This is a genomic window from Pseudomonas sp. PH1b, from assembly GCF_000633395.1.
GTDB lineage: Bacteria > Pseudomonadota > Gammaproteobacteria > Pseudomonadales > Pseudomonadaceae > Aquipseudomonas.
The window spans coordinates 1-108,584 of sequence record NZ_AYMU01000029.1; the positions used below are offsets into that span (position 1 = coordinate 1).

Genomic DNA, 108,584 nt, shown 5'->3' on the forward strand with positions numbered 1-108,584 from the left:
CAATTGGGGTTTTGTTTTTGCCCAAAGAAAATTTGCTCTTATTCGCAAACAAATTTGCACAGTTATTTTCGAATTGGAACACTAGAATAGCCGCTACTTTCTCCACCTCCAGAGCCCTCTATGCCAGATCCGGTTGACGCCCCCGGGTTGTCAGAATTACCACTGGACGACCTGGTTGCCTGCCATGAGTGCGACTTGCTGATGCGCAAGCCCAGGCTCGCCCACGGTGAGAAAGCCCAGTGCCCGCGCTGCGGCTACGAGTTGTACGCGCATCGGCATAATGTTGTCGAACGCAGCCTGGCGTTGGTGATTGCTGCCTTGTTGTTGTTTGTACCGGCGAACTTTCTTCCCATCATGCAGCTCAATCTACTGGGACAGTCTTCCGAAGATACGGTCTGGAGTGGCGTGCAAGGCCTGTTCGATACCGGAATGGAAGGCGTGGCGCTGGTGGTGTTCCTGTGCAGCATGGGAATCCCGCTGCTCAAGCTGGTTTGCCAGTTGCTGGTCCTGCTGAGCATCCGCTGGGACATAGGTCGCAGCTACGGTCTGCTGCTGTACCGCATTTATCACCATCTGCGTGACTGGGGCATGCTCGAGGTCTACCTGATGGGAGTGCTGGTGGCCATCGTCAAGCTGGCTGATATGGCCTCCATCACTGTAGGCCTCGGGCTGGTGTGTTTTGTCAGTCTGTTGCTGGTGCAAGTCTGGCTGGAAGTGGTGATGTCGCCTCACCAGATCTGGCAGGCGTTATCGGGAGAGGACGTACATGCGGGCGATTGATGCAGATATTCTGATTTGTACCGAATGCCATGAGTTGAATCGGCGAGAAGCTGACAGCGACGGACAAACCTGCACTCGCTGCGGAGCCATGGTTCACCCCCGTCGCCCCAACAGCATCCTGCGGACCTGGGCGTTGCTGCTTACCGCTGCCATTCTCTATATCCCGGCCAACCTCCTGCCGATCATGACCGTCAGTTCCCTGGGCCAGGGTGACCCCAGCACCATTATGTCGGGTGTCATCCAGTTGGTGCAGCACGGCATGTTCCCGATCGCTGCAGTGGTGTTTGTCGCCAGTATTCTGGTCCCCACCTTCAAGCTGGTGGGCATCGCCCTGTTGCTGTTCTCCGTTCAGCGGCACCAGCCACTATCGGCGCGGCAGCGCATCATCATGTACCGCTTCATCGAGTTCATCGGCCGTTGGTCGATGCTGGACATCTTTGTCATCGCCATCCTGGTGGCCGTGGTCAACTTTGGACGCTTGGCCAGCATTGAAGCCAATCTCGGTGCCGTAGCCTTTGCCAGTGTGGTGATCCTGACCATGCTGGCTGCAGTAACTTTCGATCCCCGACTGATCTGGGACAACACGGAGTCGGACGACGACCATGAGTGATTTGCCTACCGCCAAAACCCGACCGGCCTCCAATTGGTCGGCCATCTGGGTCCTGCCCCTGATTGCGTTGATCATCGGAGGCTGGTTGGGCTGGCGTGCCTACAGCCAGACCGGCATCGAGATTCAGTTGCGCTTTGAAAGCGGCGAAGGGATCCAGGCCAACAAGACCGAAGTGGTCTACAAAGGCATGCCGGTGGGCAAGGTCAAGACCCTGGCCCTGGACGACGAAGGCAACTCCAAGGGGGTGATCGCCACCGTGGAGATGAACAAGGACGTCGAGCAGTACCTGAAGACCAATACACGCTTCTGGCTGGTCAAGCCCAGTGTCAGCCTGGCCGGGATCACCGGTCTGGAAACCCTGGTGTCAGGCAACTATATCGCGGTCAATCCTGGGGACGGGGAGCCGACGCGCAAGTTCAAGGCTCTGGCCGAAGAGCCTCCCTTGTCGGATGCCAAGCCCGGTTTGCACCTGACCATCAAGGCTGAACGACTGGGCTCGTTGAACCGTGGCAGCCCGGTGTTCTACAAGCAGATCCAGGTTGGGCAGATCAAGAGCTTCCTGCTCTCTGAAGACCAGAGCACTGTCGAGCTCAAGGTCTATATCGAGCCGACCTATGCCAGCCTGGTGCGCAAACACACACGTTTCTGGAACGCCAGCGGCATCAGCATCGACGCCAACCTGTCCGGTGTGAAAGTGCGCAGCGAATCGCTGTCCAGCATCGTTGCCGGTGGTATCGCCTTCGCCACCCCGGAGAACCGCAAGGATAGCCCGCCTACTGATCCCAGCCTGCCGTTCCGCCTCTACGAAGACTTCGATGCGGCGCAGGCAGGCATCCGGGTCAAGGTGAAGCTCAGTGATTTCGAAGGCTTGCAGGCCGGCCGTACCCCGGTGATGTACAAGGGCATCCAGGTCGGCAGCCTCAAGGCCTTGAAAGTCGATCCCGATCTCTCCAGCGCCACCGCCGAGCTGACCCTTGATCCCCTGGCCGAAGACTACCTGGTCCAGGGCACCCAGTTCTGGACGGTCAAGCCCTCGATCTCCCTGGCTGGCATCACCGGCCTCGAAGCGCTGGTCAAAGGCAACTACATCGCCATTCGCCCCGGCGACAAGGGCGCAGCACCGCAGCGTGAGTTCGAGGCGCGGGCCAAGGCCCCGCCCCTGGACCTGCGTGCCCCGGGCCTGCACATGGTGCTGTTCACCGACAACCTCGGCTCCCTGGAGGTCGGCAGTCCGATTCTCTACAAGCAGGTCAAGGTCGGTTCGGTACAGAGTTACCAGTTCTCCCATACCCGCAAGCAGTTGGTGATCGGCGTCCACATCGAGAAAGAATACGAGGGCCTGGTCAATGGCTCGACGCGCTTCTGGAATGCCAGCGGTATCACCCTGACCGGTGGCCTGACCGGCGGGATTCAGGTCAAGAGTGAATCCTTGCAGAGCCTGATGGCTGGCGGGATCGCCTTCGAGACGCCGCAACCCAATGTGCCGCTGAAAAAACGCATCCCGCGTTTCCGCCTGTTCGCCAACCAGGAAGAAGCGGCGCAGCGAGGCATTCTGCTGAACATCAAGGTCGATCGCGCCGATGGCTTGCGTGCCGGCACCCCGGTGCGCTTCAAGGGCCTGGATGTGGGCAAGCTGGAAGAGGTGACCTTGAGCGCCGACATGCAGTCGGTGATGCTCAAGGCACGGATCACCGAAGTGCCCGAGCGCATCGCCCGGGTTGGCAGCCAGTTCTGGGTGGTCAAGCCGGAACTGGGGTTGATGAAGACCTCGAACCTGGAAACCCTGGTCACAGGCCAGTACATAGAAGTCCAGCCCCCGGTGAAGAACCTGGGCGCGCAAACCAGCTTTGTCGCCTTGGCCCAGCCGCCGCAAGACAGCGTCGAAGAGGCCGGCTTGAGCCTGGTGCTGAGCGCTGCACGACGTGGTTCGCTGAAGGTCGGCGTACCGGTGACCTATCGTGAGGTCGCTGTGGGCAAGGTTACCGGTTACGAGTTGGGGCAGACGGCCGACCGCGTGCTGATCCATATCCTTATCGAACCCAAGTACGCGCCGCTGATTCGTGGTGGCACGCGCTTCTGGAACAGCAGCGGGTTCGGCGTCGACTTCGGCCTGTTCAAGGGGGCCACGGTACGCACCGAGTCACTGGAGACTCTGATCCAGGGCGGTATTGCCTTCGCTACCCCGGATGGCGAGCGCATGGGCAACCCGGCGCGCCCACAGCAAACGTTCCCGTTGTTCGACAAGTTCGAGGAGGAATGGCTGACCTGGGCACCGAAGATTCCCCTCGGCAAATAGCTGCCGTAACGCCAGCCAATGGCAGTTCAGGGCGGCGCATCGAGCGCCGCTTCATAGGCGCCAACAAAAAAGGCCGCACTCGAAAGAGTGCGGCCTTGGCTTTTCAAACGGCGCGGATCAAACCTCGTCCAGCTCCGCTTCTGCTTCGTCTTGCGCTTCCACGTTGAGGGTGGCCTTGACCTGATCGTGACGACGGATGTATTTCCAGTCCGCCTCGTCGATGTAGATGCCGTTCGGGCCACTGCCGCCTTCCAGGTCGATGGCCACCTGGGCCGAGACCTGGGGTTTCACACTGGCCAGGATCGGCACGAAGCCCAATTGCAGGCTGGTTTCCAGCAGCGCCGCCTGGTTGCGTTCGTCGATGTCCGCCGCTTCGTCGAGGTAGTAGGGCAGGCGGATGCGCCCGGCCTGGTCGCGGTCCATCAAGTGCAGCAACAGGTACATGTTGGTCAGCGCCTTGATGGTCATGGTGGTGCCGTTGGACGCCGCGCCATCGATGTCGGTGTGGATCACCGGCTGGCCGTTGACCTTGGTGATCTCGAACGCCAGTTCGAACAGGTCCTTCAGGCCCAGCTGGTTGTGGTTGGCTGCCACCAGCCGCGCCAGGTACTCCTTGGCCTCTTCGTTCTTGTTGTCCTGTTCGGCGCTCTGGCTCAGGTCGAACACCGACAGGGTCTCGCCTTCCTCGTACTGGCCGGCGCTGTGGATGATCTGGTCGATGTGCTTGAGGGCTTCCTTGTTCGGCGCCAGGACGATGCGGAAGCTCTGCAGGTTGGACACCTGGCGCTTGTTGATCTCGCGGTTGAACAGCACCAGTTGGTGTTCCAGGCTGTCGTAGTCGCTGCGGATATTGCGCAGGGTCCGGGCGATATCGGTGACTGCGGCGCGACGCGCCTTGCCCAGGGTCAGGGCTTCGTCGGTGCGGTGGGCATAGGCGTTGATCAACAGCTGCAGGCGACGCTCGACGTCATCCTCGCTGTCGAATTTGGCCACGCCCTTGAGGCGCACCTGGGCATACAGCGCCTCGATCTGGCCGTCGACCCGCTGCAGGCCCTGCCAGCTGTCCTGGTAGTCGTTGAGCAAGGGCAGCAGGTTGTCCATCGAATCGTCTACCGGGTCCATGAACGGCGTGCCGAATGGCAAGTCCGCCGGCAGCAACTGGCGACGGCGCAGGGCGTCGTCGAGGGTGCGCTGCTTGGCTTCCATGTCGGCGATCTGCCGGCCTACCAGTTGCAGCTTGGCCGACAGTTGCTGGACGCGTTCGGTGAAGGCGTCGCTGGAGCGCTTGAGTTCGTCCTGGGCGGCTTCCATCTGTGCCAGCTGCTCCAGCTTCTCGCCTTCCTCGGCGCTCAGGGTCTGGGCGCGGCGGAAGTCTTCCAGGGCTTTCTGCGCGTCCAGTACCTGCTGGTACAGGGCTTCGGTCTGGGTCTTGCTCGCGGCGCGGTCGGCGGCCACGGCGGCCTGGGTCTTGAGCTGCTTGAGTTCCTTTTCCAGGCGCTCCTTCTGGTCGCGCAGGGCCGCGCGGTCGGCCAGGGCCTGCAAGGCTGGCGGCTCGATGTGGGAGATGTCGATGGACAGCCCCGGCACTTCGAAACGTTCGCCCTTGAAGCCGTCGAGAATCAGCTCCACCGACTTCACCCACTCGCCGTTGTCGTCCAGGGCGATGCCGTGCTCGCCCAGGGGCAGGCTGAACAGCGCGCTGTTGAACAGGCGCATCAGGCGTTCCACGTCCTGCTGGGAGAATTCCTCCCGCAGCCGGGCATAGCTGTTGTTGTCGGCGTGGTCGAGCTGCTGCTTCACCGACTTCAGGCGTTTTTCCAGGTCCCGCAGGCGTTCTTCCAGGTCTTCGGCGGAGAACTGCCGTGACTGCGCGAGGGCGCCGGCCAGCTCATCGTGGGCATCCTTGGCCGCCAGCAGTTGCTGCTCCAGGACCTTGACGTCGTCCACCAGGGCGAAGCGGTGCTTGAGCACCGACAGCTCGCCGAGCCAGCGCTGGGTGCCGGTGATTTCCCGCTCCAGGCGCATCATTTCCTGGGTGCTGCTGCGCTGGTCGTTCTGCAGCGCATCCTGTTCGTTGCGGTAGTGCTCGGCCTGGATGGTCAGCTCTTCCTTGCGTGCGCCGGCATAGTCCGACCAGGTGCCCAGCAGCGAATCCAGCAGGGGCGACAGGCGGTGCAGCTTGCCACGCAGGATGTCCCGCTGTTTCACACCGTTGGCCAGGGCTTCCACCAGGGGGCCGGCGGACACCAGGGAGTTGTAGTCCTGCTCCATGCGGCGCACGTCGCGGAAGGCTTCGTCGCAAGCGGCAATGTAGTCGACGCTACCGGAGCGCAGGCTGTGCTCGAAGGCGTCGAGGAACAGCTGCTTGAGCTTGGCCGCGGTGATCTCGCGCATGTGCAGCAGGTTGATGAACAGGGCCCGGAAGGTCTTCAGGCTCTGCTCGCTGGTGGAACGCAGCGGAATCAGGGTCAGGTCCAGGGGGATCGAGGTGTGCCCGCCCACCAGCAACCGGCGCAGTTCGTCCGGCTTGAGCTCGTAGGCTTTCAGGCCCTGGCGCTCAAGGTTGGTGAACAGCTCTTTCTGCCGCAGGCAGGTGTCGTCCTTCTGGTAGTGAGCCAGGTCCAGTTGGCCGGCATAGGCGAAGAACTGGTGGCCGAAGCCGCCACCGGGACCACGTCCGGCCACACCGATCACATGGGGGCCGTGAGGCAGCGAGACTTCCACCAGGATGTAGCTGGTATCGGAGGCGAAGTAGAAGCGCCGGGACTGTTCCAGGCTGTACTTGCCGAAGCTCATGTCCGACATGCGCGCCAGGATCGGGAACTGCAGGGCGTTGATCGACGCCGACTTGCCCAGGTTGTTGGCCCCGTAGACCGACAGCGGTTCTTCCAGGGGGAACAGCCCGAGGCTGTAGCCGGCGGTATTCAAAAGGGCAAAGCGGCGGATGCCGTAGCGTTCCTTGCTCATGCGTCGAGCTCCTGTTCTTCGGCGATGGCGCGAGCCAAGGCGTCTTCTTCACTTTCTTCGGACTCGTCGAATTCGCTCAGGTCCAGCGGGTCATCGGTCTGCAGCAGTTTCTCGTCACTGTCGTGGTCCACCAGTACCGGCGTCGGCAACGGCAGCACGCTGTGCAGGCTGGCAGCCAGGTCGCGGTCTTGCTGCACCGACAGGCAGACGTCGAGGAAACGGTGCATCGGCGGCAGGAAGCGGTAGATGCCCGGCTCCTCGACGGCAAAGCCCAGCTGGGTCATGCGGCGCATGATCTTTTCTTCCAGCTCTTCCTGGGTCTGCACTTCGGCCTGGATGAACAGGTCGCGGTACTTTTCCAGCATGGACGGCAGTTCGTCACGGCCCAGGCTGCCGCCATCGAGCACGGCGATCGGGTCGCGGCCCTGGTCGGCCAGGTGTTCCACCAGGATGAAGGTGAACAGCGCCAGGCGCTGGGCAGTCTTGTTCACCTGGGCGGCGGCGTTGTCCGGGACGAAGTAGTAGAAACCTCGGGTATCACACACCAGTTCGAAGCCCAGGGCCTTGAACAGGGTGCGGTACTGATCCTGGAAGTTCGACAGTTGGGCATACAGCTCCGGGTCGCGGCGGCTGACGTGGTAACCCTTGAACAGCTCGCGGAAGATCGGCGCCAGCTGGGACAGTTCGGAAAGATCAAGATGCATTGGCGTTGCTCGCAGAATGCTCGGCGGCGTCATCGCGGGCCGAGAGCAGGGCGAAGGAGCGCAGGCTGACCTGGTGCTCCTGGGTGTGGTAGTCGCGGCGTTCGAGGCGCTCGCGCTTGAAGCGTTTTTCCCGGGACAGGCGCGAGAACCAGTACAGCAGTTCGTCGGTGGCGCCGTCGGGCTCCTGGTCCAGCAGCCAGCTCATCAGGTCTGGCATCGGCAGGGCGTCTTCGCAGCGCTCGAGCATTTCCCGGACCGTGCGCGGCGCCTTGGGCGCCAGGCCCTTGTGGGTCTTGTGGGCCTTGGGGAAGCGCGCCGGCTTGGGCTCGAAGCGGGCCAGGGCATAGACATAGGCCTCTACCTGGCCGGAGCTGCCGAGGAAGGTGCTCTGCGGACGGGTGAACATTGGCATGGCCGCTTGTGGCACCGCGTCGATGCCCTTGCGCCGGATCGCCGACAGGGCCAGGGCCGCGCCGCGGGTCACGGCGTTGTGCCGGCGGGCTTCCTCGCGCAGCGGCAGCAGCAGTTCCCGGGCATGGCGCAGGGTCAGCTGGGCGCTGGTCTGCATTTCCAGGATCCGCGCGTGGGTGCGCAGCAGCATGTCGTCGTCCACCAGGTGGCCCAGGCGCTGCTGCTCGGTGAGCATGCGCAGCAGGACGTTCTCCACCTTGCGCACGCCCTGTTCGAAGGCGCCGTCGGCGTTCACCAGCTGGATCATCGGCTCGACGTATTCATCCCAGGTGGCCAGCACCTCGGCGTAGCGCTGGCGCAGGGGGATCTGCCGGTCGCTGGTCTTGGCCCGTTCGGCCACGGCCACCAGGGCCTGCTCATCGTTGGCGAGTTTTTTCAGAACATCGCGTACGCGCATGTCCAGCAGCCGCAGCTGGCGCGCCAGGTCGTTGCCGTCGCGCACGTCGAAGGCGTCCTGGATGTACCCGGCCAGACGCTCCAGGTGACGCAGGTAGGCCTCGATCTCCAGGCACAGGCCCAGGCGGTGCTCACGGCGCAGGTAGGCGAGGAAGTCATGGATCTGCGCATTGAGCTCGAAACGGTTCGGGCTTTTCGCCACCGGGACCAGGATGTCCAGGCGTATCCATACGTCCAGCAGTTGGGTGATGTCCTGGGGCGTGCTGTCCAATTGTTGGGCAGCCAGCTGTGAACGCAGTTCGGCAAGACTCAGGGTGCCTTGGTCGAAGTGCTCGCACAGCGGCTCCAGAAGTGCCCAGTGTTCGGCGAGGGCGCGCAAGACGCGCTTGGGTTCGATCATCGGAATGGCCGGCTGGTTGGCAATGAAAAGCGGCGATTGTACTGCATCAGGGGCCCGACGATTCACCCCTCGGTCCAGTCAGGGGACAGACTGTCGCTTTGGCGCGCAATCAACTGCGGGCGATCTTGCGCGAAGGGCGGTAGAATCCTCCACCTCAGTTATCCACAAGTGGCCGACCTTTGCTTATCGAGTCCCGTCGTCGCGCTTATCTGTCCGCCATGCAGGTGGTCAGCTGGCTGCCGCGCAGCGAATTGCCCTTTGCCGCCCCGTCGCGCCCCGAGTTGCTGGCCCTGCCCGAGCCGGTGGTGGAGGCGCCGCCTGCGCCCGTGGCAGAGGCGAAAGCCCCGGCAGCCCCGGTGGCCAAGCCGGGCGAACGGCCGAAAATCGAAGTCCCGCGTCCCTCCGTCACCTCCTCGCGCCTGGCCAGCAAGCCGGCAACCGAGGGTGAAGAGGCCCCGGCGCCGGTGGTCAAGGCCCCGGTCGTACCGCCACCGCGCTTTGCCCTGCAACTGCTGCGGGCCGGTCGCTGCCTGCTGCTGGTGGAGTTACCCACAGGCGAAGCTTTCCAGAGCCGCGATCCGGCCTACCTGCTACTCAAGGACATGCTGCGTGCCGCCGGCCTGCCGGACAGCCCGCAGATCCTCGCCGAACCGGTGCGCTGGCCGATGCTGACCCGGGGCAACCTGGACCAGGGCCCCGAAGCCGCCCGCGATTTCGTCCAGGCATTCGTCGGGGTGCGGATCGAGGAAGAGCCCTGCGTCTGCCTGTGGCTGATCGGCTTGCCGGCGGTGCGTTTTGCCGGCGAAGCCGATGCGCAATCCTACAACCGCGAGCTCCAGGTCGAAGGCCTGGGTTCGGCCTGGGCCTTGCCCGGCCTGGAACTATTAATGGAAGAGCCACAGCGTAAGGCTGATGTCTGGCAAGCCATGCGTCGGCTGATGGCGCGCTGGAAGAGCACTGATGAGTAAAAGTACCAATGAGTGACGCCTTGACCTTCCGCCTGGCCACCGAGGCGGACTTGGAAGCCATCCTGAAAATCGAATATGCGGCGTTCAGTCACCCCTGGACCCGGGGCATCTTCATGGATGCCTTCAAGTCCTACGAAGTCTGGTTGATGTTCGAAGGCAGCCAGCAGGTGGGCCACGGCGTCATCCAGGTGATCATCGACGAAGCGCACCTGCTGAACATCACCGTCAAGCCGGAAAGCCAGGGCCGCGGCCTGGGCTTGCGGCTGCTGGAAGAACTGATGAAGCGCGCCTATCAGAAGGACGCCCGGGAGTGCTTCCTGGAAGTGCGCTCCAGCAACCAGAGTGCTTACCGGTTGTACGAGCGCTACGGCTTCAATGAAGTAGGGCGCCGCCGCGACTACTACCCGGCGGTAGGCGGGCGCGAAGACGCCCTGGTCATGGCCTGCACCCTGGTGGATTAAGCCTCAAGGCGCACGCTGGCTGCTGTAGGAGCTGGCTTGCCAGCGAAGGCGCCAATCGGGGGGATGCATGGCTCGACGGCCTCTTAGCCGCCAAGCCGGCTGCTACGGGAGAAGGCGTCATTGAATGCAGCGCCACGCTCAGGGTTTGCCGTCCAGCGGGTCGCGGCGCGCGAGTTCGGCTTCATCCAGGCCATTTCCACCGCCGATTTGCGCTTCTTCGACAATACTCAGATCCCAGTCGGCCGGTTTTCCGGAACCGGTTTCCCGGGCGGAGCGAGCACCGTCCTCACGGATCAGGGTTTCCGGGCTCAGGTCGTCGTCAGTGGAGCCGTCGTCGGTAGGCTGGCCCGGGCGGCCACTGCGGATGTCGTTGTCCTGATCATCGAAATGCAGTTCTTCCATGGAACCCATGCGGTCCTGGTCGTCGTCGATGGGTTCGGGTTGCGGTGCACCGTAGGGGCGTCGTGATTCAGTCATGGCAAATGCTCATACTTCAGGGGTTCAAAGGGTGGACCCATGGCGCCCGGCAAGATTCCCCGGCGACGGATGACCGGTATCTGCAGCCACACGCGTGACCCCGACAGGCGCTCGTCTGTCAAAGCAGCGCATCATTCTTGAGGCTTCACAGCATGAACGAACTACAAGATCTGATTGATAACAACGAGCGTTGGGCCGAGGCGATCAAGCAGGATGACCCTGACTTCTTCTCCAAGCTGGCTCGCCAGCAGACCCCGGAATACCTGTGGATCGGCTGCTCGGACGCCCGCGTGCCGGCCAACGAGATCGTCGGCATGCTGCCGGGCGACCTGTTCGTGCACCGCAATGTGGCCAATGTGGTACTGCACACCGACCTCAACTGCCTGTCGGTGATCCAGTACGCGGTGGATGTACTCAAGGTCAAGCACATCCTGGTCACCGGCCACTACGGCTGTGGCGGTGTGCGTGCCTCAATGCAGGATCGCCAGCTGGGCCTGATCGACGGCTGGCTGCGTTCGATCCGCGACCTGTACTACGAGCACCGTGAAGCGCTGGGACAACTGGCCACGGAAGAAGAGCGGGTCGACCGTCTCTGCGAGTTGAATGTGATCCAGCAGGTGGCCAACGTCGGCCATACCAGCATCGTGCAGAACGCCTGGCATCGCGGGCAGAGCCTGTCGATCCATGGTTGCATCTACGGGATCAAGGACGGTCGCTGGAAGAGCCTGAACGCCACCATCAGCGGCTTTGAACAGCTGCCGCCGCAGTACCGCCTGCGTCCGGTCGGCGCCGTCTGAGGCGACTGGGCACAGCGGCCTGTAGCCGCTGGCTCAGGCCTTGACGAGGCTCCATGAGCCATTCCCGACCCTGGGTACACGCCTGTGACTGAAGGCGTGTTGCCCCGGGCGGTTATGGTTTGCAGCCGCCGTGACAGCTCTTTTGGCAGCCCAGCGGCTTTGTCGGCGCTGCTTGATTACAGATGCGGCACCTCGGTACTTGGCGCCGGTGCCGGGGCCTTGAGCTGGTTGAGCTGGGTCTTGATCGGTGCACTGGTGCATTTGGCCGCGGCTTGCTGCTCGGTCAGCTTGCGCACCGAGGTGTAGAACAGCTCGCAGGTCTGCGCCTTCTGGGTCACTTGCCAGGTCTGGGTGCAACTGCTCAGCAGGGCACTGGCATCGCTCCCCGGCTTGCTGCCCATGCCCGCCTGCCAGCAGGCGGCGCTCAGGTCCTGGCCCATGACCTTCAGGCCTGCGGCATCGGCCTTGGCCTGGTCGTTGTCATAGTTGGCCGGGTCCGCCGCGTACCAGATATAGCTGGGGTGGTTGGAGCCCAGCACCGGCACTTTCACCCCTTCGCTGGGGCTGATCTGTGCCAGGCCCAGCACATTCACTGTGACCCCGTACTGCTGCTTGAGCCAATTGCGCACCGGCGCGCCGAACGCCACCATCGGCAGGGCCGCGCCGCCGGCGTTCTGGCTGACCTGCTTGACCATGGTGGTTTGATAGCTGTTGAAATAGCTGTAGACCCCCTCCAGATCCTTGCCGGCATTGGACGGCGCGGCAATCGGTGCGATGTCGACGATGGTCTGGTAGGCCGGGGTCTGCTCGGCGGCGATGCCGTTGGCGGTCAGCAGAGTGGCCCAGCGATCGGTGGTGGCCGACTCCAGGTAGTCCTGGGCCTGGGTCAGCGAATAGTCCGGTGGAAAGTGCAGCAACTCGACGCTCTTGCGATTTTCCAGCGCCATGCCCAGGGGCAGGAACAGGTACCAGCTGTAGGCCCACTTGCCGTCCTTGTTGAGCTGGCTGGCGCCGTTGTAGGCCAGGTCGCCGGCATCCAGCAGAGCGTTCAAGGGCTTGTCGTAGCCGGTCGGCACGCCAGTGATCGAGGCCAGGACCTGGTCGCCGGCAGTCTTCACGCTGACCTTGGCGGCGCTGTAGCCGTCGCGTTGCACGCTCTGGGTCAGGTAATGCTCCACCGTCTGTTCCAGGGTCCAGTTGCGAAAGCAGATGACGTTGCAGTTGTTGGGGTAGGCGAAGAGCTGGGTGACGCGCTGGGGGCTGCCCAGATTGACCTCGACATCGGCCTGGGCCGTCGCGCTCAGGGCGGCAGCGGTCAGCGCGAGGGTCATTCCTGCGAATTTGAACATGCTCAGATCCTTTTCAGCGTGAACCCCTTCGAAGGGGGGGCAGGACATACTGAAACAGCGCCGCCTGGAGAAACAGCCGGGAGCGAAAAAATATCCGCCTTGGTGGATTGGCGAGCGTTCAGCCGGGGAACAGCCGGGTCAGGGGAAAGCCGGGGGCGTGGACCTGGCAGACCCGGATCAGCACCACCATGAGCAACAGGTAGGCCGGTTGCCAGGGGCTGAAATGATTCCAGTGCAAGGCGCCGAGCCACGGATGTCGGGCGCAGAAGTCCGGGTTCGGCTGGCCGATTCGCCCTGAGTGCAGCACGCCGATCAGGGCAAAGCCCAGGTAGGCGAGCATGCCCAGTACCCCCAGCCAGTAGCCGAATACGCTCAGTATCGCCACTTGCGGCACGCCGTGTCGCAGCACCAGCCATTGTTGCTGCGGGTTCAGGCGCTTGGGGACCAGGCGTTCGCTCAACCACAGGTCCAGCGCCAGCAGGCGGGCGGCCACCGGTTCCCAGGTGTTGAGCAGGATCAGGGCGAAAATCGCCAGGACCCCCGCGCAACCCATGGCCAGAATCAGCGCCATTTCCTTGCTGTACTCGGGCTTGCCCATGAAATACAGGCCCAGGGCCAGGCTGCTGCCGACGCCGCAGCGAATCCAGTTATCCACGCCCAGGGGGCGCGGCATCAGTTCCTGCCAGAAAAACACGTCCGCACGAGGCAGCCGTTCCAGCAGTGCAGGAAAACGTGAAGCCAGGGTCTGGGAGAGCTCCATGCAGGCCAGCCAGTGTTCGTCTTCGAAGTGACGGGTCAGGGCGATCTGGCGCCGGCACGGCTGCGGATTGAGCAACAGCCGCGCGGCGGCAACTTCCGGCGTCGCATCGTGAGTCTTCGCGGCATTGGCCAGCAGCTTCTGATAGAAGGCTTCCTGCTGGCAGCGCTCGATCAGCGACTGCCAGATCCATGACGGTTCAGGGGTGGCGCCGCGCCGGTCGTCCCAGCCGAACAACTGGCACACCCGGTCGAACAACGGCAACTGCCAGCGCTGTTCGTGCAGCAGCTCCAGTACCTCGTTCTGCCAGTACTGACGATGGTCAAAGATGCGCAGCCAGGGCTGCTCGCAATAGTTGGCCAGTTGCGTCAGGAATGCCCGTTCCTGGCCAGCTTCCAGGTGGGCTTCCAGCGTGCGGCGGTACTCTTGCAACACGGCTTGCACCAGCACGGCCTCCTGCAGGACGGTCATGCAGGGGCGCTGCCAGGGCGTCAGCCAGTCCAGGTGCTGGATCGCCCAGAGGATCATCGCCATGTGCTGCTCGGGCTGTTCATAACAGCGGGCCAGCAGATGCTTGAGGAACTCCCGGTCGCAGGCCTGCTGTTCGGCCTGCTGCCAGCGCTGTGGCAGGTTCTCGGCGTTCAGGCCCTCCAGCAATGGCCATGGGTCAGGCTGTGGCGGCGCTGGCGCCAGTTCCGGCAACGGCTCCGGGGTCCAGTCTGCAAGGGGCTCGACGATCAGCGGGTGCAGCTCCAACAAACTTGACCAGTGCTGCAGGTTGTCCGGGGGCTGGGTGGCCGTGAGGGGGGCGCTGATGACCACGGGGGCATCGTCCTCGGCCGCCGCTTCATCGGCGCGCCAGCGAGCCAGTTGCAGGGCTCGCTCATAGGCTTCGCGCAGGCGCTGGAATCCCTCGGCATCCTCGTCGGGGCGAGTGCTCTTGAGTCGCCGGGCATAGCTGCGCTTGATACTGCGCTCGTCGGCATCCGCGGTCAGCCCCAGGAGAGTCCAGCAATCCATGTCGTGGCTCCTCAGTGCCAGTGGCCGTTTTCCAGCCGCTGCAGTTGCTCGCTGAGCTGAGTGCGCACCTCGCGGATCTTGCGTTCGTCCTGGGTCTCCAGCACCTGCTGGAACTGCCCGGCCCAGTAGCCGATCTGCTCGCGCAACTCGCCCAGGCTCTCCTGGTAGAGCCGTTCCAGGCGGGCACTGAGCAAGGTGTTGACCTGCTGGTCCCGGGGGTGGACCTTCAGTTGTTCCAGGGCCTTGAGACGCTCGCGGATCTCTTCCGGGGTCAGTACGCCGGGGTTGTTCTCGATCACCAGGGAATGGCTTTCTCCGGTCAGCGGAATGCTCACCTGAGCCTCCAGCAGGCCGTTGATGTCATAGGTGAAGCGCACATCCAGCGAGACTTCGCCGGCCTTGCGCTTGGGCACCTTGATCTCCAACTGGCCGAGGGCGACGTTGTCGCGCACCAGTCGGCTTTCGCCCTGGAAGATCTTCAGCAGCACTTGTTCCTGATGGTCATGCAGGGTCTGCACGGTCTTGACCCGGCTCACCGGCACCACGCTGTTGCGTTCGATGATCGGCAGGTAGTGCCCGCTCTCGATCTGGCTGCCGTACTGCTGGGAGGTCTCGATGCCCAGGGTGTAGGAGCAGACGTCAGTCAGCACCACTTCCTCCAGGGCGGCGGAGCGCACCTTGAGGGCGGCCTGGACCGCCGCTCCCTGGGCCACCACCTGGTCGGGGTCGAGGCTGATGGAGGGAAAACGCCCGAACAGCCCGGCTGCCAGCTTGCGCACCAAGGGCATGCGAGTGGCGCCGCCGACCAGGAGGATCTCATCCAGGTCGCTGACGCGGATTCGCGCATCGCGCAGGGCCCGTTCGATGGGGGCCCGCAAGCGTTCGAGCAGCGGGGTATAGAGGGTTGCCAGTTGCGCCTGGGTGATGGTCTGGGTCCATTGCCGGCCGTCGACCCGCAAGTTGAATTCGGCGCTGCTGTCCTGGCCCAGGGCGCGGCGCACCCGCTCGGCTTCCCGGCGCAGGGCCTGGAGCACCGTCTGGCGCTCGGGGAAGTCCGCCACCCCGGCCTGCTGTTCAAGGAAGTGCTCCAGCAGCAGGCTGTCGAAATCCTCGCCGCCGAGGAAGTTGTCACCGGCGCTGGCACGCACCTCCATGACCCCATCGAACAGCTCCAGGATCGACACATCGAAGGTACCGCCGCCGAGGTCGAAGACCAGGAACGAGGTTTCCTTGTCGCGCTGGTGCAGGCCGTAGGCCAGGGCGGCGGCGGTAGGTTCGTTGATCAGCTTTTCCACCTTGAGCCCCGCCAGCTCGCCGGCGATCCGCGTGGCCTTGCGCTGGGCGTCGCTGAAGTACGCCGGCACGCTGATCACCGCTTCCTCCACCGGTTCGCCATAGGCCCGCTCGACATCTTCCTTGAGGCTCTTGAGCACCAGGGCCGAGAGCTCTTCCGGACGGAACAGACGCTCGCCCAGGCGCACCTCGGTGGCGCTGCCCATGTAGCGCTTGAACAGCGCAGCGGTCAGATGCGGGTGGGTGTGCAAGCGCTCCCTGGCGGCTTGCCCCACCAGGACCCGGCCCTGTTCATCCAGGCCCACCACGCTGGGAGTGAGGAACTGGCCCAGGGCGTTGGGTACCAGTTCGCTGGAGGTTTCGCGCCAGACGGCGACCAGGCTGTTGGTGGTCCCCAGGTCGATGCCTACGATCATGACGACGAACTCCCTTTCCAATCGGAAAACAAATGAAACAGACAGGTGGCGCGCAGGATATTACCCCGCGAGTGAATGGGTAAAGTAGGCGATGTCTTTTTGCCACTATCGTGGCCGCATGAAGATTGCAGAAAGCCGACCGCGCCGGCGCGTCATTGCCCGTTGTGACCGCTGCGCGGTTTGGGCGGGCCTTGGGCCTGACGCCGGGCTTTCCTGGCTGTGGAATGGAGGAGGGGCGCCAGTGGCCGGGGCGAGTGCCCCGGCCGGGAGGGCTCAAGCGCTGAAGTGCAGAGCGTTGGTCAGGTCGCCCATGGGTTTCTGGCCGCGAGCGATCATTGCCTGGTCACGTTCCTTGATGCCGTCCAGGGTCTCCAGCTGGAACACCCGGGTGATCAGCCGCAGGATCGAGGCGGTGTCGTAGACCGTGTGGTCCACCGTGCCCTTGCGGGCGAACGGCGACACCACCAGTGCCGGGATCCGCGTGCCCGGGCCCCAGCGATCGCCCTGGGGCGGTGCCACGTGGTCCCACCAGCCGCCGTTTTCGTCGACCGTGACAATCACCACCATGTTTTTCCATTGCGGGCTCTCGCGCAGCACTTTCAGCGCCCGGTCGAGGTGTCGGTCGCCGGCGGCCACATCGGCGTAGCCGGCGTGCAGGTTGAGGTTGCCCTGGGGTTTGTAGAAGGTCACCGCCGGCAGCTTGCCGGCCTCGGCGTCGGCGAAGAACTTGTTGGTGGCCGATTCATCCCCCAGGCCGCCATCACGCAGGCGCTTGGCGCGTTCGGCCGGGTTCTCCGGGCCCTGGCGCACGAAATAGTTGAACGGCTGGTGGTGGTACTGGAAGTTGGGGATCTTGGGGATCCCGCCCGAATCCTTGAACTGTTCCAGGGTGGCCTGCCAGGCGCCGCCGTACCAGGCCCAGTCGACGTTTTTCTTCGACAGCTTGTCGCCGATGTGCTCGTGGGTCTGGGGCACCAGCACGCTGGGCAGGTCGGGCTTGGCGTAGTCCGGGCGCTCCGGGTCGCGGATCCAGGTCGGCCAGTAGGGCGGGGCCATGGTGTTGACCGCGTAGCCGTCCGGGGTCAGGGCGCTGGGGCCGAACTGCGGGGCACCGTCCATGGCACTGGCCGGGGACTTGTCCAGCGGCTTGAGGCGAGTGCCCTTGGGATCGTCGCCCTGCAAGGTGGCGATCTGCGACTTGGCCACCGAATTGGCGGCGTCCGGGTAGAACGGCACCTTGGCGCTGATCAGGTACTGGTGGTTGAGGAACGAACCGCCGAAGGCCCCCTGGAAGAAGTTGTCGCAGAGCACGAACTCCCGGGCCACATCCCACAGGCGCAAGGAATACCGGGTCTGGGCATAGTGCCCCATGGTCAGGGCGCCGGAGTCGGCCCAGGCCACGAAGCTGTCGTTCTTGCCGCCGTTGATCTGCATCTGGTTCTGGTAGAACACGTGCCACAGGTCGCGGGTCACCAGCCCCAGGGGCAGGTCCTCGCCGCTCGGCCCCTTGAGGGCGAAGGGGGCATTGGGCAGGTTTTCCTGGAACTGGGTTTCCACCGGGTAGGTGACGCCGTCCAGGGTCTGCGGGCCGACTTGCAGGATGCCGCCCCAGATCGGCGGCAGTTTTGCCAGCAGGCTGCCGTCGCGGTCCCGTTGCTGGGTCTGCTCGGGCTTCACCGCCGAGAGCGGATTTTCCAGCCCCGGGAAGTTGGCGAAGAGGTTGTTGAAGCTGCGGTTCTCGGCGAACACCACCACCACATTCTTCACCTGCTGTTGCAGGGCCTTGTCCAGTTCGGCTGGGGACAGCGGACGTTCCTGCGGCTTCTCCCCCGGCTCGCCAGGCTGGCCACAGGCGCTCAGGGTGGCGCCTACCCCCAGAACGGCAACGCCGCCTAGAAAGCGGCGGCGGCTGGTATCGGCGGGCTGATCGGGGGCGGATGCGGGGGTGTCGTGCAGGTCGGTGTCGTCGCTCATATAGGCTCCTTGCTCGGTCTCTCTGATAATTCGTTACAAAGTATTTCGGTCGCACGGTAACAACCGAACATGACGCAAAGACTACAGGAATGCTGCTCCCGTCCCTCGGGTTGAGCGGGGAAATCTCTGAAATTTCAGCAGATAAGCGTTAATCACAGGCCCGCGACCGCAGCCGGAAGCGGGCCTGCGGGTACCTCAGGGAATCACCGGGGGCAGGTACGCCAGGGTGGTGCCCAGGGCCCAGAGCAGCACCAGCACCAAGGGGGCATGCACCAGCAACTGGACGAAGGAGAAACCGATCAGGTCCCGCGCCTTCAGGCCCAGTACCCCGAGCAACGGCAGCATGTAGAACGGATTGATCAGGTTCGGCAGGGCCTCGGCAGCGTTGTAGATCTGCACCGCCCAGCCCAGGTGGTACTGCAGGTCATTGGCCACCTGCATCACGTAGGGCGCCTCGATGATCCACTTGCCGCCACCGGACGGAATGAAGAACCCCAGCACCGCCGAATACACCCCCATCAGCAGGGCATAGGTGTCGTGGGAAGCGATCTGCACGAAGAAGGTCGAAATGTGATGGGCCAGGGTCTGGCCATCCACGCCCTTGACCACGGTCATCAGCGCGGCGATGGAGCCGTACAGCGGGAACTGGATCAGCACGCCGGTGGTGGTGGGTACGGCCCGGGCCACTGCATCGAGGAAACTGCGCGGGCGCCAGTGCAGCAGGGCACCGGCCATCAGGAACAGGAAGTTGTAGGTGTTGAGCCCGGAGATCGCGGTGATCGCCGGCTTGGTGGCGAACTCGTGATACAGCCAGCCGGCGGCCAGCAGCGCCAGCAGCAGGGTCAGCAGCGGGCTGTACTCCAGCCACTCGCCGGGGCGGGTGCGGGGTTGCGGCTTGGGCATGCTGAAACTCGGATCGACACCGCAGGCCTGGGCATCACGGGCGCTGCTGGGCCCGGGTGCGGTGGCATAGGCCACTGCCAGCGACACCAGGACCAGGGCCAGCAACAGGACCCCTGACTGCCAGAGGAAGATGGTCTGGGTGAAGGGAATCACCCCGGTAATGGCCAGGATCGACGGCGGCAGGCTGCCGGGGTTGGCTTGCAGTTGCGCGGCGGACGATGACAGGCCCAGGGCCCAGACGGCGCCGAGTCCCAGGTAGGCGGCGGCACCGGCGGCGCGGTAATCCATGCGCAACTCGGTGCGCCGGGCCAGGGCCCGTACCAGCAGGCCGCCGAACACCAGGGACAGGCCCCAGTTGAGCAGGGAGGCGACCATGGAGATCAGCGCCACCCAGGCCACCGCCGAGCGGCCGTTCCTGGGGATGCGCGCCAGTTTGTCGATCAGCTTCACCGCCGGCGGTGAGCTGGCCACCACGTAACCGCCGATGACCACGAAGGCCATCTGCATGGTGAAGGGGATCAGGCTCCAGAAGCCGTCGCCAAACGCCATGGCGGCGTCGGTGGGCTTGGCGCCCATGGCCAGGGTGGCCAGGGCGACGATGATCACCGCCAGCGCGGCGAACACCCAGGAGTCGGGAAACCAGCGTTCGGCCCAGTTCGAGCAGCGCAGGGCGAAGCGGGCGGAGCGGCTATCTTGAATATCAGCGGCCACGTGGATACCTCGAGTTTCTTATGTTTATAAGGAGGTCGGCCGCCCCTGGCAGAGGCGGCCGAGAACTGTGCAAGAATGCGGCAATTGCCACGGACTGCAAAGGACTGAACACCCATGTCATTTTCCCCTGAAGAACGCGCCGCGCTGCTCAAGGTCAAGGGTGTCGGCCCAACTGTGGTGGGCCGGCTGGAGCAACTGGGCATCCACTCGCTGGCGCAGTTGGCGGGCGCCGATGCCCTGGACATCGTCACCCAGGCCTCGGCGCTGCTGGGTTCCAGCTGCTGGAAGAACAGCCCCCAGGCCCGCGGCGCGATCCAGGCCGCGATCGCCATGGCCAAGGGCAACTGAGGCAGTGGCTGCTGGGCACGGCTTCGCTTATCAGGCGGTGTATCGCTATCTGCTGCAGTGGATCGACAACGCCGGGCCCGGCGAGGAGCAACGCCTGCCGTCGCTGCGCGAGCTGGCGCAGCGTCTCGATGTGTCCCTGTCCACCACCAAGTACGCCTACGCCCTGCTCGAAGACGAAGGGCGCATCCATTCCCGGCCTCGGCAGGGCTATTTCACCCGGGTGGCGCCGGCCGTGCCCCTGGCCGACACGGGCCGTTCCTTGCTCGACGACCTCTATGCCCATGCCCGCCAGCCCGGCCGCCTGGCCTTGTGCAGCGATGCGCCGGCCATGCTGCTGTCCCTGGAGCAGCCGCTGCTGATGACCGAGCGCGAGCTGGCCCGGCAATACCCGCGCACCCAGGCGCCGCTGTACCAGCCGTTCGGCGAGCCGGAACTGCGCAGCGAACTGGCCCGGCGCTACACCCGTTCCACGGATGATTACTGGCAGGCCGACCAGGTCTACCTGGGGCCCGATCTGCGCAGCGTGGTGGAGTTGTCGCTGCAGGCCCTGGACCTGGCCGGGGCCGTGGCGCTGGTGGAGTCTCCGTGTTCCTGGGCGATCCTGCGCCAGTTGCGGGCGGCGCGCCTGCGGATCATCGAGCTGCCCATCGATGCCGCCGGACGTTTCGACCTGCAGCAGGTCCGAGCGCTGCTCAAGCAGCAACCGGTGCGCCTGGCAGTGCTGTCCTCGACGGTGAGCATCCCCCATGGCAGCCTGATGCCCGCCGCCGACAAACAGCAGTTGTGCCATTGGTTCGCCGAGCACGGGATCTGGTTGCTGGAAAATGACAGTTACGGCGAATTCAGCTTTGTGCCCGATGCCACCCGCTACCGGGATTTCGCCGACCCCGAGCGGTTGCTGGTGTTCTCCAGCCTGGACAAGGCCATCGGCGCCGAAGCGCCCTTGAGCTATGTGCTGTGCCGCAATCTGGGGGCCCCGTTGCATCGGCAGTTTCTCGAGCGCAGGTTCCGCCTCTCACCGATTCGCCAGAAGGCCGTGGCCCGCCTGTTCAGCTCCGGGCGGCTTGATCAGCACCTGCTCAAGCTGCGGGGCATGCTGCAGCAGCGCATGGGCCAGATGCTGGCCCTGCTGGATGAGCTGCCCGGCCAGCCGCTGCAGGCAGTGCCCGCCGCGGGCGGCGCCACCCTGTGGGTCGAGGCGCAGCGGCCGGTGGCCATGGTCCGGGTGTATGAGCGGCTGCTGGCCCAGGGCATTGTCATTGCCCCGGGGCAGATCTTCAGCCAGCAAGGCTTGTGGTCACAGCACCTGCGCCTGAGTTTCACCCTCGACTGGAGCCGGGATATTGCCGGCGCCATTCACCAGTTGGCCCAGGCGCTCGATCAGCCTTCCTGAGGCATCCCGTAGCAATGCCGCGCTTCGGGGAAGACGCCGTCGCGCACCTCTGCGGCAAAGCGTTCGCACGCCTGGCTGATCAGCGCCCCGGCATCCGCGTACTGCTTGACGAAGCGCGGCACCTGGGGCCCGCCCAGCCCCAGCAGGTCCTCGGTCACCAGCACCTGGCCGTCGCAGGCCGGGGATGCGCCGATGCCGATGGTCGGCATTGGCGAGAAGTCGCTGATGCGCCGCGCCAGGCCTTGCGCCACCCCTTCCAGCAACAGGCTGAAGGCGCCGGCGTCGAGGTGGGCACGGGCATCGTCCTCGATCTTGCGCGCAGCCTCGTCGTCGAGCCCCTGGGCCTTGAACCCGCCCATCTGGTTGACGTACTGCGGCATCAGGCCGATATGGGCCATTACCGGGATGCCCCGTTGCACCAGGAACTCCACCGTGGGCGCCAGGGCCCGGCCGCCCTCCAGCTTGAGGGCGTCACAGCCGCTGCGGGCCATGACTTCGGCGCAATTGCGGTAGGCCTGCTGCGGCGACTCCTGGTAGCTGCCAAAGGGCATGTCGGCGATCACGCAGGCCAGACGGCTGCCGGCCACCACGGCCCGGGTATGGGCGATGATTTCCGCCAGGCTCATGTCCAGGGTCGAGGTGCGGCCATAGCCGACCATGGCAGTGGAATCCCCGATCAGGATGAAGTCGACGAAGGGGTCCATCAGCCGTGCCATGTGGCTGGTGTAGGCGGTGAGGGAGACGATCTTCTGCCGGCCTTTCATGGCCACCAGTTGCGGGACGCTCAGGCGGCGGGTGCGGGAGTGAATGCTCATGATGACTTTCCTGGTTCTGCTGGGTTGGAAAGTGCCTGATTATTGGCCTGGCGCCCGGGCATTCAATGCACAGAAAACCACAGAAAACCGACCCAGGGCGGTGAACGGGTTGTTCCAGGGATCTTTTGCGTAGACCATGGCGCCTTTGCTTTGTGCTGCCATTGAGTTGCCTTTATGACCCCCTCCACAGCATCGTCGCCGGCGCGTTTTTCCCGCTCCGACTACAAGACCCTGGGCCTGGCCGCCCTGGGCGGAGCCCTGGAAATCTACGATTTCATCATCTTCGTATTCTTCGCCCTGACCCTGAGCCAGCTGTTCTTTCCCCCGGAAATGCCCGAGTGGCTGCGCCTGCTGCAAAGCTTCGGGATCTTTGTCACCGGCTACCTGGCCCGGCCCCTGGGCGGAATCCTCATGGCCCACTTCGCCGACCGCCTGGGGCGCAAGAAGGTCTTCAGCCTGAGCATCCTGATGATGGCGCTGCCCTGTCTGCTGATCGGGATCATGCCCACCTATGCCCAGATCGGTTATTTCGCGCCCCTGCTGTTGCTGGCGCTGCGGGTGCTGCAAGGCGCCGCGGTCGGCGGCGAAGTGCCCAGCGCCTGGGTGTTTGTCGCCGAGCATGCGCCACGGGCCCATCGCGGTTATGCCCTGGGCTTTCTCCAGGCCGGGCTGACCTTCGGCTACTTGCTCGGCGCCCTGACCGCGACCTTGCTGGCGCGGGTCTTCAGCCCGGAGGAAATCCTCGACTACGCCTGGCGCTACCCCTTCCTGCTGGGGGGCGTGTTCGGCGTGATCGGTGTCTGGTTGCGTCGCTGGCTGAGCGAGACCCCGGTGTTCGTGGCCCTGCAGAACCAGCGCGACAGCGCCGCTGAGCTGCCCCTGCGCACGGTGCTGCGCGAGCACCGGCTGGCGATCCTGCCGGCCTTGATCCTCACTTGCGTACTGACCTCGGCGGTGGTGGTGTTCGTGGTCATCACCCCGACCATGATGCAGAAAAGCTTCGGCATGAGCGCCAGCCATACCTTTGCCCTGAGCAGCCTGGGGATCGTTTTCCTGAATATCGGCTGTGTGCTGGCGGGGCTGATCGTCGACCGCCTCGGCGCCTGGCGCACGGTAATGCTCTACAGCCTGCTGCTGCCCCTGGGCATTGCCGTGCTCTATGGCTGCCTGATCAACGGCGGTGACTGGATCGGCCTGGCCTACGCCATCGCCGGCCTGGGCTGCGGCGTGGTGGGGGCGGTGCCGTCGGTGATGGTCAGCCTGTTCCCGGCGCGGATCCGGGTGTCGGGCATTTCCTTCACCTACAACATCGCCTATGCCCTGTGGGCCAGCACCACGCCGTTGCTGCTGATCGCCTTGATGCCCTGGAGCCCGTGGATCTGCGTGATCTATTGCGCGGTGATGGGCGCGGTGGGGGTGGCCAGTGCCGCCTACTTCGGTGGGCGTGTGGGCGAGGACCAGCCGGCCCCGACGCAGGAAAGCTGGTGCCGTTGAGGGGGGGGGTGGTAAACCCCGGTAAACAGTGGCGATCAGGCGAAGCAGCGAGCTAGAGCCTTCGCCACGGAGTGTCTGAATCCAGCCTGAAATCGGGTTGAAAATTCACCTTCAGCCCTGAGTGTTTTTCCCGCTACTCTCCCGGAATGCGCGACTCGCGCAGGGGGTTGCGGGAGCTGTCTTGATTCGTTCGACGCTGTGTTCCTTGCGAAATTTCTCCAGCCTGGGGCCACTGTTGCAAGTGGCCCTGGTGAGCTTTGCCGTGGGGCTGGCCTTCGCCCTGATCGAAGCCTGGACCTGCAATGGGCTGGACTACGGTCTGGAAGGCGCCAGCCTCGACAGCCTCAGGGCCCGGGTTGTCGCGGTGGAGACCGGCGCGCTGCTGGTCGAGGATCCGGACAGCGGTGAGCGCCAGCGTCTGCGCCTGGTCCGTGAGCTGACCCAACTGCAAGTGCCGCTCTCCCAGCTGCCTGGCCAGACCCTGGTGTTCAGTCACCTGCGGGGGTATCTGCTGCAGTGCTCACGGGACGCTCAGCCGTGGTGCTCGGCACAATGCTCCAGTGCCGAGCAGTGCCAGGAGCGTCTGCGCCAGAGCCAGTCGTCCCTGGGCATGTTGGGGTTTGCCTGGCTCGCCAGCCTCGCTTGCGTAGTGCTTTGGTTCCTGAAGAACCGCCTGCAGGAGCTGGCGTGTCGACGGCGCCAGTCATGAGCGCAGGCGCTCTGCGGATGGTGCCTGCGCCCGCCGGTGGGCGCAGGCCCCGGGAGCGCGTGGCTACTGGGCCAGTAGCTGATCCAGGTAGTGGGTCCGCTCGTTGCTCAGGCGGGTCACGCAGAGGTTGATCAGGGTCGCATGGGCCGGCTTGCCCGGTTCTACCTCGAAGGCCTCCAGCACGCAGGTGCTGTCGCGGTACTTGATCCAGGCGCGCTGGGCGTTCTTCAACTTGCCGAGGTATTCCTGCTCCTGCAACAGGCTGCTGGGGTAGAGGTTGTGGACCCGTTCCAGCAGTGCCTGGTAGCTCTGGTTGAGGGCCGCGTCGGCGCGCTCCTTGTCTTGCTGGGCGCAGCGGTCGACCTGTTCACTGACGCTGATCTGGGTACAGTCCAGCGAGGCGGCCTGAGCGGATGTCCAGCCGCCGACCCCGAGCAACAGGGCAGTCACAAGGCCGAAGATCCAGGGCTGATGATGCATGACGGTCCCTTCGCGCTGAGAATGAAGCGCGCATTCTACAGCGCCACCGCCGATGCAAAAGAGCAGACGTGCTCACTGCAGCCAGTGCCAGAGCAGCAAAGTACCCGCCAGGCCCACCAGCGAGACGATACTTTGCAGCACCGACCAGACCCAGAGCGTCTGCTTGAGCTGCAGGCCGAAGTACTCACGCACCATCCAGAACCCGGCATCGTTCACATGGCAGAAGAACACCGAGCCTGCGCCAATGGCCAGGGCCACCAGGGAGCTCTGGGTGGCCGCCAGCCCGGCCATCATCGGCGCCAGGATACCCGCGGTCGTGGTGGTGGCCACTGTCGCCGAGCCGGTGGCCTGGCGCAGGGCCACGGCAATCAGCCAGGCCAGGAGGATATAGGGCAGGTGCGCACCTTCAGCGACCTTGCTGATGGTCTGGCTGACCCCGGCGTCCAGCAGGGTCTGCTTGAGCCCGCCACCGGCACCGATGGTCAGCAGCAGCACGGCAATTGGCGCCAGGCTCTTGCGCAAGGTGCCGCCCACCTGGTCCCGGGCCATGCCATTGGCCCAGCCCAGGCAGATCACCGCAGCGATCACCGCGATGCCCAGGGCGATCAACGGCTCGCCGAGAAACCTCAGGGTCAGGGCCAGGGTGTTTTCCGGGCTCATGGCCACCTTGGCCAGGGTGCTGCCGAGCATCAGCAGCACCGGCAGCAGGATGATCAGCAGCGACACCGCGAAGCTCGGCTGGCGCGGTGCCTTGGGTGGGGCACTGAACAGGGCGCCAAGCTCTGCCGGTTCCTCCACCTGCATCCGTTTGGACAGCCAGTTGCCATACAGCGGGCCGGCCAGGATCACCGCGGGTACGGCGATGCTGAACCCCAGCAGCATGGTCAGGCCAAGGTCGGCGTGCAGGGCGCTGACCGCAATCAGCGGCCCCGGGTGCGGTGGCATCAGGGCGTGCAGGGTGGTCATCCCGGCCAGGGCCGGGATGGCGATTTTCAGCAGGGGCAGGCCCGAGCGACGGGCCATGACGAAGATGATCGGCACCATCATCACCAGCCCCACTTCGAAGAACAGCGGCAGGCCGATGACCATCGCCACCAGGGCCATGACCCAGGGCAGCGATTTGCCCTTGCCCAGCCCCAGCAGGGTGGAGGCGATGCGGTCGGCGGCGCCGGACTCGGCCATCAGCGCACCGAGCATCGAGCCCAGAGCGATGATGATTCCGGCTTCGCCGAGAATCGCCCCGGCGCCCTTGCTGAAGGCCTTGGCCACCTCTTCCGGCGGCAGGCCGGCGCCAACCCCGGCGATGAAGGTGCCGATCAGGATCGACAGGAAGGGCGGCAGTTTGGTGGCGCTGATCAGCACGATGATGCTGGCAATGGCCAGCAGGCAGCAGAGGATCAGGCGGGTGTCATGCACCATCCAGGCGACAGTCGATACTTCCAAGGCAGGGCTCCTCAATCGGCTATTTTTCTTTGTTACGTTTTGTTTCACTTTTTCGGAGCATACCTGAGGTGCCCGATACAGAGGGCCTTTGCCCGTTTTTGGTGCATTAAGTAGCCTGCTAACGATCCCGCCAGCTGATTTCCCCCTGTGGTTCGGGCTCAGCCCTCTGCTGTTGCCACCGCACCGCGATCAACCGGCCCGGGAAACTCCAGCACAGATAACCGCCGGATGGCGGGCCGATGACAATCTGCTTATCCAGGGCAGACGCGAAGGGCAATCGAACTATCATCAGGTTTTCGGTCAGCGGAGGTTGTTCCATGGGCGCAGGACACAGTCATGGCGAGGTACGGGCCGGGCATGAACGCAAGTTGTGGCTGGCCCTGGGGTTGACCGGCAGTTTCATGATCGCCGAGGTCATCGGCGCCTTTGTCACCGGCAGCCTGGCGCTGCTGTCGGATGCCGCGCACATGCTCACCGACACGCTGGCACTGGCCATTTCCCTGGTGGCGATCCAGGTGGCCAAGCGTTCGGCCGACCGCAAGCGCACCTTCGGCTATGCCCGCTTTGAAATCCTCGCCGCCGCGTTCAACGCCTTGCTGTTGTTCGTGGTGGCGTTCTACATCCTCTACGAGGCCTGGCAACGGCTGCAGGCACCGGCCGAGATCCAGTCCATGGGCATGCTGGTGATCGCGGTGCTGGGGTTGATCGTCAACCTGATCTCCATGCGCCTGCTGGCCTCGGCCAGCACGGAAAGCCTCAACGTCAAGGGCGCGTACCTGGAGGTCTGGAGCGACATGCTCGGCTCGTTGGGGGTGATCATCGCCGCGCTGGTGATCATGTTCACCGGCTGGGGCTGGGTCGATTCCCTGGTGGCCGCGGCCATTGGCTTCTGGGTCTTGCCCCGGACCTGGACCCTGCTCAAGGAAAGCATGAACGTGTTGCTGCAAGGGGTGCCGGACGGGATCGACATCGATCAGGTGGAGCAGGCCATGCGCGCAGTGCCTGGGGTCAGCGAGGTGCATGACCTGCACATCTGGGCCCTGACCAGTGGCAAGAACGTGCTCAGTGCACACCTGGTGGCACAGTTGGAGGGGCGTGACGAGCAAGCGATCCTGGCGCAGGTCAGCGAGTTGCTGCAGGAGCGGTTCGAGATCGCCCACGTCACCTTGCAGGTGGAGCAGGCGGGATTTCACCAGCAGTTGCCCGAGCATTGAGCCCGATGCCGGTCTGCTTCCGGGCAGGTTCGCTGCAGCGGGCCCGGGCCCTCAGTCGCGCTCTTCGAGCACGTAGCCGACGCCGCGCAAGGTATGGATCAGCTTGGTCTCGAACGGGTCGTCGATCTTGGCTCGCAAGCGGCGGATCGACACCTCCACCACGTTGGTGTCGCAGTCGAAATTCATGTCCCAGACAAAGGAGATGATCTGGGTGCGAGACAGCACCACGCCACTCTGGCGCATCAGCAAGTGCAGCAGGGCGAACTCCTTGGTGGTCAGGTCAATGCGACGCTTGCCACGAAACGCCCGGTGCCGGCCCTGGTCCAGCTCCAGGTCGGCCACCCGCAGCACGTCCGGTACCGGCGCCTGCTCGCTGCGGCGCATCAGGGTGCGGATCCGGGCCAGCAGTTCGGGGAACTCGAAAGGCTTGACCAGGTAGTCGTCGGCGCCCAGGTCCAGGCCCCTGATCTTGTCGGCCAGCCGCCCCTGGGCGGTGAGCATCATGACCCGGGTGTTGCTGTTCTCGCGGATCTGGCACAGCACTCCCCAGCCGTCGATCTGCGGCAGGTTGACGTCGAGGATCACCAGGTCATAGGCATGCTGGCGCGTCAGGTGCAGACCGTCCGCGCCGGTGTTGGCGCAGTCCACTACATAGCCGCTTTCAGTCAACCCCTGATGCAGGTAGTCGGCGGTCTTGAGTTCGTCTTCGATGACCAGAATACGCATGTTGATGAGACTCTCGGAGGATAAAGGGCAGTCGGCACTGCACCCTGTGAATAACTATCTCAGTAGTCGTGAAGTTGGCCGGCTTATCGTTTTGTTGATGTTTATATTGCGCGTCGAAGTGTTATTGAAATAACCCCGTGAACGCTGTTTGAAGGCCGTGATGTTAATACAGAACCTTGATCCAGAGCCTTTGCTAACGGATTTGTAATCTTTGCGCCACCCTGTTGATAAGGAGTGAAAGTTAAAGTTGGCCGATATTGAAACTCTCCCTTTGAATAAGCGGGATGTGGCAGTTTCATATCGGTCAGGCTGGGTTGTTGAAGTGCATTTCAACAAGTATCGATAGGTTCCGCCGCGCCTTCGCAGAAACCTTGCCTTTGTAGGGGCCGGAACCTGTTATGTCGACTTTCCCGAGAACACCGCTCCGGGCCGCCCGGAGCTGCGCCTTGATGCTTTTGCTGGCCCTGGCGAGCCAGCCTTTGCGCGCCGCTGAACCCACCTCATTGAGCCTCGACACGGCCCTGGCCCAGGCCTTGGCCAACAACCCCGAACTGGCCGCTGCCGCCTGGGAAATCGATATCGCCCAGGGGGCCCGCCAGCAGGCCGGATTGATTCCCAACCCGGTGCTCTCGGTGGACGCCGAGGACACCCGGCGCGATTCGCGCACCACCTCGATCAAGCTCAGCCAGGCCCTGGAACTGGGGGGCAAGCGTGGCGCCCGGGTCGAGGTGGCCAGTCGCGGCCAGGAGCTGGCCGCCCTGGAACTGGAGCGTCGGCGCAACCAGCTGCGGGCCGATGTCCTGGAGGCTTATTCCTCGGCCCAGCGGGCCCAGGAGCGTACCCAGCTGGCCGGGCGTTCCCTGGCTCTGGCCGAACGCGGGGTCAGTGTGGCCCAGGGCCGGGTCAACGCGGGCAAGGCCTCGCCGGTGGAAGCCACGCGGGCCCAGGTGCAGTTGGCCGAGGTGCGCCTGGAACTGAGCCGTGGGCAGATGGAGCAGGACAATGCCTATCGGCGCCTGGCCATGGTTACAGGCACCGCGACCACGGACTTTGCCTCGGTGCAGGAGCAGTCGCTGATAGTGGCCTCGGTGCCGGCGTCGGCGCAGTTGCTGGATCGCCTGCCGCAAACCCCGGAGCTGCGCCTGGCGGAGCAGGAGATCGTGCAGCGCGAGGCTTCCCTGGGGCTGGAAAAGGCCCAGCGGATTCCCGATCTGGATGTCAGCTTCGGCAGTCAGTACGACGCCAGCACCCGTGAGCGGATCAACTTGGTGGGGGTGTCGATGCCCTTGCCGCTGTTCAACCGCAACCAGGGCAATGTGCTGTCCGCCGCCCGGCGGGCCGATCAGGCCCGAGACCTGCGCAACGCCACCGAGTTGCGCCTGCGCACTGAAACCCGCCAGGCCCTGGAGCAATGGAACACCGCCCGGGGTGAGGTGCTGTCATTCAACCAGACCATCCTGCCCGGTGCTCAAACTGCAGTGGACAGCGCCACCCGCGGGTTCGAGATGGGCAAGTTCAGTTTCATCGATGTCCTCGATGCCCAGCGCACGCTGATCAACGCGCGCAGCCAGTACCTTGCCGCGGTGGCGCAAACCACTGACGCCTGGGTGCGGATCGAACGTATCTACGGGGATCTGCGCCGTTGGTGAAAGCCTGGCTGTTTGGCCTGGCGTGCATCGCCGCGTTGCTGCTCGGCGACCGCAACGGCGCGCCGCCAGTGCCCGGCGACGAACCGCCCCGGCACTGGTGCGTGCACGAGTGGCACCGGGCCCTTGGCGAATTCTTTTTCCGTCTACCTCATGAGGCTGCGCCTGGCGCCGCCGACCCTTGATTCCTTCAGGAGCACCCATGGACAAAAAACGCAGCCTCGTTGTGGCCATCACGGCAGTGGCCGGCCTGGGCCTGGCGGCCTTGCTGCTACCGGACCTGTTTGCCAATCCGGCCCCCGCCAGCATCCAGGCTTCCGCCGCCCCCGAGCAGGCCGGGCATGCCGAGGAAGAACCGGAAGGTCACCTGGAACTCAGTGCCGAGCAGATCAAGAGCGCCGGGATCGAGTTGGCCGCAGCCGGTCCCCGGGCAATCAGCCGGCTGATCAGCCTGCCGGGAGAAATCCGTTTCGACGAAGACCGCACCTCGCACATCGTGCCGCGGGCCGCCGGGGTGGTGGAGACGGTGCAAGCCAACCTCGGTCAGAGCGTGAAGAAGGGCGACCTGCTGGCGGTCATCGCCAGCCAGCAGATTTCCGACCTGCGCAGCGAGCTGGCCGCAGCCGGTCGACGGGTCGAACTGGCCCGTACCACCTTCGAGCGTGAGCGCCAGTTGTGGAAGGACCAGATTTCCGCCGAGCAGGACTACCTGCTGGCTCGCCAATCCTTGCAAGAGGCGGAGATTGCCCTCAACAACGCCCGGCAGAAGATGAACGCCCTGAGTGGCAGCGCCCAGCTGGCGGGGGGCAATCGCTATGAAATGCGCGCGCCGTTCGACGGCGTGGTGGTGGAAAAACACTTGAGTGTCGGCGAAGTGGTCAGCGAGACCAGCGCGGCGTTCACCCTGTCGGACCTGTCCCAGGTCTGGGTCACGTTCGGTGTGTTCCCCAAGGACTTGAACAAGGTCCAGGTCGGCAAGCCGGTGCTGGTTCATTCCACCGAACTGGGCACCCAGGTACAGGGGCGGGTGGCCTATGTCGGCAGCCTGCTGGGGGAGCAGACCCGGACCGCCACGGTGCGGGTCACGGTGCCCAACCCCGACGATGCCTGGCGCCCGGGGCTGTTTGTCGCGGTACAGGTGGCGACCGACAGCTATGAGGCCGAGGTGGTGGTGCCGCAGAGCGCGATCCAGACCGTGGAAGACAAACCCTCGGTGTTCGTGCGCAACGCCGAAGGCTTCCAGGCCACGCCGGTGGTGCTGGGGGGCAGTGAGGCGGGCTTCGTCGAAATCAAGCAAGGGCTGGAGGCCGGGGCCCAGGTGGCCACGACCGGCAGCTTCATCCTCAAGTCCGAACTGGGCAAGGGCTCGGCCGAACACGGCCATTGATTCGCTGCACTACCGAGCGGCTTCACCTACAGAGTGACTTCCCATGTTTGAACGCATCATTCAATTCGCCATCGAGCAGCGCCTGATCGTGCTGCTTGCGGTGCTGCTGATGGCCGGGGTGGGCATCGCCAGCTACCAGAAACTGCCGATCGACGCGGTGCCGGACATCACCAACGTCCAGGTCCAGGTCAACGCCTCGATGCCCGGCTATTCGCCGCTGGAAACCGAGCAGCGCATCACCTACCCGGTGGAGGTGGCGATGGCCGGCCTGCCGGGGCTGGAGCAGACCCGTTCGACCTCACGCTCGGGCCTGTCCCAGGTCACGGTGATCTTCAAGGAAGGCACCGACCTGTACTTCGCCCGCCAATTGGTCAACGAACGCCTGCAAGTGGCCCGCGAGCAATTGCCCGAAGGGGTGGAGGCGAGCATGGGGCCGATCTCCACCGGCCTGGGCGAGATCTTCTTCTGGACCGTGGAGGCCGAGGAGGGCGCACTCAAGGAAGACGGCACGCCCTACACCCCGACCGACCTGCGGGTGATCCAGGACTGGGTGATTGCCCCGCAACTGCGCAACGTGCCGGGCGTGGCTGAGATCAACACCATCGGCGGTTTTGCCAAGGTCTACCAGATCGCCCCGGACCCCAAGCGCCTGGCAGCCTACAACCTGAGCCTGACCGACCTGATGACCGCCCTGGAGCGCAACAACGCCAACGTCGGCGCCGGCTACATCGAGCGCAACGGCCAGCAGTTGCTGATTCGCGCGCCGGGCCAGGTCAAGTCCATCGAAGACATCGCCAACATCGTGATCAACACCGTGGACGGCACCTCGATCCGTGTCAGCAACGTGGCGACCGTGGACATCGGCCGTGAGCTGCGCACCGGCGCGGCCACCGAAAACGGCCGTGAAGTGGTGCTTGGCACGGTGTTCATGCTGGTGGGGGAAAACAGCCGCACGGTGTCCCAGGTGGTCGGCGCCAAGCTGGCGGAAATCAACCGCTCGCTGCCCAAGGGCGTGATGGCGGTGACCGTCTACGACCGCACCAACCTGGTGGACAAGGCCGTGGCCACGGTGAAGAAGAACCTCATCGAAGGCGCGTTGCTGGTCATCGCCATCCTGTTCCTGTTCCTGGGCAATATCCGGGCAGCGCTGATCACCGCGATGGTGATCCCCCTGGCCATGCTGTTCACCTTTACCGGGATGTTCACCAACAAGGTCAGCGCCAACCTGATGAGCCTGGGGGCACTGGATTTCGGGATCATCGTCGACGGCGCAGTGGTGATCGTCGAGAACGCCATCCGCCGCCTGGCCCATGCACAGCAGCACCACGGGCGGATGCTGACCCGCTCCGAACGCCTGCACGAAGTCTTTGCCGCGGCTAAGGAAGCCCGGCGTGCGCTGATCTACGGGCAGTTGATCATCATGGTGGTGTACCTGCCGATCTTTGCCTTGTCCGGAGTGGCCGGGAAGATGTTCCACCCGATGGCCTTCACCGTGGTGATCGCCTTGCTGGGGGCGATGATTCTCTCGGTGACGTTCGTTCCGGCAGCCATTGCGCTGTTCGTCACCGGCAAGGTCAAGGAAGAAGAGAACTTGGTCATGCGCAGTGCCCGGCGTGGTTACGAGCCGGTGCTCAACTGGGTCATGAGCCATCGCTCCCTGGCCTTTGGCCTGGCGTTCCTCAGCGTGCTCCTGTCGGGCCTGGTGGCCAGCCGCATGGGCAGTGAATTCATTCCCAGCCTGAGCGAGGGCGACTTCGCCCAGCAGGCGATGCGCGTGCCCGATGCCAGCCTCACCCAATCGGTGGAGATGCAAAAGACCCTGGAAAAGGCCCTGGTGGCCCAGGTGCCGGAAATCGAGCGGGTGTTCGCCCGTACCGGCACCGCCGAGATCGCGTCCGACGTGATGCCGCCGAACATCTCCGATGCCTACCTGATGCTCAAGCCCAAGGACCAGTGGCCGGACCCGCGCAAGTCGCGCGAGGCGATCATTGCCGATATCGAGCGGGTCAGTAACAGCCTGCCGGGCAACGTCTATGAACTGTCGCAACCGATCCAGCTGCGCTTCAACGAGCTGATTTCCGGGGTGCGCAGCGATGTCGCAGTGAAGGTCTTCGGCGATGACATGGACGTGCTGAACAAGACCGCTGAAGAGATCTCGCAGACCTTGCAGAAGATCGATGGCGCCGCTGAAGTGAAGGTGCAGCAGACCTCCGGCCTGCCGGTGCTGACGGTGAATGTCGACCGCGACAAGGCTGCGCGTTTCGGCCTCAACGTCGGCGATGTGCAGGACGCCGTGGCGATTGCCGTCGGTGGACGCAAGGCCGGCATCCTGTATGAGGGCGACCGTCGCTTCGACATGCTGGTGCGCATGTCCGACAAGCTGCGCACCGATATCGACGGGCTGTCGCGGTTGCTGATTCCGGTGGCAGCCACGGCGGGCAGCAGCAATGGCCAGTTGGGTTTCATTGCCCTGTCGGAAGTGGCCAGCGTCGACCTGGTGCTCGGCCCGGCCCAGGTCAGCCGCGAGAACGGCAAGCGCCTGGTGATCGTCAGCGCCAACGTGCGGGGGCGTGACATGGGCTCCTTTGTCGAGGAGGCCACCCAAGCGATCGCTGACCAGGTGCAGATCCCGAGTGGCTACTGGATCACCTGGGGCGGCCAGTTCGAGCAGTTGCAGGAAGCCTCCCAGCGCCTGGAGATCGTGGTGCCGGTGGCGCTGCTGCTGGTGTTCGGCTTGCTGTTCATGATGTTCAACAACCTCAAGGACGGCCTGCTGGTGTTCACCGGCATTCCCTTCGCCCTCACTGGCGGGATCATGGCCCTGTGGCTGCGGGACATTCCTTTGTCGATCTCGGCGGGGGTGGGGTTCATCGCCCTGTCAGGGGTGGCGGTGCTCAATGGCCTGGTGATGATTGCCTTCATCCGCAACCTGCGTGAAGAAGGGCGGATGCTGTCGGTGGCGGTCAACGAGGGGGCGCTGACCCGTCTGCGCCCGGTGCTGATGACCGCGCTGGTGGCTTCCCTGGGCTTCATTCCCATGGCCCTGGCCACTGGCACCGGCGCCGAGGTACAGCGACCGCTGGCCACCGTGGTGATTGGCGGCATCATCTCCTCCACGGCCCTGACCCTGCTGGTGTTGCCGGCCCTGTACTACTGGGCTCATCGCAAGGAGGAAGAACAGGAGCTGCAGGACATGCTGAGCGACTGACGCTGGCTCGGCTTCAACCGGCCCCGCCCCTGTGATCCAGGGGCGGGGCTTTTTATTGCCCCGCTGTTTGCCCCGGCCTGGCCTGGCCTGCCCCGGCCTGGCCCGGCACCGCTGGCGCTGGGTCCACCGGGCCGTGGCCGACGGGCAGGCGAGCAGCGACCCAGGGATCGAGGGCGGTTCGGCAGGAGGCCTCGCCGTGGCGATGAACCAGTGACGAGCAGAAGAAATCGGCAGGCAAAAAAAAGCGCCCCATGCGGGACGCTAAAAATTCATCTCTTTCCAAAGGAGCATCAGAAAAAACGCTTCAAGAGATGAATGTGCTCGGTAGGCAAGGGCCGTCAAATATCTTCTTTGGCCACCGGGGCCGTTGAAGCATCGACTGGGGTCTTGCCGGGGCCGCCGGTGGCGGCGGTTTCCTGGTTGGCGTCGCCGTGAATCTGTTCCTGGCTGGCCAGGAAGGCTTCGCGAAGCTGCTGTGGGCGTTCGCTGCCATCAGCGGCCCAGACAGCAGAGCTGGTAGTGGCCAGAAGGCCGATCAACAACAGTTGGGTTGGGCGCATGGACGCTCTCCTGACACGCTGTCCGGCCGTAGAAGGCACGGCTGATTCATGTGTGTCCGGGAGTATATGGAGACCAACCTAACGAGAAGGTGAGGCCGATATTACAGTTCTGAAAGGCACGAGTCTGTGAAGAAGTTTTAACACCGGGCAGGGGCAACCTGCCCGGCCAGACACCTCAGAGCAGTGCCAGGGGGTACTCGACGATCAGCCGGAACTCCTCCAGGTCGGACTCGAACTGGCTGGAGCGGATGGTCGCCTGGCGGATGCGCAGGGACAGGTCCTTGAGACTGCCGCCCTGGAACACATACTTGGCTTCGAAATCCCGTTCCCAGCGACGTTGGTCGGTCAAGGGATCACCCGCCGCGTCGCGGCGCATGTACACCGAATTGGCATGGCTGTAGTCGGCGCCACTGCCCCGGGCATAGCGGGTCATGAACGACAGGCCGGGGATGCCCAGGGGTTGCATGTCGAGGTCGTAGCGGACCATCCACGAGCGTTCCTTGGGCGAGTTGAAGTCGCTGTACTGGATCGAGTTGTCGAGGAAGATCGAGTCCGACTGGCGCAGGTAGTCGAAGTCGTCGTTGCCGTTGTTGCGCTGGTGCGACAGGGCCAGGGTGTGGGCGCCGAAGGTGGCGCCGACCTTGGCGCTCCAGATGTTGTTGTCGAGTTCGCCCAGCAGTTTCTTGCCTTCGTCGACGGCCTTGTAATAGTTGAAGCCGCTGAACAGCGTGAGGTCGTCGGACACCGGGTAGTTGCCGGCCGCGCCGAAGTAGTACTGGTCCCAGGCGTCTTTCAGGCGGCTGCTGTAGAGGCTCAGGCTAAGGTTGGGATTGAGCTGGTAGTCGCCACCGAAGTAGCCGATCCAGGGCGAGTCCACCTTGCCGGCGTAGAAGGTGGCGAAGCCATCGCGCATGCCACTGCTGTCGGGCTGGCTCATGGCGTGCAAGCGCCCGCCCTGCAGCTTCAGGCCGTCGAGGCTGGTGTTCTCCAGGGTCGCCCCGCGAAAGCTCTCCGGCATCAGGCGCGAGTCGCCGTAGTGCACCACCGGGGTCATGGGAAAAACGTCGCCGACTTTCACCACGGTGTCCAGGGCCCGCAATTTCGCCGCACCGCCGGCCTTGCCGTAGCCTGCGGAGGGTTCGTTGTCATGGTTCACCGGCAGCATGCCGAAGGAGCCGCCGCCGCCACTGCGGCCGGGCCCGGAGTCGAGCCTGAGGCTGTACATGGCGAAGGCATCGACACCCAGGCCCACGGTGCCCTGGGTGAAACCGGATTCGAACTTGCCGATCAGGCTCTGGGCCCAGGCTTCGGAATAGCCATTGCCAGTGGGGCTGGACTGGCCCTTGCGGTCGTCGCGGTTGAAGTAGAAGTTGCGCAGCAGCAGGTCGAGGCGGCTGCCTTCGACAAAGCCTTCGGGCCGTTCCTCGGCGGCCACTGCCGCCATAGGACTGAGTCCCAGTACCGCAGCGAGCACGGACAGGGACAAGGGGGGATTGATTCGCATGGGGTCGCTCCTGAGTGTTGGCAGCTATCAACTTTTATATCGCCAGAGGCGTTCTTATTGGCTTCGACCAACAGGCGTTGTTACGCCTTGGCGGTCGCTGTCGATAGTTGCAAACGGCAGATAACGTCGGGGTGACCCGGTGATTACAATTGTGCAAGAAATGCGCCTGGCCGTTGCTCGTGACAAGCTCGGCAGGCCTTGTAGAGCGGGCGTTTGACTGGGGGTGATGGTCTTCCGGAAGAGGGCATTACAGATAAGTAATGTGCCCGCGATCATTCTGACAGGGTCGGTTGCTTATCCTCGCTGATGTCAATTGGACGAGGAAACTGTCATGAAATCATTCAACCTGAGTATTGCCGCGCTGTTGCTCTCCCTCTCTTCCCTGGCCCTGGCCGAAGGCGGAGGAGACCGCACCTTTACCCAGGCCATGGTGGAGAATCAGAAGGCCATGGAGCGCTATGCCGCGAAGCAGGGCAAGCCGGCCCCGGTGGTGCAGAACTACCGCTACGGCATGAAGCTGGACATCGCCAAGGTGGTCAACGTCACACCGCCGTTCCAGGCCTGCCAGGTGGTGCCTTCGCGCATGACCTACGAGGACTCCGCCGGGCAGCTCCAGACCATCGAGTATCAGGTCATGGGCCAGTGCCGCAAGAACGGCAGCTGAGTCTTGGCTCGCAGCTTGCCTTGCCGGGAGGGCCTGCCCGGCAAGGCACAGGCGGTTTCAGTCGTCGGTCGGTTCGGGGTGCAGGGCGACGACCATGTCGACTTCCACCGAGGCGTTCTTCGGCAACTGGTAGACCCCTACCGAGGTCCTGGTGTGCACCCCGGCCTCGGCGAAGATCGAATAGAGGATCTCTGAAGCGCCGTCCGCCACTTCGCTCTGCTGGGTGAAGTCCGCTGCGCTCTGCACATAGACGTTGATCCGCAGAATCCGCTTGATCCGTTGCAGGTCGCCCAGCATCTGCCCAAGAATGGCCAGGGCCCGCAGGGTGCTGATCCGTGCCCCGTGGCGGGCCTGTTCCAGGGTGGTCTCGGCACCGACCCGGCCGACCACCATCACCTGGTTGTCGATGCGCGGGATCTGCCCGCTGACATACACCTCATCCCCGTTGCGCACTGCCGGCACATAGTTGCCGCCAATGCGCATTTCGCCTTCGAAACTGTGCCCGACCTGTGCCGCTGCCTGCAGGAAAAGTGCCTTGCGTGATGCTTCCATAGTCCAACTCCGTCGATCGCCGTGGATTTCTCCGAGCCCGACTATAGGCTCGGCCGATCCGCGGCACAGGCCCCGTATCGATGGGCTTTGGCCAATACTGGATTATTTTTGTCAGACAAGTCTTGGCGGCTATTAAGAAAATTATTTCAGGGCCGATGTTAGGCCCAAAGCAGCCTATTTTTTCAGTCCCCCCTCGGTGCGTCCCCATGTTCAATAAACGCTTGAAGCAAGAGCTGTCGACTCTTCGTGAAGAACTTTCGAGCCTTCAGCAAGTGAAGGAAAGCCTTGAAAGCGAGATGCTTGTGATCTATTTGAGCGCCGATGGACGGATTCAATCGGTCAACCACAACTTCGCCGAGGAAATGCTCTACAAGAGTGGTGACCTGGTGGGCCGGCCCCTGGAAGACATCGTCCCGGCCCACGTCAAGAACGACGAGTTTCATCAACGCTTCAAGGCGACCCTCAGCCGTGGCGAGCATTTCGCCGGGGCGGTGCGGTTGCTGCGGGGCAACGGCGAGGAGGCCTGGCTGCGCTCGATCTCCCAGCCGATTCGCGATTCCGAGGGGCGGATCAAGTACTTCGCGATTTTCTCCAGCGACCTGACCCGGACCATCGAAGCCTCCCGCGAGCACGAGAACCTGATCGGCGCCCTGGTGCGCTCCACCGCGGTGATCGAGTTCGATCTCAACGGCATGGTGCTCAATGCCAATGAGCGCTTCCTGTCGGGAATGGGCTACAGCCTGGCGCAGATCAAGGGCAAGCATCACCGCATGTTCTGCGAGCCTGAGGAGTACAACAGCGCGGCCTACCAGGCGTTCTGGAAGCGCTTGAATGCCGGCGAGTTCATTGCCGAACGCTTCAAGCGCGTCGATGCCCACGGCCGGGTGGTCTGGCTGGAGGCGTCCTACAACCCGGTGCTGGACGCCAACAACAAACTCTACAAAGTGGTGAAGTTCGCCACCGTGATCACCGATCAGGTGAACCAGGAACTGGCGGTGGCCGAGGCGGCGAACATTGCCTACAGCACGTCGCTGCAGACCGACAGCAGCGCCCAGCGCGGCACCACTGTGGTCACCGAGGCGGTGACGGTGATGCGTGACCTGGCCAAGCACATGCAGGATGCCGGCGAAGGCATCGAAGCCCTCAACGAGCAGTCCCTGGTGATCGGCAGCATCGTCAAGACCATCAGCGGAATTGCCGAGCAGACCAACCTGCTGGCCCTCAATGCGGCGATCGAGGCGGCCCGGGCCGGGGAGCAGGGCCGGGGCTTTGCGGTGGTGGCCGATGAGGTCCGGCAACTGGCTTCGCGCACCAGCAAGGCCACCGAGGAAATCGTCGGTGTGGTGCGCCAGAACCAGGACATGGCCCGCGAGGCCGTGGAACTGATGGCCGAGGGCAAGCTGCAGGCCGAGCAGGGCCTGGCCCTGGCCGCCGAGGCCGGCACGGTGATCGTCGAGATCCAGGACGGAGCGCAGAAAGTGGTGAGCGCGGTAGGGCAGTTCGCCAATCAGCTGTCGTCCTGAGTGCCCGTTACCCGTGGCCCGTTGTCGGGGCACGGGTAACGGCGGCGTCTGTGCGCTTGGGTCGCTGCCAGGGGGCTGTCCGCTGGCAGGTGCGTGAGGGGCGGCCCCGCCTGCAGGCCAGGTATCTGGTGAGATGTTTCCCAACAAGTATTAAGAATATTCTGAAAGCCGGTACAGGGCTTGGAGAAAGGCCCGCAGGCGCCGATGGCTAGGGGATCGTTGTATCCACTCCTAGTCTGTCGGTGTATCCATGTTCAACAAACGCTTGAAGCAACAACTTGCCACCTTGAATGACGAGCTGAGCGCGCTGCAGCAATTCAAGGCCTGCCTGGAGACTCAGGTGCTCAGCATCGAGCTGGATGGCGAGGGGGCGATCCGCAGGGTCAACCAGAACTTCAATCAAGCCCTGGACCTGGGTGGCCAGCAGCTTTGCGGGCAGCCGCTGGAGCGTCTTGTCTCGCGCCATCCCCAGGCCGCCGAGCTGTATCGGGCCTTCAAGGCGGCCCTGGCCCGCAACGAAACCTATGTCGGTCAACTGCGCCTGCAACGGGGGGACGGGCACGACGCCTGGTTGCATGTCTGCGTGCAGCCGATCCGTGACAGTGCCGGTCAGCTCGACCATTACAACCTGATCTGCAGCGACCAGACCGAGTCGGTGGAACGTGCCTGCGAGCATGAAAACCTGATGGCGGCCTTGCTGCGTTCCACGGCGGTGATCGAGTTCGACCTGCAGGGGCGGGTACTCACCGCCAACCCTCGTTTCCTCGGATGCATGGGCTACCGCCTCGACGAGGTCCAGGGCCAGAACCACCGACTGTTCTGCGAGCCCCAGGAGTACGAAGGTCCGTCGTACCTGGATTTCTGGGCGCGCCTGAACGCCGGCGAATACGTTGCCGACCGCTTCAAGCGTATCGACAGCCAGGGGCGAGTGGTGTGGCTCGACGCGTCCTACAACCCGGTGCTGGATGCCAGCGGCGAGCTCTACAAGGTGGTGAAGTTCGCCACCCTGATTACCGACCAGGTGAACCAGGAACGCTCGGTGGCCGAGGCCGCGGACATTGCCTACAGCATCTCCCGGCAGACTGACACCAGCGCCCAGCGTGGCTCCGCCGTGGTCACCGAGACCCTGGACGTGATGCGTGACCTGGCCAAGTGCATGCAGGAGGCCGGTGACGGCATCGAGGCGTTGAACGAGCAGTCTCTGGTGATCGCCAGCATCGTCAAGACCATCAGCGGGATTGCCGAACAGACCAACCTGCTGGCCCTCAATGCGGCCATCGAGGCGGCCCGGGCCGGGGAGCAGGGCCGGGGCTTTGCGGTGGTGGCCGATGAGGTCCGGCAGTTGGCCTCGCGCACCAGCAACGCGACCGATGAAATCGTCGGTGTGGTTCGCCAGAACCAGGACATGGCCCGTTCGGCGGTGGAGCTGATGGCCGAGGGGCGGCAGCAGGCCGAGCAGGGCCTGACCCTGGCGGCGGAGGCCGGGACGGTGATCGTCGAGATCCAGGACGGTGCGCAGAAGGTGGTGGGCGCAGTGGGGCAGTTCGCCAACCAGCTGGCGGTCTGAGGTCCGTCGCCGCGATCAAGCCTCCAGGTGAGGCTTGATCAGTTCGGCAAACCATTCAATGAACACGTTGAGGCGTCGCGAGCGATGGCGGCGGTCGGGGTACAGCGCGCAGATGTCCATGGGCGCTACCGGCAGCGCGCTCAATACCTGCACCAGCTCGCCACGGTCCAGCAGGTGCTGCACATCGAAGCGCGGCACCTGGATCAGGCCCAGCCCCTGGCGGCAGCAGGCAATGTAGTTCTCCACATTGTTGACGATCACCCGGCTGGGCAGCCCGAGCAGGTGCTCGCGACCTTCCTGCAGGTATTCCCAGGGTTGCTCGCGGCCGGTATCGGGGGAGGCATAGCCGACCATCCACTGGCCGTTCTGCAGGTCCTGGGCGCTGTGGGGTTCACCGTGTTCGGCGAGGTAGGCGGGGCTGGCACAGTTGACCAGGGCCAGTTGTCCCAGTGGGCGGGCGATCAGGCTGCTGTCCGCCAGGCTGCCCACCCGAATTGCACAGTCGATGCCCTCCTGGACCAGGTCGATGCTGCGGTCGCTGGCGCCCAGGGCCAGTTGCAGCCCGGGGTACAGGCCCAGCCAGTGGGGCAGTGCCGGGACGATCAGGCGCCGGGCGATACGGCTCGGCACGTCGATGTTCAAGCGTCCGCTGACGTCCACCTGACGATGCTGGAACAGCTGGTTGAGTTCCGAGGCGTCGGCCAGCAGGCGCCGTGCCCGCTCCAGGAGGATGGCGCCGTCGGCGGTCAACTGCACATGCCGGGTAGTACGGTGCAGCAGGCGGGTGCCCAGGCCGGTTTCCAGTTGCTGCACGGCAGAAGAGACGGTGGCCCGTGGCAGTTCGAGGGCGTGGGCGGCCTTGATGAAGCTGCCCATGTCGGCCACCTGGATGAACACGCGGTATTGTTCAAGTTTATCCATCGTATGAACGGTCCTGGTTCGGGGGACGCCTGATGGCTGGGGATCGCCGCATCGTCCGAGGTGACCGATGCAGCGGTTCGGCAGGCCAATTTACCCCTTGGGCGCCAGGATTACTTGGTGGTGTAGCCGCCGTTGATCAGTAAGGTCTGGCCGGTGATCCACCATCCCTCGGTGACCAGATGGCGAATGAAGGGCACCACGTCCTCGATATCGGTGAGCCCGGTCTTGCTCGACGGCGACAGGGCTGCGGCGCTCTTGTGGTAGGCCACGGCATCGGCGCCTTCGGCGGGGTAGAAGAAGGGCGTATCCATGGGGCCCGGCCCGACCGCCGTCACCGAGATGCCGCGTGCGCCGAACTCCTTGGCCGCGGCCCGGGTGAAGTGCTCGACCGGTGCCTTGGAGCCACCGTAGGCGGCATAGAAAGGTGTGAAGGCACCCAGCAGCGAGGTCACCAGGGTCACCAGTTTGCCGTTGTCCTCCAGGTGCTTGCCGGCCTCCTTGATGAAGAAGAACGCGCTCTTGGCGTTGACCGCGAACATCTGGTCGTACTCGTCTTCGCTGATCTCGACTATGGGTTTTTTCAGCACCTTGCCCACGGTGTTGATGGCGATGTCGATCTTGCCGAAGCGTGCCTTGGCCTCGCTGAACAAGCGTTCCACGGCATCGGCACGGGTGAGGTCGGCCTGCCAGGCGTGGGCGTCGACCCCCAGGGCCTTGAGCGCTGCCAGCGTGGTGTCGGCGTCGCCCTGGCTGGAGCTGCTGTTGTAGTGCACGGCCACGGCCTTGGCACCGTGGCTGGCGAGGTCGCGGGCGATCAGGCCGCCGAGGTTCTTCACCCCTCCGGCGATCAGCACGACTTTGTTGTTCAGGGAGTGGTCGGCCATGGTGCGGGTCCTTCAACAAGTGAGGTGAAGGCTGAGTCTAGTGCCAGGACGGTCGCGGATAAGCCCGTGCCGGCTGGACGGATTATCCGGCAAACCTGCCTAATCGCGGCCTCTGCCGGCACGCTGGATAGGGCTACAATCGGGCTTTTTTAAGGAGCCTTCCATGTCCGCATTCCGTCGTCCGGTGCCCCTCGACAAGGCTTATCGCCTGCTCAACCACGGCCCCACGGTACTGGTCAGTGCCGCCCACGGCGGGCAGCGCAACATCATGGCCGCGGCCTGGGCCATGCCCCTGGACTTCGATCCGCCGAAAGTCGCCGTGGTACTCGACAAGTCCACCTGGACCCGGCAACTGCTGGAGGCGTCGGCCACCTTCGTGCTCAACGTCCCCTGCGTGGCCCAGGCCGACATCGTGCAGAGCGTGGGCAACAGTTCCGGCTTGCAACTGAGCCATGCCGGCCAGGACAAGTTCACCGCCTACGGCCTGTCCACCTTCGCCGGCGAGGCGCTTGCGGCGCCCTTGCTCGAGGGCTGTGTGGCCTGGCTCGAATGCCGCCTGTTGCCCGAGCCCCACAATCACCAGCAATACGACCTGTTCCTTGGCGAAGTGATTGCCGCCCAGGCCGATACCCGGGTGTTCAGCGAGGGCCGCTGGCACTTCGAGGGGCAGGATTCGCTGCGGACCTTGCACCATGTGGCCGGCGGGCATTTCCTGGCCATTGGTGACAGCGTCGACGGTCGCCAGTTGCCCCTGGCCAACGGCGCCTGAATCAGGGAATCAGCCGGTAGTCGCGCAGGCGCTGCAACTGCTCGAGCACGCTCTGGTGGCTGTCGATGCAACCCTGGAAACCCGCCTGGCGAATCTTGATGGTGCTTTGCACCATGTCGTAGCCGGCGTTGAGCCAGCCATCGACGAAGGGCCACGCGGCGATCTGCTCCCAGGGTGTCTGGCGCAGGCCGTGTTCTTCGACAATGCGTGCCCACAGCGGCGCCTTGTCGGCCATCTGCACGCCCAGGTTCATCGGTTGTGGCATGGCGCTGTCCAGGCCGAAGAACCCGGCGATCTGCGGCCACAGTTGCTGCCAGCGAAAGTGATCGCCGTTGGTGACATTGAACACCTGCTGGCGGGCGGCCGCAGAGGTCAACGCCCAGAGCACCGCCTGGGCCAGCACCCCGGAGTCGGTGGCCTGGTGCAGGGCCGACCAGGCGCCCAGGCTGCCGGGAAAGCGCAGTGGTAGCTGCAGGGCTTGGCTGATGGCGGCAAAGCTGGCGATGCCGGTGAGGATGTTCATCGGTGAGTTGAGGCTAGGGCCCATGACGCCATCCGGGCGCAGCACGGTCCAGGCGAAACCTTCACGTTCGGCCTCGCGCCAGAGCAAGTCTTCCTGATCGTTGTAGAAGATCGGGCCCATGAAGCGCGGGTCGCTTTCCTTGGCCGGGGTCTTGTAGGGCCCCAGGTGCTCGCCGTAGGACTTGCCGCCGCCGATCAGCACCACCTGTTGCACCCGGGCACCGGCCTGGCGCAGGGCCTGGAGGCTGTGATCAAGCATCGCCAGGTTGGGCGCCACCGTGGCCGCCATGGTCTCGCGCTCGTTGTAGGCGCAGAACACCAGGTCGGTGACGCTGGCGAGGTCGGCGAAGGCCTGCCGGGTCGCCGCGGCATCCAACAGGTCGACACTGATGTGCGCCGGGGCCGGCCTGCCGTCGAACAGGGTGGTCGGTGGCTGGCGCCGGGCAGCGGTGGTCAGCTGCCAGCCCGAGGTCTGGGTCATCAGGTCGACCACGGCGGTACCGACCACGCCATAGCCGCCGATGACCAGCAGGTGGCGTTCAGGGGAAAGAGAAAGGCTCATGGGGAGTACCTCGAAATGAAGGAACGCCAGCATAGAGACGTGAACCTGAGTGAAATAGACTGCCTGCCGGCACAGCATTTGTGAGTTGAATTCATATGGCGGGCAGTGAAATCAATCGGTTCGCGGAAATGGAAACCTTCGTTCAGGTGATCGAATGCGGTGGCCTGTCGGCCGCCGCGCGGCAGCGACAGGTGACCCCGTCCTCGGTGAGCAAGCTCTTGGCCAGGCTCGAAGCGCGCTTGGGTGTGCGGCTGCTCAATCGCTCCACTCGGCAGTTGCAGCTGACTCCCGAGGGCCGGGGGTTTTACGAGAACAGCGTGCGCCTGCTGGCGGACCTGCGTGAGGTGGAAGGCGAGGCCAGCAGTGGCCGCTCGCCCGTTGGCCGGGTACGGGTCAACACCAGTGCGTCCTTCGGCCTGCATGTGCTGGCGCCTTTGCTGGCGGACTTCCTCGAACTGTACCCGGCGGTGTCCCTGGACCTGGTCCACAGCGATGCGCTGGTGGATCTGCTGGAGCAGCAGATCGATGTGGCGATCCGCGCCGGCCCCCTGACGGACTCGCAACTGGTGGCCCGCAAGCTGGGGCAAACCCGCGGCATCATTGTCGCCTCTCCGGCTTATCTGGCCCGCTGCGGCACGCCCCAGGTGCCAGGCGATCTGGCTCGGCATCACCTGCTCGGCTTCGACTATGCCCGGGCCTTGCCGGGATGGCGCCTGGGGGCTGAGGGCCAGGGTTCGGTGGTGCAGCCCAACGGGCGGGTTCAGGCCAGTGATGGTGAAGCCTTGCGCCACCTGGCGCTGCACGGCGTCGGGCTGGCGCAACTGGCGGCCTTCACCATTGCCGATGATCTGACGGCGGGGCGCCTGGTACCGGTACTCGAGTCGTTCAATCAGGCACCGGTGGAAAGTTTCTACGCGCTCTATGTGGGCCAGGGCGGCCACCTGCCGTCCCGGGTACGGGTGTTTATCGATTTTCTGGTGCAGCGGGTGCCGCTGTCGTTTTCTCTCGGGGACCACTGGTCAGCATTGCCGCCGGATGCTTGAATCAGCTCCCGCCCTCTCTTTCAAGGACCGAACATGGATGACGTTTTTCAGCGTCTGGTGAGCCTGTTGGACAGCCACCAGGCGAGCTACCGGGTGATCCTGCACCCGGCCGAAGGGCAGTCGGCGCGGGTGGCCGAGATTCGCGGCACCGAGCCGGGGCAGGGGGCCAAGGCCATGCTCTGTAGCCTCAAGGGCGCGGATGAGGTGTATGGGCTGGTGATTCTCTCCGGGGATCAGCGACTGGACATGAAAAAGGTCGGCGCGGCCCTGGGGGGCAAGAAGGCGCAACTGGTGCCTGCAGACCTGGCCAGGGAGCTCACGGGCTGTGTCATCGGTGCCATCCCGCCCTTGAGTTTCGATCAGCGCATCACCCTGATCGTCGACCCGCAACTGCCCTCGCGCTACGCCGAGATCGCCTTTAATGCCGGGCGCCTGGATGCCTCCATGGTGCTCGATACCCAGGACTACCTGCGGATTGCCCGGCCCCTGGTGCTGAGCGTGACCCAGGAGCCGCAAGCCCAAGGCGTGCCGTCCGATTCGGGCCCGGCTACCAGCTGACCTGGCCCAGGGCGTCGGCGAAGGCAGTGAGCTTAGGCGAGCACTGGCGCGACGGCGGATAGACCAGGGACAGCTCCCGGCAGCGCCCGTCATGGGCCTGCAGTACCGGCTGCAGGCGGCCGTCGTCGAGGGCGTCGCGCACGGCAAACTCCATCAACTGGGCAATGCCGTAGCCGCCCAGCACCGCGTCCACCAGGGCGTCGCCAATGTCGAAGATCAAGCGGCCCTGGACCGCCAGGTCCAGGGGCTTGCCCTGGTCCATGAACTGCCACTCCACCAGCCGGCCGCTGCGCAGGTTGCGCACCGCCAGGCAGTTGTGCCGCTGCAGGTCCGTCAGCCGCTGCGGTGTGCCATGGCGCTGCAGGTAGGCCGGCGCCGCCACCGTGACCCAGCGCAGCGGCGCCAGGGTACGGGCGATCAGGCGCTGGTCCTGGATCACTCCGGTGCGCACCACGGCATCGAAGCCTTCGTCGATGATGTCCACCACCCGGTCGGTCATCACCGCCTCGATGCTCAGCTCGGGGTACTGGCCCATCAGTTGGCCTATCACCGGCATCACCACCTTGCGCCCGAACAGCGACGGCGTACTGATCTTCAACACTCCGCGAGGGGAATCTCGGCGATCGAGCAGCAGGTTCTCGGTGTGGGCCAGTTCGGCCAGCAAGGGCCCGGCCCGTTCCACCAGCACCTGGCCGTCCGGGGTCAGGCTGACGCTGCGGGTATTGCGCTGCAGCAGGCGCACGCCCAACTGCTGTTCAAGCCGGGAAATGGCCCGGGACAGGCCGGACTGGGTCAACCCCAGGTCCCCAGCCGCGCGGGTGAAACTGCGGGTTTCGGCCACCCTGACCAGCAGGCGAACGGCGTTCAGATCCATGATTAAAGTCATTACTGAAAGAGACAGTGGCGTGTTTATCATTTAAAGCGCATCGATGAAACTGGCCGCCAGTTATTTCCTACAAGGATTTTCGCGATGTCCGCGTCCCTCTCCGCCAAGCCTTCAGGCTGGATGCTGCTCCTGCTGGCCACTGCCCAACTGATCATCGCCCTGGACGCCACTATCGTGTTTGTCGCCCTGCCGGAAATCGGCACCCGCCTGGGCTTCTCTGCCCAGCAACTGCAATGGGTGGTCAGTGCCTACAGTGTCGCCTTTGGTGGCTTCCTGCTGCTGGGTGGGCGCGCGGCAGACCTGTTGGGCAAGCGGCGTTTCTACATTGTCGGCCAGGCGCTGTACGCCCTGGCCTCCCTGGCCGGCGGGCTGGGCGGCAGCGCCTTGCTGCTGGTGCTGGCCCGGGCGGTGCAAGGCGTCGGCGGGGCGATGCTGTTCCCGGCGACCCTGGCCCTGATCAACACCTATTACGCCGAAGGCCCGGCACGTAATCGTGCCTTCGCCGTGTGGAGCGCGGCCTCGGCGGCGGGGTTGGCCCTGGGGGCCTTGCTGGGTGGCGTGCTGACCCAGTACTGGGGCTGGGAAGCGGTGTTCCTGGTCAACGTGCCGCTGGCCGGTGCCTGTGCGCTGTTGGCCCGACGCTGGATTCCCGCCGACCCGGCGCGCCAGCGTGGGCGCCCGTTCGATCTGCGTGGTGCGTTGACCGTGACCTTGGGCGGCACCCTGCTGGTGTTCTCGATCGTCCAGGGCCCTGAATGGGGCTGGAGTGCACCGGCGACCCTGGGTTGCCTGGGGGGGGCCCTGGGGTTGCTCGGGCTGTTTGTCCTGCTTGAGCAATGCAGCCGCGATCCGCTGATGCCGCTGCGCCTGCTGGGTTATCCACAGCTGCGCATGGCCATGCTGATTACCGCGCTGTTCATGAGCAGCTTCGGCGTGCAGTACTACTTTCTCAGCCTGTACTTCCAGCAGGTCTACCAGTTCAGCGTATTGCAGAGCGGCCTGGCGTTCCTGCCCTCGACCCTGCTCTGTACCCTGGGCATCTGGGTGGCGGAACGGGCGCTGTTGCGCTTCGGCCTGCGGGCGACCCTGGTCAGCGGCCTGCTGGCCGGCGCCGTGGGCATTGGCATGATGTACCTGGCCCTGCCCGGTAGCAGCGGGTTTGTCGGCCTGCTGCCGGGAATCGTGATCATGAGCATCGGCCAGGGCATGACCTGGACCTCGATGTGGGTCTCGGCCGGGCAGGGCATCGCGGCTTCCGAGCAAGGGGTGGCGGCGGGCGTGGCTTCCACCAGTCAGCAGATCGGCGGGGCCCTGGGCCTGGCGCTGCTGGTGTCCCTGGCCAATACCCTGAGCCCCACCGGCAACCAAGCCTATGGCATCGAGATCGCCACCGCCGCCAGTGCCCTGCTGGCCTTGCTCGGGGCCCTGCTGGCGCTGCGCCTGCCTCGGGCTTCGGCGGCCTTGCCGGCCTGTTCCGCAGCCCAGGGTTGAGGTGCCTAGCCGTGGGCTTGCGGCAGGTGGCGGCGCACCGCCCACAGCACCCCGGCCAGCAACAGCAGCGCGGCGCAGCCCTGCAGCAGGCTGGGCAGGTGCTGCAGGCTGATGAACCCGTAGAGCAGGGCGAACAGGGTCTCGAACACGATCAACTGACCGCTCAGGGTCAGTGGCAAGCGCCGGGTCGAGGCGTTCCACATGCGATTGCCGAACCAGGAGCCCAGCACCGCGCTGCACAGGCTCAGGCCCCAGAACAATATCCAGCGCTGATCGCTGGCCTCGGCCTGGGTGCCCGGCAGGGCTAGGCCGGCAGCCAGCAGCCAGACCACGGCACTGATCAGGCCGGTGCTGATGCCCCACAGGGTCGACCACTGGGCGCTGTTGAAGCGGCTGCGCTTGAGGTAGCGGGCGTTGTCGGTGGCAAACCAGGTCCAGCACAGCAAGGCGCCAAAGGCGCAGAGCAGGCCCAGGGCGCGCTGGCCGAGTTCACTCGAGCCACTCGGGGCCGTGAGCAGGGTGTCCAGGTTGATGCAGCAGATACCGATGAACACCAGCAGCAGGGGCCAGCGCAGGTGGCGCAACGGCACGGCGTCGGCATCGCCGCGTCCGGCCAGGGTGATGGTCAGCGGCAACAGGCCGACGATCAGTGCGGTACTGGCCACGCCGGCCCACTGGATGGCGCTGGCCAGGAGCATGAAATAGATCAGGTTGCCGGTCAGGGACAGCTTCAGCAGCAGCGCCGCATCGCCCCAGCTCAGGCGCTGCAGCAGCTCCCGGGACTGGGGCGCAGCCAGGAGCAGGGAGAATGCACCGTACAGGCTGAAGCGGGCGCAACTGAGCATCAGCGGGCTGAACTCCGGCAACAGGCTGGGCACCACAATGGCCAGGCCCCAGACCGCACCGGCCAGGGCCGCATAAGCAACTCCGCGTTTCATCCACACACTCGCAGCCATTCATCAAGGTGCGCAGGCTAGCCATTGCTGACCGAGTGGACAAAGGATATATAGGCACCTACCTATTCTTCTGGGGAATGCCTGATGAGTCGTTACGCGCGCCACCTGCCACCACTGGAAACCCTGGTGACCTTCGAAGCAGTGGGGCGCAACGCCAGCTTCACCCGGGCCGCTACCGAGCTGTGCCTGACCCAGAGCGCGGTCAGCAAGCAGATCCGCGCCCTGGAACTGTCGCTCAAGACCGAGCTGTTCGAGCGCCAGGCCCGGGGGGTCAAACTCACCCCCAGCGGTGCCTCGTTGTTCGCCGAGGTCAGCACCCAGCTCGAGGCCTTGCTGCGCAGTGTCAGCCGCCTGCGGGCCGGACGTGATGCCAAGACCATCACCGTGCAATGCACCCATGCGGTGGCGCAGTTCTGGCTGTTTCCGCGGCTGCTGGCATTCAACAAGCAGCATCCGGACATCACCGTGAGCATCCATGCCAACAACGACATGGACGAGTCCAGCGTGGCCGAGCATGACTTCGGCATTCTCTATGGCGCCGGGCAGTGGTCATCCCTGGCGGTGGTGCCAGTGTTCGCCGAGATCGTCTACCCCATCGCCAGCCGGCACCTGGAACTGCCACGGGTCGATGACTTCGGGCAATTGAGCGAGCTGCCCCTGATCCAGCTGGATGCCTCGGGATGGAACTGCATTGACTGGCGGGACTGGTTCCGGCATTTCGGCCTGGAATACAGCGCGCCGCCTGGGGCACTGGGGTTCAACCAGTTGACCCTGACCTACAGCGCCGTGCAGCAGGGCATGGGGGTGGGGCTGGGGTGGGATTTCATGGCCAGCGAAGGGGTGGCCCAGGGCGAGTTGCAGCGGGTTGGCGAATGGGCGTTCCACACCGGTCAGGCGGATTTCCTGGTGCACCTGCGGCACCGACGCCTGTCTGCCAGTGGCCAGCTGTTCCGCGATTGGCTGGTGGCTCGCTGTGCTGAAGAAACCCCGGGCCGCTGAAGAGCATCCCGGGGGTGTGGGTCAGCGGTTGGCACGGGGCACGCTGAAGCGGAACTCGCTGCCTGTGCCCAGCTCACTGAAGGCCTCGATCGTGCCGCCATGGGCCTCGACGATGCCGCGGCTGATGTACAGGCCCAGGCCGGTGCCGTTGGGGTTGCCTTCCTTGAGAGTCCAGTAGCGATCGAAAATATGCGGCAGTTGGTCTTCGGCTATGCCTTCGCCGGAGTCGCGCACGCTGAACACGATCTGCTCGCCATCGGAGCTCGCTACTATGCTGACCTGGCCCTGTTTGGGGGTGAACTTGATGGCATTGCCTACCAGGTTCGACAGCACCTGGAACAGGCGCTCGGGGTCGGCATCGATCATCAGGTCCGGCTCGGCGTCGAAGCGGATGTCGATGGACTTGTCCAGGGCCAGGGGCGCCAGCAGTGAGTAGGCCTCTTCGAAGATCTGGCTGACGTCGAGCAACTGCGGAGTGATCTGGTAGCGCCCGGCCTCGATCTTCGAGGTGTCCAGCAGGTCTTCGAGCAGGGTGTTCATGCGGCTGGCGGCCTGTTGCATGGTGTCGATGGCCGAGGCAATCCGCCGCGAAGTGTGGGGGCCATCGGAACTGAAGGCTTTCTGCATCATGCCGCAGAGCATGGAGATCACGGTCATGGGGTTGCGCAGGTCGTGGGACACCACCGCCACCAGTTCGTCCCGTGCATGCACCGCCTGCTGTTCGCGCAGTACCTGGCGTGCCAGGTCGCGCTCCAGGGCCGAGCGGCGCAGGTCGTTGGCGGCAAAGCGCTCGCCATGGCTCCACTTGGCGGAGATTCCGGCCATTTCCACCTTCCAGATCTCGAACGAGGTCCGCGGCCGCAGGCGCAGGCCGGCCTCGGAGTTTTCCAGGTCCAGGGGTTTTTGCGGGTTGCCGCTCCAGTTGATGCTCTCCTTCACTTCCGGGCGGAACCACAGCACACCGTTATCCACAGGCTTGGGCAGGCTCATGGCCAGGACACCGCTGGCCACCTGTTGATAACTCGCGGCCGGTGGATAGACGCTGGCCAGTTGGTGGCTGGCGAACACCGGCTGCCCGCTCGCTTGCAGCCAGTGGTGCAGGGCGCGGATGTCATCGGCGGGCGGGCAGTGGCCGAAGCAGTGCAACTGCTTGTCTTCGATAATGGCCACGCCACCGGCCTGGGTCAGTTCGAGCAATTGTCGGGGCACCTGCGCCAGGGTCTCGAAGACGCTGCCCGGTGCGGCGTCCATGGCCTGGTTGAGCTCGGCCAGGGCGCTGATCTTTTCCTCTCGCTGGCGGCTGATGTCCAGGGCCTCCATGGCGCTGATCTGCAGCGACAGCACCTGGCCCAGGGTCTGGCAGGCCATGCGCAGTTCATGGGGCACCAGCAGTGGCTGGCGGTTGCCGCAACTGATCAGGCCCCAGAGCTGGTCGTCCTTGAGCAGGGAAATGCTCATGGATGACAGCACGCCCATGTTCTTCATGTACTGGCAGTGGATCGGCGACACGCTGCGCAGGGTGGCGAAGCTCAGGTCCAGGGCCTGTCCGGTGTCCGGGCGCAGGGTCGGCAGCAGCGGCACCGGCTGGTAGTCGGCGTTGGGGATGATCCGCAGCCAGTTGCTGCGGTACAGCTCGCGGGCCTGTTGGGGAATGTCCGAGGCGGGGAAGAACAGGCCGTTGAACACCTCCATGCTCGGGCGGGTGGCTTCGGCGATCACCTGGCCATGGCCTTCCTCTTCGAAGCGGTAGATCAGCACCCGGTCATAGCCGGTCATGGCCTGGATCTCGGTCACGCTGATGGCGTACAGCTCGTGCAGGGTCCTGGCCGCTTGCAGGCGTCGCAGCAGGCGCCCGAGGTTCGCGCTCGGCTGGGCGTGCAGGGGCTCGGGCTGGATTTCCAGTTCCAGCACCAGTACGCCTTGATGACGGTGCAGCAAACCCTCGAACTGCGTGCCATTGAGTGACAGCTGCAAGGGTGGGGCGTCGAACAGCCGGTCCAACTGCAGCACTTCGCGAATGCGCCGGCCCTGGGCATCCCCCAGCAGGAACTCGAGCGGCTGGCCGAGGACCTGCTCGGCGACCCGGCCCAACAGGACCTCGACGTTGGCACTGATCTGCTGGATGCACAGCGAAGGCTCGGACAGGGTCAGCAGCACGCCATGGGGCTGGATCGCCCCGGGGGAGCGGATAGGCTCATTGGCGCAATTGGCCAGCAGCTGTTCGAAGTCTTGGGAATCCGATGGGGTCATAGCAGCACCTCGCGGCTATCGAGCCAGTGCTCGAAACAGGCAAATGTGGATTGCGCGGCGCTGACTACCTGTTGTCGCGCGCTCGCATCCTCGGGCATGCGCCCCAGGTAGTCGAGAAAGTCCTTCCAGCGCCGGCCGGTGGCGGCGCCGTAGACATCCAGGAAGGCGCCGCCGTTGTTCGCGTCGAGGTCCAGGCGCCGGGCCATTTCACGGCGCAGGATCTGCCCGCCCAGGGTCGCGCCTTCCAGCACGTAGAGGGTCCCCAGGCAGGCGCCGGCGCTGTCCAGCGCCGGCAGTTGCGGGCAAAGGGGCAGGGTGCGGATGCTGGCGGCATTGAGCCCCAGGGCCTGCAGGTCGCCGCTCAGGGCCGGAGTCTTGAAGCGCTGGGGCGGATCGTAGCCCGGAGGAATCAGGCCGCAGCCCAGCAGGGCCGCCTCCAGGGGCTGATAGAAGCCGTAATAGGCCTGGATCAGCCGTCGGTAGTAGGCGGCATCGAAGTGTTCGGAGAAGAACGGCAGGCGTTTTTCCAGGGCCACGTGCAAGGTCGCGGTGCCGGTACGCAGTTCCTGGAGCAGGCTGGGAGCTGGGCAGTCTTGGTGCGGAGTGGGCATTCAGGGATCAAGGGTCGCAACGGTTAATGGACGCGCTTCGGGCGTCTTCAAAGGCTGGGACTGGCTGCAGTCCCTGCAATAGAGCCATCGCACAGAAAAATCAGGGCGCTACTCTACCCCTGCTTTTTCGCTTGGCGCAGGGTTTTGACAGACCGCCGGTCGGCCAAGCGTAGTCGATCCATGGTTTTTCGCCGTGCCTGACAGGCTCGTTGAGGCAGAAACTCCCTTTCCGCCTCGCAGCTTCAAGGCCGAGGATCAGATCCAGACATCGTTCTGGGCGGTGCGTTCGCCTCCCTGGTCGCCGGTATTGAGTACGCCCTTGGGCTCGATCAGCAGCAGCTTGACCTCCTGTTCGGCCCAGGGCTTGTGCTCGACGCCCTTGGGCATCACGAACATCTCGCCGCTGGCGATGGACACCCGGCCGTCGCGAAAATCGATGTGCAGCAGGCCATCGAGGACGATGAAGGTTTCATCGGTATCGGCGTGGGCGTGCCAGACGAATTCGCCCTGCAGCCTGGAGATCTTGAACTGGTAATCGTTCATTTCGGCGATCACCTTGGGCGTCCAGTGCTCGCTGAACAGGCTGAGCTTGTGGGCGAAATTGATGCTCTGGAACGTGCGTTGGGCGGTAGCGGCGGTGGGGTTCTGCATGGTGCGGTCCACATCAGTGATGAAAGAGCACTGAGGGTAAACAGCCGCGGCGCCGGGTTCTTGAACGATTGTGCGTGGTTCAGCGGTGGAGCATTTTCAGCCAGCGCGCCGGCGGCAGGCCGTAGGCCTGGCGAAACTGCCGGGTCATGTGGCTCTGGTCGGCAAACCCGGCCATCAGCGCTGCGTTGGCCAGGGGCTGGCCCTGCACCAGCAGCGCCCGAACCAGGTCCAGGCGGCGCATGCTCAGGTAGCGATAGGGACTGGTGCCGAACAGCAGGCGAAAATCCCGCGACAGGCTCCAGCGGTCCCGTTCACTGTGGGCCGCCAGTTCGTCCAGGGTGAGGGTCCGGTCCAGGGCGCCGTGGATGTACTCCCGGGCACGTTCGGCGGCTACGTAATCGTAGCGCTGCCGAGGCCGGACCACCCCGCAGGCAGCGTTCAGGGCGTGAGCCAGGTCGAACAGAGCGTCTTCCTGTTCCAGCGGGTCCAGGGGGCTGTCGACACTGCGCAGCAGGGTCTGGGTAGCGGCGAACAGCCGCGGGTCATTGGACAGGCCGCCGGTGATGAAGGGCAGGGGCTGGCCGCCGAGGATCTGCTGGATCAGCGCCGGCTCGACATACAGCATGCGGTAGTGGAAGCCCTGCTGGGTGCCAGCCTCGCCATCGTGGGCTTCGTCGGGGTGCAGGACCATGGTCCCGCCCGGCAGGCTGTGGCGCCAGCCGCCGCGGTACTGGAAGCTCTGCACGCCCTGCAAGGTGTGGCCGATGGCGTAGGTGTCATGGCGGTGCATGTCATAGCCGTGGCCGGCGAAAAACGCCTCGATGCGTTCCAGGCCCCGGGCGGCTGGTGCGCGGTGAACCCAGTCGGTGACAGCTGGGGGTTTGGCCATGGAACGGTCCTGATGGATGAAACCAAGGGCCGTACGTTAACTCAGGGGCGCGCTGGCTGTCTTGCCCCTCGGTTCTACGCCGTAGCGGCTCTGCCGGAAGAAGGGCGGCTTGCAGGAGGGGGCCGGCGCTGCACGACGGCTTGCTGCCTGAGCCGGGTTGCGAGGCCAATCGGCGGTTGCCTGGGCAGGCGCGAGTGGAGTAGCGTCGTTCCCCCGGACCCTCTTCATGGCCATCTGTTCCCATGTACGCCTCACACCTGGTTTACCTCGCCCCGTTGTTGTCGCTGGCCCTGCTCTGGAGCGTGGCGGTGATCACCCCCGGGCCGAACTTTTTCACCACTGCACAACTGGCGGCGGGTTGTTCGCGGCGCCATGGCCTGTTCGCCGCCCTGGGGGTGGCCAGCGGCACCGTGCTCTGGGGGCTGGCGGGAGGCTTGGGCATCAAATCGCTGTTCAGCGCGGCGCCGACGCTGTTCGTGTTGTTCAAGGTTGCCGGTGGCTGTTACCTGATCTACCTGGGGCTCAAGCAGTTCAAGTGCAAACTGGCCCTGGAGACCCCGACCACCGATGGCGCGAGCCATGCTGCGCGCAGCCTGTTCTCGGCCTACCGGCTGGGCTTTCTCGGCAACATGACCAACCCCAAGTCGGCGCTGTTCGTGGCCACCATTTTTGCCACTTCGATGCCGGCCTCCCCGCCACCTCTGCTACTGGGGCTGGCGGTGCTGACCATGGCCGGCCTGTCGCTGTCCTGGTACTGCTGCGTGGCGCTGTTTTTCGCCAGCAGCCGGGTGGCCGGGTTCTATGCCCGGGCCCGGCGCTGGCTGGACCGTCTGGCCGGTGGTTGCTATGTGCTGTTCGGCGGGCATCTGCTGGCCAATCGCTGAACGGCCGGTGCCTTACGCCGGCCAGTATCCGCCCCCCAACAAGGACGACCCGTCCCCGTATCAGGAGACTGAACATGGCTGTTGTTTTTCGCCCGGTGGCAGAGGCGGACATTCCGCGGATCTGCAGTTTCGTGGGCAATCCCCAGGAGTTGTATTTCTTCTTTCCCGCTGCCACCTGGCCACTGACCCACGAGCAGTTGCGCGACTCCATCGCCCAGCGCAGCGACTCGACGGTGATCGAGCGTGACGGGCAGGTAGTGGGCTTTGCCAACTTCTATCGCTGGGAGCAGGGTGGCACCTGCACCATCGGCAACGTCATCGTCGATCCCCAGGTGCGCGGCGTGGGCCTGGGGGCGCAGTTGATCGGGCAGATGATCTACCTCGCCCGCAGCAAGCATCAGGCCAGCGATGTCACCCTGTCCTGCTTCAACAGCAATGTGGCGGGGTTGCTGTTCTATCCGAAGCTGGGGTTCGTGCCGTTCGCCATCGAGGAGCGCCAGGACAAGCAGCAGGAGCGGGTGGCGCTGATCCACCTGCGCTACAGCCCGAAGTGACGCCTGCGGGCCACGCCTAACCAGAGACCATTTTTTTCAACGGAAACCAGTCATGAGCAAGTTGCGGGTCGGGATTATTTTTGGTGGCCGTTCGGCCGAACACGAAGTGTCGCTGCAGTCGGCGCGCAATATCGTCGATGCCCTGGATCGCATGCGTTTCGAGCCGGTGCTGATCGGTATCGACAAACAGGGGCACTGGCACCTCAACGACACCTCGAACTTCCTGATCAACCAGGAAAACCCGGCGCTGATCGCCCTCAACCAGTCCAACCGCGAGCTGGCGGTGGTGCCGGGCAAGGCCAGCCAGCAACTGGTGGAAACCTCCAGCCAGGAACTGCTCGGGCACGTCGATGTGATCTTCCCCATCGTCCACGGCACCCTCGGCGAGGATGGCTGCCTGCAAGGCTTGCTGCGCATGGCTGACCTGCCGTTCGTGGGCTCGGATGTGCTGGGCTCGGCGGTGTGCATGGACAAGGACATCAGCAAGCGCCTGCTGCGCGATGCCGGGCTGGCGGTGACCCCTTTCATCACGCTGACCCGGGCCACGGCGTCGCGTACGAGCTTTGCCCAGGCGGTGGAAAAACTCGGCCTGCCGCTGTTCATCAAGCCGGCCAACCAGGGCTCGTCGGTGGGGGTGAGCAAGGTCGACAACGAGGCTCAATACCGGACCGCCGTGGCCCTGGCCCTGGACTATGACCACAAGGTGCTGGTGGAGTCGGCCATCAGCGGTCGGGAAATCGAATGTGCGGTGTTGGGCAACGACCAGCCGATTGCCAGCGGTTGTGGCGAAATCGTGGTCGGCAACGGCTTCTATTCCTACGACAGCAAGTACATCGATGACCAGGCGGCGCAGGTGGTGGTGCCGGCGGACATCAGCGATGAACACCGCGAGCGGATCCGTACCCTGGCCGTCGAGGCGTTCCAGGTGCTGGGTTGCTCCGGGCTGGCCCGGGTCGATGTGTTCCTGACCGCGGACGGTGAAGTTCTGATCAACGAAATCAACTCGCTGCCGGGGTTCACCCGGATCAGCATGTACCCCAAACTCTGGCAGGCTGCCGGCATGACTTACAGCGAGCTGGTCAGCCGCCTGATCGAGCTGGCGCTGGAGCGCCATGCCGAACGGCAGGCTTTGAAAATCAACCGCTGAAGCCGATCAGCATGGTTAAGGATGTGACGAATGAGTGCGGCAACAGACGCAACGGTTTATCTGTTTTCCTACGGCACCCTGCAGGACAAGGCGGTGCAGATCGCCAACTTTGGCCGCGAGTTGAGTGGCAGCGCCGACGCCATGCTCGGCTACGACCAGCACTGGGTCGAGATCACCGATCCCCAGGTGCTGGCCGCCAGTGGCAAGACCCATCACCCGATCCTGCGCCCGGGCCGTCCCGACAGCGCACCGATTGCCGGGACGGTGTTTCGCATCACCCCTGAAGAACTGGCCGCTGCCGACAGCTATGAAGTCTCGGACTACCAGCGGGTCAGCGTGAAGCTGGCCTCCGGTATCCAGGCCTGGGTCTACGTCAGCGCCTGAGTCTGCGGCTCACTCCGGCGGCAGCATCACCCCGATGCACGCCAGGGCCAGCAGCACCGCCCCGAGCACGATGAACACATAGTTCAGCGGTGTGAAACGGGCGTTGCTGCGGCCTTCGGGATCTCCCGCGGCGGCATTCAGGCCGCGCTGGCCGAGCCAGGTGATCCACGCCATTACCGGCAGCAGCGCCAGGCTGGCAATGTCGGTCACCGGGTAGCCGATGTTCTTGCGCGACAGGGCGTCCACCACGTTGTTGATGATCACCCCCACCACAAACAGGGTTGCCAGTTCACCGGGCCGCCAGTCATGGCTGCGGCCGTCGCGCTTGAGCGTTGCATCGGCTTCGCGGTACAGCGCATGAGTGAAGAAGATCGCGAAGAAGGCCCGGGCCACCGGCCACAGTTCCTGGCCGCTGGCGTGCCTGAACTGGTGCCAGTTCTTGTAGGCCCAGTACACCTGGTAGATGCCGAAGGTGAGGATGTACAGGGTCAGGAACTTGGCCCTGGACACCACGTAGAACGGCTGTTGTGCTGTCTCGGGCGAGGGGGCGACCAGATCCGCCTGGGGCGGGGCATAGAGGTTGTCAGACACGGGCACTCCTTGGGTTGGGTCTGAAGGGGAGGAGGCAACGTTAGCTCAGGTTGTTGGCCAAGAACCAGCATGGTCGCGGTGGCCGACCGGAACCGGGTTCAGGCCCGGGGCGGATCCGCCGGCCGAATGTAGTGAATATCCCATTCACTTTCACCCACCTGAACAAAACCCAGGCGTCGATAAAAACGATTCGAGTCACTCCCGCGCAACGCATCCAGGTGGATGGGTAGTTGCTCGTTGGCGGAGCGTTCCAAAAGCGGCTCCAGGGCCTTGGCGCCGAGGCCCCGCCCTTGGAATTGCGGTAGGACGTACAGGTGCTGCAGGCGCAGATGATCGCCGTGTGATTGGCTCTGGATAAAGCCCGCGGGATGCCCGTCACTGAGGATGAAGTGGCAGCGTTCGGCCGCGAAGCTTGCGGCAAAACGCTCCCGGGCCCGCTGCGGATCGAAGCGCCCCAGGCGCTCAAGGCTTTCGCGCATGGCCGCGATGCGCATCTGGACCAGGGTTTCCAGGTCGCTCAGGGAGGTTGGGAGTAGTGCACTCTCGAGGCTCATGTGCGGCCGATCCACGAATACTGGAAGGCCTTGGCTTCACCCCGGTGCCCGCGTCGACGATAGCTGGCCAGGGCCGGGGTCGAGCAGTAGGTGCACAGCTCGCTGATTTCGATCTGTTGATCATTGATGCCAGCGGCGTGCAGCAAGTGCACGGCATAGCGGCTTAGGTCGAACCACAGGGAATCGGCCTGGGTCGGTTGCGGTGGCGGAATCTGCGGCGGTAGCAGCGGGGCCGGTTGCTTACGGCTCCAGGGTGCCTGTGCGGCCGGCCACTGCGGGTCTTGAGTGGCGGACAGGGTGTCGATGAAGTCGGCGCTGACTTCATAGCAGCAGGGCTTGATCGACGGGCCGATGGCCACCCGCAATTGCCGTGGGGTGATGCCCTTGCTGGCGAAGTGTTGCAGCACATTGGCGATGATCCCGCCATGCAGGCCTTTCCAGCCGCCGTGCACCGCCGCGACCCAGGAACCGTCGTCGCTGCTGATCAGCAACGGCAGGCAGTCGGCGGTGACCACCGCGATGGGCCGGCTGGAATGGGTGAGGACCGCATCGCCGCGAATGATCCCGCTGGGCAGGGTGGTACTGGCGTGCACCACCTCGCCACTGTGGACCTGCGAGCAGAAGAACAGGTTGGCCGGCAGGGCAGCGCCAAGGGTCAAAAACTCATGACGGATGCCGGGTATCTGGTTCAACACACCTGCCTGGAAACTCATCGGGCCTTCGCTCGGTAACCTGGGAATGGCTGCAGAGCATAGCGGTATCCGAGGCACTTTTGCTGACAGGCCGCGCTGCAAAGGCAGCGCCAGACCAGCGGTTGCCTGCGGGGCAGCCCGCCTTGCGGATATTTCAGGCCTTGAGCGGGATGTACAGTTCCACCACGCTGTCCGGGTGCATGGGCCCCAGGAAACGCTCGCCGGTGTATTCGAATTCCACCGCTTCGATCGGCATCAGCCCGGCCGCAGGCAGCCATTCGCTGTAGGCGGCGCGATAGGTTTCCGGCAGGGTGGCCACGGTGCCGTGATGCTCGACCCGGGCGTAGTGGCGGGCGGGGATGTCGAGCTCGATCATTCCGGGCACCAGGGGCGCGTCGTCGGCTACTGGCAAGCCGGCCACATAGCGCCACTGGCCGTCTTCCAGGGGCTGGCAGATGCCGTAGGTGCCCACCGGCTCGGCCAGGCGCTGGATTTCCTGTTCTCGGGGTTCGAAGCGTTGCCAGAGCTCGGCGATGGAGCCCGGGTCATCCTGCTGCCAGGCCATGCCGATGAGCCGTTGCCGGGCCAGGAACACCTTCTGCGGTGTCTGCGCGGCAGGAATCTGGCGCTGTGGCTGGGCCAGGTAGCGTTGCAGGTGGCCCAGCACTTTCTGGCTGCGGGCAATCTCACTTTCCAGCTGCCGGGCATGCTCCTGCAGCGACTGCTGCATGTGCAGCACGCTGTCCAGGCCGCCCTGGTCCGCGAGTTGGCGGATGTCTTCCAGGGACATGCCCAACTGCCGCAGCCAGACGATGCGACCCAGGGGCACGATCTGTTCCGGGCTGTAGTAGCGGTAGCCGTTGTCCCGGCCGGTGAGGGCCGGGGTGAACAGGCTGATGCTGTCGTAATGGCGCAGGGTTTTGGTGGTGAGGCTGTGGCAGCGGGCCATTTGTCCGATGGTGAGCATGGAACGTCCTTGGTGTGGTTGGGCTGTGGGGCATGCTGAGCCTTTACCCAAGGGCAAGCTCAAGCCCGGCAGCACGGCTCAGGACGATTTGATCGGCTTGATCAGGCTTTCGGCCGGGATGCCGAACAGTTGGTGCAGTTTCCAGATCATCGGCAGGGTCAGCGCGCGCTTGCCGTTGAGCACCTCGTAGACGCGGTTGGTGCGGCCGATGGCGGGCGCCAGGTCGGCGGCGGACAAGCCGGACTGTTCCATGCGGAACTTGATCGCCTCAATCGGGTTGGGCAGGTCCAGGGGAAACTGCCTGGCCTCGTACGCCTCGATCAGGGTGATCATCACGTCGAAGTAATCGCCTTCAGGCGTCCCGGGCTGCGGTTCGTTGTCGAACAGGGGCGAGACGCTTTTCAGCGCGGCGCGGTAGTCCTGGTCGGTGTGGATAGGGCGGATGTTCATGTGGGTTACTCCATGTCTACGCTGTCGGCATCAATGGCGTCGTACTCTTGGTGAGTGCCCACGAACTTGATGTACAGCGCACCAAAGCGGTAGGCCACGGCAACGATCAGTCGATACTCGTTGCCCTTGATGTTGAAGACCACCCTGCGGCTTTTGAGAATGCTCGCGTTGCGATACTGGTCCTTGATCTGCGCAGGGTTGGACCACTCGGCATTCCTTGCTTCATCGATCCAAGCCAGTAAAGGCTGCTCTGCATCCGGGTACTTCTCCCAGAAGGCCTTCAACTGACTGACTGCAATAATTCTCATGGCGCGATCCTAGTCCCGTCATGGGACTTAAACAAGTCACCAAGTGCATCAGGCGATGTACGGGCAGATCGCTGGATCTGCCCGCGCAGGCGACGTCGGCTCGGTGACGATCAGGTCATGCAGAGAGCGTGGCGTGCACGCCGTCCATCAGTGCCTTGCCCCTCTCCGCCAGGTAGTGTGCCGCCCAAGCATAGCGGTCGCACCGCGGCTCCATGGCCGCCTCCAGGGTGAATTGCTTTGCCAGATGCAACAGCGCCGAGGCGTGTTCCAGGGCGTCGTTGATCGGCACGTCGGCATTCACCCGAAACAGCGGATACGAGTGTTCGCCGCAGTGGGAAAAGCGGATTTCACCGAGGGTGGTCAGGGGCGATTGAGTGGTCATCGGGCACCTCCGGTTTTTTGGGACGGGAAGTGTGGGGGAAACAGATTGCAGAAGCAGTTCATGGTCACGACTCCTTGATTCGAAGGACCGTCACCGTCTGCCGCCAAGCAGATCAGGGTGGCGGATTGCGCAGGATTGGCGGACCGGGAATCAAGGAACCGGCGAACCCGAAGGTTCTCCCACGCAACCCGCCATAACGCAGGTATGCGGGCGCAAAAAAAGCGCCTGCATGATTGGTGGGGGCGCTGTTGCGCCTCGATTCTATCAGGCCGCCAAGCCTGTTCGCTGATTTCGCAGCGACGGTCGAACCATAGGTTGGAGGAGGGGGAGTCGCAACGGCATTACTGCGACATTTTGTGAACCGCCCCTGTAGCCGCTGCCGCAGGCTGCGAACGACCGAAACGGTCGCAGCGATCTCCCAGGCGCCGAAGGCCCTTCGGTTCTTGTCGCAGCCTGCGGTAGAGGCTACAGAGGCTGTGCCAGCACCTCACGAAATACATCTGGCCTGAGCATTGCGATGTGCAGCAATGAGCGGGCAGCCCCGGAAGGCGAGCGCCGACCTTGCTCCCACTCTTGAAGGGTCCTTACCGACACGCCAAGCAGTTGGGCAAATCTGGGTTGCGACAACCCGGTTTTACCGCGCGCTTCGGCGGCCTTGGTGATCGGCATGTTATGGGTATGGCCATGCCGGCCGGCTTTGACATCGATGATCGCTTCCAGAAGCTCTTGGCCGATATTGCGCTTGGCATCGCGTTCCAACAGTTCTTTTTCAGTAAGGGGCATGATTCATCTCCTTTGCAATTCTGCGCAGAACAGGCGCTGGAATGTTTTCGGTAGCGCCTTTGCCATACATCACCAGCACAACCAGGGCACCGCATGCGAGCTGAGTGGTATAGATGACCCGCACCGAGCCACTTTTTCCACGTCCATCAACGCTCCATCTGATTTTCCTGCAACCGCCAGAGCCCGGGATGACAACGCCGGACTCTGGGTCGTTGGCAAGAAACGTCATGAATTCTCCACGCTCTTCTTCGGTCCAGTAATCGGGCCAGAGCTTGGAAAACAGCGGAGATTCTATGATCGTCAGCATGCGGGAGGATTCTACGTCTTTGACGTACCTTGAGGCAATGTCGGGGGCCAGGAGATGACTCCTGAGAGATTAAGAACCTGGCGTTGCTACTCCAATGACCGGAGTCCTGATATCCAGTCAGGCCATTCTTTTTCTTGTGTGTGATCCATGCCCCGGAGCCGCTCACTCAAGCTTCCAACACCTTCGCCATCTCACTGGTGGCCGCCCAACCCAGCCCCTGATACAGCGGCCTGCCGGCCTCGGTCGCATGCAGCACGGCAAAGCCCAGCCCGCGCTGGCTGAACTCGGCCTCCGCCAGTTTCATCAGCGCCGACGCCAGGCCGCGGCGCCGGTAGGCCGGTTCGACGTAGACGTTGAGCACGTAGCCGCGTTGATCCTGGGTCGGATGGGAAGGGTGGGGCGGCCAGTCGATGCTCATCAGGCCGATGCTGGCCACGCTCTGCTCCCCGTCCAGCAGGGCGAAGCCGTAGTAGCGGCCGTCCTCCAGGCGTTCGCGCAACCAGGGGCGAAAGTGCTCGGTCATCACTTGCAAGGTGCAGAGGTCCTTGCCCGCATCGAGAAACATCGCCTGGCGATGGCGGCAGATCAGTTCAAGGTCCTGGGGCGTCAGGCATCGTGGGCTCAGGCCCGGGATATCAAGGTCGGTTGCAATCTCGCTCATCGTCGGTTCCTCGGTGGACAGGGACGATGCTAGGGCAGATCCCCAGGCCGGGTCAGACACAGACTGTCGCAAAATTTTGCATACAGCGCCCTGGTTCCCCGCCCACAAAAAAGGGCCAGCCTCACGGCCAGCCCTTGGGTTCATTCGATAACCCTCAATCCCCCAGCGCTTCCCCCTCGCGCCGTGGATCGGCGCCGCCAGCCCAGGATGCCTTGCCCTGAGCATCGCGCACACGAACGATGGCCTGGGTGCCGCTGGTCATGTCGATCTCGTTGAGCTCATGCCCCTTGGCTTGCAGCGCCTGTTTCAGCGCCGGGCTGAATTGCCCCTGTTCCAGTTCGGTAGGGCCGTTGCGGCTGCCGAAGTTGGGCAGGCCGACGGCGGCTTGCGGGTCGAGGTTCCAGTCGAGCATGCCGACCACCGACTTGGCCACGTACTCGATGATCTGCGAGCCACCGGGGGAGCCGACACTGGCCAGCAGTTCGCCGCTGGTGCGGTCGAAGACCAGGGTCGGCGCCATGGACGAGCGTGGGCGCTTGCCCGGCTGCACGCGGTTGGCCACCGGCAGGCCGTTTTCCTCGGGGACGAAGGAGAAGTCGGTCATCTGGTTGTTGAGCATGAAGCCCTGGACCATCAGGTGCGAACCAAAGGCCGCTTCCACCGTGGTGGTCATGGACACGGCGCCGCCCAGGTCATCCACCGCCACCACTTGCGAGGTGGAGATGCGCATCGGCGAACGGTCCGGTGCGTAGGCCACGCGGATGCCCTGGGGCTTGCCCGGTTCGGCCTTGCCCATGCTGCGCTCGCCAATCAGCGCGGCACGCTGGGCCAGGTAGTCCGGGGCGATAAGGCCGGCCACCGGCACCGGTACAAAGTCGCTGTCGGCCACGTACAGGCCGCGGTCGGCGTAGGCGAGACGCTCGGCCTCGGCGATCAGGTGGACCGCTTGTGGCGCCGGCTCAAGGCCTGCGGGCAGGTTGGTTTTCTGCGGCTTGAGGTTGGCCAGGGCGTAGCGCGGGTCGCGCTGTTCAAGGGCCTGCAGGGTGCCGAGGATCTGCGCCACCGCCACGCCGCCGGAAGAGGGCGGCGGCATGCCACATACCTGCCAGCGCTTGTAGTCGCTGCACAGCGGCGCACGTTCCTTGGCGCGGTAGCCTTGCAGGTCATTGAGCGACAGGCTGCCGGGGTTGGCATGGCCCTGTACCTTGGCCACGATCTCGGCGGCTATCGGGCCCTTGTACAGGGCGTCCGGGCCTTCCTTGGCGATGCGCTTGAGCACTGCTGCCAGGGCCGGGTTCTTCAGCAGGGTGCCCACGGCCTTCGGTGTGCCGTCGGCGTTCAGGAAGTACGTGGCCATGTCCGGCGAGCGCGGCAGGAACGGGTCGGCGCTGATCATGGTGTGCAGCCGTGGCGAGATAGCAAAGCCTTGCTCGGCCAGGCGGATCGCCGGTTCGAACAACTGCGCCCAGGGCAGGCGGCCATGCTGCTGATGGGCCATTTCCAGGGCACGCAACACCCCCGGAGTGCCCACCGAACGCCCGCCGATCTGTGCCTGGGGGAACGGCATGGGCTTGCCGTCTGCCTGCAGGAACAGCTTCTCGGTGGCGCCGGCAGGAGCGGTTTCCCGGCCGTCATAGGTGCGCACGGCTTTGCCGTCCCAGAGCACGATCATTGCGCCACCACCGATCCCCGAGGACTGCGGCTCCACCAGGGTCAGCACGGCCTGCATGGCAATCGCCGCATCGATGGCCGACCCACCCTTGCGCAGCATCTCGCGCCCGGCCTCGGCGGCCAGCGGGTTGGCGGCTGCCGCCATGTGTTTGGCGGCGTGCCGGACCTGCATGTCGGTGCGGTAGCCTGAGGCGATCTCCGGAGCGGTGGGCAGGGCAGGAGCGCTGTTGGAGGCGGGCGGGTTGTGGCAGGCGCCGAGGCTGAGGGCCGCGGCCAGGAGGGTGAGGCTGGCAAGCCGGCGGTGACGCGGATGGAAGATCGAGAACACGCGTTGAGCTCCGTTCACTGGGGAATGAGGTGTCGTCCGTGAGGGGAAATGTACAGCACTGGAGCGAGCCGTTGGGCCTGTGAAGGGCGACGCGATGCATTTGCCTTGGGCGAGGCCGGGCCAGCGCAAGCCGTCATCGCCTGATCGGACCGGCCTGCAACTTGGCTCGTCGATTGATCTGCATCAGGGCATCAGGGGGGTATTGGGCACATGGTGATCAAAACTATAAGCCTGATGAGAGGACGTCATGCACAGTCGTAAATGGATACTTCTTTTTGGATTGATGCTGGGGGGCGAGGTACGGGGGGAGGCGCTGAACGAGCCGATCTTGCCGGTGCAGCCGGCCAAGATCATGGACGCCGGCCAGGTCGAGTTGGGCAAGCAACTGTTCTTCGATCCGCGCCTGTCCAAGTCCGGTTTCATTTCCTGCAACTCCTGCCACAACCTGAGCATGGGCGGCAGCGACAACCTGCCGACTTCCATCGGGCATAACTGGCACCAGGGGCCGATCAACTCGCCCACCGTGCTCAACTCCGGCCTGAGCTTCGCCCAATACTGGGATGGCCGTGCGGCCACCCTCCAGGAACAGGCCGGCGGCCCTATCACCAACCCGGGAGAAATGGGCTCCAGCCATGAACTGGCGGTGGACGTGCTGCGCTCCATTCCCCAGTACCGCGCCTCTTTCAAACAGCTCTACGGCGACGCAGGCATCAAGTTCGAGGACGTCACCCATGCCATCGCCGCATTCGAAGCGACCCTGGTGACCCCCAACGCACCGTTCGACCGCTGGCTGCAGGGTGACAAGGCGGCCATCAGCCCGACCGCGCTGAAGGGCTATCAACTGTTCAAGTCCATCGGTTGCGTGGCCTGCCACAACGGCGAGGCCGTGGGCGGCAGCTCCTTTCAGAAAATGGGCATGATCGAACCCTATGCCACACAGAACCCGGCCCAAGGCGTTGCCGGGCTGACCGGCAAGGACGCCGACCGGATGCGCTTCAAGGTGCCGACCTTGAGGAACGTGGCCTTGACCTATCCCTACTTCCACGACGGCGCGTACTGGAAACTGGAAGAGGCAGTGGACGTGATGGCTCGCCTGCAGCTGGGACGCAAGCTGGGCAACGAGGAGATCAGCCAGATCGTAGCCTTCCTTGAAACGCTGACCGGCGACCAACCGGACTTCAAGCTGCCGATCCTGCCGCCCTCCACAGCGCAGACGCCGCGTCCGCAACCTTTCAATTGAGCGAAAAAAACCGCAGCCTGCTGCGGTTTTTTATTCCGACGTGTTGCCCGTTGGTGGTGTCAGGGCTTTGCCTGCCAGGCGTTGGCAGCGGCCGCAGCCTTGAACTTGGCCCGGTTTTCCGGAGTGGCCGGCGGTTCGGAGTCGCCGAAGATCGCCTTCAGCCAATGGCCGTCGGTGGGGTTGGGGAAGAGGATGAACTTGCGCCCGAACTGTTCCTTGTCTTCGTTCATCAGGCTGCTGCGCTGCTTGACGTCGGCCACGTAGTACTTGCGTTTGAAGTCGTTGAGGTTGTCTCCGAGCATCAGCACCACCTGGTAGTCCTTGGCGATCTCGGTTTGCCGCGGCTCCTTGTTGGAGCTGTCGCGATATACCGTCAGGTGCTTGTCATCGGCGAATGGCAGCTTGCTGTTGCGCAGGTTGGCCAGGGCGTATTCATAGGTCTTTTCGCCTTGGTCACGGCTGGTGACATAGAACACCTCGACCCCCTTGGACTGGGCGTAGTTGAGGAACTCCACCGCTCCGGGCGTGGCGACGGGGCCGTTCTCGGCCACCCATTGATCCCAGGCGTCGTCGTCGAAGAACTCCTTCCCCGAGTTGATCATGTAGCCCCAGTAGCTGTTGCTGCTGAGCACGGTGTCGTCGACATCGCTGATGATCGCCAGGGGGCGGTCGCCTGGTTTGTGTGCCTGCAGGGCTCGATCCAGCTGCATGCGCGCCACGTTGAAGCCCTGGTAGTACAGCGCTTCGAATTCGGCGGCGGTCTGTTTCCAGGCCACGGCGGCGGTCAGCAGGTTGGACGGCGGGGTGACGGCCTGATCGGCAAGGGCCGAGGTACAGGTCATCGCCAGAAGCGAGAAGAGCCAGGGAGCGACCGCAGTTCCGGTGGTTTTTATTTTCATTTTCGAGCCCTTGAAGTGAGGATTGCGCAGCTCTCACAAACACTGCCCCGGTGTTCTATCTCACCCCGGGCGGGGGCTCAATGCAGGTGTCGCGTTTGTGGATCAATCCGGCGTAATCCCCGGCACTTTTCTGCGGGCATAAAAAAACGGCCTACCTTGCGGTAAGCCGTTTTTAGTACTTGGTGGCTACACAGGGACTTGAACCCCGGACCCCAGCATTATGAATGCTATGCTCTAACCAACTGAGCTATGTAGCCAAGTGGCGCGCATTATTCGCTCGGAACGGCAATGCGTCAAGCGTTTTTATAAAAAAATTATCTACGCTATCAACCGTTTATCCCTTCCCCCCGGAAAACAGCGGCGACGGGCAGCGCTGGAACCAGCGGCTGGCCTGTTCGTAGGCGTGGGCCAATTGCAGGACGGCGAAGTCGGCCTGGTGCCGGCCGATGATCTGCAAGCCCATGGGCAGGCCGTCGGCGTTGAAGCCAGCCTGCACGCTGGCCACCGGGCAACCGGACAAGGTGCCGGGAATCACCACCTCCATCCAGCGGTGATAGGTGTCCATGGACACGCCTTCGATGCTGCGCGGCCAGGGGATGTTCTTGTCGAAGGGGAAGACCTGGGCGCTGGGCAGCAGCAGGTAGTCGAAGCGTTCGAACAGTTTTGAAATGGCGCGGTACCAGTCGCTGCGCGTCACCGAGGCTTCGAACACCTGGCTGGCGGGCAGTTTGAGGCCGTTCTCCACTTCCCAGAGGGCTTCGTCCTTGAGCTGTGCGCGTTTGTGTGGGTCGGCATAGGCACTGCCCAAGGAGCCGGCGACCATCCAGTGGCGCAGGGTACGCCAGCTGCTCCACAGGCGTTCGGGGGCGAAGTCGGGCGTGGCCGGTTCGACGCTGCAACCCAGGTTGCGGAAATCCCCCAAGGCTTTCTCGCAGAGTTCCAGCAGGCCCTTTTCCATCGGCAGGTAACCGTTGAAGTTCCCCAGCCAGCCCAGGCGCGTGCCCTTGAAGTCGCGTTCCAGCGGGGCAGCAAAGCCCTGGCCGGATTCGGCGATGGACAGCGGTGCCCGGGCATCGCCGCCTGCCTGCACCGACAGCAGCAGGGCGGCGTCGCGCACGCTGCGGGCCATGGGGCCTTCGTAGCCGAGCTGGTCGAAGAACAAGTCGCTGCTGTCGTCGAAGGGCACCCGGCCCTGGGACGGGCGGAAGCCGAAGATGTTGTTGAAGGCCGCCGGGTTGCGCAGCGAGCCCATCATGTCGCTGCCGTCGGCCACCGGCACCAGGTGCAGGGCCAGGGCCGCCGCTGCGCCGCCACTGCTGCCGCCGGCAGTCTTGCTCGGGTCATAGGCGCAGCCGGTGGCGCCGAACAGCGGGTTGTAGGTTTGCGAGCCGAGGCCGAATTCCGGGGTGTTGCTCTTGCCGATCAGGATCGCCCCGGCGGCCCTGATCCGCTCCACCATGATGCCGTCGCGCTGGGGAATGAAATCCCGGTACAGCGGCGAGCCCAGGGTGGTGCGGATGCCTTGGGTCAGGGACAGGTCCTTGATGGCGTGGGGCAGGCCGTGCATCCAGCCGCGGTATTCGCCATGGGCCAGTTCGGCGTCGCGCTGCTCGGCCTGGGCCAGCAGGGCTTCGGCCGGTTGCAGGCTGACCAGGGCATTGACCTTGGGGTTGTAGCTTTCGATGTGGGCAAGGTAGGTCTGCATCACTTCCCGGCAGGAAACCTGACGCAGGCGGATACGCTCGGCGAGTTCATGGGCCTGGAGCAGGACCAGTTCGCTGGGGGGCTTGGCGATCATGGCAGAAGGGCCTTTCAAACGGCTTTAGAAACGCCCCGGCATCCAGGCCGGGGCGGCAAGTCAACGCTGCTTAGCGCATCAGGTTGGTCCACAGGCGGTCGGCGAGGCGGATTGCGCCTTCGCCGCAGGTCTGGCTGAAGACCACCTTGGTGCCCTCGGGAATGTGCAGCTCGGGGGCGTCCTTGAGGCCGGCGTCGAGGAAGGGTTCGACGCCCTTGATCGGGCTCTGGTGCTTGAGGAAGTTCTGGGTCATGGCGGCGTTCTCAGGCTGGCTGAGGAAGGCGATGAAGGCCTTGGCGTTCGCCGGGTTCTTGCTGCCCTTGGGGATGACCATGTTGTCCACCCAGGCCAGCACGCCTTCCTTCGGGTAGAGGTATTTCAGGCTGGGTTTCATTTCCCGGGCGCGCATCGACGAGCCGCCCCAGAACATCGACATGTCGATTTCCCCGGCCGCCAGGTTCTCGCGGATCGAACCGGCCTTGGAGCTGTAGGTCTTGACGAAGGGCTTCTGCGTCTTGAGCAGGGTGAGGATCTGCTGCATCTGCTTGGGGTCTTCGCTGCACAGCGGGATGTCCAGGTACAGGCTGGCCATGTCGATCACTTCACTGACCGAGTCGAACATGTTGATCCGCCCCTGCAGTTCGGCCGGCGGCTGGTAGAGCACCTTGTAGCTGTCGCTCGGGCCCTGGTAGCGCTCGGCATTGAGCACCACGCTGGTGGTGCCCCAGATGAACGGCACCGAGTAGGCGCCTTCCGGGTCCCAGGTGGGGTTCTTCAGGTTGTCGACCACGCTGGCGTAGTAGGGCTGCTTGGCCGGGTCGAAGCGCTCCAGCAACTGCTCCTTGACCAGGATCGGGATGAACTGGTGGGAGGGGATCGCCACGTCGTAGCCGGTGCCGCCCTGTTTCAGCTTGGCCAGCAGGGTTTCGTTGGAATCGTAGGAGTCCACCGTGACCTCGATACCGGTCTGTTTCTGGAACTTGGCGAGGATTTCCGGCGAAAAGTAGCCGCTCCAGCTCACGACGTTGAGTTTCTCGGCGGCCTGCACCGCCAGTGGCAGGCTCAGCAGCAGCGAGGTACCCAGACTTGCGATCAACTTGCTCATGGCATTTCCCCAGGGTCAGTGGAAGGTTCAAGCGTGTTTCTTGCTCAACAGGTAAGAGAGGCTGACGAACAGCACCGAGACGCCGAGGATCAGCGTCGACACGGCGTTGACGTCGGGTGTCACGCCCATGCGCAACAGGCCGAAGATGAAGATCGGCAAGGTGGTGGTACCGGCCTGGGACACCATCATCGAGATCACGAAGTTATCCAGGGACACGATGAAGGCCAGCATCAACCCGGAGACGATCCCCGGCATCAGCAGCGGCAGGGTGACCTTGCGAAAGGTGCGCCAGGGGCCGGCGTACAGGTCCGCCGCAGCGTGCTCCAGGGACAGGTCCATGTCGTTGAGGCGGGCGCGGATCGGCAGGTAGGCGAAGGGGATGCAGAACACCGTGTGGGCGATGATCAGGTTGCCGTAGCCCAGGGACAGCCCCAGGGTGGAGAACAGCGCCAGGGTGGCCACGCCGACGACGATTTCCGGCAGCACCAGGGGCAGCATGATGGCGCCCATGGACAGTTGCAGGCCCTTGAATTTCGCCCCGCGTGAAGTGCCCAGGGCCGCCAGGGTGGCGATGGCGGTGGCCGCCATGCTGGCGCACACGGCGATCAGCAGGCTGTTGCCGGCCGCCTGGCGCAGGGCCTGGTTGGCGAACGCGGCGCGGTACCAGTCGAGGCTGAAGCCGCTCCACACCGTGGCCGACTGGTTGGCGTTGAAGGAAAACACCACCAGCACCAGGATCGGCGCGTAGAGGTACAGGTAGAACAGAAAGCTGAAGCCACCGAAGCCGGGAAAGTCCTGGACGCCGAGGCCGTTGCGCTTGAACAGGCTGATCATCATGCACCTTCCTGGAGGGTTCGCTGGCGTTGGGCACGCAGGGCGTAGACGGTCAGTACCAGCATCACCGCGGCCATCAGCACCAGGGACAGGGCGGCGCCGAAGGGCCAGTTACGGGCATCGCTGAACTGGCGGAAGATCAGGTTGCCGAGCATCATCTTGGTCCCGCCGCCCAGCAGTTCCGGGGCGATCATGGCCCCCAGGCACGGCACGAAGGTGAGGATGGCGCCGGCGAAGATTCCCGGCTTGGCGATCGGCAGCACCACCTTGCGCAGGGTACGAATGCGCCCGGCGTAGAGGTCCTGGGCGGCTTCCAGCAGGCGGGTGTCCATCTTTTCCAGGGTGGCGTAGATCGGCAGTACCACGAAGGGCGCGTAGGTGTAGACCAGCCCCAGCAGCACCGCGCCGTCGGTGTACAGCAGTTGCAGCGGCTCGTGGATGATCCCCAGGCCCATCAGGCTGTTGTTGATCACCCCGGTGTTGCGCAGCAGCAGGATCCAGGCGTAGGTGCGGATCAGCAGGTTGGCCCAGAACGGCACGGTGATCAGGAAGATCAGCAGGCCGCGTCGCTGCACCGGTTGCATGGCCAGCCACACCGCCACCGGAAAACCGATCAGCAGGGTGATCACCGTGGTCAACCCGGCGATACCGATGGAACGCAGGGCGATCAGCAGGTAGGAGTCGGCGAAGGCCAGGCTGTCGTCCAGTTGCCGTTCGAACAGCAATGAGGTGTAGGCGTCGCTGCTGAAGACCTTGTTCACCCCGCCGTAGGGGTTGGCTTCCATCAGTGAGTAGCCGATGACAATAAGGATCGGCACGATCAGGAACAGGCCGATGGCGACCAGGGCCGGGCTGACCCCGAGAAAGCTGCGCAGGGCCTTGCGCCGTTCCAGGTGCTGGGAAATCGAAGAAGCGTGCATGGCGAATCCTCGTGGTCAATCCAGCAGGACGCTGGCGCTGCCGCGCTCGAACAGCAACCCGGCACTGCTGCCTACGTTCAGGCGCGGGTTATGTTCGAGGCTGTTGGGCGTGCGTACGGTGAGGCGCGTGCCGTCGCCGAGGCTGACCTGGTATTGCAGGTCGGTGCCCAGGTAGATCAGCGCCTCGATACGGCACGCCAGGGCGCCTTCCACGGCGTCACTGCGCAGGTGCAGGCGCTCCGGACGCACCGACAGGGTGACCTGCTGGCCGATCTGGGCCGCGCTGCACGGTTGCGCCGGCAGTGTCTGCCCGGCGGGCCCGCTGAACCAGGCCAGGCCCGATTCGACACGGCTGACGGTGGCCTGGATAAAGTTGGTTTCGCCGATGAAGTCGGCGACGAAGCGGTTGCGCGGCTGCTCGTAGATTTCTTCCGGGCGGCCCACTTGCTGAACTTCGCCTTCGGAGAGCACAGCGATGCGGTCGGACAGGGTCAGGGCTTCTTCCTGGTCATGGGTGACGAAGATGAAGGTGATGCCGGTCTTGGCCTGGATGGTCTTGAGTTCTTCACGCATGGCCTGGCGCAGCTTGAGGTCCAGGGCCGATAGCGGTTCGTCCAGCAGCAGCACCTTGGGATGGGGCGCCAGGGCCCGGGCCAGGGCAATGCGCTGCTGCTGGCCGCCGGAGAGCTGGTTGGGCTTGCGCCCGGCGAAGCGTTCCATCTGCACCAGGGCCAGCATCTCGCGCACCCGCTCGGCGATCTGCGCCTTGCTCAGCACCTGGCCCATGGGCCGGGACTCCAGGCCGAAGGCCAGGTTCTCGGCCAGGGTCATGTGGGGAAACAGGGCGTAGTGCTGGAACACCGTGTTCACCGGGCGCTCGAAGGGCGGCCGGTCAGCGATGTTCTCGCCATAGAGGAGGATCTCGCCCTGGGTCGGGAATTCGAACCCGGCGATCATCCGCAGCAGGGTGGTCTTGCCGCAGCCGGACGGGCCGAGCAGGGTGAAGAATTCGTTGTCGCGGATGTCCAGGTCGATGTGCTTCAGGGCCACCGGGCCGCTGTGTGGATCGCCGTAGACCTTGCGCACCGAGCGGATGGACACCGCCAGCGTTTGCAGCGAATGCAGGGCATTCATGCCTTACCTCCGATTCCCCCATCGCCCTGTCGGCAGGGTCGCGCCGTCGGGCCATGGATATTATTTTTTTGGGCAGGATCGAGATGTTCGGGTGTGTGGAAAGCCTTTCTTTTCGGGCGTTCCGGGCGTTCTTGTTGTTTTGTGCTGGGCTGATTATCAGTGAGGGGTTGCAGGGGCGAAACATCAATTTTAACATACGAGCTGTTAAAAAATTTAATAGCCAAGAGCCTGCGAAACCATGGTCGACCAGCGTTTGCCGCCGTTGAATGCCGTGCGTGCCTTTGATGCCGCCGCCCGCCTGGGCAGCTACGTCGAAGCCTCGAAGGCCTTGCACGTGACCCAGCCCGCCATTGGCCGGCATGTGAAGCTGCTGGAGGAATGGCTTGGGGTGCAGCTGTTTGAACGCACCTCTCGCGGCGTGACCTTGACGAGCGCGGGGGAGAAATACCACCGCAAGATCGCCGCTGCCCTGCAGTTGATCATCGAGGCCGGGCGCGAAGCCCAGCCCAGGGCCGCCGAACGCTGGCTGCGGATCATGGTGGTGCCCGGGTTTGCCAAGCGTTGGCTGACCCCGCGCCTGGAAGCCCTGCGTCACCTGCGGCCGGGCCTGAAGTTCGCCATCGAGCCGAACTCGACCTTTACCGAAGTCGACGCCAGGACCAGCGACCTGGGGATCGCCTACGGCCTGGACGGGCAGTACCCCGAGTCCCGGGTGAGCCTGATCTGCCCCCGGGTGTTTCCCATCTGCACCCCGGCCTACCTGGCCAGCATCGAACCGGTCACGGTTCCGGCGGACTTGGCGCGGCACGAGCTGATCCACTTCGATGATGGCGAGTGGTGGAACATGTGGTTTGCCGCCAATGGCCTGGATATCCACCTCAGTTCCGACCTGATCTACGTGAACAACGACCATGCCTTGTCGGTGGCCGAGAGCGGGCAGGGCATTGCCCTGGCCAACGAAGTGCTGGTGCGCGAGGAGCTCAAGGCCGGCCGGCTGGTGCGGGTGCTGGAGGATCAGGTCAAGCTGGAAAGCTACCGGGTACTGCCCCCCCACAATGAGTGGTCGGCGGATGTGGAGTGGTTCGTCCAGTGGCTCAAGGCCGAGCTGGAAGCGGATTTTCCCGAGGCGCACATCAGCCAGTGAGCGGCACAGCAGGCCCCGGCGCCGTCTGCCATGGCGCTTGCCTGCACTGACGGGAAGAGGTCGTTAGCAAGCTAATGGGATGGCGCGACCCCATTGAAAAATGGCACATTGGCGCACCCGCACCTGTGCACCCACCCGTTGTACGGAAAATCCTATGGCTAGCAGCAACCCTCAGACCGTCGCAACGACGGCTTCCCCTGCTTCGCAAAGCAGTCCACTGGTCTTGCGCATCATCGGCGCGGTGGCCCTGGCGCATTTGATCAACGACCTGATCCAGGCGGTGTTGCCGGCGATCTACCCGATGCTCAAGAGCAACTACGGCCTGAGCTTTACCCAGGTCGGCCTGATCACCCTGACCTTCCAGCTCACGGCGTCGTTGCTGCAACCCTGGGTGGGCTACTACACCGACCGGCGGCCGCAACCGTTTTTGCTGCCGGCGGGCATGATCTGCACCCTGGTCGGCATCCTGATGATGTCCCAGGTGGGCAGCTTTCCCCTGATCCTGCTGGCGGCCGGGCTGATCGGCATCGGCTCCTCGACCTTTCACCCGGAAGCCTCGCGGGTCGCGCGGCTGGCCTCGGGCGGGCGCTATGGCCTGGCGCAATCGAGCTTCCAGGTCGGCGGCAATGCCGGCACCGCCTTCGGCCCCTTGCTGGCGGCGGCCATCATCATTCCCTACGGCCAGGGCAACGTGGCCTGGTTCGGCCTGTTCGCGCTGTTTGCCCTGGTGGTGCTGTACGCCATCAGCCGCTGGTACGCCAATCATCTGCGCCTGTACAAGCTCAAGCAGGGCCAGGCGGCCACCCATGGCCTTTCCCGGAAGCGGGTGATCAGCGCCCTCGTGGTCCTCGGGTTGCTGGTGTTTTCCAAGTACTTCTACATGGCCAGCTTTACCAGCTATTTCACCTTCTACCTGATCGAGAAGTTCGACCTGTCGGTGGCCAGTTCGCAGTTGCACCTGTTCCTCTTCCTTGGCGCGGTAGCGGCGGGAACCTTCTTCGGCGGCCCCATCGGCGACAAGATCGGGCGCAAGGCGGTGATCTGGTTCTCGATCCTGGGGGTGGCGCCGTTCACCCTGCTGCTGCCCCATGTCGATCTGTTCTGGACCAGCGTCCTGAGCGTGGTGATCGGCTTTATCCTGGCCTCGGCGTTCTCTGCCATCGTGGTCTATGCCCAGGAACTGGTGCCGGGCAACGTCGGCATGATCGCCGGGGTGTTCTTCGGCCTGATGTTCGGTTTCGGTGGCATCGGTGCGGCCTTGCTGGGGCACCTGGCGGACATCCATGGCATCGAGTATGTCTACTTCCTGTGCTCGTTCCTGCCGCTGTTCGGGGTGCTGGCGATTTTCCTGCCGCGCACCAGGAAAGCGTGATGGCCTGAACGGCATCGGCAAGAAAAACGCCCGAGGTCCAAGCCTCGGGCGTTTTGTTTCTGGAGCTCTTCAGGGCACTTGCTGATCCTGACCGGCCGCCTGGCGAAAGGCATTGGGCGACTGGCCAGCCAGGCGCTTGAAGAAGCGCGAGAAATAGGTCGGATCGCTGAAGCCCAGGTTGTCGGACAGCTGGCTGATGCTGATGTTGGTGTAGATCAGGCCGCGCTTGGCCTCCAGCATCAGGCGCTGGTGGATGATCTGCAGCGCGGTTTGCCCGGCCAGTTCCCGGCACAGGGTGTTGAGGTGCACGCTGGACAGGCCGATCCGGTGGGCCAGGGATTCCACGCTGGGGTGCTCCTGGTAGTGCTGCTCCACCAGCTTGATGAAGTGCCCCAGCAGGTGCTGATTACGTTCGCTGCGGTTGCCGGGCACGCTGTTCTGCTGGCCACGGCGACTGATCCATACCATCAGCACATTGACCAGCGAATGCAGGAGCAGGTCGCGGGCCGAGGCGCTGCCTTCGTACTCATGCAGCAGGGCTTTGAACAGGGTGTTGAGGGTGTTGCGGTCACGGCCCACCGGGTAGTAGCCGGAGGCGGCGAGCACGGTCAGGGGGGCGCCCAGCTGCGCTTCCAGTTGGGTCACCAGTGGAGCGCCGAGGGTCAGCACGTAGCCTTCGATGTTCTCGGAAAACTGAAAGCCGTGGACCATCAGCGGCGGCACGACCTGGATCGCCGCTTCACGCACTTCCTGGCGCCGTCCTTCGACCTCCACCAGCGCCTGGCCCCGCTGCACATACAGCAACTGGTAGAGGTCGGCGTGGCGGTGGGGCTTGATCTCCCAGTGGTGCAGGCTGCTGCGCTTGGGGATCGATTCGCAGTGCAGCAGGTCCGGTGTCGGCCAGGCCTGGTTTTCGCCATAGAGCTTGAACACGGGGATGCTGGAGAGCTTGGCTTTCATGGGGCGTGCCCTGGCGGATCTGCATGGCTGGAATGATCGATAATCGAACGCTGTTTTCAAAAGTGCATTTTTACAGCGGCTAATCACCATTTATTCAGGTTTTTGTCGGCAAAAATGCAGGGGTACAACAATAACCATAAATTCCAGCCTTCGCCCAGCGGGCGACTGGAATGCCCTTGTGAGACGACAACAATGAAAACTCAGGTTGCGATTATCGGCGCCGGGCCTTCGGGCCTGCTTCTTGGCCAACTGCTGCACAAGGCCGGCATCCAGACAGTGATTGTCGAACGCCAGACCGCAGATTATGTCCTCGGACGGATCCGGGCCGGGGTGCTGGAACAAGGCACCGTGGACATGCTGCGCGAGGCCGGGGTGGCCCAGCGCATGGATGCCGAAGGCCTGGTTCACGAAGGGGTCGAGTTGTTGATGGGCGGCAAGCGCGTGCGCATCGACCTCAAGGCCCTGACCGGCGGCAAGACGGTGATGGTCTATGGTCAGACCGAAGTCACCCGCGACCTGATGCAAGCCCGTGCCGCCAGTGGCGCGCCGATCATCTACTCGGCGGACAATGTGCAGCCCCATGGCATGCAGGACGGGCAGCCCTACCTCACCTATGAGAAAGACGGCCAGCAGCACCGCATCGACTGCGACTACATCGCCGGCTGCGACGGTTTTCATGGGGTGGCGCGCAAGAGCATTCCCGAGGCGGTGCTCACCCACTATGAACGCGAGTACCCGTTCGGCTGGCTGGGGCTGCTGTCCGATACCCCGCCGGTCAACCATGAGTTGATCTACGGCCAGCATGAGCGCGGTTTTGTGCTTTGCAGCCAGCGCTCCCTGACCCGCAGCCGGTATTACCTGCAAGTGCCGCTGACCGACAAGGTCGAGGATTGGTCCGACCAGCGCTTCTGGAGCGAGCTTGCCAAGCGCCTGCCACAGGAGGTGGCGGAGCAACTGGTGCAAGGGCCGTCTCTGGAGAAGAGCATCGCGCCGCTGCGCAGCTATGTGGTGGAGCCGATGCAGTACGGCAAGCTGTTCCTGGTGGGCGACGCCGCTCATATCGTGCCGCCCACTGGGGCCAAGGGCCTGAACCTGGCGGCTTCCGACGTGTGCTACCTGTACCGCATCCTGGTCAAGGTCTATCAGGAAGGGCGCACCGACCTGCTGGAAAAATACTCGGAGCTGGCCTTGCGCCGGGTGTGGAAGGGCGAGCGTTTCAGCTGGTTCATGACCAACCTGCTGCACGATTTCGGTGAGCATCAGGACGCCTGGGATCACAAGATGCAGCAGGCCGATCGCGAGTATTTCCTCAACTCCCACGCAGGCCTGGTGAACATTGCCGAGAACTATGTGGGCCTGCCTTACGAAGAAGTCTGCTGAATTGAAAGCGCCGAAACCGTCCCCGGGCAGGGGCGGTCTCGGCGTATTCGGCTGCGGATCAGTCACTGGAGAGACTGTATCGGCTTTGTAATATTTCTATTTCTAAATGCTAATCATTAGCATTACACTTCGATCCCCTCCCTTTTGCACCTTATGGGTGCATGGAATCGACAAGGATCGTTTGTAATGAAAGTCAGTTCCTGCCTGTTCAATTCCCTTTTGCTCAGTGCCGGCGTCAGCCTGGCCGCTCCGGCGTTGTACGCCAGTGAGGCCGACGATGCTGCCAACCCGCCGCCACTGGAATTGGATACCGCCTTCGTCACTGCTACCGGGGGCGCCACTGACCTCAAGGATGCCCCGGCCAGCGTCAGCGTCATCACCCGCGAGGAAATCGAGCGCCAGCCGGTCTACGACCTCAACACCCTGTTGCGTCGGGTGCCCGGGGTGACCGGTGGTTTCGGCCCGGTGGGCGAGCAGTCGAAGATCAAGCTGCGGGGGTTGGATGACAAGTACACATTGATCCTGGTGGACGGCAAGCGTGTCGGCAGTTCCGGAGACCTGAGCTATCGTCGCGACCTGGCGCGCCAGGATTTGAACTGGATCTCGCCGAACATGATCGAGCGCATCGAGATTGTGCGCGGGCCGATGTCTTCGCTCTACGGTTCGGACGCCATGGGCGGGGTGATCAATATCATTACCCGCAAGGTGTCGCGGACCTGGAGCGGTTCGGCCAGCACCAACATCACCGTGCCCAAGGACTCCGATCGTGGCCAGACCACCCAGTACAGCCTCAATGCTTCTGGCCCGCTGACCGATTCCCTGGGGTTGCGCCTGGGGGCCAACGTAACCCGTCGGGCGGCGGACGAAGTGGAAGCGCGTCGCGACGCCGACGGCGAGTTCATGTACGGCGATGGCGCCGGTGGGGCCAAGGACCAGAGTGTGAACGCCTTGCTCGACTGGCAGATCAACGAAGCGCAGAGCCTGTCATTCGAGGCGGTGCACGGAGTGGAGCGTTCCTGGTCGTCGAAGAAGACCTTTGGTGACTGGGGCGACACCGTTGGCGGGGCCTTCGGTCCGAGCCGCCTGACTCGTGACAGCTACATCCTGTCCCATGTTGGGGATTGGGGCTTTGGCACCTCAAAGCTCGACGCTTACCTGAACAAGTACCGCAACGACATTGATTGGGGCAAAGCCAATTCCGAGGAGAAAATTGTCGAGGGCAGCCTCAACATGCCGTTCGAGCTGCTGCTGGATCAACGGGTGACCGTGGGCGGGCAATGGAAGCGTGAAGAACTGACCAACACCGATACTCTGGGCACGGTGCCGGTGGATTATCAGGGGGCGGCGATCAACGGCTCGACGTTGAAAGGTGATGTCTCGGCAGCTTTCATCGAGGATGAACTGTTCCTGCTGGACAACCTGTCCCTGACCCTGGGCAACCGCTTCGACCACAGCGACAAGTACGGCAATCACAACAGCCCACGGGCCTATGTGGTCTACCACCCGCACCCCGACTGGACGGTGCGTGGCGGTGTTTCCAAGGGGTTCCGGGCGCCGAGCCTGAAGGAGGGCAGTGCGGGTGCGGCGACCGAGTCCGGTGGCCGTGGCTGTGGTTCGTTGCGTCCATTGGGTTATGTCACCGGCAGTTGCTGGATGGCCGGCAACCCTAACCTGACGCCGGAAACCAGCACCAACAAGGAAGTCGGCGTGTCCTTCGAGCATGACGGTTGGGAAGCGGCGCTGACCTACTTCCACACCGACTTCACCGACAAGATCGAGTACGGTCCGCTGGGTCAATATCAGGGTCGCTGGTGGACCATGCTGGAAAACGTCGACAAGGCCCGTACCCGAGGCTGGGAGGGCACCACCCGGGTGCCGTTTGGCGAGTCCTTGTCCTGGCGCACCAATGCCACCTACATGCTCGAGAGCAAGAACCTGTCCACCGGCGAAGAGTTGATCAATGCGCCCAAACTATCGTTGTTCAGTGCCCTGGACTGGCAGGTCAATGACCGCTTGAGCAGTGAGTTGTCGGCGCAGCACGTCGGCAAGCAGCGAGGGATCGGCAATGATTTCGTCCAGTCCTACACCACCTACGACCTGACCGCGAACCTGGCGCTGACCCAGTGGCTGACCCTCAACGGCGGGGTGCAGAACCTGCTGGACAAGGACCTGCGGGACGGATCGACCACCTTCTACGTGCCGGGACGGGCGTTCTTCGCCGGAGCGACCACCTACTTCTGAGGTGGGCCAGGACCCCGTTGCCAGGCAACGGGGTTGAAGGTGCGACGAATGGAAACTTGAGGCCCCCGCGGGCTGGTTTGCAAGAGCTCCAGAAGGGCCTCCTGTGACAGTGCGTCGTCTTGCTGGCGACGCAGCGGCGAGGTCGCTAGAACACGTATTGCATGCGCATCACCAGGCCCTGCCCGGAGTCGTCACCGACTGCGTTGCTGATGTTGTCGGTGTTCGCCCTGATGTAGTTGGCGCTGAGTTTCAGGGCTTCGTTGGCGTACCAGTTGACCCCCAGGGTGTGGGTCTTGCCCTCGGCGTCACCCACCTGGCGCAACGCGCTGCTGGCTACCAGATTGTCGTCCTCGACCTGCATGGCGTCATAGCGATAGAACAGCTCCCAGGCGCCGAGCGTTTTGTTCTGGGGCTTGATCGTGTCGAACTTGGCGCCATCGAGTTTGTAGATCCGCGGCTCGCCGGTGAGGGTATAGGCCAGTTGGGTGTAATAGCCCGAGGCCTTGAGGTCATTGGCGGCGCTATCGGCCTTGAGGGTACGCCGCAGGTATTCGGCCTGGATGGAAAACGCCTGGATCGCCCAGGCGCCCTCCAGTCCCCAGACCGAGTCGTCTTTCCACAACCCGGACTGGGCAGTGGCTCCGCCGAATACGCCACGGTTACCGTTGCTGCCGGCACTGTTGCCGCCATTGGTCTCGACGCCACGCACGCCCATGCGTGAGCGGATGCGGGTATCGACGGCGCTGTCCTTGAGATCCCGGTAAGCGTATTGCAGCCCCAGGTGCAGGACGTTACCCGGCGCGTGCCAGGGCGCGAAGACCCCACGCAGGTTGTAGCGCTTGACGCTGTCGCCATCGGTGTCGTTGTTGTTCTCGCTGAACACGCTGGCGGACAGATAGGCCAGGTTGCCCACCACGCTGTTGGCCTGCACGCCCATGCCGCTGTTGTCATTCACCCATTCGGCAGTGTCATAGGAGAGGTTGCGCTCCAGCGCCGTCACCCACTTGGAACTGGTGGCCTTTTCCAGGCCGAAATCGGTGTAGAAGCGGCCGATCTTCAGGTTCAGCGGATTGAAGCCGGTGTAGGTCACGGCCGCTTCGTCGAAATAGCCGGTGCTGTCATTGCCGACGTTGCGTGAGAGGTCGTAGTTGATCTGGTATTTCCAGTCTCGGTAGACGGTGCCGCCGAACTCCAGGTAGGCGCGGCGAAAGTAGGCGGCGTCCGCAGTATCGCCATTGCGCGTGTAGTAGCCATCGAAGCGGCCGTAGTCCGCCTGCAGGCGCCCACCCAGCTTGAAGCTGAAGGCTTGGTCGGTGGTGGCCACTTCAAGGCCTCCCTTGGTTTTCACGACAATATCCGCCCCGTCGGTGGTGACTGTGCCGGCATGGCTGGTGAGGGGCATGGCCACGCTCAGCAGGCTGAAAAGCATTGCGCAGCCCTGTGGGGCCCTGGTTGTTCTGACCGACATACTGCTCTCCTGTCCGTTTCTCGTTATGTCTTGGGTGGCCGTGCCTGCAGGTGCGCAGGCCGACTGGGCGGATAGTTGTCAGGGCACATGAAGGTTTTTGTTCATTCGAGTTACGGTTTTATTGCAGCGGCCCGTGAACCCTCTCGGGGCCTTGGCCGGCCCAGGATTTTCAAGGGGTGCAGCGCTCCAGGCCGGCGCCGGGCAGGGCAGGGGAAATATGTCGGGAACATGAAGGAAAAAAATAACGGCTGCTGTATCCGGGCTCTTTCAAGGTGAATCTGCAACACCAGACTCCTGCTCTCACGCCGTATCAAGAGGCTGATACGGCATGGGAGCAGGCATCTTTCGTGGCAGCAGGCGTGGAGGGCTCAGCTGTTTTGGGGGGTAAACCACTCGCTGCGACTGGCAAAGGCGTGTTGAATCAGCGCCACCAGCACCTTGACCTCTGCGCGCTCGGCGGCTTGGGCATGGGTACTGAGCCAGGCGTACTGCTGCATGCTGGCATCGAACAGCTGCGGCAGAGGAACCAGGGTCTTGTCCAGCTGGGCGATGTAATCGGGCAGCAAGCCGATGCAGGCACTGTTCCTGATCAGCTCCAGGGCCAGCTGCGGATCACTGGTCTGTGCCACGCCGTTTGCCCTGCGACGTATCAGCCGGTTCCAGGGTTCGAGGGCGGGCATGCCCATGTGGCTGCTGACCTGGACCAGCATGTAGTCATCCAGCTGTTCCATGCGTCGGGGCATCGCCGGCTTGGCGACATAGCGCTTGGCAACATGGGCCGAATAGCGGATTCGGGTCAGGCAGATCGGCTGGGTGGTGGCGAAGCCGGGATCCGGTCGGGGGCTTCCCGGATCGGCCAGCCACAGCATGATGTCGGCCTTGGCCGAGGGCACGCCATGCAGGGCAATCAGCTCCAGTCGTGAGGCCGCATTGCGCCGCAGAAAGGCAATCAGGTCCCTTGCGAGGATGTCTCGCAACAATATGTCCGCCACCGCAATCACCACTCCCTGGCGAGTGCTGTCGGCCTTGGCAGGCAGCAACTCCTCCTGGTGACTGGCGAGTGCTGCCTGCAATCGCTTGCCCACCAGGGTCAGGCTCAGGCTGTTGTCCTGGTAGAGAAACAGAGGCGTACCGATACGCTGTTCCAGCGCCAGCAGTTTCTTACGCAGGACCGATGCACTGATGTTCAGGCTGCGAGCCGCTTGTTTGAACGACGCACAACGTGCACTGGCGAGGAAGTATTGAGCAGAACGGCTGTCCAGCGACTGGGCATGGATGAGCGGTTGTTCATCTGGCATGCAAAGACCCTAAGCGTCTTTGCTGTCGCGATGGATCGCGGTGACTTGAGGCCTCATGTACGCACCCTGAACTGATATTCGGGCACAAGGATACGTAACGCTGCCTTTCACCAGCATCGCAGGCAAATTACTTATCTGTTATGTCGCCTTGAGTGCCGGCCCGCTTTCAGTCGGGCGCTGCAGCAAAGGCGTGCTTGCTCTTGTCTCGGCGAGATTGGGCGCAGGCTGCCCTTGAAAAACATGTGGCCGTGAAAAACAGAACCCCCGTGCATCCTGATGATGTACGGGGGTTCTGGTGTCCGTTGTGGTTCGGGTCGAACCGACAGCGGGTTAGACGTTGAAGCGGAAGTGCATCACGTCGCCATCCTTGACGATGTATTCCTTGCCTTCCAGGCGCCATTTACCGGCTTCCTTGGCACCGGCTTCACCCTTGAACTGGATGAAGTCGTCGTAGGCAATGACTTCGGCGCGAATGAAGCCTTTCTCGAAGTCGGTGTGGATCACCGCAGCAGCCTGTGGCGCGGTGGCGCCGACGCGTACGGTCCAGGCGCGTACTTCCTTCACGCCGGCGGTGAAGTAGGTCTGCAGGTTGAGCATTTCGTAACCGGCGCGGATTACCCGGTTCAAGCCAGGCTCTTCCAGGCCCAGGGCCTCGAGGAACATGTCTTTCTCTTCACCGTCATCGAGCTCGGCGATTTCCGCTTCGATCTTGTTGCACACCGGCACCACGATCGCGCCTTCTTCGTCGGCGATGGCCTTGACCACGTCCAGCAGCGGGTTGTTCTCGAAACCGTCTTCAGCGACGTTGGCGATGTACATCACCGGCTTGGTGGTCAGCAGGTGGAAGCCGCGGATGATCAGCTTCTCGTCGCTGCTCATGTCCTTCATCAGGCTGCGAGCCGGCTTGCCTTCGGTGAAGTGGGCAATCAGCTGTTCCAGCAGGGCCTTCTGGGCCACGGCATCCTTGTCACCGCCCTTGGCGTTGCGCGCGACTTTCTGCAGTTGCTTCTCGCAGCTGTCGAGGTCGGCGAAGATCAGCTCCAGGTCGATGATCTCGATGTCGCGCTTGGGGTCGACGCTGTTGGACACGTGGATCACGTTGTCGTCTTCGAAGCAGCGGACCACGTGGGCAATGGCATCGGTTTCGCGGATGTTGGCCAGGAACTTGTTGCCCAGGCCTTCACCTTTCGAGGCACCAGCCACCAGGCCGGCGATGTCGACGAACTCCATGGTGGTGGGCAGCACGCGTTCCGGCACCACGATCGCCGCCAGGGCGTCCAGGCGTGGATCGGGCATTGGCACGATACCGCTGTTGGGCTCGATGGTGCAGAAGGGGAAGTTCTCGGCCGCGATCCCGGACTTGGTCAGGGCGTTGAACAGGGTGGACTTGCCGACGTTAGGCAGGCCGACGATGCCGCAATTGAATCCCATGGTGTATTCCCCGAGGAGTAGAGTCAGGCCTTCTGGCTGTGCAGGTTTTTCATCGCACGGTTCCATTCCCCGGCGAGGATATCCGGCAGCACGCCGAGGGCAAAATCGATGCTGGCATCGAGTTTTTCCTGTTCGGCGCGTGGCGCACGACCCAGGACAAAGTTTGAAACCATACTGGCAACACCCGGGTGGCCAATGCCGAGCCGCAGGCGGTGAAAGGTATTCTGGTTGCCGAGCTGCGCGATGATGTCCCGCAGTCCGTTGTGCCCGCCATGGCCGCCGCCGGTCTTGAGCTTGGCGACGCCGGGTGGCAGGTCGAGTTCGTCGTGGGCCACCAGGATCTCTTCCGGCTTGATGCGGAAGAAGCCGGCAAGCGCCGCCACGGCCTGGCCGCTGCGGTTCATGTAGGTGGTGGGAATCAACAGACGAATGTCCTGACCCTGGTGACTGAAGCGCCCGGTCAGGCCGAAATATTTGCGATCGGCGACAAGGTTGATCCCTTGTTTCTCGGCGATGCGCTCAACAAAAAGGGCCCCTGCGTTATGCCGGGTCTGTTCGTATTCGGTGCCTGGATTACCCAGGCCAACGATCAGTTTGATGGCAGTCACGATAGGGGCCCTTCTGTGGAGTGGTGGAAAACATCGCCGCGATCAGGCTGCGGCGAAAGTGGACGACAAAGCTGGGTTACCTTGCGGCAAACCTCGCGTTCTCGCCCGCTTTCTCGCTACGTTCCAGTCCGCGATGTATTCCGCTCACTCCGGCGTCAGAGTGAATAATTACTCTGCAGCGCCTTCTTCTGCGGCGTCTTGAGCAACACGTGGAGCGTAGACGTTGGCTACTGCCAGGTCGTTGCCGTGTGCCAGAGCGACGAACTCAACGCCTTTAGGGGCCTTGAGGTTGGACAGGTGAATGACGGTGCCGATGTCGGTCTCAGCCATGTCGACTTCGATGAACTCAGGCAGGTCTTTCGGCAGGCAGGATACTTCGATCTCGGTGGTGGCGCGGAAGATCTCGCCGCCTTTCTTGATCGGTGCTGCTTCGTTGATCAGGTGCACTGGAACCATGGCGGTCAGTTTCTGACCGGCAACCACGCGAACGAAGTCAGCGTGCATCACGTGGCCTTTGGCCGGGTGACGTTGCAGGGCCTTGATCACGACGTTCTGCTTGGTGCCACCAACGTTCAGTTCGATGATGTGGCTGTAGGCAGCTTCGTTTTCCAGCAGCTTGGCCACTTCTTTGGCCAGCATGCTGATGGATTCAGGGGCTTTGTCGCCACCGTAAACTACAGCTGGAACCAGGCTCGCGATACGACGCAGGCGGCGGCTCGCACCTTTCCCCAGGTCGGAACGCACTTCAGCATTCAGAGTAAAATCGTTCATGTTGTATCTCCAAAATAACCACACTCGCCCTAGCGTTTGCGACCAGCGCTAAAGGCGATATGGGCAAAAAAGCCCCGTCCCAACACAGGTTGGGACGGGGCGCTTTTCGTCATCGGGATGTTTTGCCAGGGCTAGCCCTTAGCGGAACATCGCGCTGATCGATTCTTCATTGCTGATGCGGCGAACCGCTTCGGCAACTACCGGTGCGATATCCAGTTGGCGGATACGCGCACAGGCTTGTGCTGCAGCGGACAGCGGGATGGTGTTGGTCACCACCAGCTCGTCCAGCACGGAATTTTCAATGTTCTCGATCGCCCGACCCGACAGCACTGGGTGTGTGCAGTAGGCGAAGACCTTGGCTGCACCATGCTCTTTCAGGGCCTTGGCCGCGTGGCACAAAGTGCCGGCGGTATCGACCATGTCGTCGACCAGAATGCAGGTGCGTCCTTCGACGTCGCCGATGATATGCATCACTTCGGAGTGATTGGCTTTCTCACGACGCTTGTCGATGATCCCCAGATCCACGCCCAGGGACTTGGCCACGGCACGTGCACGCACGACGCCGCCAATGTCCGGGGACACGATCATCAGGTTTTCGAAACGCTGGTCTTCGATGTCATCCACCAGAACCGGGGAGCCGTAGATGTTATCTACCGGAATATCGAAGAAACCCTGAATCTGGTCAGCATGCAGGTCAACCGTGAGAACACGGTCGATGCCGACTACGGTAAGCATGTCAGCGACGACTTTCGCGCTGATAGCCACACGTGCGGAACGCGGACGGCGATCCTGACGGGCATAACCAAAGTAAGGAATAACAGCAGTGATACGAGTCGCTGAGGAGCGGCGGAAGGCATCAGCCATCACGACGAGTTCCATCAGGTTATCGTTGGTCGGAGCACAAGTCGGCTGAATAATGAAGACGTCTTTACCGCGGACATTTTCATTGATCTCGGCAGTAATCTCGCCGTCGGAAAATTTTCCAACAGATATGTCACCGAGAGGGATATGCAGCTGACGTACGACACGCCGAGCCAGATCGGGGTTAGCGTTCCCCGTAAAGACCATCATCTTGGACACGCGCAGTACCTGAAGGCTGAGGGTATACCTGGATGAGTATAGGAAAATGGCAGGGGCGGCTGGATTCGAACCAACGCATGGCAGGATCAAAACCTGCTGCCTTACCGCTTGGCGACGCCCCTGTATCTGTTGCTTCGAGTACCTGGTACCCGGTTTCTTTAGAGCAGACTTTGCAGCTTGCGGTGCAACATCGAAACGTTGCTGCCTTTGGCGACAAACCCTGTAAGGGTCTCTGTAAGAAGGGCCGAGACTTTATCAGCTTCAGCTTTGCTTGGGAAGCCCCCAAACACACAACTTCCAGTTCCAGTCAGTTTTGCTTCGGTAAATTTACCTAACAAATTCAATGCGTTACGTACTTCTGGATAACGCCTTGCGACTACCGGAAGGCAGTCGTTTCTGCTGTTTCCCTTGGGAACGGGGCGCACTTTAATGGGCGCAGTGTCACGTGTCAACAGCGGATCGGAAAAAATTTCTGCTGTACTAACAGACACTTGCGGGACCAGTACCAGATACCAGGGTTCTTCGGGATATTCAGGGGTGAGTATTTCCCCGACACCTTCGGCGAACGCCGCATGCCCACGGACGAAAACCGGAACGTCGGCGCCCAGGGTCAGACCCAGCACGGCCAGCCGATCTTCATCCCAGCCCAGTTGCCAGAGATGATTGAGCCCCAGCAGGGTGGTGGCCGCGTTGGAACTGCCGCCGCCGATACCGCCGCCCATGGGCAGGATCTTGTCGATCCAGATATCGATGCCCTGGCTGCAGCCGGACTCTTGCTGGAGTTTTTTGGCTGCCTTGACGATCAGGTTGCTGTCGTGAGGCACGCCTTCGAACTCGGTGTGCAGTTGGATCACGCCGTCATCGCGAAGGGCAAAGGTGATCTCGTCGCCGTAATCGAGGAACTGAAAGAGGGTCTGCAGTTGGTGATAACCGTCTTCACGGCGACCGAGGATGTGCAGCATCAGGTTGAGCTTGGCCGGGGAGGGCAAGCTCAGGCGGGGTGCGCTCATGTCATTGCCCCAGCTTGCGTGGCAGCCATTCCTTGATCACCAGAGTGACGTCAAGGTCGTTGCCATGCAGTTTGATGCGTTCCGGCAGCCAGTAGCCGTTCTGCTGGGTATAGCTGGTGTACTCCACCAACCAACCGTCCTGCTCCAGGCTTGCCAGGTGACTGTCGCCGTCCAGGGTCAGGCGGCTCTTGCTGTTGGGGGCAGGCAGGCCGCGGACCCACCAGGCCAGATGCGACACCGGCAGTTTCCAACCCAGCTGTTCTTCCAGCAGGATTTCCGGGCTGGCGGCTTCATAACGGCCCTGATTGGCCACTTCCAGGCTGACCTGGCCAGGACGCCCGGTCAGGCGTGCGGCGCCACGGCCCAGGGGGCCGGACAGGCGAATGTCGTAATAGTCCTGGCGTTGCAGCCAGAACAGGGTGCCGCTGCCGGAATCCTTGGGCGCGCGGATGCCGATCTTGCCGTTGATCTGCCAGCCGTCAAGGCCGCTCAACTGGTCTTTGTGCAGGCGCCATTGCGCCGGGCTGCCCTGGCCCTGGACGGACTCGCGGGCGCCAAAGCCGGCGCAGCCGGCGAGCAGGGCGATGAAACTGAAAACGATAAGGTGGCGCAAAAACATAATCTTAAAGAGTCTCTGATCCGGTCAGGCGTTTGATGGTGTCACGCAGCACGGGGCTGTCTGGCTGGTCCTTGATGAACTTGCTCCAGATCTGCTTCGCTTCGCGCTGCTTGTCGTTATGCCACAGCACTTCACCCAGGTGCGCCGCGACCTCCTGGTCGGGAAAGCGCTCCAGGGCCTGGCGCAGCAGGCGTTCAGCCTCGTCGAGGTTGCCAAGGCGGAAGTTCACCCAGCCCAGGCTGTCGAGTACTGCCGGGTCTTCCGGCGTCAGCTGATGCGCCTGTTCGATCAGCGCCTTGGCCTCGGCGTAGCGTGTGGTCCGATCCGACAGCGTGTAGCCCAGGGCGTTCAGCGCCATGGCGTTGTCCGGTTCGCGCTGGATGATCAGGCGCAGGTCTTTTTCCATCTGTGCCAGGTCATTGCGTTTTTCCGCCTGCATGGCGCGGGTGTAGAGCAGGTTCATGTCGTCGGGGTATTGCTGCAGGGCCTGCTGGATGACTTTCCAGGCGCGCTCCCCCTGATTGTTCGCCGACAGGGTCTCGACTTCGATCAGGTACAGCTGGATGGCGTAGTCGGGCTGGGCATCACGTGCTGCCACCAGGCGCTTCTGGGCCTCGTCGGTGCGCCCGTTGTTCATCAGGATATCGGCCTGGCGCAGCTGCGCCGGCAGGTAATCGTTACCCGGGCCGACCTGGGCGTATTCGATCAGCGCCCCTTGCGGGTCGTTGAGTTCTTCGGCGATGCGGCCCAGGTTCAGGTGTGCCGAATCCTCGTGGCTTTCCCGGGCGATCAGGTCTTCCAGGTAGCCCTTGGCTTCCTGCCAGGCCTTGGCTTCCAGGCATACCAGGGCCAGGGAATAACGCAGTTCGTCGTCTTCCGGGTACTGCTGGACCAGGCTGGAGAACTGAGTCTTGGCGTCTTCCATGCGGTCCTGTTCCACCAGCATGCGGGCGTAGGTCAGGCGCAGGCGCTTGTCATCCGGGTACTTGCGAATGCTTTTTTCCAGCAGCGGCAAGGCCTCCTTGCCCCGGTTCAGGCTTTGCAGCAGGCGCGCGCGCAACAGCAGGGGCGCGACTTCGCCGTCTTCCGGCGGGTTCTGCTCGAGCAGGGTCAGGGCTTCCTTGGCGTCGCCGTCCTGTTGCATCAACAGGGCCTTGCCGAAGATCAGCTGGCTGTTGTGCGGGTGTTTCTGCAGCAGGCGGTCGAAGCTTTTCATCAGGCCATTGCGGGTGTCCTGGTCGGTGTCGGCGGCCGACAGCGCGAGAAAGTCGAAATGGGTATCGCCTTTGCCCTGCAGGACTTTCTCCATATAGAGCATGGAATCGTCATAGCGTCCGGCGCGGGCCAGCTGGATCGCGGCCGCCCGTTGCGCCTCGAGATCGTCGGGGGCGTTCTTGGCCCAGATCAGCGAGGTGTCCAGGGCCGCCTGATCGGCGCCCAGGTATTCGGCAATGCGAAAGGCTCGTTCGGAGATGCCCGGGTCCTGGGTGTTGATGGCCTGGGTCACGTAGTTGTCCAGGGCAATGTCGAAACGATTGCGCTGGCCCGCCAGTTCGGCGCTCAGCAGGCTGAAGATGGTGTCTTCGCTGAACGAGGAATAGACCTTGGGCTTTTCAGGGGCTGGGGTGCTGTCTTCCACCGGCGACGGAGCGTCCGATGAAACGGTGGCCAGGGACTGGCAGCCGCTGAGGAAGACAAAGGCGAGGAGCAACGCGGAAGATCTATTCATATAGGAAGAGGGCGACTAACCTGCGGTCGGATCATCATGACACAAGCCTTCGGCCAAACATAACCGAGACTCAACGGGATGCCAGAACAGAGGCAGTCTATTAGTTTCTGCGCGAAAACTGCCTGCGCTTCGACCATGCTGCGCGCTGGGCGGCCTTGGCGCTACGCAGAAACAGGCTCGGAATGCTCATTTAGGCCCCTAAACTCCGCTTCCTTGCCTGTTTTCGCCTTGCCTGATCTTCGCTCGGCGAGTTTTGGCACAAAACTAGGACAATAGTCGGCGGGAGTTGTTCTGCGTCGGTCGAAGTAGGACAATTGCCGGCTTCTCGACATCATCAGCGACCTTGAATGGCCTTCCTTGCACTCGGTATTAACCACAAGACTGCTTCTGTAGACGTCCGCGAGCGCGTGGCCTTTACCCCTGAGCAGCTGGTTGAGGCCTTGCAGCAGCTCTGCCGACTCACCGACAGCCGCGAAGCTGCGATCCTCTCCACCTGCAATCGCAGTGAGCTCTATATAGAACAGGATCATCTTTCTGCGGATGTGGTGCTGCGCTGGCTGGCGGAATATCACCATCTGAGCCTGGACGAGCTGCGCGCCAGTGCCTATGTGCATGAAGATGATGCGGCAGTTCGTCACATGATGCGGGTCGCCTCGGGGCTCGATTCCCTGGTGCTGGGCGAGCCACAGATCCTTGGGCAGATGAAATCCGCCTACGCTGTGGCCCGTGAGGCCGGCACCGTCGGCCCGCTGCTGGGCCGGCTGTTCCAGGCGACCTTCAGCGCCGCCAAGCAAGTGCGCACTGACACGGCCATCGGCGAGAACCCGGTCTCCGTGGCCTTCGCCGCGGTGAGCCTGGCGAAACAGATCTTCAGCGATCTGCAGCGCAGCCAGGCGTTGCTGATCGGTGCGGGCGAGACCATTACCCTGGTCGCCCGGCACCTGCATGACCTGGGCGTGAAACGTATCGTGGTAGCCAACCGCACCCTGGAACGGGCCAGCCTCCTGGCCGAACAGTTCGGTGCCCACGCGGTGTTGTTGTCGGAGATTCCCCAGGAGCTGGTGCACAGCGATATCGTCATCAGCTCGACGGCCAGCCAGCTACCTATTCTCGGGAAGGGTGCCGTGGAAAGTGCCTTGAAGTTGCGCAAGCACAAGCCGATTTTCATGGTGGATATCGCCGTTCCCCGGGATATCGAGCCTGAAGTCGGCGAGTTGGACGACGTTTATCTCTACACCGTCGACGACCTGCACGAAGTGGTCGCGGAAAACCTCAAGAGCCGCCAGGGCGCGGCCCAGGCGGCCGAGGAACTGGTGAACATCGGCGCCGAAGACTTCATGGTGCGCCTGCGGGAACTGGCGGCGGTGGACGTGCTCAAGGCCTATCGCCAGCAGAGCGAACGCCTGCGCGACGAAGAGTTGCAGAAGGCCCTGCGCATGCTGGCCAACGGCAGTGGTGCCGAGGACGTGCTGGCCCAACTGGCCCGCGGCCTGACCAATAAATTGCTGCATGCGCCGAGCGTGCAGCTGAAAAAGTTGTCTGCCGAAGGCCGCCTCGATGCGCTGGCCATGGCCCAAGAACTCTTTGCCCTCGGTGAGGGCTCTTCGGATAAAACCCCGTAATGAAAGCGTCACTGCTCAATAAGCTGGATATTCTCCAGGACCGCTTCGAGGAATTGACCGCCTTGCTCGGTGATGGCGAAGTCATCGCCGATCAGGCCAAGTTCCGCGCCTATTCCAAGGAGTACGCGGAAGTCGAGCCGATCGTGGCTTCCTATCAACAAGTGCTCAAGGTCCAGGCGGACCTCGAAGGCGCCCAGGCCCTGCTCAAGGACAGCGACCCGGACCTGCGGGAAATGGCTGCCGAGGAAGTGCGCGAAGCCAAGGAGCAACTGGCCGAGCTGGAAAGCCGCCTGCAGCGCATGCTGCTGCCCAAGGACCCGAACGATGGGCGCAACGTGTTCCTGGAAATCCGTGCCGGCACCGGCGGTGATGAGGCGGCGATCTTCTCCGGCGACCTGTTCCGCATGTACTCGCGCTATGCCGAGCGACGTGGCTGGCGGCTGGAGATCCTCTCGGAGAACGAGGGCGAGCACGGCGGCTATAAAGAAGTCATTGCCCGGGTCGAAGGCGAAAACGTCTACGGCAAGCTGAAGTTCGAGTCCGGTGCGCATCGCGTGCAGCGGGTGCCGGCTACCGAATCCCAGGGGCGGATCCACACCTCGGCCTGCACCGTGGCGGTGCTGCCGGAGCCGGACGAGCAGGAAGCCATCGAGATCAACCCGGCCGACCTGCGCATCGACACCTATCGCTCCTCCGGGGCTGGCGGCCAGCACGTCAACAAGACCGATTCGGCGATCCGCATCACCCACATTCCTTCGGGCATCGTGGTGGAATGCCAGGAAGAGCGCTCCCAGCACAAGAACCGGGCCCGGGCCATGTCCTGGCTATCGGCCAAGCTCAACGACCAGCAGACCAGCGCCGCGGCCAATGCCATCGCCAGCGAGCGCAAGCTGCTGGTGGGCTCGGGGGACCGTTCCGAGCGCATTCGCACTTACAACTTTCCGCAGGGACGTGTCACTGATCACCGGGTCAACCTGACCCTCTACTCCCTGGACGAGATCCTTGCCGGGGGCGTGGATGCGGTGATCGAACCGCTGTTGGCGGAATATCAGGCCGATCAACTTGCGGCATTGGGTGAGTAAATGACCATTATTGCCAGCCTGCTGCGCGCCGCCCAACTGCCCGATTCGCCCACCCCGCGACTGGATGCCGAACTGCTTCTGGCCGCGGCGCTGGGCAAGCCTCGCAGTTTTCTCCACACCTGGCCGGAGCGCATCGTGCCCAGCGAGGCCGCGCTGCTGTTTGCCGACTATCTGCAACGGCGTCGCGCCGGCGAGCCGGTGGCCTATATCCTGGGCCAGCAGGGTTTCTGGAAGCTCGACCTGGAAGTGGCGCCCCACACACTGATCCCCCGTCCGGACACCGAGTTGCTGGTGGAGGCGGCCCTTGAACTGTTGCCGGCCACCCCAGCCAAGGTGCTCGACCTGGGCACCGGCAGCGGTGCCATCGCCCTGGCCCTGGCCAGCGAGCGTCCGGCCTGGAAGGTCACGGCGCTGGACCGGGTGCTGGAAGCCGTGGCCCTGGCCGAGCGCAATCGTCAGCGTCTGCAACTGGACAACGTCACGGTGCTCAGCAGCCACTGGTTCAGCTCCATCGAGTCCCAGCGCTTCAACTTGATCATCAGCAACCCGCCGTACATTGCCGAGGCCGATCCTCACCTGGTGGCCGGTGATGTGCGTTTCGAGCCGGAAAGCGCCCTGGTGGCCGGCAAGGATGGCCTGGATGACCTGCGCTTGATCGTCGCCCAGGCCCCGCAACACCTGGAAGCCGGTGGCTGGCTGATGCTGGAACATGGCTACGACCAGGCCGCGGCGGTCCGCCAATTGCTGGCCGCCCAGGGCTTCATCGAAGTCCACAGCCGGGTCGACCTCGGCGGGCATGAGCGCATCAGCCTCGGATGCCTGCCGTGCTGACCGATCAGGAGCTGTTGCGCTATAGCCGACAGATTCTGTTGCAGCACGTCGATATCGACGGTCAGTTGCGCCTCAAGCAGAGCCGGGTACTGATCGTCGGCCTGGGTGGCCTGGGGGCGCCTGCGGCCCTGTACCTGGCGGCGGCCGGTGTCGGTGAGCTGCACCTGGCGGATTTCGACAGCGTGGACCTGACCAACCTGCAGCGTCAGATCATCCACGACAGCCACAGCGTCGGGGTCGGCAAGGTGGATTCGGCCATCAGCCGCCTGTCTGCCCTGAACCCGGAAATCCACTTGGTGCCCCATCGTCAGGCACTGGATGTCGACAGCCTGGCCGCTGCGGTGATCGCGGTGGACCTGGTGCTCGATTGCTCTGACAACTTCAGCACCCGCGAGGCGGTGAATGCCGCTTGCGTGGCGGCCGGCAAGCCGTTGGTCAGTGGTGCGGCGATTCGCCTCGAAGGGCAGTTGTCGGTGTTCGACCCGCGACGCCCGGAAAGCCCTTGTTATCACTGCCTGTATGGGCACGGCAGCGAGGCCGAACTGAGCTGCAGCGAAGCCGGGGTGCTCGGCCCGCTGGTGGGCACCGTGGGCAGCCTGCAGGCACTGGAAGCCCTGAAGTTGCTGGCCGGGTTTGGTGAGCCTCTGGTGGGCCGACTGTTATTGATCGACGCTCTGGGGACGCGCTTTCGTGAGCTGCGCGTCAAGCGTGACCCCGGTTGCCGTGTCTGCGGAGTTCATCATGAGTGAAGCGCCCATTGCGGTGTTCGATTCCGGTGTTGGTGGCCTGTCGGTGCTGGCGGAAATACAGCAACGGCTTCCCAACGAATCGCTGCTGTACTTTGGCGATTGCGGGTATATCCCCTATGGCGAAAAGACCCCGGAGTTCATTCGCCAGCGTTGTGCCCTGATGGCGCAGTACTTTCGCGAACAGGGCGCCAAGGCCCTGGTCCTGGCCTGCAATACCGCCACCGTGGCCGGAGTGGCCGACTTGCGCCGGGATTACCCGGACTGGCCCATCGTCGGCATGGAGCCTGCGGTCAAGCCCGCGGCAGCTGCAACCCGCAGCGGTGTGGTCGGGGTGCTGGCCACCACCGGCACCTTGCAGAGCGCCAAGTTCGCCGCCTTGCTGGATCGTTTTGCCGCTGACGTGAAAGTCGTCACCCAGCCCTGCCCGGGCCTGGTGGAGATGATCGAGAACGGTGACCTGCACAGCGCCGCTGTGCGCCAGATGCTGCAGGGTTATGTGGCACCGTTGCTGGCCGCGGACTGCGACACCATCATTCTGGGATGCACCCACTATCCATTTCTCAAGCCGCTGCTGGCGCAGATATTGCCCGGACACATCAGCCTGATCGACACCGGGGCCGCCGTGGCCCGTCAGTTGCAGCGCCTGCTGGGCGAAGGCGATCTGCTCGCTCGGGGGCCGGCACAGGAAACCCGGTTCTGGACCAGCGGCGATGTAGCGCACTTCGCCAAGGTCCTGCCAGTGCTGTGGAAAGAGTCCGGCAGGGTCCAGTCTTTCGAATTGTGAAAAAAACGTGAAATACCCGCTGCTGGCGCTGAACTTCCGAGCGGGCCCGGACTTCTATAACCAAGTCACGAGGTTGTACAAAAGCATACAAGACCGTTCAAAAAGGATTTTCCTGATGAAGCGATTGTTCTGTCTGGCTGCGCTGGCGGCCGCGTTTTGGGGGCACAGTTTTTCCGCGCAGGCGGCCGGTGTCGAGTTCTCGGTGGGGCAAACCAGCGATTCGACCCAGACCTATCGGCTGGGCATGCAATGGGATTGGGACAAGAGCTGGCTGCAAAGCGATGTCGGTCGGCTGACCGGCTACTGGAGCGGTGCCTACACCTATTGGGATGGCGACAAGAAGTCGAGCAATCACAGCCTGTCGTTCTCGCCGGTGCTGGTCTATGAATTTGCCGGGGCCAGCGTCAAGCCTTACATCGAGGCGGGGATCGGGGTGGCAGCCTTTGCCCACACCGAGGTCGAGGACAACAAGCTGGGTTCATCCTTCCAGTTCGAGGACCGCATCGGTTTCGGCCTGCGTTTCGCCGGTGGGCATGAGGTCGGCATTCGCGCCACTCACTATTCCAACGCCGGCATTCAAACCCCCAACGACGGTGTCGAGAGCTACGCCCTGCATTACACGATGCCGCTGTAAGCCCCTGGCTCAGCGATACGCCGTGGCGATGCCCCGGCGTTCGCTGAGGCAGTCCGCTTCCCCCAGTTCGAACTCCCGGCAGATCAGTGGCCGCAGCTCATAGATGCTGCAGCGCATGCTGTCGCGGTCCAGTGCGGCGCACCAGCCGTCGTCCAGGCGGAGCATGACTTCCCCACCCCAGTCGTCGGTATCGATAAAGCGCTCGGGCACCCCGGTGTCGGTGATCAGCATGACTTCCAGCTGGCAGCAGCAGGCGGCGCAGGTCGAGCAACTGATGGCGGGTTCAGGAATGGCGGTGATGGGGATAGTTGTCATAGGCGCGCAGTGTAAGGCAGTGGGCCAGGGCTGTGTGAAAGCCCGGACGGACGCTCAGTCTCCAATGGCCGGCTGCGGCGCTTGTGGCGCCGGCCGCGCAAGCACGTGCAACAGCGGCAGGAGCATGCCCCACAGCAGCCCCAGGCCGACCAGGGTTGGCCCTGTGCCGTAGGCAAAGGTCACCCCGGCCAGCCGGCCGCCGGCGTAATAGGACAGCGGTCCGCATAGGGCGCCCAGGGCGCAGGCCAGCCACCAGGGTCGGGCTGTCCAGGCCAGGCAGTGGCGCAGGGTGGTTGCCAGCAGTGCCCACAGCAGCATCAGCCAGAACGGAATCAACAGGCTCACTTGCTGGAACTGGAACACCCCCAGCCAGTGCAGAAAACTGTCCAGTGTGATGCCGATCGAGGCGATGCCGACGATCATCCGGCCTTCGTCGGCCCACCTGCCGATCCAGCGCAAATGTGCGATCAGGATCGCCACTGCCAGCAGCAGCCACAGGCTGTCGCCACTGAGCACGCAGATGAACCAGCCCGCTTGGAACAGCAGGGCATTGGCCAGTTGCCTACGCATCGAAGCGGCCCAGCAGTGGCTGCGGCGCCGCTGCGGGCTTGGCCAGCAGCAGTTGCGCGGTGCCGATGGTGCGTTCCAGGAAACCGCCCTCGCAGTAGCACAGGTAGAACTCCCACAACCGCAGGAAGTACTCGTCATAGCCCAGTTCGCTCAGGCGTCCGTGGGCGCGGCGGAAGTTCTCGTGCCACAGGCGCAGGGTGCGGGCGTAGTGCAGGCCGAAATCTTCCATGTGCAGCAGGTTCATGTCGGTGTCGCGGCTGACCACCTCAAGCATCTTCTGCACACAGGGCAGGGCACCGCCGGGGAAAATGTAGCGCTGGATGAAGTCCACGCCCTTCTTCGCCTGTTCATAGCGCTGGTCGCGAATGGTGATGGCCTGCAGGAGCATCAGCCCGTTGTTTTTCAACAGCTGCGCACATTGCTTGAAGTAGGTGGGCAGGAAGCGATGGCCCACGGCCTCGATCATTTCGATGGACACCAGCTTGTCGTACTGCCCGGTGAGGTCGCGGTAATCCTCCAGCAACAGGGTGACGCGATCCTGCAGGCCGGCGGCTTCGATGCGTTGCCGGGTAAAGGCGAACTGCTCCCGGGACAGGGTCGTGGTGGTTACTCGGCAGCCATAGTGTTGGGCGGCATACAGGGCCATGCTGCCCCAGCCGGTGCCGATCTCCAGCAGGTGGTCGTCGGGTTGCAGGGCGAGTTTCTGGCAGATGCGCTGCAGCTTGTTCAACTGAGCCTGTTCCAGGCTGTCGCTGTCGCTGCGAAACTGCGCGGCGGAATACATCATGGTGGGGTCGAGGAACTGCTCGAACAGCTCGTTACCGAGGTCATAGTGGGCGGCAATGTTTTTCTGCGAACCCTTGCGGGTATTGCGGTTGAGCCAGTGCAGGCCGCGGATCAGCGGCCGGCCGATGTTCGCCAGGCCACCTTCCATCGCATCCAGCACCTCCAGGTTGCTGACGAATACGCGAACCACGGCGGTCAGGTCCGGGGTGCTCCAGTAACCGTGGATAAAGGCCTCGCCGGCACCGATCGAGCCGCTGCTGGCCACCAGGCCCCAGGCGCTGCTGTCGTGGATGTGGATCTCCCCGAGCAGGGTTGCGCCGCTGCTGCCGAAGACCAGGCGTTCGCCGTCTTCGAAGATCACCAGTTGCCCGTGGCGCAGTTGTGCCAGTTGCCGCAGCACGCCACGGCGCAGCAGGCTGGCGGTCAGGCTGTGGGTGCTCAACAGCGTGGTTTTGGCCGAGACGCTAGAGGATTTCATGGGGGCGATCCTTGGGTTGAACAGCGGCTGTGCGACAGGCCCCGTCAGCGGCCTCATGGGGGACAAACTCGATGCCCTTGCCGGCCAGGCGCAGGGCTTGCCAGTAGATCGCCAGGCAGGTCTTGGCGGTCATCCATGGAAACCGCAGCAGGTAGCGATGCAGGCTGCGCCGATCCAGGGGCTGGCGTTGCAGATTGAGGGTGGCGTCGAATACCTTGAGCTCGCCCTGCCAGTCGGCCATGTGCACGCCGAGTCGGTCGGCGGGCGGGCTGAAGCTCATGCGGTATTGCAGGTCCCGGGGCAGGAACGGTGAGACATGGAAGGCTTTGGCCACGGCGAAATGCTGGTGCTCTGCCGCCTCGGCGCTACCGGGGCGGGCCGGCAGCACATAGTGATAACGCTCGCGCCAGGGGGTGTTGGTGACCTCGCAGAGAATCGCCGCCAGTTGCCCATTGGCCTCGAAGCAATAGAAAAAACTCACCGGGTTGAACGCCAGGCCCCAGCTGCGCACCTGGGTCAACAGGCGCACTGCGCCGCTCGGCGCATGGCCGATGGCTGCTGCCACTTGCTGGCGCACGGCATCGATCAGGCGCATGCCCTGGCCGGTGAAGTTGGTCAGGTAGTCGCTTTCCCGGAAGGCGAACGGTGCGAAGCGGCTCTGCCCGGCCAGGGGCGAAAGCCCCAGCACGGCTTGTTGTTCGTCCAGGTCCAGGTACAGCAGGCCGATGCGATAGCGAAAGGCGTGGCCCTTGGGCACAAAGCGCCGGTGGCTGATCCAGCCGCTGTACAGGGCACTGTTCACAATTGCTCCCCAAAGGCCTGGGCCACTCGCAGGGCGCTGACCACCCCATCCTCATGAAAACCATTGGCCCAATAGGCACCGCAATAGAAGCTGTGCTGGGCGCCTTGCAGTTCGCCCCAGCGAGCCTGGGCCGCCACGGCCTGGAGGCTGTATTGCGGATGGGCGTAGCTGAAGCGGGCGAGGATCTTCGACGGTTCGATGGCCGCGGTCTGGTTGAGGCTGACGCAGAAGGTGGTGGCGCTCTGCAGCCCCTGGAGAATGTTCATGTCGTAGGTCACCGCAGCAGCGTTCTCGGCGCTGGCGTCGAGGCGGTAGTTCCAGCTGGCCCAGGCCAGGGGGCTGCGGGGCAGCAGCCGGGTGTCGGTGTGCAGCACCACCTCGTTGTCGGCGTAGGGCAGGGCCTGGAGTATCTCCCGTTCGGCGCGGCTTGGGCTGGCCAGCAGACGCAGCGCCTGGTCGCTGTGGCAGGCGAACACCACCTTGTCGAAACGCTCGCTGCCCGCGGCACTGTGGATCACCACCCCCAGCTCGTCGCGCTCGACCCGCAGCACCGGGCAGTCGAGGCGGATGTGCTGCTGGAACGAGGCGGTCAGCGGCTCTATGTAGCGGCTGGAGCCGCCCTCGATCACGCACCACTGAGGGCGGTTGCTGACTGACAGCAGGCCGTGGTTCTTGAAGAAACGCACGAAGAATTGCAGGGGGAAGCCGAGCATCTGCCCTCGGGACATCGACCAGATTGCCGAGCCCATGGGCACGATGTAGTGCTGGATGAAGCGTTCACCGTAGCCCTGGTCTTTCAGGTAGCCGCCCAGGGTGGTATCAGCGGCGATCCGCTGGTGCTGCAGATCGCGCAGGGCACCTCGGTTGAAGCGCAGGATGTCTCGCAGCATGCCCCAGAACCCCGGTGACAGCAGGTTGCGGCGCTGGGCGAACAGGCTGTTGAGGTTGTTGCCGTTGTACTCCAGGCCCGTGGCAGGGTCGCAGACCGAGAAGCTCATCTCGGTGGGTTTGAACCTGACCCCGATCTGCCCCAGCAGGCGCATGAAGTTGGGGTAGGTCCAGTCGTTGAAGACAATGAAGCCGGTGTCCAGCGCATGAGTTTCGCCGTTCAGGGTCACGTCGACGGTATGGGTGTGGCCGCCGATCCAGCTGCCGGCTTCGTATACACGGATGTCGTGGCGGCGATCGAGCAGGTAGGCGCAGGTCAGGCCGGCAATGCCGCTGCCGATGATGGCGATTTTCATGCGGTGTCCCCCGTGCGGGCCAAGCGTTTGCCAATGGCCAATTGCAGCCGGCCGGGCAGCCAGGCCAGGAACTTGAGGCCGATGATGAACGGGGTGGGGAAGGCAATCTCCAGCGGCCGTCGCGACAGGCGTTGGTGAATGTGCCGGGCGGCCTTGCCGGCGGGCCAGCGCAGGGGCATGGGAAAGTCGTTGCCCGCGGTCAGCGGGGTGTCGACGAAACCCGGGCTGACCAGGGTGACATCGATGCCCTCGGCGGCCAGGTCGATGCGCAGGGATTGCAGCAGGTAGCGCAAAGCCGCCTTGGAGGCGCCGTAGGCGCCGGCGCGGGGCAATGGCCAGTAGGTCACCGAGCTGGCGACAGCCACCAGGTGCGGACGGTTGCCGGATCGCAACAGCCCTAGCGCGGCTTCGATGCAGTAGGCGGCGGACAGCAGGTTGGTGCTCAGCACCCGCTCGACCAGGGCGGCGTCGAACTGCCGCACGTCGATGTATTCACAGGTTCCGGCGTTGAGGATCACGGTGTCCAGGGCGCCCCAGGCCTGGGCGATGCGCTTGCCGATCTCGCGCACCTGCAAGGCGTCGCAAAGATCGCCGGGCACCACCAGCACGCGCCCCGGGTAACGCAGGGCCAGCGCATCCAGCGGCTCGCGGGAGCGAGCGCTGACGGCAACCTGGGCGCCGGACTTGAGCAGTTCTTCGGCCAGGGCCGCGCCGATGCCGCTACTGGCGCCGGTGAGCCAGACCCGGCGAGGAAGTATCGAGTTCATCCGAGCCTCCTTTTCAGCCAGGCGATGACCGAACCCAGGATGGGCACTTGTTCGTAGAGCAGGGCGCCGGCGTCGAAGTAGTCGCGGTGGCGGTAGACCCTGCCCTCACGCCAGTGCAGGTACGAACAGCCCTGCACCCGGATCGACCGGCCACCGTTGAGGCGCGGATGGCGGTAGTTAAGGGTCCAGCGCAGGTAGCCCTGGCCCTCGCCGCAGGTGTCGGCGCCGTGGAAGTCGAAGCGCACCTCGCTGAGGTTGGCGTACAGCTGGGCAAAATAGTCGTGCAGGCGCGCCAGCCCGTGGATCTCATGCAGCGGATCGCAGAACTGGATATCAGCACTGTAGAGTTGCTCCAGGCGGTTCAGGTTGTGGCGGTCCAGGCTGGCAAACTCCCGGGCGAAGCACTCGAGGAAGTCAGGCATGGGCCCCTCCCGCGTCCTGGCGTGCAGGCAGAGCCTTGAAGGCGGCCAGGGCGCGCTGGCGGGACATCGGCAGGTTGACCATGGGTGCTGGATAATCGGCGCTGCCGAACAGCCCGCCCATGGCGGCGGGGTTGTGGATATCTTTTTTGCTGAGCCCCGCCAGCTGTGGCAGCCAGTGCTTGATGAAGCGCCCTTCGCTGTCGAACTTCTCCGATTGGCTCACGGGGTTGAAGATGCGGAAGTACGGTGCCGAGTCGGTGCCGGTGGAGGCGCTCCATTGCCAGCCGCCGTTGTTCGCCGCCAGGTCGCCGTCGATCAGGTGGCGCATGAAGAAGCGCTCGCCCTCGCGCCAATCGATCAGCAGGTTCTTGGTCAGGAACATTGCCACGATCATCCGCAGACGGTTGTGCATCCAGCCGGTTTCCAGCAATTGGCGCATGGCTGCGTCGATGATCGGCAGGCCGGTGCGAGCCTCCTGCCAGGCCGCCAGCTCCTCGGGGGCGTTGCGCCAGGCCAGCGCCTCGGTGTGGGCGCGGAAGGCCCGATGCCGGGAAACCCTTGGGTAGCCCACCAGGATATGTTTGTAGAACTCGCGCCAGAGCAGCTCGTTGATCCAGGTGACGGCGCCGGGATTGCCGCTTTCGAACTCTCCCTGGTTGCAGCGCAAGGCCGCGTGCAGGCACTGGCGCGGCGAAATCATCCCGGCAGCGAGGTAGGGCGAAAGCTGGCTGGTGCCGGGCTTGGCCGGGAAGTCGCGTTCGCTCTGGTAATAGGCGATCTGTTCGTCGGTGAACTGTTCGAGGCGTCGTCGGGCTTCATCCTCGCCGGCCGGCCACAGTTCCCTCAGCGCCTGGCTGGGGCAAGGGAAACCGTCGATGTGACGAGGCAGTGGATCTGCGTTGAGCGACAGCGGCAACTGCGCCTTGGGCGCGCTCACCAGGGCCGGCAAGGCGGTGTGCAGGCGGCTGTAGCAGACCTTGCGGAACTGGCTGAAGACCTGGAAGTAGCCACCGCTGCCGGTCAGCACGCTGCCGGGTTGGAACAGCAGTTGATCGAGGTAGCCCTGGACACTCACGCCGGCTGCTTCCAGGGCTTGGGTCACGGCCGTGTCGCGGCGGCTCTCGTGGATGCCGTACTCCTGATTGAAGTGCAGCGTGCGCACCCCCAGTTGTGCGCACAGTTCCAGCAGGACCCTGGGCGCCTGGTCCCACGTGGTGGCGCTGCGAATCAGCAGCGGTATGTTCAGTTGGCCCAGGGCTGCGCTCAAGGGTTGCAGGGCGCGCAGCCAGAAGTCGACCTTGCACGGTGCGTCGTCATGGGCCTGCCACTGCTCCGGGCTCAGCAGGTACACCGCCACGGTCGGGCCTCGTTGTGCGGCGGCGCTCAGGGCGGTGTTGTCATGTAGGCGCAGGTCGCTGCGCAGCCAGATCAATTGCATGCTGGTTCCCGGATTTAGAAGAGTCCTCGCTGAAGCAGCGCCTGGCAGGCCGAGATCGGGTCCTGGGCCAGGTACAGATCAGCGATTTCAGTGATACATACGGACCACTCGGCAGGCTGGATGCATACCGCGGGTCCGACGATGAATTTTTTGCAGGCAATGCCATTCAGCAACCTGGGCAGCGGTGCAGGGTTCAGGGCTTTGCTGGAATACAGCAGCAGGCCCCTGGGTTGCAGGCGCTCGGTGGCCAGCAGCAGTTCGGCGCCGGGCAGTGGCCAGTCGAAGACCTCCACCGGGCAGTCGGCGCTGCTGGCCAGCCAGGCGGTCAGCCAGAGGTGGGGTTCCAGGGGCAGGTCCGACTGGTTGACCAGCAGCAGCGGGGGACCCTGCAACTGGCGGTTGTTGTGGTAGATCCGCGCACCGAGCTTGCTGCGCAGCCAGGAATAGAAGAACACCTGCTCCATCTGGCTGCCGAACTGGCCCTGCCAGTGCCGCTCCAGTTCTGCCAGCAATGGCATCAACAGGTGTTCGCACAAGGTGCGTGGCGGGTATAGCGCCATGGCCTGGTTGAAGGTGTCGTCGACCTTGCGTTCCGCCAACTGGCTGATGGCCTGGCGCAGGGCCTGGCGCAGTCGCTGCCAGTCATTCTCGACCGGTATGCTGCCCTTCGGGGCGCTGCCCAGCAGGTGCTTGACCTGGCTCACCGCAACGCCGCGGTTGAGCCAGGTGAGGATGGCCAGCACCTGCTGCACCTGTTCCGGGGAATACAGGCGATGCCCCTTGGGCGTACGCAGCGGCACGATCAGGCCGTAGCGACGTTCCCAGGCTCGCAGGGTGACGGCGTTGACCCCGGTCTGGCGAGCCACTTCACGAATCGGCAGCCAGCCTTCGTCCAGGGAGTGCTGGTACTGGGCGTTGGGCTCGACTTGGGGGGCGGGCTGTTGCATGGCTCAGATCCCGTTGCGCAGGCTGAGGCTTTCCGGGTGGGGCTGCAGATACAACTGCTGGGCGATATAGGGATCGGGGTGCTGGCGGAAGTGGTGCTTGAGCAGGGTCAGCGGCACGACCAGCGGCACCACGCCGGTGCGGTACTGGCTGATGAGATGCTGCATTTCCTGCTTGTCTTCGGCGGTGATGGCCTGCTTGAGGTAACCGCAGAGGTGCTGCAGCACATTGCTGTGGGTGCCGCGGGTCGCGCATTGGCTCAGGGCCGCCATCAGCTCGCGAAAATACTGCGGGCCGATCAGCGCCGGGTCGCCTTTGCCCATGCTGCCCAGCAGATGGCCCAGGGTCTTGTACTGCAGCGGATGATGGGCCATCAGCAGGTATTTGCAGCGCGAGTGAAAGTCGGTCAGGCCGCGGCGGCTCAGGCCTTCCCTGAGCAGGGCCTGCCAGTCGCGATAGATGTAGACCCGGGTCAGGAAGTTTTCCCGCAGTACCGGGTCGTTCAGGCGCCCGGCCTCTTCTACCGGCAGTTCTGGATGGCGCTCGCAGATTGCCTGGGCGTAGATGCCCCGACCGCCGTTTCGATGGGCCATACCGTTGGCTTCATAGACCTTGACCCGTTCCAGGCCGCAGGATGGCGAATTCTGCATGAAGATGTAGCCGCAGATATCGTCCAGTTGCGCGGCCATGCGTTTGCCGTATTCCGCCAGGGCAAGGGTGACATCCAGGGTATTGTCCCGCGTGCCGGTGGCCCGGGGTTGCCGAGGATCGCCCACCAGGCGAATGGGTTCGCGGGGTGTGCCCAGGCCAATGGCGACTTCCGGGCACAGTGGCACGAAGTCGAAGTGTTCGCTCAATACCCGGCTGCACAGGCGGGACTCTTTATGCCCACCGTTGTAGCGGACCTCGGCGCCCATCAGGCAGGCGCTGATGGCAATCTTCGGCTGGGTGGGCATGATTCGACCTCCGGGGGGTGGCTATACAAAAACTAAAACCTGTACAACTTTTCGTCATCATAGGATTAAAGTTGTACAAGTCAAATTGTTTGTATAGCTATTTCCCTCGGCAGGTGCGCCGGCCTACTGCCAGCCCATTCGCCAGTCGCTGTCGTTCTGCAGGTCTTGCCAGCTCATGCGCTGGCAACGCCGGGTCAGTACCGCCTGCAGTTCGATGTCCAGCACTATGCCTTGCTCATCATGGAACAGTTGGCTGACCAGGAAGTGTTTCTCGCGGTGTTGCGGGCGGGCTGCTGTCCACTTCGACAGCAGCAGTTTGCGCGGGTTGATGCGATTCACTGCAGGCTCTCGTGCAGACGACGCGCAGCCTCCTGCCCGCTGAGCCAGGCACCTTCGACCCGTCCGGACAGGCACCAGTCGCCGCACACGTACAGGCCCAGGTCAGCATCGGCCAGGGCGCCCCATTCGTGGCTGGTGGCCGGGCGGGCATAGAGCCAGCGGTGGGCCAGGCTGAAGGCGGGGGCAGGCATGCTGCTGTGCAGCAACTCGGCAAAGGCACCGTGCAATTGCTCGGTCACGGCCTCTTTGGACAGGTCGATGTGCTGTCGGCTCCAGGTGCTGGTGGCGTGCAGGATCCAGGTATCGAGTTGGCTATCGCGCCCTGGTTTGCTGCGGTTGCGGGCCAGCCAGTCCAGGGGGCTGTCCTGGACGAAGCAGCCTTCCATCGGGGTTTCCAGGGGCGTCTCGAAGGCCAGGGCCACGGCCCAGGTCGGGTCCATTTTCACCCCCGCCGCCACCCCGGCGAGCTTCGGCGCGGCGGCCAGCAGGGCAGTGGCCTGGGGCGCCGGTGTGGCGATGACCACATGGCTGAATGGGCCGTGGGTGAAGCCTTCGGCGTCCTGTAGGTGCCAGTGCTGTTCGCCGCGAAAGACTTCGGTGATACGGCAGGCAAAGTGCACTTCCAGATCGCCGATCAGGGCGCGGGTGATGGCGCTCATGCGTGGCGTGCCGACCCAGCGGGTCTGTTCATCCGGTGAGGGGCTGAGCTGGCCGCCATGGGAGTTGTAGAGCTGTGGCGCCCATTCGGCGACCCAGCCCTTGGCTTGCCAGCGTTGGACTTCGGTGACAAAGCGGCGATCGCGAGCGGTAAAATACTGGGCTCCCAGGTCCAGGCTGCCGGCATCGCTGCGTTTGCTCGACATGCGCCCGCCGCTGCCATGGCTTTTGTCGAAGAGTTCAACGGGATGCCCGGCATCTCGCAGCGCCTGGGCGGCTGAGAGTCCGGCGATGCCGGTACCAATGATTGCAATGGGTACTGTCATAGGGGCCTCGTTTACCTTTCTGTACAGATTACGTCGCCGCCAAAACCTGTACAATATTGTTTTTTGGTATAGCTTTCGGCGTCATCGGTTTGGCAGGTTGTCTATCGTTAAAACACAGCCTGTCCGATTGAAAAGATCCCTGCTTATAAAAATAGACTAGTGATTCGGGTTAAACGCCACGCGAGGAAGATGTCATGCATATATTGCTGACCGGCGGTACTGGTTTGATCGGGCGTGCTCTGTGTCATCACTGGCAGGCGCAAGGTCATCAGTTGAGTGTATGGACTCGCCAACCCGAAAAAGTGGCCGGCTTGTGCGGTCCCCAGGTACGGGCAATCAAAGAGCTGCAAGAGCTGGACCAGACTCCGGTGGATGCGGTGGTCAACCTGGCCGGGGCACCGATTGCCGATCGGCCCTGGACCCATAAGCGCAAGGCGCTGTTGTGGAACAGCCGCGTTGCCCTGACTGAAACCCTGCTGGCCTGGATGGAAAGTCGTGAACACAAGCCCCGGGTGCTGGTGTCGGGGTCGGCAGTCGGCTGGTACGGCGATGGTGGAGAGCGAGAGCTGAGCGAGGACTCGCCGCCGGTCAGCGAGGACTTTGCCAGCCAGCTGTGCATTGCCTGGGAGGAAACCGCCCTGCGCGCCGAGTCCATGGGTGTGCGTGTGGTACTGGTGCGCACCGGTTTGGTGCTGTCCGCCGAGGGCGGCTTTTTGTCGCGCCTACTGCTGCCATTCAAGCTGGGGCTGGGTGGCCCGATTGGTAACGGTCGCCAGTGGATGCCATGGATTCATATCAAGGATCAAATAGCCCTGATTGATTTTCTTGTGCATCAGGATGAGGCGCGGGGTCCTTATAATGCCTGCGCGCCAAAACCGGTGCGCAATCGCGAGTTTGCCAAGAGCCTGGGACGGGTCCTGCATCGACCGGCCCTGTTGCCACTGCCCGGCTTTGTCTTGCGCCTGGCCCTGGGCGAGTTGTCGGTGCTGTTGCTGGGTGGCCAGCGGGCGGTTCCCGCGCGATTGCTGGAGTCGGGTTTCACTTTCCAGTTCACTGATTTGCCTGCGGCCCTGGACGATGTGTCCCGCCGCCCCTGAAATAGGACGTTGCATGACCGATCACGCGTTGCTCCTGGTCAACCTGGGCTCGCCGGCCTCCACCTCGGTGGCGGATGTGCGCAGCTACCTCAATCAGTTCCTCATGGACCCTTATGTGATCGACCTGCCCTGGCCGGTGCGGCGCTTGCTGGTGTCGCTGATCCTGATCAAGCGGCCGGAGCAATCGGCCCATGCCTATGCGTCGATCTGGTGGGAGGAGGGCTCGCCGCTGGTGGTGCTCAGCCGTCGCCTGCAGCAGGTGATGAGTGCGCAGTGGCAGCAGGGACCGGTGGAGTTGGCAATGCGCTACGGCGAGCCCTCGATCGAGTCGGCGTTGCTGAAGCTGACTGCCCAGGGACTGCGTAAAATCACCCTGGCGCCGCTCTATCCGCAGTTTGCCGACAGCACGGTGACCACGGTGGTCGAAGAGGCTCGGCGGGTGGTACGCGAGCACCAACTGGATGTGCAGCTCAGTGTGTTGCAACCCTTCTACGATCAGCCCGAGTACATCGAAGCCCTGGTGGCCAGCGCCAGGCCACACTTGCAGCAGTCCTTCGATCACCTGCTGCTGAGCTTCCACGGCCTGCCCGAGCGGCACCTGCTGAAGCTCAATCCGGGACATCGCCTGGATGGTGCGGGGGATTGCTGCGAGGGATCGTCGCCCGAGGTGCTCGCCAACTGCTATCGCGGCCAGTGCTTCCAGACGGCCAAGGCCTTTGCCCGGCAGATGGGGCTGGCCGACGGCCAATGGTCGGTGTCGTTCCAGTCACGGCTGGGCCGTGCCAAATGGATCGAGCCCTACACCGAGGCGCGGCTTGAAGAATTGGCCAAGCAAGGGGTGAAGAAGATCCTGGTGATGTGCCCGGCGTTCGTCGCCGATTGCATTGAAACCCTGGAAGAGATCGGTGATCGCGGTCGCGAGCAGTTCCGCGAGGCGGGGGGTGAGGAGTTGCTGTTGATCCCCTGTCTGAATGACGACCCGCAATGGGCCAAGGCCCTGAACACCCTGTGCGAGCGCGCGCCCCTGGCGCTGTAAACGACATCGCCGGCCTGCCGGCTCC

The 108,584-nt window shown here is 63.7% G+C and carries 102 protein-coding genes, 2 tRNA genes and 4 pseudogenes; 42 read left to right on the forward strand and 66 right to left on the reverse strand.

Annotated elements, in window-relative coordinates; translation table 11 throughout:
• Window positions 1-120: 120 nt before the first annotated feature.
• The 3 genes from U873_RS0129930 to U873_RS0129940 are packed head-to-tail and all read left to right on the forward strand — an operon-like array spanning window position 121 to window position 3,686.
• On the forward strand, window positions 121-780 hold the full coding sequence (locus U873_RS0129930) for a paraquat-inducible protein A (RefSeq protein WP_025131750.1): 660 nt from the start codon (window positions 121-123) through the stop codon (window positions 778-780).
• The gene (locus tag U873_RS0129935; RefSeq protein WP_025131751.1) at window positions 767-1,390 is read left to right on the forward strand and encodes a paraquat-inducible protein A; all 624 of its coding nucleotides are present in this window, start codon (window positions 767-769) and stop codon (window positions 1,388-1,390) included. The genes U873_RS0129930 and U873_RS0129935 overlap by 14 nt, the downstream gene beginning before the upstream one ends.
• Window positions 1,383-3,686, forward strand: a complete 2,304-nt coding sequence (locus U873_RS0129940) for a PqiB family protein (protein ID WP_025131752.1) — start codon at window positions 1,383-1,385, stop codon at window positions 3,684-3,686. Before U873_RS0129935 ends, U873_RS0129940 begins: the two co-directional genes overlap by 8 nt.
• 117 nt (window positions 3,687-3,803) lie before the next feature.
• Here U873_RS0129940 and mksF read toward each other — a convergent pair whose 3' ends face one another.
• From mksF to mksB, 3 genes are read right to left on the reverse strand one after another with little or no spacing between them, the layout of a single operon-like run.
• Window positions 3,804-6,653, reverse strand: coding sequence for an Mks condensin complex protein MksF (gene mksF, locus U873_RS0129945; RefSeq protein ID WP_025131753.1), 2,850 nt, complete (start codon window positions 6,651-6,653; stop codon window positions 3,804-3,806).
• Window positions 6,650-7,357 (reverse strand): Mks condensin complex protein MksE, encoded by a 708-nt coding sequence (gene mksE / locus U873_RS0129950; protein ID WP_025131754.1) that lies wholly within the window; start codon window positions 7,355-7,357, stop codon window positions 6,650-6,652. Before mksE ends, mksF begins: the two co-directional genes overlap by 4 nt.
• Window positions 7,347-8,624, reverse strand: a complete 1,278-nt coding sequence (mksB, locus tag U873_RS0129955) for an Mks condensin complex protein MksB (RefSeq protein ID WP_043274734.1) — start codon at window positions 8,622-8,624, stop codon at window positions 7,347-7,349. Before mksB ends, mksE begins: the two co-directional genes overlap by 11 nt.
• 179 nt (window positions 8,625-8,803) lie before the next feature.
• Here mksB and U873_RS0129960 point away from each other — a divergent pair, with 179 nt between their 5' ends.
• Entirely contained in the window at window positions 8,804-9,592 is a 789-nt protein-coding gene (locus tag U873_RS0129960; protein ID WP_043274727.1) for a hypothetical protein, read from the forward strand.
• A gap of 8 nt (window positions 9,593-9,600) precedes the next feature.
• Window positions 9,601-10,053: a ribosomal protein S18-alanine N-acetyltransferase gene (gene rimI, locus U873_RS0129965; protein WP_025131757.1), complete on the forward strand. Its 453-nt coding sequence runs from the start codon at window positions 9,601-9,603 to the stop codon at window positions 10,051-10,053.
• Window positions 10,054-10,191: 138 nt separating this feature from the next.
• Here rimI and U873_RS0129970 read toward each other — a convergent pair whose 3' ends face one another.
• The gene (locus tag U873_RS0129970) at window positions 10,192-10,530 is read right to left on the reverse strand and encodes a hypothetical protein (protein WP_025131758.1); all 339 of its coding nucleotides are present in this window, start codon (window positions 10,528-10,530) and stop codon (window positions 10,192-10,194) included.
• A 152-nt stretch (window positions 10,531-10,682) separates the two neighbouring features.
• On the opposite strand from U873_RS0129970, the gene can reads away from it, so the two are divergent.
• Window positions 10,683-11,327 carry a carbonate dehydratase gene (gene can, locus U873_RS0129975; protein WP_025131759.1) on the forward strand — a complete coding sequence of 215 codons (645 nt, stop codon included), beginning with the start codon at window positions 10,683-10,685 and terminating at the stop codon, window positions 11,325-11,327.
• 176 nt (window positions 11,328-11,503) lie between these two features.
• Here the strand turns inward: can and U873_RS0129980 are convergent, their stop codons facing one another.
• The 5 genes from U873_RS0129980 to U873_RS0130000 all read right to left on the reverse strand — a co-directional run bounded on the left by U873_RS0129980 (window position 11,504) and on the right by U873_RS0130000 (window position 19,750).
• Window positions 11,504-12,676, reverse strand: a complete 1,173-nt coding sequence (locus U873_RS0129980) for a hypothetical protein (protein WP_025131760.1) — start codon at window positions 12,674-12,676, stop codon at window positions 11,504-11,506.
• Between the two features lie 118 nt (window positions 12,677-12,794).
• Window positions 12,795-14,453, reverse strand: coding sequence for a J domain-containing protein (locus U873_RS0129985; protein ID WP_025131761.1), 1,659 nt, complete (start codon window positions 14,451-14,453; stop codon window positions 12,795-12,797).
• 11 nt (window positions 14,454-14,464) lie between these two features.
• A complete protein-coding gene (locus tag U873_RS0129990; protein WP_025131762.1) occupies window positions 14,465-16,162 on the reverse strand; it encodes a molecular chaperone HscC in 1,698 nt (565 codons plus the stop codon).
• A gap of 273 nt (window positions 16,163-16,435) precedes the next feature.
• Complete coding sequence (locus U873_RS0129995; protein WP_025131763.1) at window positions 16,436-18,136, reverse strand: acid phosphatase; 1,701 nt, start codon at window positions 18,134-18,136, stop codon at window positions 16,436-16,438.
• 195 nt (window positions 18,137-18,331) lie between these two features.
• A complete protein-coding gene (locus U873_RS0130000) occupies window positions 18,332-19,750 on the reverse strand; it encodes a short-chain fatty acid transporter (RefSeq protein WP_025131764.1) in 1,419 nt (472 codons plus the stop codon).
• Between the two features lie 114 nt (window positions 19,751-19,864).
• On the opposite strand from U873_RS0130000, the gene U873_RS0130005 reads away from it, so the two are divergent.
• Together U873_RS0130005 and U873_RS0130010 are read left to right on the forward strand one after the other, a co-directional pair.
• Window positions 19,865-20,098 carry a Pathogenicity locus gene (locus tag U873_RS0130005; protein WP_025131765.1) on the forward strand — a complete coding sequence of 78 codons (234 nt, stop codon included), beginning with the start codon at window positions 19,865-19,867 and terminating at the stop codon, window positions 20,096-20,098.
• A 4-nt stretch (window positions 20,099-20,102) separates the two neighbouring features.
• On the forward strand, window positions 20,103-21,491 hold the full coding sequence (locus U873_RS0130010; protein WP_025131766.1) for a PLP-dependent aminotransferase family protein: 1,389 nt from the start codon (window positions 20,103-20,105) through the stop codon (window positions 21,489-21,491).
• On the opposite strand, the gene panB is transcribed toward U873_RS0130010, so the two are convergent.
• Window positions 21,479-22,306, reverse strand: a complete 828-nt coding sequence (gene panB, locus U873_RS0130015) for a 3-methyl-2-oxobutanoate hydroxymethyltransferase (protein WP_025131767.1) — start codon at window positions 22,304-22,306, stop codon at window positions 21,479-21,481. The genes U873_RS0130010 and panB overlap by 13 nt on opposite strands.
• Before the next feature lie 174 nt (window positions 22,307-22,480).
• Here panB and U873_RS0130020 point away from each other — a divergent pair, with 174 nt between their 5' ends.
• Both U873_RS0130020 and U873_RS0130025 read left to right on the forward strand, forming a co-directional pair.
• Complete coding sequence (locus U873_RS0130020; protein ID WP_025131768.1) at window positions 22,481-23,800, forward strand: MFS transporter; 1,320 nt, start codon at window positions 22,481-22,483, stop codon at window positions 23,798-23,800.
• Window positions 23,801-23,981: 181 nt separating this feature from the next.
• A complete protein-coding gene (locus U873_RS0130025; protein WP_051586123.1) occupies window positions 23,982-24,509 on the forward strand; it encodes a hypothetical protein in 528 nt (175 codons plus the stop codon).
• A 63-nt stretch (window positions 24,510-24,572) separates the two neighbouring features.
• On the opposite strand, the gene U873_RS0130030 is transcribed toward U873_RS0130025, so the two are convergent.
• Window positions 24,573-24,989 carry a lysozyme inhibitor LprI family protein gene (locus U873_RS0130030; protein WP_025131770.1) on the reverse strand — a complete coding sequence of 139 codons (417 nt, stop codon included), beginning with the start codon at window positions 24,987-24,989 and terminating at the stop codon, window positions 24,573-24,575.
• 72 nt (window positions 24,990-25,061) lie between these two features.
• On the reverse strand, window positions 25,062-26,432 hold the full coding sequence (locus tag U873_RS0130035; protein WP_025131771.1) for a gluconate:H+ symporter: 1,371 nt from the start codon (window positions 26,430-26,432) through the stop codon (window positions 25,062-25,064).
• A 317-nt stretch (window positions 26,433-26,749) separates the two neighbouring features.
• Between U873_RS0130035 and U873_RS0130045 the strand changes: the two genes are divergently transcribed.
• Entirely contained in the window at window positions 26,750-27,646 is an 897-nt protein-coding gene (locus tag U873_RS0130045) for a cation diffusion facilitator family transporter (RefSeq protein ID WP_025131773.1), read from the forward strand.
• 51 nt (window positions 27,647-27,697) lie between these two features.
• Here U873_RS0130045 and U873_RS0130050 read toward each other — a convergent pair whose 3' ends face one another.
• Window positions 27,698-28,372, reverse strand: coding sequence for a heavy metal response regulator transcription factor (locus tag U873_RS0130050; RefSeq protein WP_025131774.1), 675 nt, complete (start codon window positions 28,370-28,372; stop codon window positions 27,698-27,700).
• Window positions 28,373-28,770: 398 nt separating this feature from the next.
• On the opposite strand from U873_RS0130050, the gene U873_RS0130060 reads away from it, so the two are divergent.
• From U873_RS0130060 to U873_RS0130070, 4 genes are read left to right on the forward strand one after another with little or no spacing between them, the layout of a single operon-like run.
• Window positions 28,771-30,021: a TolC family protein gene (locus tag U873_RS0130060; RefSeq protein WP_025131775.1), complete on the forward strand. Its 1,251-nt coding sequence runs from the start codon at window positions 28,771-28,773 to the stop codon at window positions 30,019-30,021.
• Window positions 30,018-30,203: a hypothetical protein gene (locus U873_RS35565; RefSeq protein WP_081818730.1), complete on the forward strand. Its 186-nt coding sequence runs from the start codon at window positions 30,018-30,020 to the stop codon at window positions 30,201-30,203. The genes U873_RS0130060 and U873_RS35565 overlap by 4 nt, the downstream gene beginning before the upstream one ends.
• A 17-nt stretch (window positions 30,204-30,220) precedes the next feature.
• Window positions 30,221-31,405: an efflux RND transporter periplasmic adaptor subunit gene (locus U873_RS0130065; RefSeq protein ID WP_025131776.1), complete on the forward strand. Its 1,185-nt coding sequence runs from the start codon at window positions 30,221-30,223 to the stop codon at window positions 31,403-31,405.
• 43 nt (window positions 31,406-31,448) lie between these two features.
• Complete coding sequence (locus U873_RS0130070) at window positions 31,449-34,613, forward strand: efflux RND transporter permease subunit (RefSeq protein ID WP_025131777.1); 3,165 nt, start codon at window positions 31,449-31,451, stop codon at window positions 34,611-34,613.
• Window positions 34,614-34,951: 338 nt separating this feature from the next.
• On the opposite strand, the gene U873_RS0130075 is transcribed toward U873_RS0130070, so the two are convergent.
• The gene (locus U873_RS0130075) at window positions 34,952-35,173 is read right to left on the reverse strand and encodes a hypothetical protein (RefSeq protein WP_025131778.1); all 222 of its coding nucleotides are present in this window, start codon (window positions 35,171-35,173) and stop codon (window positions 34,952-34,954) included.
• 175 nt (window positions 35,174-35,348) lie between these two features.
• A complete protein-coding gene (locus U873_RS0130080) occupies window positions 35,349-36,677 on the reverse strand; it encodes an OprD family porin (RefSeq protein ID WP_025131779.1) in 1,329 nt (442 codons plus the stop codon).
• A 331-nt stretch (window positions 36,678-37,008) separates the two neighbouring features.
• On the opposite strand from U873_RS0130080, the gene U873_RS0130085 reads away from it, so the two are divergent.
• Entirely contained in the window at window positions 37,009-37,341 is a 333-nt protein-coding gene (locus U873_RS0130085) for a DUF2790 domain-containing protein (RefSeq protein WP_025131780.1), read from the forward strand.
• A 57-nt stretch (window positions 37,342-37,398) separates the two neighbouring features.
• On the opposite strand, the gene U873_RS0130090 is transcribed toward U873_RS0130085, so the two are convergent.
• A complete protein-coding gene (locus U873_RS0130090; RefSeq protein WP_025131781.1) occupies window positions 37,399-37,893 on the reverse strand; it encodes a RidA family protein in 495 nt (164 codons plus the stop codon).
• A gap of 296 nt (window positions 37,894-38,189) precedes the next feature.
• Here U873_RS0130090 and U873_RS37755 point away from each other — a divergent pair.
• The 4 pseudogenes from U873_RS37755 to U873_RS37770 all read left to right on the forward strand — a co-directional run.
• Window positions 38,190-38,822: pseudogene (locus tag U873_RS37755) on the forward strand (PAS domain-containing protein); the annotation flags it as partial.
• A 162-nt stretch (window positions 38,823-38,984) separates the two neighbouring features.
• A pseudogene (locus tag U873_RS37760) lies at window positions 38,985-39,416 on the forward strand (methyl-accepting chemotaxis protein); the annotation flags it as partial.
• Window positions 39,417-39,666: 250 nt separating this feature from the next.
• Window positions 39,667-40,440 (forward strand): annotated as a pseudogene (locus tag U873_RS37765) (PAS domain-containing protein); the annotation flags it as partial.
• A 108-nt stretch (window positions 40,441-40,548) separates the two neighbouring features.
• Window positions 40,549-40,983 (forward strand): annotated as a pseudogene (locus U873_RS37770) (methyl-accepting chemotaxis protein); the annotation flags it as partial.
• Between the two features lie 15 nt (window positions 40,984-40,998).
• On the opposite strand, the gene U873_RS0130105 reads toward U873_RS37770, so the two are convergent.
• Both U873_RS0130105 and U873_RS0130110 read right to left on the reverse strand, forming a co-directional pair.
• Window positions 40,999-41,904: a LysR family transcriptional regulator gene (locus tag U873_RS0130105; protein WP_025131784.1), complete on the reverse strand. Its 906-nt coding sequence runs from the start codon at window positions 41,902-41,904 to the stop codon at window positions 40,999-41,001.
• 110 nt (window positions 41,905-42,014) lie between these two features.
• Window positions 42,015-42,788 carry an SDR family oxidoreductase gene (locus U873_RS0130110; protein ID WP_025131785.1) on the reverse strand — a complete coding sequence of 258 codons (774 nt, stop codon included), beginning with the start codon at window positions 42,786-42,788 and terminating at the stop codon, window positions 42,015-42,017.
• A 163-nt stretch (window positions 42,789-42,951) separates the two neighbouring features.
• Between U873_RS0130110 and U873_RS0130115 the strand changes: the two genes are divergently transcribed.
• Window positions 42,952-43,557, forward strand: coding sequence for a flavin reductase family protein (locus U873_RS0130115; RefSeq protein WP_025131786.1), 606 nt, complete (start codon window positions 42,952-42,954; stop codon window positions 43,555-43,557).
• A 1-nt stretch (window position 43,558) separates the two neighbouring features.
• Here the strand turns inward: U873_RS0130115 and U873_RS0130120 are convergent, their stop codons facing one another.
• Window positions 43,559-44,641: an SDR family oxidoreductase gene (locus U873_RS0130120; RefSeq protein ID WP_025131787.1), complete on the reverse strand. Its 1,083-nt coding sequence runs from the start codon at window positions 44,639-44,641 to the stop codon at window positions 43,559-43,561.
• Window positions 44,642-44,736: 95 nt separating this feature from the next.
• On the opposite strand from U873_RS0130120, the gene U873_RS0130125 reads away from it, so the two are divergent.
• Window positions 44,737-45,684 (forward strand): LysR family transcriptional regulator, encoded by a 948-nt coding sequence (locus tag U873_RS0130125; RefSeq protein WP_025131788.1) that lies wholly within the window; start codon window positions 44,737-44,739, stop codon window positions 45,682-45,684.
• A 33-nt stretch (window positions 45,685-45,717) separates the two neighbouring features.
• Entirely contained in the window at window positions 45,718-46,242 is a 525-nt protein-coding gene (locus U873_RS0130130) for a YbaK/prolyl-tRNA synthetase associated domain-containing protein (RefSeq protein WP_025131789.1), read from the forward strand.
• Here the strand turns inward: U873_RS0130130 and U873_RS0130135 are convergent.
• Entirely contained in the window at window positions 46,232-47,116 is an 885-nt protein-coding gene (locus U873_RS0130135; RefSeq protein ID WP_025131790.1) for a LysR family transcriptional regulator, read from the reverse strand. The genes U873_RS0130130 and U873_RS0130135 overlap by 11 nt on opposite strands.
• Window positions 47,117-47,212: 96 nt before the next feature.
• Between U873_RS0130135 and U873_RS0130140 the strand changes: the two genes are divergently transcribed.
• Complete coding sequence (locus U873_RS0130140; RefSeq protein ID WP_025131791.1) at window positions 47,213-48,619, forward strand: MFS transporter; 1,407 nt, start codon at window positions 47,213-47,215, stop codon at window positions 48,617-48,619.
• Between the two features lie 5 nt (window positions 48,620-48,624).
• Here the strand turns inward: U873_RS0130140 and U873_RS0130145 are convergent, their stop codons facing one another.
• The gene (locus U873_RS0130145; protein WP_025131792.1) at window positions 48,625-49,557 is read right to left on the reverse strand and encodes a DMT family transporter; all 933 of its coding nucleotides are present in this window, start codon (window positions 49,555-49,557) and stop codon (window positions 48,625-48,627) included.
• A gap of 102 nt (window positions 49,558-49,659) precedes the next feature.
• Here U873_RS0130145 and U873_RS0130150 point away from each other — a divergent pair, with 102 nt between their 5' ends.
• Window positions 49,660-50,574 carry a LysR substrate-binding domain-containing protein gene (locus tag U873_RS0130150; protein ID WP_025131793.1) on the forward strand — a complete coding sequence of 305 codons (915 nt, stop codon included), beginning with the start codon at window positions 49,660-49,662 and terminating at the stop codon, window positions 50,572-50,574.
• 21 nt (window positions 50,575-50,595) lie between these two features.
• Here U873_RS0130150 and U873_RS0130155 read toward each other — a convergent pair whose 3' ends face one another.
• The 4 genes from U873_RS0130155 to U873_RS0130170 all read right to left on the reverse strand — a co-directional run bounded on the left by U873_RS0130155 (window position 50,596) and on the right by U873_RS0130170 (window position 54,975).
• On the reverse strand, window positions 50,596-52,824 hold the full coding sequence (locus U873_RS0130155; protein WP_025131794.1) for an ATP-binding protein: 2,229 nt from the start codon (window positions 52,822-52,824) through the stop codon (window positions 50,596-50,598).
• Window positions 52,821-53,435, reverse strand: a complete 615-nt coding sequence (locus U873_RS0130160) for a biliverdin-producing heme oxygenase (protein WP_025131795.1) — start codon at window positions 53,433-53,435, stop codon at window positions 52,821-52,823. The genes U873_RS0130155 and U873_RS0130160 overlap by 4 nt, the downstream gene beginning before the upstream one ends.
• Before the next feature lie 255 nt (window positions 53,436-53,690).
• Window positions 53,691-54,086 carry a cupin domain-containing protein gene (locus U873_RS0130165; protein ID WP_025131796.1) on the reverse strand — a complete coding sequence of 132 codons (396 nt, stop codon included), beginning with the start codon at window positions 54,084-54,086 and terminating at the stop codon, window positions 53,691-53,693.
• A gap of 79 nt (window positions 54,087-54,165) precedes the next feature.
• A complete protein-coding gene (locus U873_RS0130170; RefSeq protein WP_025131797.1) occupies window positions 54,166-54,975 on the reverse strand; it encodes an AraC family transcriptional regulator in 810 nt (269 codons plus the stop codon).
• A gap of 242 nt (window positions 54,976-55,217) precedes the next feature.
• On the opposite strand from U873_RS0130170, the gene U873_RS0130175 reads away from it, so the two are divergent.
• The 4 genes from U873_RS0130175 (at window position 55,218) to U873_RS0130190 (ending at window position 57,944) form a co-directional block, all read left to right on the forward strand.
• On the forward strand, window positions 55,218-55,859 hold the full coding sequence (locus U873_RS0130175) for a LysE family translocator (RefSeq protein WP_025131798.1): 642 nt from the start codon (window positions 55,218-55,220) through the stop codon (window positions 55,857-55,859).
• A 74-nt stretch (window positions 55,860-55,933) separates the two neighbouring features.
• Window positions 55,934-56,413 carry a GNAT family N-acetyltransferase gene (locus tag U873_RS0130180; protein ID WP_025131799.1) on the forward strand — a complete coding sequence of 160 codons (480 nt, stop codon included), beginning with the start codon at window positions 55,934-55,936 and terminating at the stop codon, window positions 56,411-56,413.
• Between the two features lie 52 nt (window positions 56,414-56,465).
• Window positions 56,466-57,560: a D-alanine--D-alanine ligase gene (gene ddlA / locus U873_RS0130185; protein ID WP_025131800.1), complete on the forward strand. Its 1,095-nt coding sequence runs from the start codon at window positions 56,466-56,468 to the stop codon at window positions 57,558-57,560.
• Between the two features lie 30 nt (window positions 57,561-57,590).
• The gene (locus tag U873_RS0130190) at window positions 57,591-57,944 is read left to right on the forward strand and encodes a gamma-glutamylcyclotransferase family protein (protein WP_025131801.1); all 354 of its coding nucleotides are present in this window, start codon (window positions 57,591-57,593) and stop codon (window positions 57,942-57,944) included.
• A 9-nt stretch (window positions 57,945-57,953) separates the two neighbouring features.
• Here U873_RS0130190 and U873_RS0130195 read toward each other — a convergent pair whose 3' ends face one another.
• The 11 genes from U873_RS0130195 to ggt all read right to left on the reverse strand — a co-directional run bounded on the left by U873_RS0130195 (window position 57,954) and on the right by ggt (window position 65,638).
• Window positions 57,954-58,535, reverse strand: a complete 582-nt coding sequence (locus U873_RS0130195; protein ID WP_025131802.1) for a membrane protein — start codon at window positions 58,533-58,535, stop codon at window positions 57,954-57,956.
• Between the two features lie 98 nt (window positions 58,536-58,633).
• Entirely contained in the window at window positions 58,634-59,089 is a 456-nt protein-coding gene (locus tag U873_RS0130200) for a GNAT family N-acetyltransferase (protein WP_025131803.1), read from the reverse strand.
• On the reverse strand, window positions 59,086-59,802 hold the full coding sequence (locus tag U873_RS0130205; RefSeq protein ID WP_025131804.1) for a polyphenol oxidase family protein: 717 nt from the start codon (window positions 59,800-59,802) through the stop codon (window positions 59,086-59,088). Before U873_RS0130205 ends, U873_RS0130200 begins: the two co-directional genes overlap by 4 nt.
• A gap of 133 nt (window positions 59,803-59,935) precedes the next feature.
• Window positions 59,936-60,748: a MerR family transcriptional regulator gene (locus tag U873_RS0130210; RefSeq protein WP_025131805.1), complete on the reverse strand. Its 813-nt coding sequence runs from the start codon at window positions 60,746-60,748 to the stop codon at window positions 59,936-59,938.
• Window positions 60,749-60,826: 78 nt separating this feature from the next.
• Entirely contained in the window at window positions 60,827-61,198 is a 372-nt protein-coding gene (locus U873_RS0130215) for a type II toxin-antitoxin system HigA family antitoxin (RefSeq protein WP_015637007.1), read from the reverse strand.
• A gap of 5 nt (window positions 61,199-61,203) precedes the next feature.
• Window positions 61,204-61,506: a type II toxin-antitoxin system HigB family toxin gene (locus U873_RS0130220; RefSeq protein WP_025131806.1), complete on the reverse strand. Its 303-nt coding sequence runs from the start codon at window positions 61,504-61,506 to the stop codon at window positions 61,204-61,206.
• A gap of 115 nt (window positions 61,507-61,621) precedes the next feature.
• The gene (locus U873_RS0130225; RefSeq protein ID WP_025131807.1) at window positions 61,622-61,888 is read right to left on the reverse strand and encodes a DUF3077 domain-containing protein; all 267 of its coding nucleotides are present in this window, start codon (window positions 61,886-61,888) and stop codon (window positions 61,622-61,624) included.
• Between the two features lie 465 nt (window positions 61,889-62,353).
• The gene (locus U873_RS0130230) at window positions 62,354-62,671 is read right to left on the reverse strand and encodes a DNA-binding transcriptional regulator (protein WP_025131808.1); all 318 of its coding nucleotides are present in this window, start codon (window positions 62,669-62,671) and stop codon (window positions 62,354-62,356) included.
• Window positions 62,658-62,978, reverse strand: a complete 321-nt coding sequence (locus U873_RS0130235; protein ID WP_029978771.1) for a hypothetical protein — start codon at window positions 62,976-62,978, stop codon at window positions 62,658-62,660. The genes U873_RS0130230 and U873_RS0130235 overlap by 14 nt, the downstream gene beginning before the upstream one ends.
• Before the next feature lie 166 nt (window positions 62,979-63,144).
• Window positions 63,145-63,639 carry a GNAT family N-acetyltransferase gene (locus U873_RS0130240; protein ID WP_025131809.1) on the reverse strand — a complete coding sequence of 165 codons (495 nt, stop codon included), beginning with the start codon at window positions 63,637-63,639 and terminating at the stop codon, window positions 63,145-63,147.
• Window positions 63,640-63,793: 154 nt separating this feature from the next.
• Window positions 63,794-65,638 carry a gamma-glutamyltransferase gene (gene ggt / locus U873_RS0130245; protein ID WP_025131810.1) on the reverse strand — a complete coding sequence of 615 codons (1,845 nt, stop codon included), beginning with the start codon at window positions 65,636-65,638 and terminating at the stop codon, window positions 63,794-63,796.
• A 247-nt stretch (window positions 65,639-65,885) separates the two neighbouring features.
• Between ggt and U873_RS0130250 the strand changes: the two genes are divergently transcribed.
• Window positions 65,886-66,878, forward strand: a complete 993-nt coding sequence (locus U873_RS0130250; RefSeq protein ID WP_025131811.1) for a cytochrome-c peroxidase — start codon at window positions 65,886-65,888, stop codon at window positions 66,876-66,878.
• A gap of 59 nt (window positions 66,879-66,937) precedes the next feature.
• On the opposite strand, the gene U873_RS0130255 is transcribed toward U873_RS0130250, so the two are convergent.
• From U873_RS0130255 to U873_RS0130285, 7 genes are all read right to left on the reverse strand, one after another.
• Complete coding sequence (locus U873_RS0130255; protein WP_025131812.1) at window positions 66,938-67,777, reverse strand: 5'-nucleotidase, lipoprotein e(P4) family; 840 nt, start codon at window positions 67,775-67,777, stop codon at window positions 66,938-66,940.
• 180 nt (window positions 67,778-67,957) lie between these two features.
• Window positions 67,958-68,034 (reverse strand) — tRNA-Met (locus U873_RS0130260).
• Between the two features lie 77 nt (window positions 68,035-68,111).
• On the reverse strand, window positions 68,112-69,575 hold the full coding sequence (locus U873_RS0130265; RefSeq protein ID WP_025131813.1) for an amidase: 1,464 nt from the start codon (window positions 69,573-69,575) through the stop codon (window positions 68,112-68,114).
• 70 nt (window positions 69,576-69,645) lie between these two features.
• Window positions 69,646-70,680 (reverse strand): extracellular solute-binding protein, encoded by a 1,035-nt coding sequence (locus tag U873_RS0130270; protein ID WP_025131814.1) that lies wholly within the window; start codon window positions 70,678-70,680, stop codon window positions 69,646-69,648.
• Window positions 70,681-70,707: 27 nt separating this feature from the next.
• Complete coding sequence (locus U873_RS0130275; RefSeq protein WP_025131815.1) at window positions 70,708-71,514, reverse strand: ABC transporter permease subunit; 807 nt, start codon at window positions 71,512-71,514, stop codon at window positions 70,708-70,710.
• Window positions 71,514-72,434, reverse strand: coding sequence for an ABC transporter permease (locus tag U873_RS0130280; RefSeq protein WP_025131816.1), 921 nt, complete (start codon window positions 72,432-72,434; stop codon window positions 71,514-71,516). Before U873_RS0130280 ends, U873_RS0130275 begins: the two co-directional genes overlap by 1 nt.
• 15 nt (window positions 72,435-72,449) lie before the next feature.
• Complete coding sequence (locus U873_RS0130285) at window positions 72,450-73,568, reverse strand: ABC transporter ATP-binding protein (RefSeq protein WP_025131817.1); 1,119 nt, start codon at window positions 73,566-73,568, stop codon at window positions 72,450-72,452.
• 238 nt (window positions 73,569-73,806) lie between these two features.
• On the opposite strand from U873_RS0130285, the gene U873_RS0130290 reads away from it, so the two are divergent.
• Window positions 73,807-74,712 (forward strand): LysR substrate-binding domain-containing protein, encoded by a 906-nt coding sequence (locus U873_RS0130290; protein WP_025131818.1) that lies wholly within the window; start codon window positions 73,807-73,809, stop codon window positions 74,710-74,712.
• 154 nt (window positions 74,713-74,866) lie between these two features.
• A complete protein-coding gene (locus U873_RS0130295) occupies window positions 74,867-76,084 on the forward strand; it encodes an MFS transporter (protein ID WP_025131819.1) in 1,218 nt (405 codons plus the stop codon).
• A 69-nt stretch (window positions 76,085-76,153) separates the two neighbouring features.
• Here U873_RS0130295 and U873_RS0130300 read toward each other — a convergent pair whose 3' ends face one another.
• A complete protein-coding gene (locus U873_RS0130300) occupies window positions 76,154-77,044 on the reverse strand; it encodes a helix-turn-helix domain-containing protein (RefSeq protein ID WP_025131820.1) in 891 nt (296 codons plus the stop codon).
• A gap of 192 nt (window positions 77,045-77,236) precedes the next feature.
• On the opposite strand from U873_RS0130300, the gene pobA reads away from it, so the two are divergent.
• Both pobA and U873_RS0130310 read left to right on the forward strand, forming a co-directional pair.
• Window positions 77,237-78,424, forward strand: coding sequence for a 4-hydroxybenzoate 3-monooxygenase (gene pobA / locus U873_RS0130305; protein ID WP_025131821.1), 1,188 nt, complete (start codon window positions 77,237-77,239; stop codon window positions 78,422-78,424).
• 186 nt (window positions 78,425-78,610) lie between these two features.
• Window positions 78,611-80,665 (forward strand): TonB-dependent receptor domain-containing protein, encoded by a 2,055-nt coding sequence (locus U873_RS0130310; protein ID WP_025131822.1) that lies wholly within the window; start codon window positions 78,611-78,613, stop codon window positions 80,663-80,665.
• Window positions 80,666-80,810: 145 nt separating this feature from the next.
• Here the strand turns inward: U873_RS0130310 and U873_RS0130315 are convergent, their stop codons facing one another.
• The 10 genes from U873_RS0130315 to U873_RS0130360 form a co-directional block, all read right to left on the reverse strand.
• Window positions 80,811-82,094 carry an OprO/OprP family phosphate-selective porin gene (locus U873_RS0130315; protein ID WP_029978774.1) on the reverse strand — a complete coding sequence of 428 codons (1,284 nt, stop codon included), beginning with the start codon at window positions 82,092-82,094 and terminating at the stop codon, window positions 80,811-80,813.
• 407 nt (window positions 82,095-82,501) lie between these two features.
• Window positions 82,502-83,431 carry a LysR family transcriptional regulator gene (locus tag U873_RS0130320; protein WP_025131824.1) on the reverse strand — a complete coding sequence of 310 codons (930 nt, stop codon included), beginning with the start codon at window positions 83,429-83,431 and terminating at the stop codon, window positions 82,502-82,504.
• 330 nt (window positions 83,432-83,761) lie between these two features.
• Window positions 83,762-84,862 carry a redox-regulated ATPase YchF gene (gene ychF, locus U873_RS0130325; protein WP_025131825.1) on the reverse strand — a complete coding sequence of 367 codons (1,101 nt, stop codon included), beginning with the start codon at window positions 84,860-84,862 and terminating at the stop codon, window positions 83,762-83,764.
• Window positions 84,863-84,885: 23 nt separating this feature from the next.
• On the reverse strand, window positions 84,886-85,470 hold the full coding sequence (pth, locus tag U873_RS0130330; RefSeq protein WP_025131826.1) for an aminoacyl-tRNA hydrolase: 585 nt from the start codon (window positions 85,468-85,470) through the stop codon (window positions 84,886-84,888).
• Between the two features lie 168 nt (window positions 85,471-85,638).
• Window positions 85,639-86,241, reverse strand: a complete 603-nt coding sequence (locus U873_RS0130335; protein WP_025131827.1) for a 50S ribosomal protein L25/general stress protein Ctc — start codon at window positions 86,239-86,241, stop codon at window positions 85,639-85,641.
• A gap of 138 nt (window positions 86,242-86,379) precedes the next feature.
• On the reverse strand, window positions 86,380-87,321 hold the full coding sequence (locus U873_RS0130340) for a ribose-phosphate pyrophosphokinase (protein WP_003171603.1): 942 nt from the start codon (window positions 87,319-87,321) through the stop codon (window positions 86,380-86,382).
• Window positions 87,322-87,368: 47 nt separating this feature from the next.
• Window positions 87,369-87,443: transfer RNA gene (locus U873_RS0130345), tRNA-Gln, on the reverse strand.
• A gap of 36 nt (window positions 87,444-87,479) precedes the next feature.
• A complete protein-coding gene (gene ispE / locus U873_RS0130350) occupies window positions 87,480-88,331 on the reverse strand; it encodes a 4-(cytidine 5'-diphospho)-2-C-methyl-D-erythritol kinase (RefSeq protein WP_025131828.1) in 852 nt (283 codons plus the stop codon).
• A 1-nt stretch (window position 88,332) separates the two neighbouring features.
• Window positions 88,333-88,950 carry a lipoprotein insertase outer membrane protein LolB gene (gene lolB / locus U873_RS0130355; RefSeq protein ID WP_025131829.1) on the reverse strand — a complete coding sequence of 206 codons (618 nt, stop codon included), beginning with the start codon at window positions 88,948-88,950 and terminating at the stop codon, window positions 88,333-88,335.
• A 4-nt stretch (window positions 88,951-88,954) separates the two neighbouring features.
• Window positions 88,955-90,679: a tetratricopeptide repeat protein gene (locus U873_RS0130360; RefSeq protein WP_025131830.1), complete on the reverse strand. Its 1,725-nt coding sequence runs from the start codon at window positions 90,677-90,679 to the stop codon at window positions 88,955-88,957.
• Between the two features lie 347 nt (window positions 90,680-91,026).
• Here U873_RS0130360 and hemA point away from each other — a divergent pair, with 347 nt between their 5' ends.
• The 6 genes from hemA (at window position 91,027) to U873_RS0130390 (ending at window position 96,381) form a co-directional block, all read left to right on the forward strand.
• Window positions 91,027-92,301, forward strand: a complete 1,275-nt coding sequence (hemA, locus tag U873_RS0130365; RefSeq protein WP_025131831.1) for a glutamyl-tRNA reductase — start codon at window positions 91,027-91,029, stop codon at window positions 92,299-92,301.
• Window positions 92,301-93,383 carry a peptide chain release factor 1 gene (prfA, locus tag U873_RS0130370; RefSeq protein ID WP_025131832.1) on the forward strand — a complete coding sequence of 361 codons (1,083 nt, stop codon included), beginning with the start codon at window positions 92,301-92,303 and terminating at the stop codon, window positions 93,381-93,383. Before hemA ends, prfA begins: the two co-directional genes overlap by 1 nt.
• Complete coding sequence (prmC, locus tag U873_RS0130375) at window positions 93,384-94,214, forward strand: peptide chain release factor N(5)-glutamine methyltransferase (protein WP_025131833.1); 831 nt, start codon at window positions 93,384-93,386, stop codon at window positions 94,212-94,214.
• Window positions 94,208-94,963 (forward strand): molybdopterin-synthase adenylyltransferase MoeB, encoded by a 756-nt coding sequence (locus tag U873_RS0130380; RefSeq protein WP_025131834.1) that lies wholly within the window; start codon window positions 94,208-94,210, stop codon window positions 94,961-94,963. The genes prmC and U873_RS0130380 overlap by 7 nt, the downstream gene beginning before the upstream one ends.
• The gene (murI, locus tag U873_RS0130385) at window positions 94,956-95,747 is read left to right on the forward strand and encodes a glutamate racemase (RefSeq protein ID WP_025131835.1); all 792 of its coding nucleotides are present in this window, start codon (window positions 94,956-94,958) and stop codon (window positions 95,745-95,747) included. Before U873_RS0130380 ends, murI begins: the two co-directional genes overlap by 8 nt.
• Before the next feature lie 115 nt (window positions 95,748-95,862).
• Entirely contained in the window at window positions 95,863-96,381 is a 519-nt protein-coding gene (locus U873_RS0130390) for an acyloxyacyl hydrolase (RefSeq protein ID WP_025131836.1), read from the forward strand.
• A 9-nt stretch (window positions 96,382-96,390) separates the two neighbouring features.
• Here U873_RS0130390 and U873_RS0130395 read toward each other — a convergent pair whose 3' ends face one another.
• The 12 genes from U873_RS0130395 to U873_RS0130450 form a co-directional block, all read right to left on the reverse strand.
• Window positions 96,391-96,696, reverse strand: coding sequence for a YkgJ family cysteine cluster protein (locus tag U873_RS0130395; protein ID WP_025131837.1), 306 nt, complete (start codon window positions 96,694-96,696; stop codon window positions 96,391-96,393).
• 54 nt (window positions 96,697-96,750) lie between these two features.
• A complete protein-coding gene (locus U873_RS0130400) occupies window positions 96,751-97,266 on the reverse strand; it encodes a DUF2878 domain-containing protein (RefSeq protein ID WP_025131838.1) in 516 nt (171 codons plus the stop codon).
• The gene (locus U873_RS0130405; protein WP_025131839.1) at window positions 97,259-98,530 is read right to left on the reverse strand and encodes a cyclopropane-fatty-acyl-phospholipid synthase family protein; all 1,272 of its coding nucleotides are present in this window, start codon (window positions 98,528-98,530) and stop codon (window positions 97,259-97,261) included. The genes U873_RS0130400 and U873_RS0130405 overlap by 8 nt, the downstream gene beginning before the upstream one ends.
• Complete coding sequence (locus U873_RS0130410) at window positions 98,517-99,332, reverse strand: DUF1365 domain-containing protein (protein WP_025131840.1); 816 nt, start codon at window positions 99,330-99,332, stop codon at window positions 98,517-98,519. Before U873_RS0130410 ends, U873_RS0130405 begins: the two co-directional genes overlap by 14 nt.
• Window positions 99,329-100,576 carry an NAD(P)/FAD-dependent oxidoreductase gene (locus tag U873_RS0130415; protein WP_025131841.1) on the reverse strand — a complete coding sequence of 416 codons (1,248 nt, stop codon included), beginning with the start codon at window positions 100,574-100,576 and terminating at the stop codon, window positions 99,329-99,331. Before U873_RS0130415 ends, U873_RS0130410 begins: the two co-directional genes overlap by 4 nt.
• Entirely contained in the window at window positions 100,573-101,343 is a 771-nt protein-coding gene (locus U873_RS0130420) for an SDR family oxidoreductase (protein ID WP_025131842.1), read from the reverse strand. Before U873_RS0130420 ends, U873_RS0130415 begins: the two co-directional genes overlap by 4 nt.
• Entirely contained in the window at window positions 101,340-101,765 is a 426-nt protein-coding gene (locus U873_RS0130425) for a nuclear transport factor 2 family protein (RefSeq protein ID WP_025131843.1), read from the reverse strand. Before U873_RS0130425 ends, U873_RS0130420 begins: the two co-directional genes overlap by 4 nt.
• The gene (gene phrB, locus U873_RS0130430; RefSeq protein ID WP_025131844.1) at window positions 101,758-103,203 is read right to left on the reverse strand and encodes a deoxyribodipyrimidine photo-lyase; all 1,446 of its coding nucleotides are present in this window, start codon (window positions 103,201-103,203) and stop codon (window positions 101,758-101,760) included. The genes U873_RS0130425 and phrB overlap by 8 nt, the downstream gene beginning before the upstream one ends.
• Window positions 103,204-103,217: 14 nt before the next feature.
• A complete protein-coding gene (locus U873_RS0130435) occupies window positions 103,218-104,150 on the reverse strand; it encodes a MerR family transcriptional regulator (protein WP_025131845.1) in 933 nt (310 codons plus the stop codon).
• 3 nt (window positions 104,151-104,153) lie between these two features.
• Complete coding sequence (locus U873_RS0130440; protein WP_025131846.1) at window positions 104,154-105,104, reverse strand: DUF523 and DUF1722 domain-containing protein; 951 nt, start codon at window positions 105,102-105,104, stop codon at window positions 104,154-104,156.
• 123 nt (window positions 105,105-105,227) lie between these two features.
• A complete protein-coding gene (locus tag U873_RS0130445) occupies window positions 105,228-105,443 on the reverse strand; it encodes a TIGR02450 family Trp-rich protein (RefSeq protein WP_025131847.1) in 216 nt (71 codons plus the stop codon).
• Window positions 105,440-106,426, reverse strand: a complete 987-nt coding sequence (locus U873_RS0130450) for an NAD(P)/FAD-dependent oxidoreductase (protein ID WP_025131848.1) — start codon at window positions 106,424-106,426, stop codon at window positions 105,440-105,442. The genes U873_RS0130445 and U873_RS0130450 overlap by 4 nt, the downstream gene beginning before the upstream one ends.
• Before the next feature lie 194 nt (window positions 106,427-106,620).
• Between U873_RS0130450 and U873_RS0130455 the strand changes: the two genes are divergently transcribed.
• Together U873_RS0130455 and hemH are read left to right on the forward strand one after the other, a co-directional pair.
• Window positions 106,621-107,523, forward strand: coding sequence for a TIGR01777 family oxidoreductase (locus U873_RS0130455; protein ID WP_025131849.1), 903 nt, complete (start codon window positions 106,621-106,623; stop codon window positions 107,521-107,523).
• Between the two features lie 13 nt (window positions 107,524-107,536).
• Entirely contained in the window at window positions 107,537-108,559 is a 1,023-nt protein-coding gene (hemH, locus tag U873_RS0130460) for a ferrochelatase (protein ID WP_025131850.1), read from the forward strand.
• The last annotated feature ends 25 nt before the right edge of the window (window positions 108,560-108,584 follow it).

Excerpts from the sequence above, each read along its gene's own strand:
- U873_RS0129930 (WP_025131750.1), top strand. The coding sequence starts at position 121 with ATGCCAGATCCGGTTGACGCCCCCGGGTTGTCAGAATTACCACTGGAC.
- U873_RS0129935 (WP_025131751.1), top strand. The coding sequence starts at position 767 with ATGCGGGCGATTGATGCAGATATTCTGATTTGTACCGAATGCCATGAG.
- U873_RS0129940 (WP_025131752.1), top strand. The coding sequence starts at position 1,383 with ATGAGTGATTTGCCTACCGCCAAAACCCGACCGGCCTCCAATTGGTCG.
- mksF (WP_025131753.1), bottom strand. The coding sequence starts at position 6,653 with ATGAGCAAGGAACGCTACGGCATCCGCCGCTTTGCCCTTTTGAATACC.
- mksE (WP_025131754.1), bottom strand. The coding sequence starts at position 7,357 with ATGCATCTTGATCTTTCCGAACTGTCCCAGCTGGCGCCGATCTTCCGC.
- mksB (WP_043274734.1), bottom strand. The coding sequence starts at position 8,624 with ATGATCGAACCCAAGCGCGTCTTGCGCGCCCTCGCCGAACACTGGGCA.
- rimI (WP_025131757.1), top strand. The coding sequence starts at position 9,601 with ATGAGTGACGCCTTGACCTTCCGCCTGGCCACCGAGGCGGACTTGGAA.
- U873_RS0129970 (WP_025131758.1), bottom strand. The coding sequence starts at position 10,530 with ATGACTGAATCACGACGCCCCTACGGTGCACCGCAACCCGAACCCATC.
- can (WP_025131759.1), top strand. The coding sequence starts at position 10,683 with ATGAACGAACTACAAGATCTGATTGATAACAACGAGCGTTGGGCCGAG.
- U873_RS0129980 (WP_025131760.1), bottom strand. The coding sequence starts at position 12,676 with ATGTTCAAATTCGCAGGAATGACCCTCGCGCTGACCGCTGCCGCCCTG.
- U873_RS0129985 (WP_025131761.1), bottom strand. The coding sequence starts at position 14,453 with ATGGATTGCTGGACTCTCCTGGGGCTGACCGCGGATGCCGACGAGCGC.
- U873_RS0129990 (WP_025131762.1), bottom strand. The coding sequence starts at position 16,162 with ATGATCGTAGGCATCGACCTGGGGACCACCAACAGCCTGGTCGCCGTC.
- U873_RS0129995 (WP_025131763.1), bottom strand. The coding sequence starts at position 18,136 with ATGAGCGACGACACCGACCTGCACGACACCCCCGCATCCGCCCCCGAT.
- U873_RS0130005 (WP_025131765.1), top strand. The coding sequence starts at position 19,865 with ATGTCATTTTCCCCTGAAGAACGCGCCGCGCTGCTCAAGGTCAAGGGT.
- panB (WP_025131767.1), bottom strand. The coding sequence starts at position 22,306 with ATGAGCATTCACTCCCGCACCCGCCGCCTGAGCGTCCCGCAACTGGTG.
- U873_RS0130020 (WP_025131768.1), top strand. The coding sequence starts at position 22,481 with ATGACCCCCTCCACAGCATCGTCGCCGGCGCGTTTTTCCCGCTCCGAC.
- U873_RS0130030 (WP_025131770.1), bottom strand. The coding sequence starts at position 24,989 with ATGCATCATCAGCCCTGGATCTTCGGCCTTGTGACTGCCCTGTTGCTC.
- U873_RS0130045 (WP_025131773.1), top strand. The coding sequence starts at position 26,750 with ATGGGCGCAGGACACAGTCATGGCGAGGTACGGGCCGGGCATGAACGC.
- U873_RS0130050 (WP_025131774.1), bottom strand. The coding sequence starts at position 28,372 with ATGCGTATTCTGGTCATCGAAGACGAACTCAAGACCGCCGACTACCTG.
- U873_RS0130060 (WP_025131775.1), top strand. The coding sequence starts at position 28,771 with ATGTCGACTTTCCCGAGAACACCGCTCCGGGCCGCCCGGAGCTGCGCC.
- U873_RS0130065 (WP_025131776.1), top strand. The coding sequence starts at position 30,221 with ATGGACAAAAAACGCAGCCTCGTTGTGGCCATCACGGCAGTGGCCGGC.
- U873_RS0130070 (WP_025131777.1), top strand. The coding sequence starts at position 31,449 with ATGTTTGAACGCATCATTCAATTCGCCATCGAGCAGCGCCTGATCGTG.
- U873_RS0130075 (WP_025131778.1), bottom strand. The coding sequence starts at position 35,173 with ATGCGCCCAACCCAACTGTTGTTGATCGGCCTTCTGGCCACTACCAGC.
- U873_RS0130080 (WP_025131779.1), bottom strand. The coding sequence starts at position 36,677 with ATGCGAATCAATCCCCCCTTGTCCCTGTCCGTGCTCGCTGCGGTACTG.
- U873_RS0130085 (WP_025131780.1), top strand. The coding sequence starts at position 37,009 with ATGAAATCATTCAACCTGAGTATTGCCGCGCTGTTGCTCTCCCTCTCT.
- U873_RS0130090 (WP_025131781.1), bottom strand. The coding sequence starts at position 37,893 with ATGGAAGCATCACGCAAGGCACTTTTCCTGCAGGCAGCGGCACAGGTC.
- U873_RS0130105 (WP_025131784.1), bottom strand. The coding sequence starts at position 41,904 with ATGGATAAACTTGAACAATACCGCGTGTTCATCCAGGTGGCCGACATG.
- U873_RS0130110 (WP_025131785.1), bottom strand. The coding sequence starts at position 42,788 with ATGGCCGACCACTCCCTGAACAACAAAGTCGTGCTGATCGCCGGAGGG.
- U873_RS0130115 (WP_025131786.1), top strand. The coding sequence starts at position 42,952 with ATGTCCGCATTCCGTCGTCCGGTGCCCCTCGACAAGGCTTATCGCCTG.
- U873_RS0130120 (WP_025131787.1), bottom strand. The coding sequence starts at position 44,641 with ATGAGCCTTTCTCTTTCCCCTGAACGCCACCTGCTGGTCATCGGCGGC.
- U873_RS0130125 (WP_025131788.1), top strand. The coding sequence starts at position 44,737 with ATGGCGGGCAGTGAAATCAATCGGTTCGCGGAAATGGAAACCTTCGTT.
- U873_RS0130130 (WP_025131789.1), top strand. The coding sequence starts at position 45,718 with ATGGATGACGTTTTTCAGCGTCTGGTGAGCCTGTTGGACAGCCACCAG.
- U873_RS0130135 (WP_025131790.1), bottom strand. The coding sequence starts at position 47,116 with ATGGATCTGAACGCCGTTCGCCTGCTGGTCAGGGTGGCCGAAACCCGC.
- U873_RS0130140 (WP_025131791.1), top strand. The coding sequence starts at position 47,213 with ATGTCCGCGTCCCTCTCCGCCAAGCCTTCAGGCTGGATGCTGCTCCTG.
- U873_RS0130145 (WP_025131792.1), bottom strand. The coding sequence starts at position 49,557 with ATGAAACGCGGAGTTGCTTATGCGGCCCTGGCCGGTGCGGTCTGGGGC.
- U873_RS0130150 (WP_025131793.1), top strand. The coding sequence starts at position 49,660 with ATGAGTCGTTACGCGCGCCACCTGCCACCACTGGAAACCCTGGTGACC.
- U873_RS0130155 (WP_025131794.1), bottom strand. The coding sequence starts at position 52,824 with ATGACCCCATCGGATTCCCAAGACTTCGAACAGCTGCTGGCCAATTGC.
- U873_RS0130160 (WP_025131795.1), bottom strand. The coding sequence starts at position 53,435 with ATGCCCACTCCGCACCAAGACTGCCCAGCTCCCAGCCTGCTCCAGGAA.
- U873_RS0130165 (WP_025131796.1), bottom strand. The coding sequence starts at position 54,086 with ATGCAGAACCCCACCGCCGCTACCGCCCAACGCACGTTCCAGAGCATC.
- U873_RS0130170 (WP_025131797.1), bottom strand. The coding sequence starts at position 54,975 with ATGGCCAAACCCCCAGCTGTCACCGACTGGGTTCACCGCGCACCAGCC.
- U873_RS0130175 (WP_025131798.1), top strand. The coding sequence starts at position 55,218 with ATGTACGCCTCACACCTGGTTTACCTCGCCCCGTTGTTGTCGCTGGCC.
- U873_RS0130180 (WP_025131799.1), top strand. The coding sequence starts at position 55,934 with ATGGCTGTTGTTTTTCGCCCGGTGGCAGAGGCGGACATTCCGCGGATC.
- ddlA (WP_025131800.1), top strand. The coding sequence starts at position 56,466 with ATGAGCAAGTTGCGGGTCGGGATTATTTTTGGTGGCCGTTCGGCCGAA.
- U873_RS0130190 (WP_025131801.1), top strand. The coding sequence starts at position 57,591 with ATGAGTGCGGCAACAGACGCAACGGTTTATCTGTTTTCCTACGGCACC.
- U873_RS0130200 (WP_025131803.1), bottom strand. The coding sequence starts at position 59,089 with ATGAGCCTCGAGAGTGCACTACTCCCAACCTCCCTGAGCGACCTGGAA.
- U873_RS0130205 (WP_025131804.1), bottom strand. The coding sequence starts at position 59,802 with ATGAGTTTCCAGGCAGGTGTGTTGAACCAGATACCCGGCATCCGTCAT.
- U873_RS0130210 (WP_025131805.1), bottom strand. The coding sequence starts at position 60,748 with ATGCTCACCATCGGACAAATGGCCCGCTGCCACAGCCTCACCACCAAA.
- U873_RS0130215 (WP_015637007.1), bottom strand. The coding sequence starts at position 61,198 with ATGAACATCCGCCCTATCCACACCGACCAGGACTACCGCGCCGCGCTG.
- U873_RS0130220 (WP_025131806.1), bottom strand. The coding sequence starts at position 61,506 with ATGAGAATTATTGCAGTCAGTCAGTTGAAGGCCTTCTGGGAGAAGTAC.
- U873_RS0130225 (WP_025131807.1), bottom strand. The coding sequence starts at position 61,888 with ATGACCACTCAATCGCCCCTGACCACCCTCGGTGAAATCCGCTTTTCC.
- U873_RS0130230 (WP_025131808.1), bottom strand. The coding sequence starts at position 62,671 with ATGCCCCTTACTGAAAAAGAACTGTTGGAACGCGATGCCAAGCGCAAT.
- U873_RS0130235 (WP_029978771.1), bottom strand. The coding sequence starts at position 62,978 with ATGCTGACGATCATAGAATCTCCGCTGTTTTCCAAGCTCTGGCCCGAT.
- U873_RS0130240 (WP_025131809.1), bottom strand. The coding sequence starts at position 63,639 with ATGAGCGAGATTGCAACCGACCTTGATATCCCGGGCCTGAGCCCACGA.
- U873_RS0130250 (WP_025131811.1), top strand. The coding sequence starts at position 65,886 with ATGCACAGTCGTAAATGGATACTTCTTTTTGGATTGATGCTGGGGGGC.
- U873_RS0130255 (WP_025131812.1), bottom strand. The coding sequence starts at position 67,777 with ATGAAAATAAAAACCACCGGAACTGCGGTCGCTCCCTGGCTCTTCTCG.
- U873_RS0130265 (WP_025131813.1), bottom strand. The coding sequence starts at position 69,575 with ATGATCGCCAAGCCCCCCAGCGAACTGGTCCTGCTCCAGGCCCATGAA.
- U873_RS0130270 (WP_025131814.1), bottom strand. The coding sequence starts at position 70,680 with ATGAGCAAGTTGATCGCAAGTCTGGGTACCTCGCTGCTGCTGAGCCTG.
- U873_RS0130275 (WP_025131815.1), bottom strand. The coding sequence starts at position 71,514 with ATGATCAGCCTGTTCAAGCGCAACGGCCTCGGCGTCCAGGACTTTCCC.
- U873_RS0130280 (WP_025131816.1), bottom strand. The coding sequence starts at position 72,434 with ATGCACGCTTCTTCGATTTCCCAGCACCTGGAACGGCGCAAGGCCCTG.
- U873_RS0130285 (WP_025131817.1), bottom strand. The coding sequence starts at position 73,568 with ATGAATGCCCTGCATTCGCTGCAAACGCTGGCGGTGTCCATCCGCTCG.
- U873_RS0130290 (WP_025131818.1), top strand. The coding sequence starts at position 73,807 with ATGGTCGACCAGCGTTTGCCGCCGTTGAATGCCGTGCGTGCCTTTGAT.
- U873_RS0130295 (WP_025131819.1), top strand. The coding sequence starts at position 74,867 with ATGGCTAGCAGCAACCCTCAGACCGTCGCAACGACGGCTTCCCCTGCT.
- U873_RS0130300 (WP_025131820.1), bottom strand. The coding sequence starts at position 77,044 with ATGAAAGCCAAGCTCTCCAGCATCCCCGTGTTCAAGCTCTATGGCGAA.
- pobA (WP_025131821.1), top strand. The coding sequence starts at position 77,237 with ATGAAAACTCAGGTTGCGATTATCGGCGCCGGGCCTTCGGGCCTGCTT.
- U873_RS0130310 (WP_025131822.1), top strand. The coding sequence starts at position 78,611 with ATGAAAGTCAGTTCCTGCCTGTTCAATTCCCTTTTGCTCAGTGCCGGC.
- U873_RS0130315 (WP_029978774.1), bottom strand. The coding sequence starts at position 82,094 with ATGCTTTTCAGCCTGCTGAGCGTGGCCATGCCCCTCACCAGCCATGCC.
- U873_RS0130320 (WP_025131824.1), bottom strand. The coding sequence starts at position 83,431 with ATGCCAGATGAACAACCGCTCATCCATGCCCAGTCGCTGGACAGCCGT.
- ychF (WP_025131825.1), bottom strand. The coding sequence starts at position 84,862 with ATGGGATTCAATTGCGGCATCGTCGGCCTGCCTAACGTCGGCAAGTCC.
- U873_RS0130335 (WP_025131827.1), bottom strand. The coding sequence starts at position 86,241 with ATGAACGATTTTACTCTGAATGCTGAAGTGCGTTCCGACCTGGGGAAA.
- ispE (WP_025131828.1), bottom strand. The coding sequence starts at position 88,331 with ATGAGCGCACCCCGCCTGAGCTTGCCCTCCCCGGCCAAGCTCAACCTG.
- lolB (WP_025131829.1), bottom strand. The coding sequence starts at position 88,950 with ATGTTTTTGCGCCACCTTATCGTTTTCAGTTTCATCGCCCTGCTCGCC.
- U873_RS0130360 (WP_025131830.1), bottom strand. The coding sequence starts at position 90,679 with ATGAATAGATCTTCCGCGTTGCTCCTCGCCTTTGTCTTCCTCAGCGGC.
- hemA (WP_025131831.1), top strand. The coding sequence starts at position 91,027 with ATGGCCTTCCTTGCACTCGGTATTAACCACAAGACTGCTTCTGTAGAC.
- prfA (WP_025131832.1), top strand. The coding sequence starts at position 92,301 with ATGAAAGCGTCACTGCTCAATAAGCTGGATATTCTCCAGGACCGCTTC.
- prmC (WP_025131833.1), top strand. The coding sequence starts at position 93,384 with ATGACCATTATTGCCAGCCTGCTGCGCGCCGCCCAACTGCCCGATTCG.
- murI (WP_025131835.1), top strand. The coding sequence starts at position 94,956 with ATGAGTGAAGCGCCCATTGCGGTGTTCGATTCCGGTGTTGGTGGCCTG.
- U873_RS0130390 (WP_025131836.1), top strand. The coding sequence starts at position 95,863 with ATGAAGCGATTGTTCTGTCTGGCTGCGCTGGCGGCCGCGTTTTGGGGG.
- U873_RS0130395 (WP_025131837.1), bottom strand. The coding sequence starts at position 96,696 with ATGACAACTATCCCCATCACCGCCATTCCTGAACCCGCCATCAGTTGC.
- U873_RS0130400 (WP_025131838.1), bottom strand. The coding sequence starts at position 97,266 with ATGCGTAGGCAACTGGCCAATGCCCTGCTGTTCCAAGCGGGCTGGTTC.
- U873_RS0130405 (WP_025131839.1), bottom strand. The coding sequence starts at position 98,530 with ATGAAATCCTCTAGCGTCTCGGCCAAAACCACGCTGTTGAGCACCCAC.
- U873_RS0130415 (WP_025131841.1), bottom strand. The coding sequence starts at position 100,576 with ATGAAAATCGCCATCATCGGCAGCGGCATTGCCGGCCTGACCTGCGCC.
- U873_RS0130420 (WP_025131842.1), bottom strand. The coding sequence starts at position 101,343 with ATGAACTCGATACTTCCTCGCCGGGTCTGGCTCACCGGCGCCAGTAGC.
- U873_RS0130425 (WP_025131843.1), bottom strand. The coding sequence starts at position 101,765 with ATGCCTGACTTCCTCGAGTGCTTCGCCCGGGAGTTTGCCAGCCTGGAC.
- phrB (WP_025131844.1), bottom strand. The coding sequence starts at position 103,203 with ATGCAATTGATCTGGCTGCGCAGCGACCTGCGCCTACATGACAACACC.
- U873_RS0130435 (WP_025131845.1), bottom strand. The coding sequence starts at position 104,150 with ATGCAACAGCCCGCCCCCCAAGTCGAGCCCAACGCCCAGTACCAGCAC.
- U873_RS0130440 (WP_025131846.1), bottom strand. The coding sequence starts at position 105,104 with ATGCCCACCCAGCCGAAGATTGCCATCAGCGCCTGCCTGATGGGCGCC.
- U873_RS0130450 (WP_025131848.1), bottom strand. The coding sequence starts at position 106,426 with ATGACAGTACCCATTGCAATCATTGGTACCGGCATCGCCGGACTCTCA.
- U873_RS0130455 (WP_025131849.1), top strand. The coding sequence starts at position 106,621 with ATGCATATATTGCTGACCGGCGGTACTGGTTTGATCGGGCGTGCTCTG.
- hemH (WP_025131850.1), top strand. The coding sequence starts at position 107,537 with ATGACCGATCACGCGTTGCTCCTGGTCAACCTGGGCTCGCCGGCCTCC.